The 115343-nt window shown below is 34.3% G+C and carries 92 protein-coding genes, 2 tRNA genes and 1 other RNA gene (2 of these 95 cut by a window edge); 51 read left to right on the top strand and 44 right to left on the bottom strand.

Annotation, left to right across the window (positions count from 1 at the left end):
- The 5 genes from IL45_RS13940 to IL45_RS13920 all read left to right on the top strand — a co-directional run.
- Positions 1 to 1593: the 3' portion of an ABC transporter ATP-binding protein gene (locus IL45_RS13940; RefSeq protein WP_036584988.1), read on the top strand. The gene continues 243 nt to the left of window position 1, outside the view; 1593 of the gene's 1836 nt are visible here — the last part of the coding sequence; its start codon lies beyond the left edge, outside the window; it ends in the stop codon at positions 1591 to 1593.
- Positions 1594 to 1608: 15 nt separating this feature from the next.
- Positions 1609 to 1962: a hypothetical protein gene (locus IL45_RS13935; protein WP_036584986.1), complete on the top strand. Its 354-nt coding sequence runs from the start codon at positions 1609 to 1611 to the stop codon at positions 1960 to 1962.
- 201 nt (positions 1963 to 2163) lie between these two features.
- Positions 2164 to 2883: a 3-ketoacyl-ACP reductase gene (locus IL45_RS13930; protein ID WP_036584985.1), complete on the top strand. Its 720-nt coding sequence runs from the start codon at positions 2164 to 2166 to the stop codon at positions 2881 to 2883.
- Positions 2884 to 2920: 37 nt separating this feature from the next.
- A complete protein-coding gene (locus IL45_RS13925) occupies positions 2921 to 3496 on the top strand; it encodes a Crp/Fnr family transcriptional regulator (protein WP_235183360.1) in 576 nt (191 codons plus the stop codon).
- A gap of 64 nt (positions 3497 to 3560) precedes the next feature.
- Positions 3561 to 4361, top strand: a complete 801-nt coding sequence (locus IL45_RS13920; RefSeq protein ID WP_036584981.1) for a type 1 glutamine amidotransferase domain-containing protein — start codon at positions 3561 to 3563, stop codon at positions 4359 to 4361.
- A gap of 98 nt (positions 4362 to 4459) precedes the next feature.
- Here the strand turns inward: IL45_RS13920 and IL45_RS13915 are convergent, their stop codons facing one another.
- Positions 4460 to 5515, bottom strand: coding sequence for a hypothetical protein (locus IL45_RS13915; RefSeq protein ID WP_193743656.1), 1056 nt, complete (start codon positions 5513 to 5515; stop codon positions 4460 to 4462).
- Between the two features lie 71 nt (positions 5516 to 5586).
- On the opposite strand from IL45_RS13915, the gene IL45_RS13910 reads away from it, so the two are divergent.
- The 18 genes from IL45_RS13910 (at position 5587) to IL45_RS13825 (ending at position 30797) form a co-directional block, all read left to right on the top strand.
- Positions 5587 to 6483 (top strand): ABC transporter ATP-binding protein, encoded by an 897-nt coding sequence (locus IL45_RS13910; protein ID WP_036584979.1) that lies wholly within the window; start codon positions 5587 to 5589, stop codon positions 6481 to 6483.
- A gap of 2 nt (positions 6484 to 6485) precedes the next feature.
- Positions 6486 to 7328 carry an ABC transporter permease gene (locus IL45_RS13905; RefSeq protein ID WP_036584977.1) on the top strand — a complete coding sequence of 281 codons (843 nt, stop codon included), beginning with the start codon at positions 6486 to 6488 and terminating at the stop codon, positions 7326 to 7328.
- A gap of 50 nt (positions 7329 to 7378) precedes the next feature.
- Complete coding sequence (locus IL45_RS13900; RefSeq protein ID WP_036585433.1) at positions 7379 to 10648, top strand: T9SS type B sorting domain-containing protein; 3270 nt, start codon at positions 7379 to 7381, stop codon at positions 10646 to 10648.
- A gap of 30 nt (positions 10649 to 10678) precedes the next feature.
- The gene (locus tag IL45_RS13895; protein ID WP_036584972.1) at positions 10679 to 12727 is read left to right on the top strand and encodes a T9SS type B sorting domain-containing protein; all 2049 of its coding nucleotides are present in this window, start codon (positions 10679 to 10681) and stop codon (positions 12725 to 12727) included.
- Positions 12728 to 12771: 44 nt separating this feature from the next.
- The gene (locus IL45_RS13890; RefSeq protein WP_036584970.1) at positions 12772 to 15681 is read left to right on the top strand and encodes a T9SS type B sorting domain-containing protein; all 2910 of its coding nucleotides are present in this window, start codon (positions 12772 to 12774) and stop codon (positions 15679 to 15681) included.
- A gap of 167 nt (positions 15682 to 15848) precedes the next feature.
- A complete protein-coding gene (locus tag IL45_RS13885; RefSeq protein WP_036584968.1) occupies positions 15849 to 16304 on the top strand; it encodes a MarR family winged helix-turn-helix transcriptional regulator in 456 nt (151 codons plus the stop codon).
- Position 16305: 1 nt separating this feature from the next.
- Entirely contained in the window at positions 16306 to 18714 is a 2409-nt protein-coding gene (locus IL45_RS13880; RefSeq protein ID WP_036584966.1) for a 3-hydroxyacyl-CoA dehydrogenase/enoyl-CoA hydratase family protein, read from the top strand.
- Positions 18715 to 18718: 4 nt separating this feature from the next.
- Positions 18719 to 19909: an acetyl-CoA C-acyltransferase gene (locus IL45_RS13875; RefSeq protein WP_036584964.1), complete on the top strand. Its 1191-nt coding sequence runs from the start codon at positions 18719 to 18721 to the stop codon at positions 19907 to 19909.
- 39 nt (positions 19910 to 19948) lie between these two features.
- Positions 19949 to 21763 (top strand): acyl-CoA dehydrogenase family protein, encoded by a 1815-nt coding sequence (locus IL45_RS13870; protein WP_036584962.1) that lies wholly within the window; start codon positions 19949 to 19951, stop codon positions 21761 to 21763.
- Positions 21764 to 21902: 139 nt separating this feature from the next.
- The gene (locus IL45_RS13865; RefSeq protein ID WP_036584961.1) at positions 21903 to 22727 is read left to right on the top strand and encodes a mechanosensitive ion channel family protein; all 825 of its coding nucleotides are present in this window, start codon (positions 21903 to 21905) and stop codon (positions 22725 to 22727) included.
- 174 nt (positions 22728 to 22901) lie between these two features.
- Positions 22902 to 23762, top strand: a complete 861-nt coding sequence (locus IL45_RS13860) for a mechanosensitive ion channel family protein (RefSeq protein ID WP_036584960.1) — start codon at positions 22902 to 22904, stop codon at positions 23760 to 23762.
- Between the two features lie 147 nt (positions 23763 to 23909).
- Entirely contained in the window at positions 23910 to 25250 is a 1341-nt protein-coding gene (locus IL45_RS13855) for a M28 family peptidase (RefSeq protein WP_036584957.1), read from the top strand.
- A 177-nt stretch (positions 25251 to 25427) separates the two neighbouring features.
- A complete protein-coding gene (locus tag IL45_RS13850) occupies positions 25428 to 26012 on the top strand; it encodes a hypothetical protein (RefSeq protein ID WP_036584955.1) in 585 nt (194 codons plus the stop codon).
- The gene (locus IL45_RS13845) at positions 26002 to 27777 is read left to right on the top strand and encodes a tetratricopeptide repeat-containing sensor histidine kinase (RefSeq protein ID WP_146128683.1); all 1776 of its coding nucleotides are present in this window, start codon (positions 26002 to 26004) and stop codon (positions 27775 to 27777) included. The genes IL45_RS13850 and IL45_RS13845 overlap by 11 nt, the downstream gene beginning before the upstream one ends.
- Positions 27774 to 28400: a response regulator transcription factor gene (locus IL45_RS13840; protein ID WP_036584952.1), complete on the top strand. Its 627-nt coding sequence runs from the start codon at positions 27774 to 27776 to the stop codon at positions 28398 to 28400. The genes IL45_RS13845 and IL45_RS13840 overlap by 4 nt, the downstream gene beginning before the upstream one ends.
- 252 nt (positions 28401 to 28652) lie before the next feature.
- Positions 28653 to 29684 (top strand): SRPBCC family protein, encoded by a 1032-nt coding sequence (locus IL45_RS13835; RefSeq protein WP_036584951.1) that lies wholly within the window; start codon positions 28653 to 28655, stop codon positions 29682 to 29684.
- Entirely contained in the window at positions 29677 to 30048 is a 372-nt protein-coding gene (crcB, locus tag IL45_RS13830; protein ID WP_036584950.1) for a fluoride efflux transporter CrcB, read from the top strand. The genes IL45_RS13835 and crcB overlap by 8 nt, the downstream gene beginning before the upstream one ends.
- Positions 30048 to 30797 (top strand): DJ-1/PfpI family protein, encoded by a 750-nt coding sequence (locus IL45_RS13825; RefSeq protein ID WP_036584949.1) that lies wholly within the window; start codon positions 30048 to 30050, stop codon positions 30795 to 30797. Before crcB ends, IL45_RS13825 begins: the two co-directional genes overlap by 1 nt.
- Here the strand turns inward: IL45_RS13825 and IL45_RS13820 are convergent.
- From IL45_RS13820 to IL45_RS13790, 7 genes are all read right to left on the bottom strand, one after another.
- Positions 30794 to 31900 carry an endonuclease/exonuclease/phosphatase family protein gene (locus tag IL45_RS13820; RefSeq protein WP_036584947.1) on the bottom strand — a complete coding sequence of 369 codons (1107 nt, stop codon included), beginning with the start codon at positions 31898 to 31900 and terminating at the stop codon, positions 30794 to 30796. The two genes, IL45_RS13825 and IL45_RS13820, sit on opposite strands and share 4 nt — an antisense overlap.
- A 91-nt stretch (positions 31901 to 31991) precedes the next feature.
- Entirely contained in the window at positions 31992 to 32486 is a 495-nt protein-coding gene (locus IL45_RS13815; RefSeq protein ID WP_235183359.1) for a DUF805 domain-containing protein, read from the bottom strand.
- A 109-nt stretch (positions 32487 to 32595) separates the two neighbouring features.
- Positions 32596 to 34875 (bottom strand): translocation and assembly module lipoprotein TamL, encoded by a 2280-nt coding sequence (gene tamL / locus IL45_RS13810; RefSeq protein ID WP_051788742.1) that lies wholly within the window; start codon positions 34873 to 34875, stop codon positions 32596 to 32598.
- Positions 34876 to 34884: 9 nt separating this feature from the next.
- Positions 34885 to 39900 (bottom strand): translocation/assembly module TamB, encoded by a 5016-nt coding sequence (locus IL45_RS13805; protein WP_200875755.1) that lies wholly within the window; start codon positions 39898 to 39900, stop codon positions 34885 to 34887.
- A 287-nt stretch (positions 39901 to 40187) separates the two neighbouring features.
- Positions 40188 to 41147 (bottom strand): DUF3078 domain-containing protein, encoded by a 960-nt coding sequence (locus IL45_RS13800; RefSeq protein ID WP_036584945.1) that lies wholly within the window; start codon positions 41145 to 41147, stop codon positions 40188 to 40190.
- Between the two features lie 170 nt (positions 41148 to 41317).
- The gene (locus tag IL45_RS13795) at positions 41318 to 42733 is read right to left on the bottom strand and encodes a T9SS type A sorting domain-containing protein (protein WP_036584943.1); all 1416 of its coding nucleotides are present in this window, start codon (positions 42731 to 42733) and stop codon (positions 41318 to 41320) included.
- 311 nt (positions 42734 to 43044) lie between these two features.
- Entirely contained in the window at positions 43045 to 46551 is a 3507-nt protein-coding gene (locus IL45_RS13790; RefSeq protein ID WP_036584942.1) for a methylmalonyl-CoA mutase family protein, read from the bottom strand.
- 142 nt (positions 46552 to 46693) lie between these two features.
- Here IL45_RS13790 and IL45_RS13785 point away from each other — a divergent pair, with 142 nt between their 5' ends.
- The 6 genes from IL45_RS13785 (at position 46694) to IL45_RS13760 (ending at position 54166) form a co-directional block, all read left to right on the top strand.
- Positions 46694 to 47803 carry a serine hydrolase domain-containing protein gene (locus tag IL45_RS13785; RefSeq protein ID WP_036584940.1) on the top strand — a complete coding sequence of 370 codons (1110 nt, stop codon included), beginning with the start codon at positions 46694 to 46696 and terminating at the stop codon, positions 47801 to 47803.
- 74 nt (positions 47804 to 47877) lie between these two features.
- Positions 47878 to 48654, top strand: coding sequence for a DUF1206 domain-containing protein (locus IL45_RS13780; protein ID WP_036584938.1), 777 nt, complete (start codon positions 47878 to 47880; stop codon positions 48652 to 48654).
- Positions 48655 to 48658: 4 nt separating this feature from the next.
- Positions 48659 to 49111 (top strand): hypothetical protein, encoded by a 453-nt coding sequence (locus IL45_RS13775; protein ID WP_036584937.1) that lies wholly within the window; start codon positions 48659 to 48661, stop codon positions 49109 to 49111.
- 174 nt (positions 49112 to 49285) lie between these two features.
- A complete protein-coding gene (locus IL45_RS13770) occupies positions 49286 to 51826 on the top strand; it encodes a PIG-L family deacetylase (protein WP_036584935.1) in 2541 nt (846 codons plus the stop codon).
- An 80-nt stretch (positions 51827 to 51906) separates the two neighbouring features.
- Complete coding sequence (locus IL45_RS13765; RefSeq protein WP_036584933.1) at positions 51907 to 53646, top strand: sodium:solute symporter family protein; 1740 nt, start codon at positions 51907 to 51909, stop codon at positions 53644 to 53646.
- A 13-nt stretch (positions 53647 to 53659) separates the two neighbouring features.
- Positions 53660 to 54166: a hypothetical protein gene (locus IL45_RS13760; RefSeq protein ID WP_036584931.1), complete on the top strand. Its 507-nt coding sequence runs from the start codon at positions 53660 to 53662 to the stop codon at positions 54164 to 54166.
- A gap of 68 nt (positions 54167 to 54234) precedes the next feature.
- Here IL45_RS13760 and IL45_RS13755 read toward each other — a convergent pair whose 3' ends face one another.
- The 8 genes from IL45_RS13755 to IL45_RS13720 all read right to left on the bottom strand — a co-directional run bounded on the left by IL45_RS13755 (position 54235) and on the right by IL45_RS13720 (position 62079).
- A complete protein-coding gene (locus tag IL45_RS13755; RefSeq protein WP_036584930.1) occupies positions 54235 to 55608 on the bottom strand; it encodes a hypothetical protein in 1374 nt (457 codons plus the stop codon).
- Entirely contained in the window at positions 55598 to 56152 is a 555-nt protein-coding gene (locus tag IL45_RS13750; protein ID WP_036584928.1) for an RNA polymerase sigma factor, read from the bottom strand. The genes IL45_RS13755 and IL45_RS13750 overlap by 11 nt, the downstream gene beginning before the upstream one ends.
- A 102-nt stretch (positions 56153 to 56254) precedes the next feature.
- Positions 56255 to 57424 carry a C1 family peptidase gene (locus IL45_RS13745; protein ID WP_160165406.1) on the bottom strand — a complete coding sequence of 390 codons (1170 nt, stop codon included), beginning with the start codon at positions 57422 to 57424 and terminating at the stop codon, positions 56255 to 56257.
- A gap of 216 nt (positions 57425 to 57640) precedes the next feature.
- On the bottom strand, positions 57641 to 58486 hold the full coding sequence (locus tag IL45_RS13740) for a DUF2911 domain-containing protein (protein ID WP_036584924.1): 846 nt from the start codon (positions 58484 to 58486) through the stop codon (positions 57641 to 57643).
- 79 nt (positions 58487 to 58565) lie between these two features.
- Entirely contained in the window at positions 58566 to 58949 is a 384-nt protein-coding gene (locus tag IL45_RS13735) for a sulfite exporter TauE/SafE family protein (protein WP_006795324.1), read from the bottom strand.
- A gap of 20 nt (positions 58950 to 58969) precedes the next feature.
- The gene (gene cls, locus IL45_RS13730) at positions 58970 to 60439 is read right to left on the bottom strand and encodes a cardiolipin synthase (protein ID WP_036584922.1); all 1470 of its coding nucleotides are present in this window, start codon (positions 60437 to 60439) and stop codon (positions 58970 to 58972) included.
- 2 nt (positions 60440 to 60441) lie between these two features.
- Positions 60442 to 61389, bottom strand: a complete 948-nt coding sequence (locus tag IL45_RS13725) for a lytic transglycosylase domain-containing protein (protein WP_397303891.1) — start codon at positions 61387 to 61389, stop codon at positions 60442 to 60444.
- A gap of 42 nt (positions 61390 to 61431) precedes the next feature.
- Positions 61432 to 62079, bottom strand: coding sequence for an alpha/beta hydrolase (locus IL45_RS13720; protein WP_036584918.1), 648 nt, complete (start codon positions 62077 to 62079; stop codon positions 61432 to 61434).
- A gap of 186 nt (positions 62080 to 62265) precedes the next feature.
- Here IL45_RS13720 and IL45_RS13715 point away from each other — a divergent pair, with 186 nt between their 5' ends.
- Positions 62266 to 62577 (top strand): GNAT family protein, encoded by a 312-nt coding sequence (locus IL45_RS13715; protein ID WP_036584917.1) that lies wholly within the window; start codon positions 62266 to 62268, stop codon positions 62575 to 62577.
- Between the two features lie 2 nt (positions 62578 to 62579).
- Here the strand turns inward: IL45_RS13715 and kdsB are convergent, their stop codons facing one another.
- From kdsB to IL45_RS13695, 4 genes are read right to left on the bottom strand one after another with little or no spacing between them, the layout of a single operon-like run.
- Positions 62580 to 63323: a 3-deoxy-manno-octulosonate cytidylyltransferase gene (kdsB, locus tag IL45_RS13710; RefSeq protein ID WP_036584916.1), complete on the bottom strand. Its 744-nt coding sequence runs from the start codon at positions 63321 to 63323 to the stop codon at positions 62580 to 62582.
- Between the two features lie 3 nt (positions 63324 to 63326).
- Positions 63327 to 63791, bottom strand: coding sequence for a hypothetical protein (locus IL45_RS13705; protein WP_036584914.1), 465 nt, complete (start codon positions 63789 to 63791; stop codon positions 63327 to 63329).
- A gap of 15 nt (positions 63792 to 63806) precedes the next feature.
- Complete coding sequence (locus tag IL45_RS13700) at positions 63807 to 64409, bottom strand: DUF4126 domain-containing protein (RefSeq protein ID WP_036584912.1); 603 nt, start codon at positions 64407 to 64409, stop codon at positions 63807 to 63809.
- A 2-nt stretch (positions 64410 to 64411) separates the two neighbouring features.
- Positions 64412 to 65839 (bottom strand): ATP-dependent DNA helicase, encoded by a 1428-nt coding sequence (locus tag IL45_RS13695; RefSeq protein ID WP_036584910.1) that lies wholly within the window; start codon positions 65837 to 65839, stop codon positions 64412 to 64414.
- 119 nt (positions 65840 to 65958) lie between these two features.
- Between IL45_RS13695 and IL45_RS13690 the strand changes: the two genes are divergently transcribed.
- The 4 genes from IL45_RS13690 to IL45_RS13675 are packed head-to-tail and all read left to right on the top strand — an operon-like array spanning position 65959 to position 68699.
- On the top strand, positions 65959 to 66726 hold the full coding sequence (locus IL45_RS13690; protein ID WP_051788741.1) for a hypothetical protein: 768 nt from the start codon (positions 65959 to 65961) through the stop codon (positions 66724 to 66726).
- On the top strand, positions 66686 to 67480 hold the full coding sequence (locus IL45_RS13685; RefSeq protein WP_235183357.1) for a DUF3822 family protein: 795 nt from the start codon (positions 66686 to 66688) through the stop codon (positions 67478 to 67480). Before IL45_RS13690 ends, IL45_RS13685 begins: the two co-directional genes overlap by 41 nt.
- Complete coding sequence (gene rsmD, locus IL45_RS13680) at positions 67471 to 68022, top strand: 16S rRNA (guanine(966)-N(2))-methyltransferase RsmD (RefSeq protein WP_036584906.1); 552 nt, start codon at positions 67471 to 67473, stop codon at positions 68020 to 68022. The genes IL45_RS13685 and rsmD overlap by 10 nt, the downstream gene beginning before the upstream one ends.
- A 38-nt stretch (positions 68023 to 68060) precedes the next feature.
- Entirely contained in the window at positions 68061 to 68699 is a 639-nt protein-coding gene (locus tag IL45_RS13675; protein ID WP_036584905.1) for a DUF3885 domain-containing protein, read from the top strand.
- A 100-nt stretch (positions 68700 to 68799) separates the two neighbouring features.
- On the opposite strand, the gene IL45_RS13670 is transcribed toward IL45_RS13675, so the two are convergent.
- Together IL45_RS13670 and rnpB are read right to left on the bottom strand one after the other, a co-directional pair.
- Positions 68800 to 70437 carry an ABC-F family ATP-binding cassette domain-containing protein gene (locus IL45_RS13670; protein ID WP_036584903.1) on the bottom strand — a complete coding sequence of 546 codons (1638 nt, stop codon included), beginning with the start codon at positions 70435 to 70437 and terminating at the stop codon, positions 68800 to 68802.
- Between the two features lie 98 nt (positions 70438 to 70535).
- An RNA gene (rnpB, locus tag IL45_RS14860) (RNase P RNA component class A) lies at positions 70536 to 70851 on the bottom strand.
- Between the two features lie 100 nt (positions 70852 to 70951).
- Here rnpB and dnaX point away from each other — a divergent pair.
- Entirely contained in the window at positions 70952 to 72829 is a 1878-nt protein-coding gene (gene dnaX / locus IL45_RS13665; protein WP_036584901.1) for a DNA polymerase III subunit gamma/tau, read from the top strand.
- A gap of 53 nt (positions 72830 to 72882) precedes the next feature.
- Here dnaX and IL45_RS13660 read toward each other — a convergent pair whose 3' ends face one another.
- The 9 genes from IL45_RS13660 to IL45_RS13620 form a co-directional block, all read right to left on the bottom strand.
- Positions 72883 to 73443 carry a porin family protein gene (locus IL45_RS13660; protein ID WP_036584899.1) on the bottom strand — a complete coding sequence of 187 codons (561 nt, stop codon included), beginning with the start codon at positions 73441 to 73443 and terminating at the stop codon, positions 72883 to 72885.
- 72 nt (positions 73444 to 73515) lie between these two features.
- Complete coding sequence (locus tag IL45_RS13655; RefSeq protein ID WP_036584897.1) at positions 73516 to 74412, bottom strand: Ppx/GppA phosphatase family protein; 897 nt, start codon at positions 74410 to 74412, stop codon at positions 73516 to 73518.
- A 3-nt stretch (positions 74413 to 74415) separates the two neighbouring features.
- A complete protein-coding gene (ppk1, locus tag IL45_RS13650) occupies positions 74416 to 76467 on the bottom strand; it encodes a polyphosphate kinase 1 (RefSeq protein WP_036584895.1) in 2052 nt (683 codons plus the stop codon).
- Positions 76464 to 76949, bottom strand: coding sequence for a SixA phosphatase family protein (locus tag IL45_RS13645; RefSeq protein ID WP_036584893.1), 486 nt, complete (start codon positions 76947 to 76949; stop codon positions 76464 to 76466). The genes ppk1 and IL45_RS13645 overlap by 4 nt, the downstream gene beginning before the upstream one ends.
- Before the next feature lie 10 nt (positions 76950 to 76959).
- On the bottom strand, positions 76960 to 77604 hold the full coding sequence (pdxH, locus tag IL45_RS13640; protein WP_036584891.1) for a pyridoxamine 5'-phosphate oxidase: 645 nt from the start codon (positions 77602 to 77604) through the stop codon (positions 76960 to 76962).
- 98 nt (positions 77605 to 77702) lie between these two features.
- Positions 77703 to 78458 (bottom strand): patatin-like phospholipase family protein, encoded by a 756-nt coding sequence (locus tag IL45_RS13635; protein WP_036585421.1) that lies wholly within the window; start codon positions 78456 to 78458, stop codon positions 77703 to 77705.
- Positions 78459 to 78515: 57 nt separating this feature from the next.
- A tRNA-Pro gene (locus IL45_RS13630) sits at positions 78516 to 78590 on the bottom strand.
- A 28-nt stretch (positions 78591 to 78618) separates the two neighbouring features.
- A tRNA-Ser gene (locus IL45_RS13625) sits at positions 78619 to 78702 on the bottom strand.
- Positions 78703 to 78797: 95 nt separating this feature from the next.
- The gene (locus tag IL45_RS13620) at positions 78798 to 80840 is read right to left on the bottom strand and encodes an HD family phosphohydrolase (protein WP_036585419.1); all 2043 of its coding nucleotides are present in this window, start codon (positions 80838 to 80840) and stop codon (positions 78798 to 78800) included.
- Positions 80841 to 80984: 144 nt separating this feature from the next.
- On the opposite strand from IL45_RS13620, the gene IL45_RS13615 reads away from it, so the two are divergent.
- Positions 80985 to 82160 (top strand): acetyl-CoA C-acyltransferase, encoded by a 1176-nt coding sequence (locus tag IL45_RS13615; protein WP_036584889.1) that lies wholly within the window; start codon positions 80985 to 80987, stop codon positions 82158 to 82160.
- Positions 82161 to 82167: 7 nt separating this feature from the next.
- A complete protein-coding gene (locus tag IL45_RS13610) occupies positions 82168 to 82914 on the top strand; it encodes a C40 family peptidase (RefSeq protein WP_036584887.1) in 747 nt (248 codons plus the stop codon).
- Positions 82915 to 82962: 48 nt separating this feature from the next.
- Here the strand turns inward: IL45_RS13610 and IL45_RS13605 are convergent, their stop codons facing one another.
- Together IL45_RS13605 and gyrA are read right to left on the bottom strand one after the other, a co-directional pair.
- Positions 82963 to 84150, bottom strand: a complete 1188-nt coding sequence (locus IL45_RS13605) for a tetratricopeptide repeat protein (RefSeq protein ID WP_036584885.1) — start codon at positions 84148 to 84150, stop codon at positions 82963 to 82965.
- A gap of 17 nt (positions 84151 to 84167) precedes the next feature.
- Positions 84168 to 86690, bottom strand: coding sequence for a DNA gyrase subunit A (gyrA, locus tag IL45_RS13600; protein ID WP_036584884.1), 2523 nt, complete (start codon positions 86688 to 86690; stop codon positions 84168 to 84170).
- 269 nt (positions 86691 to 86959) lie between these two features.
- On the opposite strand from gyrA, the gene IL45_RS13595 reads away from it, so the two are divergent.
- The 3 genes from IL45_RS13595 (at position 86960) to IL45_RS13585 (ending at position 90837) form a co-directional block, all read left to right on the top strand.
- Positions 86960 to 89566 (top strand): ATP-dependent Clp protease ATP-binding subunit, encoded by a 2607-nt coding sequence (locus IL45_RS13595; RefSeq protein WP_036584883.1) that lies wholly within the window; start codon positions 86960 to 86962, stop codon positions 89564 to 89566.
- 218 nt (positions 89567 to 89784) lie between these two features.
- Positions 89785 to 90192, top strand: a complete 408-nt coding sequence (locus IL45_RS13590; protein WP_036584882.1) for a hypothetical protein — start codon at positions 89785 to 89787, stop codon at positions 90190 to 90192.
- Positions 90193 to 90429: 237 nt separating this feature from the next.
- Positions 90430 to 90837 (top strand): hypothetical protein, encoded by a 408-nt coding sequence (locus IL45_RS13585; RefSeq protein WP_036584880.1) that lies wholly within the window; start codon positions 90430 to 90432, stop codon positions 90835 to 90837.
- On the opposite strand, the gene hutH is transcribed toward IL45_RS13585, so the two are convergent.
- Both hutH and IL45_RS13575 read right to left on the bottom strand, forming a co-directional pair.
- Positions 90830 to 92338 (bottom strand): histidine ammonia-lyase, encoded by a 1509-nt coding sequence (gene hutH, locus IL45_RS13580; protein ID WP_036584878.1) that lies wholly within the window; start codon positions 92336 to 92338, stop codon positions 90830 to 90832. The genes IL45_RS13585 and hutH overlap by 8 nt on opposite strands.
- 62 nt (positions 92339 to 92400) lie before the next feature.
- Positions 92401 to 93936, bottom strand: coding sequence for a bifunctional ADP-dependent NAD(P)H-hydrate dehydratase/NAD(P)H-hydrate epimerase (locus tag IL45_RS13575; protein ID WP_036585415.1), 1536 nt, complete (start codon positions 93934 to 93936; stop codon positions 92401 to 92403).
- A gap of 145 nt (positions 93937 to 94081) precedes the next feature.
- Here IL45_RS13575 and gcvT point away from each other — a divergent pair, with 145 nt between their 5' ends.
- Entirely contained in the window at positions 94082 to 95164 is a 1083-nt protein-coding gene (gcvT, locus tag IL45_RS13570) for a glycine cleavage system aminomethyltransferase GcvT (protein ID WP_036584876.1), read from the top strand.
- Between the two features lie 4 nt (positions 95165 to 95168).
- The gene (locus IL45_RS13565; protein WP_036584874.1) at positions 95169 to 95984 is read left to right on the top strand and encodes a sugar nucleotide-binding protein; all 816 of its coding nucleotides are present in this window, start codon (positions 95169 to 95171) and stop codon (positions 95982 to 95984) included.
- Positions 95985 to 96017: 33 nt separating this feature from the next.
- Here the strand turns inward: IL45_RS13565 and IL45_RS13560 are convergent, their stop codons facing one another.
- The 4 genes from IL45_RS13560 to IL45_RS13545 form a co-directional block, all read right to left on the bottom strand.
- The gene (locus IL45_RS13560) at positions 96018 to 97262 is read right to left on the bottom strand and encodes a DUF3999 family protein (protein ID WP_036585412.1); all 1245 of its coding nucleotides are present in this window, start codon (positions 97260 to 97262) and stop codon (positions 96018 to 96020) included.
- Between the two features lies 1 nt (position 97263).
- The gene (locus IL45_RS13555; RefSeq protein ID WP_036584872.1) at positions 97264 to 99735 is read right to left on the bottom strand and encodes a DUF2339 domain-containing protein; all 2472 of its coding nucleotides are present in this window, start codon (positions 99733 to 99735) and stop codon (positions 97264 to 97266) included.
- Between the two features lie 246 nt (positions 99736 to 99981).
- Entirely contained in the window at positions 99982 to 100821 is an 840-nt protein-coding gene (locus tag IL45_RS13550) for a 1,4-dihydroxy-2-naphthoyl-CoA synthase (protein WP_036584870.1), read from the bottom strand.
- A gap of 35 nt (positions 100822 to 100856) precedes the next feature.
- Complete coding sequence (locus IL45_RS13545) at positions 100857 to 101123, bottom strand: hypothetical protein (protein WP_036584868.1); 267 nt, start codon at positions 101121 to 101123, stop codon at positions 100857 to 100859.
- 171 nt (positions 101124 to 101294) lie between these two features.
- On the opposite strand from IL45_RS13545, the gene IL45_RS13540 reads away from it, so the two are divergent.
- The 4 genes from IL45_RS13540 (at position 101295) to IL45_RS15350 (ending at position 107422) form a co-directional block, all read left to right on the top strand.
- A complete protein-coding gene (locus IL45_RS13540) occupies positions 101295 to 102308 on the top strand; it encodes a hypothetical protein (protein ID WP_036584866.1) in 1014 nt (337 codons plus the stop codon).
- A 53-nt stretch (positions 102309 to 102361) separates the two neighbouring features.
- Positions 102362 to 106081: a T9SS type A sorting domain-containing protein gene (locus IL45_RS13535; protein ID WP_036584864.1), complete on the top strand. Its 3720-nt coding sequence runs from the start codon at positions 102362 to 102364 to the stop codon at positions 106079 to 106081.
- Between the two features lie 251 nt (positions 106082 to 106332).
- A complete protein-coding gene (locus tag IL45_RS13530; protein WP_036584862.1) occupies positions 106333 to 106734 on the top strand; it encodes a DUF2452 domain-containing protein in 402 nt (133 codons plus the stop codon).
- A 565-nt stretch (positions 106735 to 107299) separates the two neighbouring features.
- Positions 107300 to 107422, top strand: coding sequence for a hypothetical protein (locus tag IL45_RS15350; protein ID WP_262496362.1), 123 nt, complete (start codon positions 107300 to 107302; stop codon positions 107420 to 107422).
- A 143-nt stretch (positions 107423 to 107565) separates the two neighbouring features.
- On the opposite strand, the gene IL45_RS13520 is transcribed toward IL45_RS15350, so the two are convergent.
- Complete coding sequence (locus IL45_RS13520) at positions 107566 to 108726, bottom strand: hypothetical protein (RefSeq protein WP_036584857.1); 1161 nt, start codon at positions 108724 to 108726, stop codon at positions 107566 to 107568.
- Between the two features lie 283 nt (positions 108727 to 109009).
- Here IL45_RS13520 and IL45_RS13515 point away from each other — a divergent pair, with 283 nt between their 5' ends.
- Genes IL45_RS13515 through IL45_RS13505 form a run of 3 tightly spaced genes read left to right on the top strand, consistent with a single transcriptional unit; the run spans position 109010 to position 110902 of the window.
- Complete coding sequence (locus IL45_RS13515) at positions 109010 to 110209, top strand: PQQ-dependent sugar dehydrogenase (protein WP_036585410.1); 1200 nt, start codon at positions 109010 to 109012, stop codon at positions 110207 to 110209.
- A gap of 1 nt (position 110210) precedes the next feature.
- On the top strand, positions 110211 to 110648 hold the full coding sequence (locus IL45_RS13510; protein WP_036584856.1) for a c-type cytochrome: 438 nt from the start codon (positions 110211 to 110213) through the stop codon (positions 110646 to 110648).
- Positions 110645 to 110902 carry a hypothetical protein gene (locus IL45_RS13505; RefSeq protein ID WP_051788740.1) on the top strand — a complete coding sequence of 86 codons (258 nt, stop codon included), beginning with the start codon at positions 110645 to 110647 and terminating at the stop codon, positions 110900 to 110902. Before IL45_RS13510 ends, IL45_RS13505 begins: the two co-directional genes overlap by 4 nt.
- A gap of 54 nt (positions 110903 to 110956) precedes the next feature.
- On the opposite strand, the gene IL45_RS13500 is transcribed toward IL45_RS13505, so the two are convergent.
- Positions 110957 to 111292, bottom strand: coding sequence for a DUF2853 family protein (locus IL45_RS13500; RefSeq protein WP_006795449.1), 336 nt, complete (start codon positions 111290 to 111292; stop codon positions 110957 to 110959).
- Between the two features lie 61 nt (positions 111293 to 111353).
- Entirely contained in the window at positions 111354 to 113024 is a 1671-nt protein-coding gene (menD, locus tag IL45_RS13495) for a 2-succinyl-5-enolpyruvyl-6-hydroxy-3-cyclohexene-1-carboxylic-acid synthase (RefSeq protein ID WP_036584853.1), read from the bottom strand.
- Between the two features lie 194 nt (positions 113025 to 113218).
- Here menD and IL45_RS13490 point away from each other — a divergent pair, with 194 nt between their 5' ends.
- On the top strand, positions 113219 to 113419 hold the full coding sequence (locus IL45_RS13490) for a hypothetical protein (RefSeq protein ID WP_036584851.1): 201 nt from the start codon (positions 113219 to 113221) through the stop codon (positions 113417 to 113419).
- Here IL45_RS13490 and IL45_RS13485 read toward each other — a convergent pair.
- Both IL45_RS13485 and IL45_RS13480 read right to left on the bottom strand, forming a co-directional pair.
- Positions 113414 to 114433, bottom strand: coding sequence for a chorismate-binding protein (locus IL45_RS13485; protein WP_160165405.1), 1020 nt, complete (start codon positions 114431 to 114433; stop codon positions 113414 to 113416). The genes IL45_RS13490 and IL45_RS13485 overlap by 6 nt on opposite strands.
- 76 nt (positions 114434 to 114509) lie before the next feature.
- Positions 114510 to 114929: a PaaI family thioesterase gene (locus IL45_RS13480; protein ID WP_036584849.1), complete on the bottom strand. Its 420-nt coding sequence runs from the start codon at positions 114927 to 114929 to the stop codon at positions 114510 to 114512.
- 34 nt (positions 114930 to 114963) lie between these two features.
- On the opposite strand from IL45_RS13480, the gene IL45_RS13475 reads away from it, so the two are divergent.
- Positions 114964 to 115343, top strand: the 5' portion of a protein-coding gene (locus IL45_RS13475) for an alpha/beta hydrolase (protein WP_036584847.1). 265 nt of this gene lie beyond the right edge of the window; 380 of the gene's 645 nt are visible here — the first part of the coding sequence; the start codon lies at positions 114964 to 114966; the stop codon falls past the right edge of the window.

The raw sequence follows: 115343 nt of genomic DNA, 5'->3' as shown, positions 1-115343 counted from the left end.
ACGCAATTATGGACCTATGTAGGTATTGAACTAGGAATAGCCATTATAGCTGATTTATTGAATCGATTGATCAATTTAACGGATGGACTTATAGGTGATTTATATTCTAATGCTTCTTCAGAAAAAATCATTAGAAAAACTAATGAACTCACTCTAGAACAATTAGAAGATCCAGATTTTTATGATAAACTAGAGCGCGCAAGACAACAAACTAGCGGTCGTGTAGGATTGATGAGCGCCTCTTTAAGTCAGATACAAAGTATCATTTCTATAGGATCGTTAATTGCTGGTTTAATTTACTTTGAGCCCTTATTGATCATCTTGTTAGTATTAAGTATCATACCATCATTTATAAATGAGGCAAAATACAGCTCTCACCGCTACTCTGTGGCACGCAGCTGGACGGCAGAACGTCGTGAACTGGACTATCTAAGGTTTATAGGAGCTAATAATCAGACCGCCAAAGAGGTCAAGCTTTTTGGGCTAACCGATTATATCGCTGCACGATTTAGAAAATTATCTGGTGATTATTATGAGATCAATAAAAAGCTATCTTTAAAGCAAAGCATTTACGGCTCTCTATTTAATGTATTGGGAATATTATCTTATTATGGCGCTTATATTTTTATCATTTTTAAAGTGATTTCAGGTACCTTAAGTATTGGTGAATTAACGTTCTTATCTGGTTCCTTCAATAGACTGCGCAATAATTTACAAGGCTTCTTTTCAAGATTTACAGCCATTTCAGAAAGCTCTTTATATCTAAGAGATTACTTTGATTTTCTCGATATTGAGGTTATTGATGAAGCGACTGTCTACACTCCTATTCCTGCAGAAATAAAAGAAGGTTTTGAAATTAGAAACGTTCATTTTGGATATGCAGGTAGTGACTTAGAAGTCTTAAAAGGTATCAGTTTTAAAATTAAAGCTGGTGAGAAAATGGCATTTGTGGGACAAAATGGTGCAGGAAAAACTACCTTGATTAAATTGATTCTACGTTTCTATGAACCTACAAAAGGGGAAATTTTACTAGACGGAATCAATATTTCTAAATTTAATAAACAAGAGTATAGAAAACGTTTTGGAGTCATATTTCAAGACTTTTTTAAGTATGAATTCAGCTTACGCGAAAACATTGCTGTCGGAAACATTGGTGAATTAACTAACGATCCTATGATACACGACGCAGCAGATCGCAGTCTCGCTAACCAAGTAGTCGAAGTTATGAAAGACGGAATAGATCAACAATTAGGTAGACGATTTGCAAAAGGGCAAGAACTAAGTGGTGGGCAATGGCAAAAAGTAGCGCTTGCTAGAGCATATATGAAAGATGCAGATGTAATTGTACTCGATGAACCTACTAGCGCACTAGATGCACAAGCAGAATATGACGTGTTTGAACGTTTTATAGGACTTACTAAAGGTAAAACTAGTATCATCATCTCACATCGATTTTCTACCGTTAGAATGGCAGACAGAATATTGGTCCTTGAAAACGGTACAGTAGCAGAAATAGGAACGCATGAAGAACTTATGTCAGAACCTAAATTATATGAAAAGCTATTTAATTTACAAGCAGCAGGCTATCAATAAAAGAATTTTATAACAATGAACGAATTAGCACAATTAGGCAAACGTAGAACCATCTTAATTTCTATTAGTATTCTGTTAATTTCTCTTCATACCATATATTTCTATCAATCTGCCCTACCAGAAATAAATACGTCAAAACTGATACAGCAATGTGTAAGGTTTGTACTGACAGTTGTTTTGTTACTATTTGTTTTTCAAGCAAAACGATGGGCCAGAATTATCGCTATTGTTCTTTTTTCTTTAGCACTATTAGCTGCTACCATCGGACTTGTAGCTTTATCCGGTGCTTTTGTAAATAAAATCCCAATGCTAGTTATGATATTCATTTATGCTATCGCGATTTATCATTTAGGGTATTCTAATAGTTAAAAGGCCTATTTTCAATATAAAAACCCAAGAAAATAATTATTAGACACTTACCATTTATTCACAAATGATTAATATAAACAAGATCGCTATAACCATTCAAAATGCATAATTTAGCCGTCTTAAAAGGCATTAATTAACTCAAAATATGACACAACAACAGTTCATTTATTTTGATTATACACATACTCTAAAACCAAATACATGCAAGATTTAACAGGTAAAAAAGCAATAATCACCGGTGGTAGTCGTGGCCTAGGAAAAGCGACCGCAATAGCATTTGCAAAAGAAGGAATAGATATAGCCATTACAGGAAGAAATGAAGAAGCTCTTAAGGCTACTGTTTCTGAATTAGAACAGTTAGGAGTTAAAGCTACTTATGCCACATTTGATGTAGGCAATTATGAAGAAGTTCAAACTGGTATAAAATCGTTAATAGACACTTTAGGTTCTATAGATATATTAGTCAATAATGCTGGTATTGCAGCTTTTGGAACTTTAAACGATATGCCTGTAGATCAATGGAGTCAGATTATACAAACTAATGTCATGGGAATGTATTATGTGACTAAAGAAGTATTACCACACCTTATTGAACAAAACCATGGGGAAATCATTAATGTATCTTCTACAGCAGGATTAAATGGTAATGCTAGTACATCAGCATATTCTGCATCAAAGTTTGCGGTAATCGGAATGTCAGAATCTTTAATGAAAGAAGTACGTAAAAATAACATTAGAGTTTGTACGCTTACTCCTAGCACTATTGCATCTGATATGTCTATTGATTTAGGAATTGCAAGTAAAGATTCTGAAGACAGCGTTTTACAACCAGAAGATTTTGCAGAGTTGATTGTTGCAGGACTTAAATTACCTAAAAGAGCAATGCTTAAGAGTGCCGCATTATGGTCCACTAATCCTTAATGATTTTGAGTAATCTATAATGACAATATACAATTCCATGATATCTCAAATCTTTAAAGACATTGTACTTTCTCAAACTGAAAGTAGAATGATTGATGAAAAAATGGAACGTATTGTGTTAAAAAAAGGTAGCTCTTTACTACAGGCGCATGACACCGTTTATCATCAATATTATGTTGATCAAGGCTGTCTGCGCACCTATTTTATAGATACTGCAGGTAAAGAGCACACTATACAATTTGCCATTAATGATTGGTGGATTAGTGATTACACGGCTTTTTTCAATACCGGTAAATCCATAATGAATATTGAAACTATTCAAGACACCATAGTATATAAAATATCTAGGTCTAATATGGAAAAACTGTTGCTCGAGATTCCGCAGTTAGAAACCTTTTTTAGAAAAAAAATGGAAGGTGCTTTTGCGAGTTTTCAGAAAAGGATTCTCGCTAGCCTCTCGCAAACGGCCAAAGAACGATATTTATCTTTTATTACTACCTATCCTAATATCGAGCAAAGTGTAAAGAATTATCATATCGCTTCTTATTTAGGAATTACAACAGAAAGTTTAAGCAGAATTAGAAAAGAAATTACACATAGCAGTGTTTCTTAACATACATCAATTTTTAAGGCTACTATTCATCATAATTTTGTATTAACAATATCAATTATTATAAATGAATAAAATAACTTTAGTCTTTATCGCTACATTATTATTGAACTCTTGCGGTTCAAAAACACAAGAGAAAGATAATCCTGTAGAAAATAAAGAGATAACAGAAACAAAAAACACAGCTATGAAGAATGTATTATTTGTATTAACGAGTCATGATGAATTAGGAGACACTGGAGAGAAAACAGGTTTTTGGGTAGAAGAATTTGCTGCACCATATTACCTACTCACAGATAAAGGTGTAAACGTGACACTTGCATCACCTAAAGGTGGACAACCACCTATCGATCCTAAAAGTGAACAACCAGATTTTCAAACACCTGCAACAAAGAGGTACTATGAAGATCAAGAAACACAAGATAAAATTTCTAAAACACTTAAGTTAAGTGAGGTTTCTCAATCAGACTATGATGCGGTATTCTATCCTGGTGGTCACGGACCATTGTGGGATCTTGCAGAAGATGAAAACTCTATTAAACTGATTGAGTCATTCTATAACAATAATAAAACGGTTGCTGCTGTATGTCATGCACCAGCAATCTTTAAGAATACTAAAAACACTGACGGTTCTCCACTAGTAAAAGGTAAAAAAGTTACTGGCTTTACTAACGGTGAAGAAGATGCTGTACAGCTTACAGATGTGGTACCTTTTCTAGTAGAAGATATGTTGATAAGCAATGGTGGTATTTATTCTAAAAAAGACGACTGGAATCCTTATGCCGTTGAAGATGGTTTACTGATTACAGGTCAAAATCCTGCTTCATCAGAGCTTGTTGCAGAAAAGTTACTTGAGAGATTGAAATAATCCATTAGTAAGTATATAAAAAAGCCCAAAGCTGTTGAATAGCTTTGGGCTTTTTTTATACGCTTTCGCGAAAGCGTATAATTTTAAATTATTCAACCTTAAATTTTATGGACGTGTTCATAATTACGTTTCACAAAGTCTAAAACGTTTGCTAGCACAGATCCCATATTACGAGATCTTTTAAACTTCACATCTTTAGTAAATTCATGTAACTCGCGACCTAATTGTTTTGTTTTTTCTGGAGTACTCACTTTATCTGCTCTCATACATTTCATAAGACTGCGATAACGACTCTGTGTGTTAATCAATCTTTTAGAAATTAAAGCTCGCTCTTCTTTTTTATACTGATCGATACTTTGGTTTTTTAAACGATCGGTAACATTCTGAACCATAGGCAGGTTCTCTTTAAAAAACTGTGGACGATAAACTTTTAATCTACCTTCATAACATTGTTGATCAAAGTCAATCGCTCGTATGGCATAACTAACACGATCAAAATCATGTGTAGGAATCACAACATAATTATAAGCACGCATATCACCTAAAAGTCTGATAAAACAACGCTCATTAAATTTTACAAACTCTTTTGCAATTTGTGTAAGTTCAGACTCAGTACAATCTTTAATATAGTCTGCAATAAATTCATCTCCTGGTATACCGGCAATATGCTCTTCAATGAGCGTATTATCATAAACTAAAAAGTTGATACGGTGCGGTGATAAAAGGTGCTCTAACTCTAATCCATAAACACGCGACGCATCTGCTTTTTTCACATAGAAATATGTAAAACCATCATTTAAGATGTTTCTAATCTTAATACGGAATGGTTTTGTATTACCAAAGGTGCAATAATCTACAGCGTCAACGCTTAAATAATCTAGTAGATCATCGCTACCATCACTGTGTAAAATATCATAGACCTTTTTAAGGGCAGCATCTATAATATCACGCTCTGAGTCTGAGTAATAACATCTTACCCATAAGGTATCTTCCTCATTTTTATCATAGACTGTAATACAGCCTTGAAACCTTAATAGATCATCATAAGACACTTGTATACTAGTTTGTCTATTATATCTTTTTAGATACGCATTAAGTGCCTGACTTACAGGATAAGTAGGTTTTTTACGTGAAAGTAATTTTTCTTCTATCATAGATTTGTACCTTTTTACGGTAACAATTTTATTATTTTACAGTCATACATAATAACCAAAATAACTCGCTTGTGAAAACTATTCTAGAAATAAAAAACCTTTCTAAAAACTACAGCGGTCTCAAAGCTGTAGATAACGTAAGTTTTAAAATAGAAAAAGGTCATGTATACGGTATCCTAGGTCCTAATGGTAGTGGTAAATCCACTACACTAGGAATGGTACTTAATGTTGTGAATCCTACTTCTGGTTCTTATGAGTGGTTTGAAGGGACCACCACAAATCATGATGCACTTAAACGTATAGGAGCTATTATAGAACGACCTAATTTCTATCCTAGCATGACCGCTGTTCAGAACTTAGAACTGGTCTGTAAAATTAAAAACATCGCTAAAGATAAGATTGAAGAAAAGCTGGCAGTAGTAGATTTGCTAGCACGCAAGCATAGTCCATTCAGTACTTATTCTTTAGGTATGAAACAAAGACTGGCTATTGCCAGTGCACTTTTAAATGATCCAGAAATTCTAATCCTAGATGAGCCTACTAATGGTCTAGATCCGCAAGGTATACGTAAGATTAGAGATATTATTCAAGACATCGCAAAGTCAGGAACCACAATTCTACTAGCTTCTCACCTACTGGATGAAGTTGAAAAAGTATGTACTCATGTCATTGTATTGCGACAGGGAAAAACTCTTTATTGTGGCGCAGTAGATGAAATGAATCATAATCATGGTGTGGTACATCTAGATGCTACAAATAGAGATGGTCTTTTTGAATTTTTAAAGGGGCAACCATATGCTGTATCTGTTAAAGAGGAAATCGAAGGTTTTAAAGTCGTACTCAATCAACCTGTTGATCTAGGTAAAATTAATGCTGCTGCTTTTGCAAAAAACATTTCTCTCAACAAGCTTTTCCTTAAAAAGCAAAGTCTTGAAGATCAATTTATCCAACTTACTAACCACAACTAGCCATGAAAAGATTACTCGATATAGAATTTCATAAATTTAAATATAGTAAAAGCTCTAAAGTCCTTACTATAATCTATTTAGTCATCGTTATTTTATTAATGTTTACTGGATTAATTCAGGTGAATATCAATGGATTTAAAGGTAGCTTATCCGACTTAGGTATTTTTAATTTTCCATATATCTGGCACTTGAGCACTTATATGGTAAGTTTCCTGAAAATTTTCATTGCGATAGTAATTGTTTCTCTTACTGCAAATGAATATAGTAATAGAACTTTAAAGCAAAATCTTATTGATGGACTAAGCAAGAAAGAATTGATACTATCAAAATTATATCTAGCGATTACACTTGCACTACTTACCACTATGATTGTATTTATAGCATCTTTAATACTAGGTCTATTTCATTCTGACTATTTAGAAATTGGAATAATTTTTTCTAAAATGGAATATTTGCCTGCTTTTTTCATCAGTCACTTAATGTTTTTCTGTTTTTGTCTATTTGCTGGTGTACTAGTAAAACGTAGTGCATTTGCATTAGGATTAATTGGTGTATGGTGGATTTTTGAGCTAGTTATCAGAGGCTTAAGCTCTTTTATTGATTTTAAATATGATGTGGACACTTGGAATGTTATTCAACATATTTTACCGTTAGAATCTGCTAGCTTACTTATAAAAGAACCATTTACTAAGATTTCAATCGTTCAAGGTGGTATAGAACAATTAACTCAAGGTCAGTATATTAAAGATTATGGTGTTAGTCTAATAAATGTAGTGACTTCAATGGCTTGGAGCTTTTTGTTTATTTTTTGGTCTTATAAAATCTTAAAACGTAGAGACTTATAATTAGCATAAAATTGTGATAAGTATGTACTATTTTCGCAACTATGATTTTTATGAAAAAGAAAATAGTTGCGATAGTAGTTTTACTAATAATCGCAGTATCTCAATTATCAACTGCTCAACTAGAAGCTTCAAATTGGTATTTTGGATTTAATGCTGGTATCACATTTGATCCTGTAACAGGTGCTGTCACACCACTTGCCAATGGTCAACTAGACACCTTTGAAGGTTGTGCATCTATATCTGATTCAAACGGAAACCTTCTTTTTTATACTGATGGTATCACTGTATTTGATAGAAATCATTTAATCATGCAAAATGGTCAAGGATTGCGTGGTAATCCTTCCAGTACTCAAAGTGCGATCATTATACCTAAACCACAAGATCCAGATATCTATTACATATTTACAGTAGATACCGCTGCTACCGGTGGTCAGGATAGTGGTTTACATTGGTATGAAGTTGATATGACCGCAAACCTCAATCAAGGTGCTGTTGTTTCTAGTATTACAAATCCTAATAATTTAATTAGTACGTGTTCAGAAAAAATTACCGCTATTAATCATGGGGTTAATGATGAAATATTAGTCACGGCTCTTGCAGAGTTTAATGGGATAGGTACAGCTTTTGATACCTTTTATACCTTCACCGTTAGTCCTACAGGCGTAGATCCCGTACCGGTTAAATCTCAAGTTGCCACAACCATTAACAACGGTGGACGACGTGGTAATCTTAAAATTTCTCCAGATGGTCAATACATGGTTTCTTGTAATATGGGAACAGGTAGCTTTTTATATGATTATGACCAATTGACCGGAATCGTTAGTAATGAGAGACAACTTCAATTTACAGGACAAAATAGAAGTGGATATGGTGTAGAGTTTTCTCCAGACAGTAGCTTATTATATGTAACAGCTTCTAATGATACAAATAGTAATGATCCCGCGGCGCACTCTTCTACTCTATTTCAATTTGATATGACTAGTCCTAATCCGGCCTCTTCAACAGTTGTTATTGATACCAGAGCTGGTTATAGAGGATCTTTACAATTGGGAATCGATAAGAAAATTTATAGAGCATTATCTGATACATATAATGATGGTCGTAGCTTTTTAGGTGTGATCAATAATCCCAATGTTGCAGGGCAAGGTTGTAATTATGTCCATGATGCAATACCACTAGCAGGACGATTATCTGCCCAAGGTTTGCCTCCATTTATACAAAGTTTCTTTGCCTTAATAGATGTAGAATTTACCTGTTTAGGTGATAACACTACTTTTGAATTTGACTCTGACACACCACCTACATTAGTAAACTGGGATTTTGGTGATGGAACAAATTCGTCTGTCGAAAGCCCAACACATGTCTATGCAGCACCTGGTGTATATAATGTCGTACTTACATTAACCATTAATGGATCTGTAAGAACCTACCGTAAAAGTGTTCAGATATTTGATACTCCAATAGCAAATGCGGCAACTAATGTAAATGTTTGTGATATCAACAATGATGGCTCAGAATCCTTTGACCTTACGACAACAGCAACTCCACAAATTTTAGGTGCTCAAGATGCCACTATATTTAATGTAGAATACTATTTATCACAGGCAGATGCAGACAATGGTGCAAATCCTGTAACACTTCCTTATATCGCCACTACAACGACACAAACAATATTTGCTCGTGTTAGTAATAATAATAACGAAGATTGTTATGATACCACAAGTTTTGATATCGAGATTTTTGCGCAACCAACAGCTAATTCAGTAAATGACCTAGAAGTATGTGACGATGACTTTGACGGTTTCCAAACTTTTGATTTAAGTATTCAAACGCCATTAATATTAGATACTCAGTCCACTGCAGATTTTACTGTAAGCTATCATGAATCTCAAGCAGATGCTGATTCTGGAAACAATCCACTTGCAACGACCTACACAAACACCACTGCTTTCAGTGAGAACATATTTGCTAGAGTCGTTAATAGCAATGAAACAAGCTGTGTAGACACCACCAGCTTTGATCTAATCGTTAATCCTAAACCAGTCGCTAATGACACTAATGCTTTTCAATGTGATGAAGATGGTGTTTTAGATAGTAGGACAATTTTTAATTTATCTGAGTTTGATGAAACCATTACCGCTAGCGCAACTGGTGTTACCGTAACCTATCACATCAATCAAAGTGATGCAGACAACAACCAGTCACCATTAGATAATACTAGTTATACAAATACAACTCCATTACAAATAGTATATGCGAGAGTTACAGATGATACTACTAGTTGCTACACCACATCTCAAATTACTTTATCGGTTAGTGCAAGTGATGCACAAGACACTATTCTTACCGGTTGTGATGATGATGGTGTTGCAGATGGTATCACCACATTTAACCTTACTGATGCTGATAGTTCTGTATTAATGACAGCTCCTTCAAATGTAACCTTGAATTATTATGCAAGTTTAAACGATGCATTGACAGAACAAAATGTGTTACCAATCACTTATGATAATACGACTCCAAATAGTCAAATTATATTTGCTAGAGCAGAATCACCTGACGGAAACTGTTTTGGAATTAGTGAAGTAGAACTTATCGTTAATGACTTACCAATTATAGAACCAGTAGCTCTTATAGATTACTGTGGTAATAATCCACAGCCACTTACTATTGATGCAGGTATCATAACAGGTTCTCCATCTGATTATACTTACTTATGGAGCACCTCAGAAAATACATTTAGTATACAAGTAACCACTGGTGGTGATTATGCAGTAGCAGTTACTGATACTAATGGATGTACTAGTAACAGGACAGTAACAGTAATTATAAGCGAGACCGCAACTATAGATAGTATTGACGTCATACATGCAGGTACCTCAAGTAACGGAACAGCAACCGCAAATGTGAGCGGTTTAGGCGATTATGAATATCGAGTAAGTCTAGAAGAACCATTCCAAGACAGTCCTATATTTGATGATCTTACACCAGGTTTTTACACCTTATATGTAAGAGATAAAAATGGTTGTGGTACAGTACAACAAGAATTTAGTGTCATAGGATATCCTCGTTACTTCACGCCTAATAATGATAATTATCACGATTACTGGCAGTTGATAGGAACTTCATTCACGTTTGAGCCAGGCGCACAGATTTTTATATTTGATCGCTACGGTAAGTTATTAAAACAAATCGCAGCAGATGGTGTAGGATGGGATGGTACTTATAATGGTAACCCTATGCCTTCTAGTGATTACTGGTTCACTGCAACTTTAATGGATGGAACGACCTTTTCCTCACATTTCACTTTAAAAAGATAAAATCAAATTGCCTATTTTTACTTCTAGGCAATGAGATACATTTTAATAGGTTTTATAATTTTTTGTTCCGCTTTCGCGAAAGCGCAACTAGAATCATCCCAGTGGTACTTTGGAGTTACTGCTGGAATCGACTTCTCGTCTGGTACCGCTACGGCTACTGGCGTAGGACAATTAGTTACTGGAGAAGGTTGTGCTACAATTTCTGATGATTTAGGTAATTTACTATTCTATACAGATGGATCGTTAGTATTTGATTCCACACACAATTTAATGCCTAATGGTACAGGACTATTAGGTGATTCTTCAAGTACGTCTAGTGCGATCATCGTTCCACAACCTGGTAATGATGATTTATATTATATTTTTACGGTAGACACCAGCGATCAACAATATCGCATGAATGTAGGTTTCCACTACTCTATTGTGGATATGTCTTTAAATGGAGGAACTGGAGATATTGTTTCTTTACAAAAAAACATCAATCTCTTGCCGCTTACGTCAGAAAAACTGACTGCAATATCCAATGCAACAGGCGATGGGTTTTGGGTTCTTACACAGTTTGAAGACACCTACTATGCATATGAAATTACGGCAGCTGGTCTCAACCTAGCACCAGTAACAAGTATTGTTGGACCAACTATAGAATTGATCTCTACTCCTATTACTAACGTAGATGTCGCAGCAATGAGAGGTTATATTAAACTCAATGCTCGAGGAGATAAATTAGTGGCAGCTCATTTTTCAAACAACACTACGGCCGAATTTTCTGGAATCACTAATGTGCTAGAAGCGCGTAGTCTTGCTTATGCACAAGGTGGCGAGTTGTATTTATATGATTTTGATAATGCGACCGGCGTAGTTTCTAATCCACAACCATTAATGACTCGAGCAGATGGCGCAAGCTTTTATGGAGTAGAATTTTCTGGTAATGGAAGATATCTTTATGCTGAGGCTGACTATATGTTACCATCTACAACAGTCATATATGAATTTTTAAGAGGAGAGATTTTACAATATGACCTAACAGCAGCAAATATTGCCGCTAGTAAAACTGTAGTTCATACAGATATGATAGCTCCTTTTAGAGGTGCGTTACAGTTAGGTCTAGACAATAGGATTTATCATTCCCGAATTAATGAAAGCTTTTTAAGTGTCATTAATAATCCTGATGATGGCGGTACAGCATCTAATTATATCTATAATGACTTTGCTTTAACTAATGGAGCACAAGCGATTTATGGGCTACCTATTTTTGTTCAATCATTTTTATTAAATGGAGATATAAATGCAGTAGACCATTGTTTTGGAGAATCTCAAGCATTTACTTTTAATACAAGTGCACAAGTTGAAAGTATATTATGGGACTTTGGTGATATAAACAGTTCTAATAACATCTCGATGGATTTAAATCCTAGTCATATTTTTAGTGCTCCAGGAACTTATACGGTCACAGCAAATGTTGAAACACTTGTATCCAGCTTTACAGAGACTATAGAAATTACAGTATTTGAACCAGCGATTATCGATGCAGTTCCTATGGATATCGAGTTATGTGATGAAGGTTTTGATACGGCAAGTTTTGATCTATCGATTATAGAATCACAGGTCAGTTCTACCTTAAACCAATCAGTCTCCATTCACGAGACCGATGAAGAAGCTAGACTAAATATTAATTCAATTAGCACAAATCTACCTTATCAAAATATAAGTTCTCCACAGACATTATATGTAAGAGTAAGTAATACAAATTGTTATGACATCACTTCTTTTAACATTAACGTAAAAAACTGCCTTGTTAAAGTGTTCAATGTCCTTACACCTGACGATGATGGGATAAATGATACGTTCATCGTTTCTGGATTAAGAGACGTATATGATAAACATAAAATTTTTATATTTACCAGATATGGTATGAAGATTTGGGAAGGTGACAATGATACGCCTTCTTGGGATGGAACCAGTAACCGTGGACTAGCACATAATTCAAGCAAAAGACTACCTACTGGAACTTATTTTTATATTATAGAATTTAACGAGCCTGGTTTAAAACCCATTGCTGGATATGTTTATTTAAATTAGAAAACTAACAACCCTAAATAACTCTACTCCTAATCAAGTACATTATGAAAAAAGCAATACTCTTATTACTGACATTAGTAATTTCATTTAGCGTCACAGCTCAAGAAGAATCATCCTGGTGGATTTTTGGAGATGGTGCTGGTGTTGAATTTAATCCAAACCCACAGAATAGATCAAGTGATCCTGCCGTATTAACTTCTGGATACGATACTGATGAAGGTGTCGCTTCTATCTCTGATGAAATGGGAAACCTTTTATTTTTTACGGATGGTTCAACCGTTTGGAACCGTAATGGTGTTGCTATGCCTAACGGGACTGGATTAGATGGTAACTTTTCCTCTACACAATCTGCTATAGTTATCAAAGCACCAGAAACAGCTGGTGTTTATTTTGTAGCGACCGTAGGTGCTGGAAATACCTCACCTCTTTCTTATTCTAGAATTGAGATGGCTCTTAATGGTGGATTAGGTGACGTTGTACCAGGTGTTAAGAATGTAACTCTACTTGCTGCTTGTGCTGAGAAAGTAGCTGCAACAATTCAAACAGGTACGAATAACGCTTACATTATGACTTTTGGTAGATCTAACGCAACGAGTGTTTCTACAGGTTCTGGTGATAACAATGCCTTATTTGCTTGGGAAGTAAGAGGTATCGCTGGTCCTAATGTATCATTTGTACTACCAGCTCCTATTGCACAATCTGCAAATGGTGGTTTACCATATTTTTCTACTCCACTAGCTGCAACTAATGGTGATCGTGGTATGTTAAGAGTTTCACCTGATGGAACTAAACTAGCCATAGGTACTCAAAACTTAACAAATCAAGGTTTATTCTTGTATGACTTTAATCCTGGTAATGGTCAATTCAGTGGTGCAGGTTTACAATTAGACAATGGACCTGTTTATGGTGTAGAATTTTCTGCTTCTTCACAGTATCTTTATCATGATTTAAGTAGTAATTATAGTCCGACAGGTGGATCAAATAAAAGGCTAGTTCAATACGACCTTTGTGATCAAGCAAATATTGTATCTTCAAGAAATGAATTTGCAAATGTTCCAGAATCTAGAGGAACACTACAACTAGGTAGAGATGGAGAGATTTATGTAGCTCGTTTTGATCAAACCTTCCTAGGTAGAATTGAGAATTCTGAGACTGCCACTCCTACATATAATACTACGGCCGTAGATATTTCTCCAGGAGTTGGAAAACAAGGACTTCCTGTATTTGTTCAATCTAGTTTTGCTAGTTCGTTTACCGTAAATGATCAATGTCAAGGTGATGCTACAGAATTTATACTTGCTTGTTTACCTCAGGTTGCGGCATCGAATTGGGATTTTGGTGATGGTAATACTTTAATGGTAACAGGTCCAGGTGTTGTGACTAATACCTATGCAACAGCAGGAACTTATACTGTTTCTGTAAACGTAACAAATGTATCTGGAGATGTTAGAGATTTTACTCAAGATATTACTATTTATGAAAACGGAATTGTAGATCCAGTAGATGTTACTTTATTAGATTACTGTGATGATGACAACTCAGGTGATGAGGTTGTTGATTTATCTCAATTTACTTTAGACGTTTTGGGCGCTCAAGATTCAGCTACATTTAATATTTCTTACTATGCAAACTCTGTTGATGCTGACGCTGGTCAGAATCCATTACCACTAAATTACAATGCTACTTTAGGTTCAAATACTATTTGGGTACGCATTGAAAACAACACATCACCTATTAATGATGGTTGTTCTGCAATCGGTTCTTTCGTGTTAACTGTGAGTTCTGTGCCTACAGTTAGTAACATTCCGGATTATGAGATTTGTGATGATGCAAGTCAGGACGGAATTGAAGATTTTGACTTAGCTAGTTTCTTACCTACTATAGCAACACAAGCTGGTGATCCAGTAGATGTAGACTATACAATTCATGAGTCACAAGCTGATGCAGATATGAATATGGGAGCTATCGATACAACAGTTCCTTATACTAATACGACTTCTCCACAAGTTCTTTATGTAAGACTTCAAAACATTAATGATATAGATTGTTTTGGAACTGCTCCATTTAACCTAGTAGTTTTAGGAGCACCTACATTAGGTACAGTTGCTAATATTGAAGTTTGTGATGATGCTCCATTAGATGGAAGTTCTGATTTCACTTTATCAGACCAAGACGCAACCGTTGCAAATGGCTCTGCCGGTACGGTGACCTACCACTCCACTCAAGCAGATGCTGATAGTGGTGCCGCAGCACTTCCTAATGTATATACTGTAAGTGGTTCTGAAACCATTTATGCAAGATTTGTGAATGACGCAGGTTGTGCTGGAACAACTAGTTTTGACATTACTGTACAAGCGGCTCCTGCTATAGGAAATGCTCCAGACTTAACAAATATCTGTGACGCTACTGTAGATCTTAATCAAAATCTTTTTGAATTATCTGTTCAAGATGCGGCAGTTTTAAATGGACTTAACCCAGCAGACTATACTATAAGTTACTATACAACTGATAGTGATGCGCAAAACGCAACAAATGAGTTACCATTAAGTTATACAGTACCGTTCCAATCAGGAGTAACGACTGATCTGTTATTTGCTAGATTAGAGAACAATACAACAGGATGTTTTAACACATCCCAGTTCACTATCATTTTTGAACGTTGTGAAATTGTTTTCCCAGAAGGCTTCTCTCCTAATAATGATGGTATCAATGATACATTCTCTATTCCTGGACTAGCAGAGCAATACAATAACTTTAATCTTCAGATTTTTAATCGTAATGGTTCTGTAGTTTATGAAACTAGCGCAAGTAATTATGAAGAATTTGCAGGAATCCCTAATAAAGGAGCTCTTGCTGGTGATGGTTTACTACCAGTGGGAACTTACTTCTACGTGATTCAATATAATGATCAAGATGAAGAAGACACGGCAAGTTGGGTTTATATCAACTACTAGTCTTTAAATTATTAAATACAAAATCCCAGTTAACCGCTGGGATTTTTTTTTTGCTTTCGCGAAAGCGTAATTATAACTATCTTCATATCACGAAAACGTTGTAAAATTTATCATTTTATTATGCACGCATAGTATTTATTTACTATCTTTGGATGTAAGATTATTAAATGAGAGATAAAACAATAGATTATATACTAAGAGCGACATGGATGTCCATCTCTAAAATGTATAATGAACAAGCCGCTGTTAAAGGTAGCACTATGGCTACCGGATTTGCGCTCATAAGCATTGACCCTATAGAAGGTACACCTAGTACTGCTCTTGGACCTAAAATGGGAATGGAAGCTACTTCCCTATCTCGTACTTTAAAGACCATGGAGGAAAAAGGTCTTATCTCAAGAAGAAAAAATCCAGAAGATGGACGCAGCGTATTAATTCATTTAACAGACTTTGGTAAAGAAATGAGAGACTTCTCTAAAAACGTCGTAAAGTCATTTGATACCGTAGTAAAACAAAATATAGAAGCCGAAAAATTAAATACCTTTTTAGAAGTTGCTTATCAAATCAACGATCTAGTAGGTCAAAAAAATATTTTTAAACAAGAAGCCATAGCTGATAAATAATATGGGAAAACGTAGAATTAAACATGTAACCGTAATAGGTTCAGGAATTATGGGAAGCGGTATTGCTTGCCATTTTGCAAACATAGGTTGTGAAGTACTCCTATTGGACATTGTCCCAAGAGAACTTACAGACAAAGAAAAGGCCAAAGGTCTAACTCTAGAAGACAAGGTTGTTCGTAACCGTATGGTAAACGATAACCTTACAGCTTCTGTAAAGAGTAAACCGGCACCTTTATACAATAACTCATTTGTAAACAGAATTTCTACAGGAAATTTAACTGATGACTTATCTAAAATTAAAGACACCGACTGGATTATTGAAGTCGTTGTAGAAAGGCTAGACATTAAAAAATCTGTTTTTGAACAAATTGAGAAGTATCGTAAACCTGGTACTTTAATTACATCAAATACTTCTGGTATTCCTATCTCTTTCATGAATGAAGGACGTAGTGAAGATTTCCAAAAGCACTTTGCAGTAACTCACTTTTTCAATCCGCCACGATATTTAAAATTATTTGAAGTTGTTCCAGGTCCTAATTGTGATCCAGCGGTTACTGACTTCTTAATGGAATATGGAGAGAAATACCTAGGTAAGACATCAGTTCTTGCAAAAGATACTCCTGCATTTATAGGAAACCGTATCGGTATATTCTCTATTCAGAGTTTATTCCACACGGTTAAAGAAATGGGTCTTACTGTGTCTGAGGTTGATAAACTTACTGGTCCTGTCATAGGACGTGCTAAGTCTGCAACTTTTAGAACCGTAGACGTTGTTGGACTAGATACCCTTGTACATGTTGCAAATGGTGTTTATGAAAACTGCCCAGAAGACGAGCATAAAGACACCTTTAAATTACCAGACTTCATCAATACCATGATGGAAAATAAATGGTTAGGTTCTAAAACTGGTCAAGGTTTTTATAAAAAGAACGTCACTAAAGAAGGTAAAAAAGAGATTCTAGCATTAGATCTAGACTCTATGGAATATGTAGTACAGCCACGTGCAAAGTTTGCTACACTAGAATTAACTAAATCAATAGATAACGTTGCAGATCGTTTTCCTGTTCTAATTAAAGGAAAAGATAAAGCTGGTGATTTTTATAGGAAATCATTTGCATCTCTTTTTGCATACGTACAACATAGAATTCCAGAAATAAGCGATGAATTGTATCGTATAGACGATGCGATGAGTGCAGGTTTTGGTTGGGAACATGGACCATATCAGGTTTGGGATGCCGTAGGTGTTGCAAAAGGTGTAGAGTTAATGGAAGCAATCGGTAAAAAACCAGCTGCTTGGGTAACAGAAATGCTAGAGAAAGGTTTTGAGTCTTTCTATACCGTAAAAGATGGATCTACCTACTACTACTCTATCCCAGATAAAGATTATGTAAAGAAACCAGGACAGGATGGATTTATCATTCTAGACAATTTACGTGCAAATGCTCCAGTATTTAAAAATTCTGGTGTAACCGTTCACGATATCGGTGATGGTATCTTAAACGTAGAGTTTACATCTAAGATGAACTCTATAGGTGGTGATGTTCTTGCCGGTATGAATAAAGCTATTGATATCGCCGAAGATCGTTTTGACGGTTTAGTAGTAGCAAATAATGGTGCAAACTTCTCTGTAGGGGCAAATATCGGTATGATATTTATGATGGCTGTAGAGCAGGAATATGATGAGCTGAATATGGCTATCAAACAATTCCAAGATACAGTCATGAGATTGCGTTACAGTAGTATTCCTACTATCGTTGCGCCACATCAAATGGCACTAGGTGGTGGTTGTGAAATGACCATGCACAGTGATGTTGCTGTTGCAAGTGCAGAGACTTACATCGGTCTAGTAGAATTTGGTGTAGGTGTAATTCCTGGTGGTGGTGGATCAAAAGAGATGGCACTTAGAGCAAGTGACACTTTTGAGAAAAACGACGTAGAGTTAAACAGATTAAGAGAATACTTCCTTACCATAGGAACCGCTAAGGTTGCAACAAGTGCTTATGAAGCATTTGATCTAGGCATCTTGAGAAAAGGAGTAGATCATGTTGTTGTAAATGATAACAGACGTATCGCCTTTGCAAAAGCACAAGCTAGATTACTAGCTGACAAAGGTTATACACAGCCTGCTATGCGCAAGGATATAAAAGTATTGGGCCAGCAAGCATTAGGAATGTTCTTAGTAGGAACTGACGCGATGAAAGCTGGAAAATACATAAGCGAGCATGACTTAAAAATTGCAAATAAACTAGCTTATGTTATGGCTGGTGGAGATTTAAGTGCTCCTACTCTAGTGTCAGAGCAATATTTATTAGATCTAGAACGTGAAGCATTCTTAAGTCTTACTGGAGAAAGAAAGACATTAGAAAGACTTCAACACATGATCCAGAAAGGTAAACCTTTAAGAAACTAAGAAAATGACAAACGCATATATAGTTGCCGCAAAAAGAACGGCAGTAGGAAAATCAGGTCGTGGTGTTTTTAGATTTAAAAGACCCGACGAACTAGCAGCAGAAACTATTCAAGGAATGTTAAAAGACCTTCCTGATTTTGATAAAGGACGTATCGACGACATGATCATAGGTAATGCAATGCCAGAGGCTGAGCAAGGTCTTAACATGGCACGTCAGATATCCCTTTTAGCATTAGAAAGAGTTGATATCCCAGGTATAAGTATCAATAGATGGTGTGCCTCTGGACTAGATGCTATCGGTGCAGCCGTAGCAAGAATACAATCTGGAATGGCTCAATGTATAGTCGCTGGTGGTGTAGAAAGCATGAGTTATGTTCCTATGGGTGGTTATAAACCTGCTCCAGCTTATAGCCTGGCAAAGCAAGGTCACGAGGACTACTATTGGGGAATGGGACTTACTGCAGAAGAGGTTGCAAATGATTATAAGGTTTCTAGAGAAGAGCAAGATCAATTTGCTTATGACTCTCACATGAAAGCCTTAAAAGCACAAGCTGAAAACCGTTTTCAAGATCAAATTGTTCCTATCGATGTAGAAGAAACTTACCTAGACGAGAACGGAAAAAAGAAAACGAGAACCTATACAGTAACTAAAGATGAAGGACCTAGAAAAGGTACAAGTCTAGAAGCTCTTGCGAGATTACGTCCAGTATTTGCTGCAGGTGGTAGTGTTACAGCTGGTAACTCTTCTCAAACTAGTGATGGTGCTGCTTTTACACTTGTAATGAGTGAAGAAATGGTAAATGAATTAGGTATAAAGCCTATTGCAAAACTAGTAAGCTTTGCTGTAGCAGCTGTAGAACCAAGAATAATGGGTATTGCGCCTATAGAAGCTATTCCAAAGGCATTAAAACAAGCAGGTCTTGAAAAAGAAGACATGGCTCTTATTGAGTTAAATGAAGCTTTTGCAAGTCAATCTGTCGCTGTGGTTAGAGAACTAGGTCTTAATAAAGACATCGTTAACGTTAACGGTGGTGCTATTGCCCTAGGTCATCCACTAGGTTGTTCAGGTGCTAAATTATCGGTGCAAATCTTTGATGAGATGCGTAAGAGAGGAAACCAAGGAAAACACTGTATGGTTACCATGTGTGTAGGAACTGGACAAGGCGCTGCTGGTATTTTTGAGTTTTTAAATTAAGAATTATGCTTTCGCGAAAGCGAGATAACAATACATATTATGTCAACAGAAAATAAAATAGAAATGATACGCGGTGGACAATTCATCGTTAAGGAAACAAACCCATCAGAAGTATTTACTCCAGAGGACTTCTCTGATGAGCAAAAGATGATGCGCGATAGTGTAGAAGAGTTTGTAGATAAAGAAATCGTACCGCATAAGGAACGTTTTGAAAAGAAAGACTATGCACTTACTGAAGAAGTAATGCGCAAGGCAGGTGAAATGGGATTCTTAGGAATTGCTGTTCCTGAAGAATATGATGGATTAGGAATGGGCTTTGTCTCTACCATGTTAGTTTGTGATTATATATCAGGTGCAACTGGATCTATAGCAACGGCATTTGGTGCTCATACAGGAATAGGTACAATGCCTATTACTCTTTATGGTACAGAAGAACAAAAGAAAAAATACGTCCCTAAATTAGCTACTGGTGAGTGGTTTGGAGCTTATTGTTTAACAGAGCCTGGTGCAGGATCTGATGCAAATTCTGGAAAAACAAAAGCAGAACTTACTGCAGATGGAAAACACTACAAGATCAATGGTCAAAAAATGTGGATTTCTAATGCTGGATTCTGTAATGTATTTGTAGTATTTGCTCGTCTAGAAGATGATAAAAATATTACTGGGTTTATTGTAGAGAATGATCCTAGCAATGGTATTTCTATGGGTGAAGAAGAGCATAAACTAGGTATACACTCCTCTTCTACTCGTCAGGTATTCTTTAATGATTGCTTAGTTCCTGTAGAAAACATGCTTGCTGGCCGTGGTGAAGGATTCAAAATTGCCATGAACGCACTAAACGTAGGACGTATTAAACTAGCTGCTGCATGTCTAGATGCACAACGTCGTGTGATTACTCTAGCAACTAATTATGCAAATGAGCGTGAGCAATTTAAAACACCTATCGCAAAATTTGGTGCGATTAGAAAAAAGCTAGCTGAGATGGCTACTAACGCCTATGTAGGTGAAAGTGCTTCTTATCGCGCTGCTAAAGATATTGAGAATAGAATTCACTTACGTCAAGAAGAAGGAGCAACATTTGCAGAGGCAGAATTGAAAGGTGTAGAAGAATTTGCTATTGAATGTTCAATCCTTAAAGTTGCGGTATCTGAAGATATGCAAAACTGTAGTGATGAAGGTATTCAAATTTATGGTGGTATGGGCTTCAGTGCTGATGCACCTATGGAAGCTGCATGGCGAGACGCTCGTATCTCACGTATTTATGAAGGTACAAATGAGATTAACCGTATGCTAGCAGTAGGAATGCTTGTTAAGAAAGCGATGAAAGGACATGTAAATCTTCTTGAGCCAGCAATGGCAGTAGGAAATGAATTGACTTCTATTCCTTCTTTTGATACTCCAGACTTCTCAGAACCATTATCTGAAGAAATGGACATGATAAAGAAACTTAAAAAGGTTTTCTTAATGGTGGCAGGTAGTGCCGTTCAAAAATTCGGGACAGAACTAGAACAGAATCAACAACTGTTATTAGCAGCATCAGATATTCTTATTGAAATCTATATGGCTGAAAGTGCTATCCTTAGAACTCAGAAGAACATTGCACGTACAAGTGTAGAAGAGCAAAAAGAGCAAATTGCAATGTCTCAACTATATTTATATAGTGCTGTAAAAATAATACAAAATAGAGCTGAAGAAGGTATTTCAAGCTTTGCTGAAGGAGATGAACAACGTATGATGCTTATGGGCCTTAAACGATTTACTAAGTATATCAACCTTCCTAACATTATCGAGCTACGTAATGTAGTTGCAGATAAAGTAACTGGAGAAAATAAATATCCATTTACTAAAGCGTAGTGTATAGTTAAGTTAGATTAAGTTAAGTTGGAACCGCTATCAATACCAATTGATAGCGGTTTTTTTTATGTTAAAATGGCTAGAAGTATTAACAAATCATAAACGTAGATGATATATCCTTAATTTACTTTTGTGCCCTATGAAAGAATTATTAGAAAATTTTAATTTAGAAAAAGGATTTGAACTGATCCTAGAATACGGTATACCTTTAGTTAAGGCAATACTTATCTATCTGATAGGTAGATGGCTTATTAATAAAGTGCTGAGAGTCACACAAAAATTCATGCTTTTAAGGAAATATGATGTGACGCTTGAAAAGTTTCTTTTAAATCTTATTAAGTGGGGACTTTGGATTCTTTTAATTGTTTCAATAGTAGGGACATTAGGAATACAAACGACCAGCTTTGCAGCAATTATAGGAGCTGCAGGTCTTGCAATAGGATTAGCATTGCAAGGATCATTATCTAATTTTGCTGGTGGTGTATTATTACTTCTATTCAAACCTTTTAAGGTTGGTGATACCGTTGAAGCGCAAGGGATCATAGGTACAATTAAAGAAATTGATATTTTACAAACTAAAGTTATAACTCCACAACGTAAACTAGCCATAATACCTAATGGACCATTACTGAACGGTAATATTATTAACTTTAATACAGAAGGTATTCTTAGATGTGACACGACTATAGGTGTGAGTTATGATGCCGATATTACAAAAACAATCGAGGCACTACGCAAATTAGCTACTGATCACCCATTAGTTCTCGAGGACCCAGCACCACAGATTGTAGTCGCAGCAAATGCAGACAGTTCTATAAATATACACGTGAGACCATATACACTTACTGATGATGTATGGACAGTACATTGGTATTTACAACAAAACTTCAAACCTACCCTAGATGCAATTGGTGTTGAAATCCCTTATCCACATCAGGTAGAAATACAAAAACAAGGATCATAAAAATTCTTCCTAATTGATAAAGCCACTTTATATGAAGTGGCTTTTTTATGCGCTTTTATTGTTCAATGGTATTTATTTTACGATAAAAAACTATTTATACAAAAACTCAATTCTTTTTCAGGCTACTCACTTATCGTTATTAAATTCGTTTTTTTTTAAATCAAAACAATAAAAATGATGCAAGAACCAATCGTAGAAGCAAAAAACGTAGATGTTAATATTGACCCTAGTGGATTTAGTATTGAGAACCTGACAGGCTATGCCTTAGAATATGGAGTACCTTTATTAAAGGCAATACTGATTTATATCATCGGTGCTTTTATCATAAAAAAGCTAGTTAAATTAGTTAGCAAACTAATGGATAAAAAGGATTATGATTTAACCCTTAAAAAGTTTCTTACTAACTTAATTAAATGGGTTTTAACTATCCTATTAGTAGTTACTGTAGCTGGCACATTAGGTATAGAAACGGCTAGTTTTGCAGCTATATTAGCAGCAGCAGGTCTTGCTATAGGTCTTGCTTTGCAAGGTTCATTGTCTAATTTTGCAGGTGGTGTGTTAATACTAATCTTTAAACCTTATAAAATAGGAGATTTAATAGAAGCACAAGGTGAATTAGGTGCTGTAAAAGAAATTGATATTCTAGTTACTAAGTTGATTACACCAGCAAATAAACTAGCCATTATCCCTAATGGTCCTATGGCAAATGGAAATATTGTTAACTATACTGCTGAAGGTAAAATGAGAGTTGATACCACTGTAGGAATAGGATATGGAGAAGATATGAAACAGGCTAAAGATGCTCTTCTTGCTATGTTAGAATCTAATCCTAAGGTACTTAAAGACCCGGCACCTTCTGTTAATGTGAGTGAGCTAGCAGAAAGTTCTGTAAACCTAGCGGTAAGACCATATTGTACACCGGAAGACTATTGGGACGTTTATTTCTGGACTATTGAAAATACAAAACTTGTATTAGATAGAGAGAAAATTGAAATCCCTTATCCACATGCAGTTGAAATACAGAAAGAAGCTTAATCAATTCTTTCTTTTATGTAAAGCCTCAATTTATTTTGGGGCTTTTTTTTTACGCTTTCGCGAAAGCGTTAAATGACATCAATCCTTTAACAATTTACTAAATATTTGTAATGTTCTAGGTATTATCTTAGGGCAAAATTATCAATCATGAAAAACGGTTTTCTTTTATTGCTGTTCATCAGTATGTTTTCAACAGCTCAACTGCCTAGTGCACATCAACAAGATTTATATAAAATTATTGATGAAGTAAGTGCTGATAGAATTGAAAATGATGTAAAAAAGTTGGCTGGATTTGGGACAAGAAATACATTTTCAGATACCGTATCCAATACTCGTGGAATAGGTGCTGCAAGAAGATGGATAAAAGCAGAGTTTGATAAAATATCTGCAGATTGTGGTGGTTGCCTTGAAGTATTTTACCAAAAAGATCTAGTTACTACAGATATGGGAAATCGCGTTCCTAAAGATGCTTATGTAGTTAATGTAGTTGCCATACAACGTGGAACTACAAATCCTAACGACATGGTCATGATGAGTGGTGATATAGATTCTAGAGCTAGCGATACAATGGACTTTACAACAGATGCGCCTGGTGCAAATGACAACGCAAGTGGTATGGCTGGTACTATAGAAGCCGCTAGGGTTTTAAGCAAGCGCAAGTTCAAAAATAGTATTGTGTACGTAGGTTTAAGTGGTGAAGAGCAAGGACTATTTGGTGGTAAAGGACTTGCCGACTATGCGAAAAAGAAAGAATGGAATGTCTTAGGCTTTTTAAATAATGATATGATAGGAAATATTAAAGGTGTAGATGGAGTCATTGACAACAGAGAGTTCAGAATATTCTCAGAGCCTACTGACCCAACTGAAACAGAACGCCAGCGTAATGGTCGTAGGTTTTATGGTGGTGAAGTAGATGGTATTTCTAGACAACTAGCACGTTACATCCATAAATCAGTAAAAACCTATATGCCAGAGATGAAGCCTATGATGGTATATAGATTAGATCGTTTTGGCCGTGGTGGACATCACAGGCCGTTTGCAGATTTAGGTTTTCCAGGTATACGTATCATGGAGGCACATGAAAATTATACACAGCAACATCAAGATATTAGAACAGAGAATGGTGTGAATTATGGTGATGTTGTTGAACATGTCAATTTTCCATATGCCCGTAAACTAACTGCCGTCAATGCTATAAATTTAGCACAATTAGCCTGGGCTCCTATCCGACCTCAAAATGTAAAAATAGGTGGGATTGTAGAAGCTAATGTAAGATTAAAATGGGATCCTGTTAAAGATGCAGTGGGATATAAAATATACTGGCGTGATACAACGAGTCCTACATGGGATCATTCTAGATATGTAGGAGACGTCAATGAATATACTCTAAATGAAATCGTAATTGATAACTCGTTTTTTGGAGTTGTTGCAGTAGGAAAAGATGGAATTGAAAGCATGGTCAGTTTCCCTAGCGGCGTTTTTAGGTAGTATATCTCGATTAAAAAATAAAAAAGCCTGTTCTTAATGAACAGGCTTTTTTATGGGATACTTGTTTATTGAACTTAAAATCAGTTACTTTATTCGTTATAATTATAAATACCCTTTATGGGGTATATAATATCATCACATAATCAACCATATTTAACCAACCAAAAACTCAACCCGATGAAAATTAGACTTGCCATTTTATGCTTATGTACTTTTGCCATATTTTCTTGTAAAAATGAAATAAAAGCAGATGAAGATATTGAAAGTAATGAGCGCAAAAAAAAGGATACAAATAGCGCTATTTTAAAAACCAATCAAGATCCTTATGATTACTGTAGTATTCTAGAAACTTCTGTTCAATTAGCAAATACAGATATGGAAACCTACCATATTGCAGAAACCGGTATGAATGATAATATAGGTTTATCTGCAATGATTTATATGGACGTCAACACCAAAACCATTACTCAGATTGATTTTGAATCTAAAAATAATTTTAAGAATGTAGAAACTGCATCATTTGAAAAAGTTGATAACGAATATGTGCTGAAAATAACGCTCCATGAATCACCACAAGCTGGTGATGTATTAACGACTATCACAGCTGCAGTTTTAAAGGACGTAAAGCCTACTATGGATTTTAAAACTGTAATTGACATTAACGACGAAAGTATGACGTGTGGACAAAATAAAATGGATTTATTTATTCCTCTTAAAAAAGGTCATTCCTTTAAAAGACCTAGTTTGAGTAGTGGAAACTAGATTTTTTCTATACATAAGCTTGATTTTGTGCTTTACTCAGATAGGGAATTCCCAATCTACCCAATTAGAGTCGTTAGCAAAATTAAATGCTGCATCTAATTTTGTAGAGTCGAAAGAACTAATAAAAACCATGGATACTCTTGCTTTTTCAAATACTGAAAAAGCAAGGTATTATTATGAAAATGCTATAATAGAATCCAATACATCGACTGATTTAATGCATTCTTACAAGCTGTTATTGTCAGCAAAAAGACATGTTCCTGAAGACTCTCTAGAGCTTAGGTTTAAGATCAATGACGAACTTATCTATACTTACCTTTCAACTATTGAAAATGCGCTGCCGTTTGAAGATCTAGTTAGAGAAAACTGTGATATTGCTCACCTCTCACAAGATCCTAAAATGCTGGTGAATTGTGACTTTTATTATATATATAATGAAGATTATGAGACTGAGGCAAGTATTGAGCGCTCAATAGGCAGATTACACCATTCAAAATATATCGCTAAAGAAAATGATTTAATAGATATGGTGAAAAGCATTGAATTGAATCTAGGTATTTTATACGACCTCGCAAATCGCAAAGACTCTGCTTTATATTATTTTAATTCATTAATCCCTTACTATAAACAGCAAGAAGATTTTGAAACACTTAAAGATTTATATAACAGTAAGGCTCAAACTTTAAAGCAATCTAAAAGATACGAAGAGGCTATTTATTACTACAATAAATCTTTAAATGACCACTACCCTATTGATAATCAAGAAAAAATGGTCATGGTAACTAGAAACTTAGCGGAGGCTTATTACCTTAATAAAAACTATGAAGAAAGTGCCACATTGTATCGTGATAAAATAAGAATTTCAGATTCTCTGAAAACCGTCGCTGCAGCCAGATCCTTAGAAGAACTAGAAGCAAAATATCAAACCACTCAAAAAGAAAAAGAAAATCTAGAACTTAAAGCTGATAAAGAAAAGCAACGCAATCATATTTATGCACTCTCAGGAGCAGCAATAATTTTGTTACTATCTGGTGGCCTCATCTACAACAACCAACGAAAGAAAAAATTAATTGCTCAGAAAGAGCAAATAATCCAAAAAAGTCGTGCCGATACCATTCTTAAAAATCAAGAATTAGCAACCATAGATGCTATGATTACGGGACAAGAAAAAGAACGTAAAAGACTCGCAGAAGAATTACATGACGATCTAGGAAGCACATTAACCACTGTCCGACTATACTTTGAAAACTTAAAAGAACAATTCAGTGAAGAAAAATCCGAACTAGTTTTTAATCGAACAGAGAATCTACTAGATGAAGCATATGAAAAAATACGTCTAATGTCTCATACTAGAAATAGCGGTGTCATGGCTAGTAAGGGATTGATTCCTACTTTGGAATCGCTAGCACACAAAGTTTCACAAGGCGGAAAAGTACATGTAGAGGTATTACATCATGGTCTGGATCAATCCTTAGAAAATAGCCTAGAACTTACTATCTTTAGAATATTGCAAGAATTATTAAGTAATATCATTAAACATGCACAAGCTACAAATGCTGTAATCAGCCTTACCGCATATGAAGACAGTATTAATATTATGGTCGAAGATGATGGTATAGGGTTCAAAAAAGAATCAAATCAAGAAAAGGCTGGTATTGGTTTACATAATATTGAAAAAAGAATTGAAGATTTGGATGGTACCATAGAAATCGATTCTCAATTAAATCACGGAACTACTGTTAATCTAGATATACCCCTAAAATGATAAGATTACTAATAGCCGAAGATCATCAATCGCTCATAGATGGTCTTTTATTACTATTTAAAGATGTTCAAGAGATTGAAGTCGTAGGTACCGCAAAAGATGGTAAAGAGTTACTTGAAAAATTAGATTTTAAAAAGCCAGATGTTCTATTAACAGACATTAGTATGCCACGTATGAATGGTGTTGAATTGTGTAAAAAAGCATTAAAAATACGTCCTACCTTAAAAGTAATTGCCTTCTCCATGTTTAATAACGAAGATGCGATACGAGAAATGATTAAAGCCGGCGCTTATGGTTATATATTAAAAACCAGTAGTCTACAAGAAGTCAAAACTGCTATAATTAAAGCAAGTAAAGGACAACGATACTTTGATGCTTCTATTAATATTAATGAAATAGAAAGCAATGAAATTTCTAATAATAAAACAATACTGTCACCTAGTGAAACGAAAATTTTAAAGTTAATAGCACAAGGAAAAACATCATCAGAAATTGCCGAAATACGATTTACAGCTGTTAGCACAATTATTAAACATCGTAAAAATATTATTCAAAAACTAGGCTTACAAGGCAAAGGAGAGCTGTTAAGATATGCTTTACAAAAACACCAGCATTACAAGTGATTCACAATTGTTAAATGAAATATTTGTTTTTACTAGAAATACTTTAAAATATACCCATTAAAGGGTATTTTATAAATACACAAACTACTTTAACTTTGAATTGTTATACAAGATTGAATAGGAATTATTTCCTTATACAATAATTTTAGGGGGAAGGAAGTCCTGATAAGACTTTCTCATTTACGGTCGGAAATCTTTTCCGGCCGTTTTTTTTATGCTTAATCGTATATTTGATAAATCAAAATTCCCTAAATGAAAGTCCTTAAATACCTCTTTCTCTTTATACTAGTAATTATCATAGGTGCAGCAGTATATTTTTCTTTACAAGATGGTACGTATTATATCACAGAAAAGAAAATAATTAAAGCACCGCCAGAGATGATTTATGAAGAAATTTCAGATTTTAAAAACTGGAACCATTGGAATCCATGGACTAATTCTACTGAAGTAACTAACACGTTAGGTGATATAACGACAGGTATTAATGGAAACTATAGTTTTAAAGATGAATACGGTAATGGTTCTATGACAATTACTGCTTTAGAACCCAACAAAAGTATGGAGTCGGAAATGGAATATCATACTAGTATTTCTGATTCAAAAAGTGTCGTGACAATGACATTAAACCCAGTGCCTGAAGGGACAGAAGTTGTTTGGAATATTAAAGGTGAAGATGGCCTCAAAAATAAGGTTATGAATTTTATTCTAGGATTAGATCTAGAAGAGGAAATCAGACCTATGTATAAAAAAGGCCTCAATAATATAGAAGAATATCTATTAGTAGAAATGAAAAAGTACGAAATCAGTAATCCTGGATTAGTTGATTATGGAGGTGGTTATATACTTTATCAAACAACCTCTACTAGCATGGATAAATTTTCTGGTGAAATGGCAATCATGTTACAAGATATTATGAAGTACATGAAAGAAGAAAATATATCTATGTATGGAATGCCTATGAGTATTTATGAAAAATTTGATCATAATAACAACAGTGTAATTTTTTCTGCAGCTATACCGGTAAGAGATCGTGTAATTCCAGCGACAGACGCAGCGGTATTATGTACTTATATAGAGCCTACAAGAGCGGTTAAGGTTACCTTAAAAGGTACTTATGACCACTTACAAGAAACATGGGATAAGGGGCAATTATTTATGGCACAACAAGGATATATACCTGGATTACAAGCACCATTTGAGGTTTATAAGACAGATCCGGCTTTAACACCTAATCCAGCAGATAACATCACTGAAATATATTTACCAGTTGTAGAAAATGATTAAGCAGCTTCTTTTAGTATTTATTGGTGGAGGCTTCGGTTGTGTACTACGTTTTTTATTTTCTGTATGGATTAATACAGATCAGATCAAATGGATACCTACTATTGTTGCTAATGTTATAGGCTGTTTTTTGTTAGGATTATTTCTATCACTTTCTCATAAAAACATACTAGATAGTCATGGCTATATTTTATTAGGAATAGGCTTTTGCGGTGGCTTAACCACTTTTTCTACCTTTTCTGTAGATGTATTTAAACTCACTAATGAATCTAATTATTTAGGAGCCTTAATTTATCTACTATTAACTATTATTCTAGGATATATAGCCGTTTACTGTGCTTATTATCTAGGCAAACAACTTAATTAATGCCTAAATTATTTATCACCTTACTGTGCTTTTTCATTTTGATATCGTGCCAGCAAGAACAAAAACCTGTATTAACCACCACGAGCTCAACTCAGCACAAAGCTCCTACTCTATTAAAAGACGCCTATAATGTAGGTTTTTTAGTGATGGACGGTACTTTCAATACTGAACTGACTGCTCCATTCGATATTTTTCAACACACACGCTTTCGCGAAAGCGTAAAACCAATGAACACATTTACAGTTGCACAGTCTAAAAATATTATCACAACATTTGAGGGATTGAGGCTGCAGCCAGATTATGATTTTAATGACGCGCCTCGAATTGATATTTTAGTTATTCCAAGTGCCGAGCATCATCTAGATAGTGACTTAGAAAACACTGAGGTAATAAATTGGATTAAACAAACTGGTAGTGCTGCCACTTATATAACATCACATTGCGATGGCGCGTTTATGCTTGCACAAGCAGGCCTATTAGACCACGTGGTGTCAACCACATTCCCTAGTGACGTCCATAAAATGAGGGAAAGATTTCCAAATCTAGACATACGCGAAAATGTATGGTTTGTACACGATGGTAAAGTAATTACTAGTGCTGGTGGTGCACGATCTTTTGAAGCTGCTATGTATTTATGTGATGTACTTTACGGGCCGGATATTACAAATGATCTTGCTGGTGGTTTAGTGTTAGAATACAATCTTGCCGACTATCCACATCTTATAATAAATCAAGAAAAAGAAAATTAATCGCCTGCATCTTTTATAGCATCAGGTAACTCTATAAGATTTTCTATTCCGGATTTTTTCATTTGTTTTTTCACATCTTGCCAGTCCTCTTTTGAAGGTTCTTTAGGTGCTTGATCTTCCGCCAGTTCTGGCTCAAAAGTTAATACAGCCCATGATGGAAAGTGGTCACTTTCAAAATTAGTACCTGTTCCAGCATCCTTTAACCTAAATTCTGGAGAGGTAAGAATATGGTCTAGTGGCCATCGCATTAATGGGTACTGTGCATGGTAGGTATTATAAAAACCTCTACCTATCCTTAAATCTAACAGCTTACCAATCGTTTTAGTAAGTTGAGTGCTATCAGACCAGGCAACATCATTAAAATCCCCTAAGACGATTACTGGAATTTCAGAATTATGACTTGCCATAGCCGTTAAAATCAACTCTTTATCGCGATCTGTACTCATAGGATTGTGCTGTGGCATCGGTGGCGTGGGATGTATGGCATATAGCTGAAACGGTTTTCCATTTCTCATAATCACTTTAGCCTCTATAGAAGGTATATCTGGATCGACTTTAAATCTAATTTTAGTATCGGTAAGTTCTAATTTTGAATAAACCAACATACCATAAGTATTATTTTGTGGTTGTTCAATCTTAAAAGGATATGCCTCACCGATTTGCTGATTGATTTCTTCACTCCATCTTTGGTCGGTTTCTGTAAAAACAATAAGATCCGGTTTTTGCTCCTTAATTTCTTGATAAAGATTATCACCGCTATCATTTTTCTGTAAAACATTAGCCGTATAAATCTCAATTATTGAATCCTCATTAACATGCTCAGAACTATCATTTACCTCAACTTTTACAAAAGGTGTGTAATCGATAAACTTTACAAATTGAAATATAAAACAGCCTATTAAAATACTTATGTAGGCATAATCGTTTACCCATTTGGGTTTAAACGTAAAGAAATATAGAAGGATGGCCAAAAGTGTAAAAGCCGTGAGCTGTAAATGTGGAAAGTCAAAGATGCGTATCCACCAATAGTCTACAGCAATAAGAGGTAATAAACTTAATAAAGCAGCTATTAAGCCTAAAACCTGAAAAATTTTCCTCCACATAAACGTTTTATGTTAAAGATAATGAGTATTACCATTTAACCGTTTATAGTTGAGGAAAATTTAAGTTTATTTATTAAATTTTAATAATTTATTAAAATTGGTTCCTGTTAAAATCATCATTCCCTATTCCTTTAGGATTAGGTCCCCATTGATTAGCACCATGTTTACTATCCTCAACGCAAAAAATTAGTAAGATGATTCCACCTATAAAAGGTATAAGGCCCATAAAGTAAAACCAACCACTACGACCAGTGTCATGCAGTCTTCTTACGATGACAGCTAATGATGGAATTATAGTAGCTAAAATGTATAATAACATAAGAATTCCAAATGGAATTGCTATTGCTTCATTTTCTGATGCAGCTCCTATAATCACAGGTACATACAAAATCATAAATACAATAAAATTAAATAATTGCCAGTACCAGTATTCTGATCTTCTTGCACGACCTGTAAAATCAGTATATTTATTAAAAACCGATTTTACTGCTTCCATCATGGTCATACCATTGGATTCTGGCATAAATGGTTCTCTCTCACGACGTGAGCGTACTTCTGTGTTTTGGGGTTGGTTATTGGTTTCCATATGTTAAATTTAAGAAGGCAATTTAAGCACTTATTTTCTTAAATCTAATAGTGAAATGTAAGATTTTTTTTACTATGCTTTCGCGGAAGCGTTATCTAACAAGACTTCTTTAAAATGGATAACCTATAGCAAAATTGAAAACTGGGTTTTCTATATCAAAATTCCATCGCTCACCAGACGGCATAGATGGGTCATGCCATGGCGCAGCTAGATCAAAACGTATTACAAATCCCTGCACGTCAACTCGCATTCCTAATCCTGCTCCTATCCCAAATTCATTATAAAAATTACTAGAAAATTCACCACCTGGTAATCCACTACCTGCTGTGGTCCATACATTACCTGCGTCTACAAAAAGTGCCCCTTTAAAATAACTGTAAATAGGGAAACGGTATTCAACGTTTGCTTCTAATCGCACATTACCAGATTGATCAAAAAAGGAACGGTCGTCATCGTCCTCTGGACTATAAACTCCTGGCCCTAATGATCTAGTTCTAAAAGCACGAACACTATAAGCTCCACCTGAAAAATATTGCTTACTAAACGGTAACACATCGCTGTTACCATACGGTAAGCCATAACCAGCAAAAAATCGAGTGGCAATACGAGAATCTTTATTCAATAAATAGTGAAATCTGAAGTCTACATCTGCCTTTGCATATTGTGCATATTCTAGTCCTAAAAATTCATTCTTTCCTTCTTCATTTTCTTTACTTAATAAGCTGATGCTATTACCAGCTATATCTACTGTACTATTTACATAAAACAAAGCTTTTTTACGTTCATCTATAAGCTCATTATAAGTAAAAGAATAGGTTAAACCAGAAATGAATTGCTGCTCAAAACTATTTTGTAAAAAGGTATTCTCATCTAGTATTTCTTCAAATTCTGTAGACGTATTTAACAGATTTACATAGTTAATAGAAATAGGATTGAACTCGTGTGTTACATATCGATTTGCTTGCCAAGTATAACCAAAACTACCTGAAAAAGTTAACAAGCTATATAGTTGACTTCTATTTAAAATAGTTGCGCTGAGACTGGTTTTGGTCTTAGGAATTGCATATTCGAAATAATCACTATCTACGTTTATAGGCGCCAGCATGCGTGGAAAGATTAAATCTGCTCCTAGTCCGAATTCTGTACTAGTCTGTCCGGCATCACTATTTCCTGCTATTTGCACTTCATAAGTACCAGTTGCTTTTATATTAAGGACTTCACCACCTTTAAAAAGATTACGGTTAGAAAACGTAAGTCCTAAACTAGGACCCGTAAAATCATTGGATTTAGTTACCGCCTGTAATTCTGCACGGATAGCTCTTTTATTCAAAGGCGATAAATAAATACTAGCTTCTAAATAATTAAGACTGTCGTTGGATTCTTGTAGTTCTTTATATTCTATATTGACAAATTTATAAGCACCTATGGATCCTAATCGTCGACTAGTGGCTCTAGACTTAGTAGGATTGTATAAATCACCTGGTTCTAACAATATAAAAGGATCTAACCGATCTGGTCTAAAAAAATCAGATTCTTGTATGTAATCCTTATCAGCATAATGTACACTATCTATAACCACAGTATCATTACTTGTTACATTATATGGGTAGACTTTTACAGCCTTTATTTGATAAGGCTTTATTGCTTTAGTAGGTACGTCTTTTTTGAGCTTTAAGAATAAATCAAACCTTCTATTATCATACTGATTAGTATCTGCCTGAAATATTAAAAACCCAGAATTAAAATTATAATAGCCTTTGCTTTTAAGGTTGTTATCTATACGCTCTCGCTCTTGCGTTAAGGCAGACAGATCAAAGCGAGATCCCACTTTAATGGGAGAATCTGACAATTGATTTTCTAGAACTTTATAAAATGGTATAGAATCATTATCAACCTGATAGGTTTTTAATCTATACGGATTAGGTAAACTTACTTGATAGGTTACACTACCTTCTTTTTGCTTTTCGTTTTCAATAGTTTTTGAAGTTATATTAGAGAAGAAAAAACCTCTATTCTCTAATCTATTGCGCAATAGATCTTTAGTTGCCTCTTGTTCTACATCAGATAAATACACAGGCTTCTCTCCTATCTTTCTATTCATAAATCGCGCTATAAAGCCACCACTATCCCTTTTAACCTTATAATAGTAATGCAAGCCTGGTCTCATTCCTAAAAAAGTGCTATTAGGTTGCGGTGATATAGTGAGATCTAATTGAGCTTTTAACGCAGCAACATCTTTTACATCTGTAAGTGAATCTAGCTTAATATCAACATATGTTTCATTAAGCAATAGTTCATCTTCAGGCACATATTTTTTAACAGCGCAAGAAGTTATAATTAAGAAAAAACTTAAGGTTATAAAACCGTGTATGTAACTGTTTGCTTTCAATGGCCTGATTTACTTATTATTTGATTCTGATGATTTTATGTCTTCTTGCTGCTCTTCTTCTTCCTCTTTGCGAGCCTTTTGATTTTCTTCAAGAACTGTTTTAGCAAATAAATTTTTGAATTCATTAAACTCTTTGGTGAATATTAATGATATACCACTAACAATTAACTGCCCGTCGATGACATTATCATACTGATTTCTACGAAAACCCTTTAAACGCCATTGACCAGTTTGAGATAACAAATACTCAATACTCACATTACCTATCACTGGAGTTTCTTCACCATCTTGTGCAGATCCTTGTATATCCACCTCGCTACCTACACTCACAACCAGACGATCATTCAGTAATTTTTTGCTAGCTGTGACATCCAGCTGTGTACGTTCTTGAGAGCTGGTACCTTGATAATCGGTATAACTATCTACACCAAAGCTAAAATCTATACCGGTCTTACCCAATAGCTTACCTCCATATTGATTCAATTGATCACTTAAAGCTTGATTTAAATTATCTCTTGCAATAGTTGCCGTGCCGCCATTACTTCCATCTGCACCAGAGGTAGGGAAAAATCGGTTAAGTACGAGAAGAGAAAAAACTTGTTTATTTAATTCTTGATCCTGACTGTTGAGTTGTTGCAATCTACCATATACCTGACCGCCCACAGCACCTTGTTCATCATTTGGTAAATCTATTTTAAAACTAATTTCTGGTTGCATTAATTCACCATCAACATTTAAATACACTAAGAAAGGTAATTGCTGTCGGAAACTATTCTTAGTACTCAAATCTGCACCACTAGTTTGACTCGCCATTAAAGCGCTGGCACTAGTTTCTACCTTATAAATAGCACTAACATCTAGGTTAGCATCAAAAGGATCACCAGACCAAGTAACGCTACCACCTTTGGCTAGATCAAATCTTCTAGATACTATCTCATATAAATTGAGTTGATAGTAACCACTATCGATTTCATATCGTCCCGTTAACGTCATTCTACCGTTAGGTGTCATTCTATACTTAAGATCACCACTTCCAGCTACTTGTAGATTATCGCCTGTGCTAGGGTCAATGATAATCTTCAATTTTGCGTCATCTCTTATTTTAAAATTTGCTGTAATATCAAATCCTGTAAGGGTAGCAGATTCCTCTTCAGTCTGCGTTAAAATTGCATCGGGATTTTGCCTATTCACAAATTGTACGATACCATCACGTTGAACCACATCTAACTCTGTTGCCGGAACAACATAGGTGATATCTGTAACGTCTTTAACGGTAAGATCTAAGTTAATAACTGGCACCGTAAGATTACCAGTTATAGCCGCACTGGCGTCAAAGGTTGCCTGACCATAATACAGGTCATTATCTTCTTCACTACTATTTAATGCTGTGAAATCTTTAGCCTTTAATTTTAAATTAAAAGTCGGTACTAATAAGTTCTCAGTTCCAATATTACCATCAACAGTAAATATATCACCTTGAGCGTCTGCTATACGCAACTTTTTTAAAGTAATACCTGCATTATCCACAACTATTTTTTCATCTTTTAAAGTAAAATTAGTATCCAACATCGTGACATTTACACTAGCATTATCAAATCTCAATGATCCATTATAATTGGGGTCAATTGTTGTACCTGTAACTTTGAAATTACCATTAATGGATCCACTACCATCCTTGAGAAAATCATCTGATAGCCCAGCAATGGTCGACATATTTACTTTACTGATATTTAAATCGAGGTTCAGATTTGCTGTAGTATCTGTGGCTTGATAATCACCGCTAAGATCAAAATCAACGTCATCTCCTTTAACAGCTAGATTCATATCATAACGTGAACCATTTAATGATTTTGCATTTAGGTTTAATTGACCTAAAGGTACTTCCATCGCATGTAAATCATTAATCTGTAAATCAGCAAGTATACCTGTCGCCCCATAAATATCATTAAGTATAAATTCCCCATTAACAGTTCCGGTTGCTAATTTTTCATCAGAATTTAAATAACTTAATAAGCCTTGAAGCTTAAAATTCTTAAGCAAAAGAGCGATATGTTCCTTATCCGTATTAGGACGATCGCTTCTTAATTCTATACTTTGATTATCATTACTTAATTTAAAATTACTGAATAGCAATCGTTGCTCACCTACTGCTATTTCATTAGAATCAGGTATGGTCCACGGTTGTTTATTAAGAATTAAATCATCTATGGATAGATTAAATATAAGGTTATCAATTCCATCGATATCACGCTTTCGCGAAAGCGTGCTCGCAAAGTGAATTAATCTTTCTTCATCATCATAAGAAGTGAAATCTAGGTTAAGTTTATTCTCTGCAACGATACCTGTCAAAGCTGTGCGCTTAATATTTATAGGTCCTGCAGCAATATTTTTAAATCCTAATTGAAATTGTAAATTTTGAGCGTCTGACTGAGATGAAATCACTAAACTATCGATCTCGCTATCTGCATATTTGATATAATCTACCTTAATATCACTATCTAATTTACGCTCTTTTTCATTAAAATCCACTGCTATATTGATCGTGTCTAAGGTTTGTAATTGTGGTAAAATCACATCACGTAAGATAGGTGCTGGTCTTATGTTACCTTTAATTTTCATTACAACCGGTTGTAAGGTGTCCATGTCCTGATTGGTCGTTAGATACCTATCTATATGGCGTTGTAATGCTGCGGTTATATTTGCTGGATCTGCATTAGATCTCAATTCTAGATCTAGCATTTTGTTATTCACATTTAAAGAAGTAGAATCGTTGGTTACAAAGGCATCCATACTTAAGGCACCTAACAAATATGACTGTTCATCAAATACAGCAATTCCATCTTCTACAGTAGAGCTAATTTTATAACTAGCTTCATTACCAGAATAAGACATCTCTACTTTACCAGCAGCTTTTACATTTTGAGAAGTGATACCGAAAGCTCTCAAATCTATTCCAGCGATATCGATAATGGCATTTACATCATTTGCATTTTGGTTCAATTTAAGATTTGCGTCTAACGCTATATTGATATTATCGTCCTTAAATTTTGAAGTAATTATCCCAGCTCCATTATTCATACTTCCTTTAATCGGGATATTAGTTAATGGATAGTCGTTGTAAGCAAAGCTAGTTATGGTGCCATCAATACTAGCATCTAGATCATTGACATTAGAACTACTACCACTTGTCTGAAGTTGTAAGCTTAAGTTCCCCAATTCTGGCATAGAAAGCATTTTTGATAGCTCTAATTCTTCCAGAAATAATTTAGAGTCAAATTCAATTTTTTCACCATTTTTGAAATCACCATCGATTATCATTGAACCATAACTGGTCATTAGATTTGCTTTTCCCTGCACATTATTAACATTACCTGATACATTTGCTGTTAATTGTGCTTTTTGTGGTAAGGTAATGCCTAGGTCTTTTTCATTTATGAATGGTAACAATGAATTTCTATCGGTAACAACTTTTATGTTAGGTAAGTTAAACGTTAGTTGATCTACATCGGTAACTTGAGTTAAAGTACCATTTGCGGTTACAGAATTGCGTCCCCAATTTAAAGTAAAGCGATCTATTTTTAAATTTTCAGTGCTACCAGTAGCAGTCAGTCGTCCTGTTAATGGTTGTTTTGATAATTGCTTTACATATTCATTTCTAGATAAATCAGGCTGGAAACTATAAAGATCTTTTAAGTCAAATATATACGATGGTATCGTTGCGTTTACTTTTAATGATTCTGGATTATTAATAAGCTGGTCAATACCATTGTATGCTAAACCAATTGATCCATCAATGGAACTATTATTAACTCTTGCTATTAAGTCTTTTATAATCAAATCATTATCTGTCACATTAATTTCACCTCTTAATTGATTAACCGTCAATCCAGAGTACTCCTTAAGTGAAGTATTATCTAACACTACACGCGCACTTTTATCGGCAAGGTTAAAATTGCGTAAATCAACATTAATATCTGTCAACGAAATTGCGTCTGGCGATAATTGAGTAGTTGATGGTTGCGCACCATTTAGGCTATATAAAAAGCTGTTGTTTTTAAAATTTAACTTATTTAAGGAAACATTTAAATCTGGCCATTCAATTGCTATAGGTTCATTGTTTGATTGTAGAGATGAATCTGCAATTTCAATCATAGATAATTCTATATGACTATCCTGCAATTTCACACCATCTACCACGTATTGACTATTCTGAACGTCTGCCTTAGGAATAGATGATTCTAAAACGCCAAAATGAGTTTGCAGCACAATGGCTTCTGGTTTTGAATTGTAATTTAATTCAACATTTGTCAATTGTAAATTACGAGCTGATAACAATGGTAATGGAGAATCATTTGCATCATCTGTAATGGCCTCTGCTAGGTTCGTATCTTGCTCAGGGAAATCATCTGTTTCAGATTTAGCAAATGAGGTAACTATATCTTGCTCATAATTGATAATGGCATTTTTAAGTGACAGATTTTCAATGTCAACTACCATGCGCTCTAGATCTAGTTCATTCATTTCTAGAATTAACTCATCAAAGATTGCAGTTGCATCCATCTCACCTACTTGATCTTTGTAAATTACATCAAAATTTGTAAGAACGATATTCCCTATATTAAGATTTAATGGTTGACTAGCCGTTGTATCTGGTGCGGTAGCAAACGCATCCATTAAAAACTGATAATTAAAACCTTCAATAGAATCTTTTCTAACAACTCTAGCTGTAAGACCATTCCATTTAAGATAATCTAAATCTATACCGGTACCATTTATCAATGGCCATAATGCCATGTCAGCTTCTAAGCTACGAGAATACACTAGTGTGTCATTGTTAACATCACCCATATATAAGCCATCAACTTGAATATTACCATCAAAAGTAATGAAGGCACGATCTAACTGGATTTCAGTTCCTGTTTTGCCTTTCACATAATCGATTACCTGTCCTACAATGATACTTTGTCCCCATGGACTGCGTATGAACAGCAGCAATAAAATGAGGAAAATAAGTATTCCTAACATGGTGCGTGCAAATCTGCGCAGCCATCTGTATGGTGATTTTATAGAAGTTTGTGATTTTTGTTTTTGCACCTATTTTTCGGAATATAACCTTAAGTTCTTAATAGAGTGCAAATTGCTAAAAGTTCAATGATTTAACATAATTAGCCACGGTAAATTTCTGTTAAGAATGTATAATCAGACAAATAATTAGCCTAAAAACGTTTTAATAGAAATAGATATAATAAACATTAAGATATTTGATCTACGCTTTCGCGAAAGCGTAAATAAAAATGCTTACTACATTAATATTAAGCCTTTTTAGTAGGACGTTCTCCTAGATCATATTTAAAACCAAGACCGATGACCTGTCTAATTTGAAAACCTCGGGTTGTATTATCATCATATATCGCCTGAAACTCAAAGTTACCACTGATGTATTTATTGACCTTCAGAAATAAATTAAGGTTATAATCGATATCAATATTCTCAGGATCTGCTAGATAGTCGCTATATAAACTTATTACATTTTCCATTTGTATATTTTTGGCAACCTCAAATTTTGTATAACCACGGAAAGAGGCTCCTACTTCCCATCTAGCTGTTTTATTAGCCTCTACCCCAAAAAATGGTGTGTAGTCATCAACCGCATCTGGATCATTGATATCGACGTCAGTGAAGCTAGATGATACGGTTATTAATCTAGTAGTAGCAGGTGCGATGTTGAAATTGAAGTTTTTAGATTTTTTCCATAAAAAACCTAAACCTAATTGAAAATATGAAGGTGAAAAACCGCCTGAGGTCTCGCGTCGCTTTTGAATAGATCTGGTAACGCCATCGTCACCTGTTTCTTCTTCTGTAAAGAATTCATATCCAGAAATAAATTGTGATCTAAAATTGAAAATCGTACTATAATTCCAGTAGCTCTGTTTAATTTGATTACCTAGTATACTATTCAATTCTAGACGATCAGTCGTCTTGCGCAAGTAGCGCTGATCTTTTACCTGAGAAAGACCAAAATCACTAATTAATTTAGTATCCCACGATAACTTCTTACGCTTGTATTGCATGTCATAACTGATCCCTAGGTTACCTGATACATTAGTAACTCCACCACCTTGCCAGTCGTCATTAAAAGCACTTTGATTAAATAAAAAACTTACTCTTCCCCATGATGCCCAGTTCGTACTTTGAGCAGTAGGGATACTGTCTTGTGCAATGGTTACACCACTTATTAAAAAGAAAAGAAACGATACTATAACAGACTTCAAACTATAATTTTAAGGGTAAAAAGCAAATATATCATTACTATACTTTTATACATATCATCATCATTACTTTAAGTTTTCTTTAAGTTTTAGAAACCTTCTATTAAAAGGATTAATACAGAAAAAGCCTCTAGTTAACGAGAGGCTTTGTTTTAATTATTATAGAATAAATATTATTCCACAACCAACTTCTTTACCTTTTGTCCTAGGTCACTTTGAATAGTAACAAAGTAAATTCCAGAGCTTAAGTTTTCTAGAGAAATACGTTGATCAGTTGAATTTCCAGTAAAATTAGTTTGAGATAACATTCTACCATTCATATCCATTATCGTTGCACTTTTTAAACGATTTGTAGCTGTCAAGTTAATATAACTACTTGCTGGATTCGGAAACATATTAATAACGGTAGAAGAATTATCGGTTAAACTTGCTGTGGCTTGCGATGGAAGAATTAGATAAGGTAAACCAATACGGCCTGTTGTTCCAGGCGCCAACATTATGGCATTATCCGTATAATTTGCACCTTGACCTAAAACATTTGGGCTTTGAATTGCACCTAAACTCGCTTGACAGTTTTTTGAAGCATAAATTTTACCGTCTTGAGCTAACTGTAAATCTCCGTGCCTTACGTTATTGAGTGTTGAATTGTTTAACACGATTGGATTTGCTTCCCAACCTGCTGGCATTGATAAATCATATTGAAGCACTGCTCTTTGGTTAGTAGTATTACAATCTAAACTCGATGTATCAGTGTTACCATTGATATATAATAAACTTGAGTCTGGTGAAAATTCAGCCCCATAAAATCTGTTATAAATACTATTTGTAGATAATCTTATTGGGTTTGTTACCACACCTGTATTTATATCAAAATCAAATAAAGCTGCATTAAATCCATCAGTTAAAATTAATTTAGTTCCATCATTAGATATTTTTAAAATGCCATCTCGTCCTGATAATAAATAATTTGGAACAGAAGTAAAATTACTAGTTACTCTTGTACTAGTGTCGATTATTCCATTTTGGATTTTAATCGAGTAAATGCGTAATGTTGGATAATCAAAATAAGTAGTTAACACCCAATTTGAATTGCCATTCGAATTTATAAAAGCAGTTACCTTTTCCTGAGTTGCAAATTGTACATTATGACTATAATTCTGAATAGGTATAATATCACCTAAACCATTATCTAAGCTCATATCCACTATTTGATAATCTAATGCTGGGCCTGGCACCAAATCCGACCAAAACGTTCTTAAAATAAAATAAGTATTTGTGGAACTTGGATCTTTAACAATCAACTGCTGACTATAAGTATCAGTTGAACCATAACTAGGAGAGTTGCTCATGAGAACATGATTTCTATTCCAAACTAACCTACCATTTGTATAGAAAAGTAAGTTCCCATTCGAATCACTCACTGTACTACAGCCTGCAACGGTACTCATAGCACTATTACTTAACGCTGTAGGTGGAGAAGTTGAAAAGTCCAATCCAGCATTCTCTCCAAAATACCAAAAATTGCCTTCGTTTTGAGCGAATATTGAAAACCCTGAAAACAGAAATATCAATAGCTTTAATCTTCTCATAATCAAATATTTCCTACAATTAAAGAAGATTATTTGAATTGAGATTGAATGAACTTATTTTTTAGAAAACATTAACATTCTATACTTAAATTAAAAAAGCGCAAACCCATAGGTTTGCGCTTTTAGTAAAAATTGTAATTTGTATGATTGCTCTTTATCAAGCTTTGAGAAAGGTACAGAAACCAATATTCATCCGGATAAGCGATTCATACGCTAGCAGAGCTTGAAATCATTCAAGGTTCAAAAGATCCTGAAGCGAGTTCGGGATAAGCGACCACTAAGGCTTTGCAATTGCAAAGCCAAGTGTCTGCTTACATATTTCGTCTATACTGTCCTCCTACTTCAAACAACGCTTCAGTAATCTGACCTAAAGTACAAATCTTAGTAGCTTCCATTAGATGCTCAAAAATATTTTCTTGTTTAACAGCAGCTTGTTGTATGTTAGATAGTTGTTCTTGTTGCGCTTTCGCGAAAGCGGTATGTAGATTATCCTTAGTACTAATTTGTGCTTGTTTCTCTTCTTCAGTCGCACGTATCACCTCAGCTGGTAAAACGGTTGGGCTACCTTTAGAACTTAAGAATGTGTTCACTCCTATGATTGGGAACTCGCCTGTGTGCTTTAACATCTCATAGTGCATAGATTCTTCTTGAATCTTGCTGCGCTGGTACATGGTTTCCATGGCTCCTAGAACTCCACCACGTTCTGTAATGCGGTCGAATTCTTCTAGAACTGCCGCTTCAACTAGATCCGTCAACTCCTCTATGATAAATGCACCTTGAATAGGGTTCTCATTTTTGGCAAGACCTAATTCTTTATTAATAATCAACTGAATCGCCATCGCACGTCTTACAGATTCTTCTGTAGGTGTGGTAATCGCCTCGTCATAAGCATTAGTATGCAACGAGTTACAGTTATCATTAATCGCATACAGTGCTTGCAATGTCGTACGGATGTCGTTAAAGTCTATTTCTTGAGCATGTAGTGAACGACCACTGGTCTGGATGTGGTATTTCAACATTTGAGCACGAGAATTTGCTCCGTATTTGTTCTTCATCGCTTTGGCCCAAATCTTTCTCGCCACACGACCGATCACTGAATACTCAGGATCGATACCGTTTGAGAAGAAGAAACTCAGGTTAGGACCAAATTTATTGATGTCCATACCACGGCTCAAATAGTACTCTACATAAGTGAATCCGTTTGCTAATGTGAAAGCCAATTGCGTGATAGGATTTGCACCAGCCTCTGCAATGTGATAACCTGAGATGGACACACTGTAGAAGTTACGCACTTTTTCTTCAATAAAATACTGCTGTACATCTCCCATCAAACGCAGTGCAAATTCTGTAGAGAAAATACACGTGTTTTGTGCTTGATCTTCTTTTAAGATATCTGCTTGAACGGTACCACGCACTTGCGCTAGCGTTTCCATCTTGATACGAGCATAGTCTGCTGGATCTAGGATTTGATCTCCTGTTAAACCAAGAAGCATTAAACCTAAACCGTCATTACCTTCAGGCAGTTTGCTGGTATCAACCTGTCCGTTTTTAGAATATACTTTTTCGCCTTGAGCGTTTAAATAAGAAGGACGTTCTACATTATTATCATCATAAACCTCTTTAAGCTTTGCCTCTACTTTATCGCCTAAACCATTCTCAGTGATAAATCGTTCACAGTTCTGATCGATGGCAGCATTCATAAAGAACCCTAATAGCATAGGCGCTGGACCATTAATAGTCATAGAAACCGAGGTCATAGCGTGCGACAAATCAAAACCAGAATACAATTTCTTTGCATCATCCAGACAGCAAATACTTACTCCAGCATTACCGATTTTTCCATAAATATCTGGTCGCAATCCTGGATCATTACCGTAAAGAGTCACACTATCAAAAGCTGTGCTTAAACGTTTTGCTGGCATACCTAGACTCACGTAGTGGAAACGCTTATTAGTACGTTCTGGTCCACCTTCACCGGCAAACATTCTGGTAGGATCTTCTCCAGTGCGTTTGAAAGGATATAATCCTGCTGTATAAGGGAATTCTCCTGGCACGTTTTCTTGTAAGCACCATTTTAAAATATCGCCCCAAGCGCTGTATTTAGGCAACGCTACCTTAGGAATCATTTTGTGAGATAGTGACTCTGTATGTGTTTCAATTTTAATGACTTTGTCACGTACTTGAAACTCATAAATAGGTTGCTTGTACTTATTTACTTTTTCATCCCAACCGGTAATTACTTCCCAGTTATATGGATCAAGGTCTTTTAATGATTTGTTGAATTGTGCGATTAGAAGATTCATAAAATCTACATCGTCTGCCAAAACTAGAGATAAAATGTACTCTTCATTTAATCCTTTATCGGTAATTAAACGCTCTCTGTTTTCTACCGCAGGTGCGTTTTCATTTTGATCTAATAAAGTATTGACCGTTTGAAAAACACCATATAATTTCTGTGCCACTTTAGATTGAGCTGCAGCAGTATTATCATAAGCTCTATTACTTTCGGCAATCTCACTTAAGTAACGTGTTCTTGCTGGAGGAATTACAAAGATTTTTTCGCTTTGCGCTTTATTAAGTTCATTTTTAGAACTTAAGTCCACACCTGTTTTCTCTGTAACCTCAGCCATTAGCGCTTCATACAACGCATTCATTCCTGGATCGTTGAATTGGCTTGCTATGGTTCCATAAACTGGTAGCGTTGCAGGATCTGCTTCCCATAAGTTATGATTGCGCTGGTATTGTTTTTTTACATCGCGTAATGCATCTAGTGAACCACGTTTATCAAATTTATTGATTGCCACTACGTCTGCAAAATCAAGCATGTCGATTTTCTCTAGTTGTGTCGCCGCACCAAATTCTGGAGTCATTACATATAATGACACATCACTGTGTTCTAAGATTTCAGTATCACTCTGCCCTATTCCACTAGTTTCTAAAATGATTAAATCATAGTCTGAAGCTTTTAAAACGTCAACTGCTTCTTGCACATGTTTAGAAAGTGCTAGATTAGATTGTCGAGTTGCCAGAGACCTCATGTAAACACGATCGTTATTAATAGCATTCATGCGTATTCTATCACCTAGTAATGCACCACCAGTTTTACGTTTTGATGGATCTACAGATATGATTCCTATATTTTTCTCTGGGAAATCGATTAAAAACCTGCGTATTAATTCATCTACAAGTGATGACTTACCAGCACCACCGGTTCCTGTAATTCCTAGAACTGGTGCTTGTTTTTCAGTTTTATCGGCTTCTGCAAAATGTTTGGTAAAATCATCGTGACGGTTTTCGGCTAGCGAGATTAATCTAGCAATGGTAGGAACGTGATTTTCTAGTAGCTCTCCGTTTAATTGCGCTTTCGCGAAAGCAGGTACAGGAACATCACATTGCTTCACTAAATCATTAATCATTCCTTGCAATCCCATCTCACGTCCATCGTCTGGTGAATAGATGCGTGTGATTCCATAATCCATCAATTCTTGAATCTCTGATGGTAGAATCACTCCACCACCACCACCAAAAATCTTGATGTGTCCTGCGCCTTTTTCTACTAATAAATCACGCATATACTTAAAGTACTCGTTATGACCACCTTGATAAGAGGTCATGGCGATACCATTTGCATCTTCTTGAATAGCAGTATTTACTACTTCTTCTACACTTCTATCGTGACCTAAATGAATGACTTCACAACCGGTAGATTGAATGATACGACGCATAATATTAATTGCGGCATCATGACCGTCAAAAAGACTAGCTGCAGTTACGATACGTACTTTATTTACTGGGATATATGGAGTTTGATCTTGCATTATGATATTCTCAATTTATAAAAGCAAAATTACGAAATCGATAGCGTAGTATGATATATTGTATTTAAACTTTTACATTTATTTATAGTCTTAATTTTATTCTTATTCTTGTTACTCATTCATTATAAAACAACCGATTATCATGAAAGTATTTTTATCTATATTTTTACTAAGCATTTTTATAGTAACCTCTTGTAGTTCAAATGATAATAATGATGACGATATCATAATAGACCCAATAGAAGTAAATTATTTCCCACCATTAACTGGTGACACTTGGGAGACATCTTCTCCAACAGATTTACAATGGGATAATCAAAAGCTTACTGAACTTAACACTTTTTTAGAGCAAAATGAAACGCGTGCATTTATCATTTTAGTAGATGGTAAAATCGTCGTTGAAGAATACTGGAATAATGACTTACTAGGTCAGCCATTTGATAGAAATAGCATCTGGTATTGGGCAAGTGCTGGCAAGTCGCTAGCTAGTACTGTGGTAGGTATCGCACAAGAAGAAGGTTACTTAAATATAGATGATAAGACATCTGATTATCTAGGCAATGGATGGACGAATATGTCACAAGATAAAGAAGACTTAATTACTATAAAAAACCATTTATCGTTTACCACTGGTATCGACTACAATGTAACCGATGAGCAATGTTATGATCCAACATGTTTAAATTATCTAGCAGACGCTGGGAATGAATGGTACTACCATAATGGTACTTACCTTATCACCCATGATATCATCGAAGCAGCAACTGGTGTTACTAATAATCAGTACACAAATAATACTGTACTTAGTAAAACAGGTATGACAGGACAATGGACGAATACAGCATTATTTACCAACGTATTTTTTAGTAACGCAAGAAGTGCCGCAAGATTTGGCTTATTAACACTTGCCGAAGGGAATTGGGACGGAACAACTGTTTTAGGTGATAGTACCTATTTTAATGCGATGACAAACACTTCTCAAAATATTAATGAAGCATATGGTTATCTATGGTGGTTAAATGGTAAAAGTACCTTAAGATTTCCTGGATCTACAGCAACTATCCCGTCATCCCTAACGCCATCTGGACCACTGGATATGATTAGTGCCTTAGGAAAAAATGGACAGTTTATAGATGTGGTGCCTAGTTTAAATATGGTAGTCATAAGAATGGGCAACGAGCCTTCTGGAAGTTTAGTTCCTGTTATATTACATGATGAAATGTGGGAAAAGATCGTAGAAACGATAAATTAAACAACTAAAGTTTTGTTACTTATAATAAGACGTTATCTATCGGATGTTATTTTTGAAGGAATTAAAAATAACGATTGAAAAATTACAGAAGATTTGCAAGAATAGGAATAGCTACTAAAGGTGCCGTTTTTTTATTGATGGGAATAACCGCACTAATTACAGCGTTTCAGCTCACCTATGCGCTTAAAAGTGGTGATGACGTTTTAAAATGGATCTCTCATTTAAGCTTTGGATGGTTCTTAATTTTATTAATGAGTATAGGTCTAGCTGGTTATATTTTCTCCAGATTCTTTCTAACTTTTAATATGCAAGATTATGACAGTGATTCTGGAAAACCAACTTTCCGTAGAGCCGCCTATTTTATAAATGGTATAGGATACTGTCTACTTTTATTTACTTGTTTAAAATTACTATTCGGTATGCCCGACGATGATGGTAATGCTGGATGGAAAATCAAAATCCTACAATCGGTATGGGGAAAAATCATTGTATTTATAATTGCTACTGGACTGGCTGTAAGTGCTATTAATGAATGGTGGATCTCTTTTTCAACCATGATGGACAAAATGACGCATAAAGAAAATCTTACTGATCATCAATACAAATACCTCATGCTTTTAGGTCGCATAGGTAGATTCAGTCGCGGAATTGTATTTGCTGTTTTTGCATATATCCTAGCGCGATCTGCATATTACAATATGCAAAACTTACCTAAAGGCGCAGACGCTGCCTTTGCGTTTATGCATGTCGAGTATGGAGCTATAATTATGGGACTAGTCTCTAGCGGTGTACTTTTCTATGGTCTGTTTTTAATTCTAAGTTCTAAGTACAGAAATATACCTATCAGATAAGGTTATGAAAGATCTTGCTCCTAACCATAGACTCAATAAAACCTTCCTACCTATTATCTTAACATTTGTAGGTTGCTTAATATTCATTGCTGCTCTTAAAAACCACTTATTTTTCTTGGGACCTGTAATTCTTATTAGTGTGATTATAGGTTATTTATTTGCAAAACGATCTTATAATGGACATGCTAATGCCTTTTATGATTCTGAATTTTTATATCTCACCTATAAAAGTGGGACTATCAAAATAAAATTACAAGACATTATTAGTGTTAGACTTTCTAAACCCGAAGTAAAACTGATGGGCATTCCCTATCATGATTATATGATCACTTATCAAAATGAGGACCGATCAAAAAATTCCTATAGCTTTTTGGTGAACTCTATCAACTACAATATTGAATCCTTTGAGAAAATGATCAACTACTATTCACCCAACACTCGAATAGATCGCTATTAGAATTGGAAAATACGCTTTCGCGAAAGCGTATGTAATCAACTGGTAATATTTACTAAAACATTGATGGTTCAACGATTATAAATCAGAACATTCTCAAATACGTCTAGATGTGATAAAGAAGTTACAAATCTTCACAAATTTTTAAGAATTGAAAATTCTATCTTCACACGCAATATGAAGAAACCAATTTTTACTTTTATTGCGTCCCTTTTATTCCTAGGTCACGCCACAGCTCAAGAAAATCGATTATTCCCTACACAACCCAATACCAGTGAGATATATCACAATCTAGAGAAGTTAGGTTTTTTAGGTACGGCACTATACATAGCCGCTCATCCAGATGATGAAAACACACGTTTAATCTCATGGCTTTCTAATGATAAGATGGCACGTACTGGTTACTTATCATTAACCAGAGGTGATGGTGGTCAAAACCTTATAGGTCCAGAATTGCGTGAGCAATTAGGTATGATACGCACACAAGAATTGCTAGAAGCGAGACATCGAGATGGCGGCGAGCAGTTCTTTACACGTGCAAACGATTTTGGCTATTCTAAACATCCAGATGAAACCCTAGAAATATGGAATCAACAAGAAGTTCTTGAAGACATGGTGCAAATCATAAGAACGTTTAAACCAGATGTCATCATCAACCGATTTAATCATCGCACGCCTGGTACCACTCATGGTCATCATACAACCAGTGCTATGTTAAGCATGACTGCATTTAAAAGTGCAGCACTTAAAACAGCATATGCGAGTCAATTAAGTCGCCTAGACACATGGCAACCTCAACGTATATTTTTTAATACTAGTTGGTGGTTTTACGGAAGTCAAGAAGCTTTTGAAAAAGCAGACAAAACCAACTTACTAGAGATCGATGCCGGAACTTATTACCCATGGAATGGTTTATCTAACAGTGAGATTGCCGCATTAAGTCGCAGTGAGCATAAATCACAAGGTTTTGGTAGTAGTGGTTCTAGAGGATCACAAACTGAATATCTCGAGTATTTAGAAGGCTCATTCCCAACCGATAAATCAGATTTGTTCTCGGGCATTAATACTACTTGGACACGAGTATCTGGTGGATCTAAAATTCAAACCCAACTTAATAAAATTCTATCGAGTTATGATTTTAAAAATCCTGAAGCTAGTCTACCAGCACTAGCTGAGTTGCATCAAGCCATTTCTAGACTTAAAGATGAGCACTGGAAAGCCATCAAATTAAGAGAACTTGAAGATATTATTCTTCAAATCAGTGGTATTTATCTAGAAGCGAGCTCAAATCAACAATATATTACTGATGGTGCCACCACACCTATTAATGTTGAGGTAACAAATAGATCTAATGATGAGATAAATATTTCCTTATCGGCTAATAATATGATAGCGTTAGATCAAACTCAAATTAACACCACATCTAATTCCAGTACAATTGTAAAAGGTACCCTAACGATACCGCAGTACTTCCAGCCCACGTCACCTTATTACCTTAATGAACAAGCATCCGTAGGTATGTATACTGTTAAGGCTATGAATGAAAGAGGTTTGCCAGAACTTGAATCACCATTTGCAGTAAAGGCAGTAGTAACCATACAGAATATAAAAATCTATAGAGACTTAAAAATTCAATATAAATCAACTGATCCTGTACGAGGTGAGATACATGAGCCATTAAATGTTGTACCTGCCGTATCTGTAAGTGTTCAAAATCCAGTTTATATTTTTAATGAGGAATCTAAAATAATACAGGTAAGCATGACCGCAAATACAGATTTAAATGCGGGAACTATTGAGCTATGCGCACCTAATGACTGGATGATCAAACCTTCTAAAATTGAATTTGACGCCATGACTTCAGGAACCGTGCGTACTTATAATTTTAACATAGCACCTCCTAAAAGAGCCTCACGTGGTGTGGTAAGTGGTCTGGTAAAAATAGGTGATCAATCATTTTCTAAAGAGGTTATTTCTATAGATTATAACCATATACCAGATCAACAGTTAGTGCGCAACAATGAAGCTCAAGTTGTTAAACCTAATCTTAAAAATAGAGCTACCACAGTGGCTTATATTAATGGCGCCGGCGATGATGTTGCCACCGCAATAGAAGCGATAGGATCAAAAGTATTCCGTTTTGAACCTAGCGAGGTTCCTAGTGATTTATCAAAATATGATGCTGTTGTGGTAGGAATTAGGGCGTTTAACGTCGCACCTACTGAAATGGCAGCCTTGCAAGAACGTATCGATACCTATGTAAAAAATGGTGGGACGTTAATGATGCAGTACAACACAAGCAGACGTATAAATCCAGATGCACTAGGGCCGTTGTCTATTACGCTTTCGCGAAAGCGTGTAACCGATGAAAATGCGGCTGTAACTTTATTAGAACCTGATCATGCGATTTTAAACAAGCCTAACAAAATTACAAGTGTTGATTTTGAAAATTGGGTGCAAGAACGTGGATTGTATTTTCCAGAAAAATGGGATCCAGCCTTTACTCCTATTCTAGGAATGAATGATAACGGTGAAGAGATGACTAATGGTAGTTTAATTGTGGCGAGATATGGTAATGGGCATATCATATATACAGGTCTCAGCCTTTTTAGAGAGTTACCTGCTGGTGTTTCTGGAGCTTACAAATTACTTGCTAATATGGTAAGTATAGGTGTAGATGATCAACCTGTTAAAAAGAATAGTGATGAAAAGTTCTAAGAAATGGAATCGTATTTACATTCTTGTGATTGTTGCAAACATCATTTTTGCAGCTATATTTTACTTAATTACTGCCGTTTATGGAAATAATTGATTGGACGATTCTTACATCAACACTAGCCTTTATAGTGTTGTATGGAGTTTATAAAACTCGAGGAAAACAAACCAGCGAAGAGTATATTAAAGGTGGTGATGCAAGATGGTGGACGGTAGGACTATCGGTAATGGCAACACAGGCTAGTGCTATAACATTTTTAAGTACACCAGGACAGGCTTATACAGATGGTTTAGAATTTGTCCAGTTCTATTTTGGTCTGCCTATTGCGATTATCATAATTTGTGTGACATTCATTCCCATTTATCATAAGCTTAAAGTATACACTGCTTATGAATTTTTAGAAAAGCGATTTGATGTTCAAACCAGATCACTAGCCTCAATCCTATTTCTTATACAACGTGGACTAGCTGCAGGAATTACCATTTATGCACCAGCTATTATACTGAGTGCCGTACTGGATTGGGAACTAAAATATCTAAATATAATTATAGGAATTCTAGTTATAATTTATACCGTATCTGGTGGAACTAAAGCGGTAAACGTTACCCAAAAACAGCAAATGATCATCATCATGGCAGGTATGATTACTGCCTTTGTTCTTATTGTTACACAGTTACCTGATAATGTAACCTTTGACAATGCATTAACCATGGCCGGTAGCGCAGATAAGATGAAAATTTTAGATTTTGATTTTTCATTAAATGATCGCTACAATGTATGGAGCGCCATTTTTGGTGCTAGTTTTTTAATGTTAAGCTATTTTGGAACTGATCAATCGCAAGTACAACGTTACCTGTCTGGTAAATCTATTAAGCAAATGCGTATCGGCTTATTATTTAATGGATTACTTAAAGTACCGATGCAATTCTTTATTCTTATGGTAGGTGTCATGGTTTTTGTATTCTATCAATTTAATGATACACCTTTGAATTTTAATCCTGCTGCCGAAAAAGCTGTTATGGAAAGTGAATACGCAGCAGATTATGAAGCCTTACAAGAGCGCCACTACTCTATCCTGCATGAAAAGCAAACCATGCAAGAGAACTATGCCAAAAAGCTGAATAATCAATACATAGCACCTGAAGATAAATTAGAGTCACGTCTGAATTACTTCCGTCAGGCAGAAGAAGAAAACAGAGAAGCTGCAAGACAATTAATAGCCAAAGCAGACGATGGTATTGAAACTAATGATAAGGACTTTGTTTTCATTCATTTTATTCTACACCATTTACCTAAAGGCTTGATAGGTCTTTTACTAGCCGTAATTTTAAGTGCTGCAATGAGTTCAACAGCGTCAGAGTTGAATGCCTTAAGCTCTACGACTGCCGTAGATATTTATAAGCGTTTTAATCACAATGATACTAAGGATGATGATCATTATGTGCGCATGAGTAAATGGTTTACACTTATGTGGGGAATAATAGCTATTATTTTTGCTAGTGTGGTATCGTTATTTGATAATTTGATACAGCTAGTAAATATTATAGGTTCGCTATTTTATGGAACTATCCTTGGGATTTTCTTAGTGGCTTTCTATTTAAAAAAAGTACGTGGTCGTTCTATATTTATTGCCGCGTTAATTTCAGAAGCTATTGTGATAGCATTCTATTGTGTAGATGAGTTTGTTCCTGATGTGAAATTATTACCGTTCTTATGGTTGAATCCATTGGGTGCATTGATTACTGTAGGACTAGCATGGTTGATAGAATCTAGTGGTTCTAAAAATGATACTGAAGAAATCACACATTTTCAAGACGTTTAAATTTTAAAATCATATGATACATTATTATTACTCAGACGGCATAAATGAGTTCGGCCCGTTTCATCTAAATGAGTTAAAAGAAAAAGCATTACGTCCTGATTTTAAGATTAGAACTGAAAATAAAAGTTTTGTTGCAACTGCCTCTAGCATTGCAGAATTAGATGTTTTATTTCAAAAGCCTGCTGCAGCTGTTCAAAATGTAACCTTCCATAAGCAAACTAATTTACAACCGGCTGCCCAGAAGTCATCAAGCGATAAATTATTGATTGCAACCCTTATTTTGTGGTTATCAACAATGTTGTTAAATGCTATTGTGAGTGCCATTTTTAGTTATAGTTACTCTTCAAATTCTCAATATATTTTTCTGGGATTAGTTAACTTAATTTCGGCTGCATTACCATTATTGATAGCTTTAAGTATACAGGATAAAACTCTTAAAGTCATCGGGATTATTATCTCCGTAATCTTGATGATTAGGTTTATTTTTGGTGCTGTGCAATTAATGACATTCTCTTTTTAAAACAAAAAACCACTTAATTTCTTAAGTGGTTTTTTAAATACGCTTTCGCAAAAGCGATCAGGCTATAATTAGAATTTGTATTCTAGACTGGTTGTTAATCTAAACTCTGAAAGTAGATTAATCCCTCTATTATCAAATGGTTGGATATGATAATAAATAGCAGGTTCCACATTAAAATATAGCTTTTTGTATAAATGAATTCTGCTAGCTAAAGATAAATGTACAGATACTCCATAATCGTAAACATTGTTTGACTTCCCGATCAACAATTCTTTTGATTTTGAATTTAAAAACGTTTGATCGTTAAGTAACAATCGATTCTGAAAACCAAGAATTGTGGCAAGATCAGTATTTCCGTTTATTAGAGAATAACGGGCTTGTATTGGAATCTCTAGATAAGTATATTTCTGTCTGATTTCTATCGTGGATGATGCCGCAATAAAGTTATTCAGTATTTGCTGATCGACGTCATAAGAAATATGTTCAAGCGATTCAAAATTTATAATGTTAGAATCTATATTTCTAGTTGATTGATTGTACTTGATTAGGTTAGCACCTACCCTTAATGTCCATCTATTATACAAGTTATGATGAAGAGCTATTCCGTAGTTTAATTGAATATCTCTATCTATCTGATTGTCATTCAGTCTTCTGTCTATTACGGATTCTCCATTAGAAATGTTATACCTATTTATGATTCCAGAAACACTTACACTCCAAGGGTTTTTATAAATCTCTTTTAGGCTATCTTTTTTCTCATTCATCTCTAACTTAAAACTATTTTTTTTCTTCGTTAGGCTGTCTTCATTATGCTCGAGTAGATCTTCAAACTTGTTAGCTGAAGAATCGATTGCTGTTTTTATCTCTCTTAATTTATCATCGACGATAGTATTAGTGCTTTTTAAAAGTATATCATTACTTTTTGCATCACCACGCCCTACTCTATCAAATTCAGAGTTTGAGGTAATTTGAGTATCCAAAATATTTTTAGCTTTTGAAGCTGTATTTTTAAATATTGTTTGATTGACATAAATCGGACCATTGAAATTTTTGTTTACTGGACCTTCATTTTCCTCAAGCAAAACTTGATTGGATATAAGGCTATCTTGACTAGATTTAAAATCTGTACTAGATAATCCCTTTTGATCTTTCGATTTAAATTTATTCCCAGCTTTATCAGTTTGATAATCTACTATCGGTAATTCGTTAAAATCTTTGTTTGAATAATTATTTAAGAAGAAATTAAAAATCAAACCATTAAATAGAAATCCAACAAATAATATTCCAATACCAGTGATCCAAAACCAAAATGGAATCAATCTTTTTCTCTTCTTTTTTTTCAAATCCCTTTCTAATTCCTTCCAAACTTTATCACTAGGAGTTGCATTTAGTGATTTCAATTTATCATTTATAGAAGACCCTATTTCTTTATTAGTTACCATAAGATCTGTTTTTTGAATTAACGCTCCACTTTTGTAAACTTCCTTTAAGAATAGTTTTAGCACGATTTAGATTAGATTTTGATGTACCTATTGTAATGTCAAGCATTTTACTAATCTGTTTGTGACTATAACCATCCATTTCATATAAATTAAATACCATTCGATATCGATCTGGTAATTGCTGCACCGCAATTAAAATTTCCTGAAGTGGAATAGTCTCTATAAAATCTTCCTCAATTAATACTTCTTTAGTTATTTCCTCATTTAATAAGATATTAAAATTAGAAGCTTTTTTAAATGAAGAAATAGCTGTATTAATTACGATACGTTTCATCCAGCCTTCAAAACTGCCTTTTCCTTTATATTTATTTATCGATGTAAATATGATCATAAATGAATCATGAAGAATATCTTCAGCCTCTTCTCTATTACGGCTATATTTTAAGCACAAAATAAAGAGCACTTCTTTATATTGATCATAAAGCTCTTTTTGAGCGTTTATATCATCTTTTTTACAAGATTTAAGAAGTTCTTTTAAATTCAATATTGTTGATTTAAAAATTAAAAAATTTACTTAACTCAATAGTATAATCATCATCCCAAGATTACATCGAAAATTAAGAGGTCAACATATAAATTATAAATATTATTCATCAAAAGCAACAACAGCATTACTAATTACTTTAAAATCTGCATTAGTATTTGTTACGTTAACAAAAGCAGCATAATCAATCCAAACGAATCCATCATCTCCCCAATCTTCACCCCATGAATTAACAACCTTAAAAGCATTGTAATTATCTGAATAACCAATTACAAGCATTGCATGACAACTTCCTGAAGAACTATAATCAACAGGATGCTCTCTATACGCTGACAAACCAAATTGATCAACAATTCCAAATTGAGAATCTAAATATGCAGATATAATGATTGGTTTTTGTTCGTTTAATAAGGTTTTCATTTCTAACAACATATTAGAGCCACTTAAATATTTATAATCACTTATTTTATTTGCAGATGCCTCTGTATTTTGAAAACTATTAGGTTGAATATTACAAGAATAATCTAGATATGGAAATGATTGCATTGATACGGCTCCTTTTTCTTTCAAGATTTCTAATGTTGCGGTTATTGAAGTTCCTTCACAGATTCCTTGTGTTAATTGATTGTAACTATATGCAGGACTCATGATATTATGTTCTGAGTATGGCAGTCCTGTTTCAATCTGTTCTTGAAAAGATTTTAAATAATAAGTGATAGCCCAAGAGGTACATGAACCTTGTCTACCTTGATTTCCAACGGGTGGTAAAAGAGGTGACAAATCAAAACTACTGGGCAAAGTATTAGGAATTATTAAGTTATCTAATAATTTATCAGTATTAAAATTATAATCTCCATTAGTGTTACATTCATTAGAGCCAGTAAAGTAAACTTCTGCATTTTGAGTTATAAATTGATAAGTCTGAGTCTCATAAGTTTGTGGAGTTTGTTGAGCTACACAACCTTTAATACAAAGCAATAAATCTGCTTTATTATTGATCTCTATAATAGTCCCATTTGGAAAAATATAATTTAGAGGAAAATTGAAATAAATATTACTATTAATAGGTAAATGTATTAAAAAATTATATAAATCATTATTATTCTCTATATGTTTTGAAGTTTTCACATTTCGGTTTTGATCCAATTCATAAATTTTAACAGGATAAAGAAATCTGATGCATGACAGTTGATTATTATCTAATATTTCATTTTGTACATTGAGTAATAAACTGAATAACTCTTCATCTTGATAAACTATATTAGTTTCCAAAATTTGTTCGTTTTCTATTTTATCATATCCGCAAGAAATTACTGTAAAGCAGATTAAAATAAGTACTATTTTATTTTTCATAATATTTAATTTATAAGCCTTTAACTAATAGTATATAATAATCAAAATGGTTGCGTCATATAACAAAAAAACCACTTAATTTCTTAAGTGGTTTTTTAAATACGTTTTCGCAAAAGCGATATTGTTTACAGGTTATTACATCTTAACGCCCCATTCTTTAAGGCTATCTTTATTCATCTTTACATAGTCAGCATTACCTGCAGCAGTAGCTAATGCTAGAGACTGCTTTGCAGATGCAATGGCTGCACTCGTATTGCCCAATTTAGCTTCTATAAGTGATTTTTTACGGAACATCCAAAACGCTTTAGGGCTCAATACAGTTGCCTTAGTAATCCATTCGTGTGCTTTTTCTAAATCTTTATCTGCATCAAGATAAAAAGATGCTGCAGAATAGTAATCGTTTGCACTAGGACCTGCCATTACTTTATCAATACTACCTTGAGTTTTTGCTTTAGTAGGCACTGAGAAAGGAACTGCTACCATAGTATTAGCCCACATAATTTGTAAATGAGCACCTTCCATGTTAATCTCATTAATTGCCATGGTAAAACTTTCTTGAGTATTTTTTAGTTTGCTTACGGGCACGGTAACCATTGCAGCTACTTTAGAATCGTCCCACTCACTAGGTGTTCCCCAATTAGAATGATCAGTATAAAAATAAACATCCCATTCTTTTTTACCAGGCTTAGTAAATACTGCATAAGTCCCAGCTTTTAATTCTTTCCCAGCCACAATCACATCATCAGAGAATGAAACCTCAGAGTTAGCATTTGCACCGGTTCTCCACATTTTATCAAAAGGTACTAAATCGCCAAAGATATCTCTATCTCTCATAGCCGGTCTAGAGTACTCCAGTGTAACTTCCGTAAGACCAACGGTTTGTTTTACCATAGCACTAGGACTAGGTTGTGGTGCTTCTATTTGTGCTGTAAGAGTTGTAGCTACAAATAATGACATAAAAGCAAGTAATGTATATTTCATAATTGAAAAAAATTGAATTAATTTAAATGTAAATAAACAGCTTTTATCGTTTATCTATTGTTAGGGTTTTCTTAATACATTAAGCTTTGGCGCTAGAGAAAAAAATCATTTTAACGGCTACAATTATTAAAATAACTCCAAAAATCTTTTTTAATAACTGTTGATTTATACTTATTGCTAATTTAGTTCCAAAATAACCACCAAAAACAAAAGCAACAGCGATCACTAATGCATAACGCCAGTCGAGTTCATGACCATTTTTATGATACGTATATGCAGCAAGAAATGTGACAGGAACTGCTAATACAGCAAGACTTAATCCTTGTGCTTGATGCTGACTATAACCTAAAAACCATATTGCTAGTGGCACCATAATAACGCCACCACCTACTCCTACACTACCACTTAAAAATCCTGCTAATAAGCCTAATAGCAATAAGAGTAAAATAATTTCTAATGTCATTTTCTTTTTTGGTTTCATAGTTATAATAAAGGAGCCCACAATCTACAAAAAGACTCTTTAAACTTATTTGCTTTATCTCTTTTTATCCACAGCTCTAATAAAACTTCTTCGCAATATTCTAAATCCTTTTGAAATTGGACATTTAATTCTTGTGAAATCTCTTCATCATAAATTAATGCGTTAATCTCAAAATTAATATCAAAACTGCGATAATCCATATTTGAAGTCCCTATGGTACAAAACATATCATCAACTACCATTGTTTTTGCATGTAGCATTCCCCTATGATACCAGTGAACATATATACCACTTTCTAATAAATCCTGGAAATATGATCTAGACGCATATCTTGCTGCCCAACTATCTCCTTTTTTAGGCACCATGATGTGAATTTCTACACCACTGCGTGCAGCACTTTTTAAGCTCGTTAAAATCGCTTCATTGGGTATAAAATACGGTGTGGTGATATAAATACTTTTCTCTGCTGTGTTAATAGCAATAAAAAGTGCTTCCATAATATTTGCCCAGTCTGTATCGGGACCACTAGCAGCTATTTGAACGGCTTTATTTTCAGGAAAATCAATCTCTGGGAAATAGCTAGATGGAATTTCATAATTTTCATCTTGTCGTTTCACAAAGTACCAGTTCAACAACCATTGCGCTTGCAGGCTTTTAACAGCATGACCTTCTATACGCAGGTGTGTATCACGCCAGAACTGACCATTGTGATTTACGGGCTCATTCACATAATCATCACTTATATTCACGCCACCTATATAACCTATACTACCATCAATAATAAAAATTTTACGATGATCGCGATAATTTGCCTTACGTGTAAATTTTGAAAAAAGAACAGGCATAAATGCCTCATACTCGATACCTACAGCATTCATTCTGCTCTTATTAGCTCTAGAGATAGAACTTCCTACAGAATCATAAATAATTTTAACTTCAATTCCACGTTTTGCAGCTTCTATTAAAGCATCGATCACATCTGTCCCGATATGATCGTCACTCAAAATAAAATACTCAAGATGAATATGATTTTGAGCGTTTTTAATATCCTCAAAAACACGATCAAATTTTGATCTACCGTTGATTAAAACATCTAAATTATTGCGTAACGTTAAGGGTGCTGCCTGGTTATGTCTTAACAGCTTCACCATTTTAAGACGATCTATTAAAAAAGTCTCTTCATATTTATCAAGATCATCATTTGATACATGCAAACGTTTATTCCAGTCTTGAATAAGTTCATTTGCATTAAGATCTTTTCTTTTAAAAATTTTAGATTTTCGGTATTCAAGACCAAAAAAGTAATAGATACCCAATCCTAAAAAAGGTAAGGCTACTAAAAACAATAATGAAGAAACTGTTTTACGTGGGTTCTGATTACTACGTATCAAGAAAAACGCTGCACTTAACGCAACGATATAATTGATAATAAGCAGACTTAAAAACCAATTACTAAGAACCCAGTTTAACATAACTAGTCGTAGTAACCATTTTCTGGAATTTCAATTTCGTATAATTTCCCAGACTTGTTATTCAACTTATTTTCTCTCAACCATGGATTATGGATTTTTAAAATTTTATAGTTTATAGAGTTCGCTTTCGCGAAAGCTGCTAAATCATCAATCTCATAATCCACTAAGATTTTTTTAGTAGGTACTTGGTAATAGTATTGCTCAGGCTCCACATTAAAACCAAAGCTTTCTGGACTTTTAAGAATTTCTTTTAACGCTAGAATCCTAAACACATATCTACCTGTCTCCTGTCCTAGCAATAAATCATAATAAGAAGTTGCTTGTTGTCGCTCTAACTCGCGATTTATTCCAGCATTTCCCGCATTATAGGCAGCAGCAGCAAGTGTCCATGTTCCCATTCTTTCTTTACTATCCTTTAAGTATTTACAAGCAGCGCGTGTGGCTTTCTCTAGGTGGTAACGTTCATCTACATTACTATTTACTTCTAAGTCCAATTCTTTACCAGTTGCGCTCATTATTTGCCAGAAACCACTAGCTCCTGCAGGTGACTTTACATTATCGAGACCACTCTCAATAACCGCTAGATATTTAAAGTCATCTGGGATTCCTTCTTCTGCCAGTATAGCTTCTATAACAGGAAAATATTTTTTTGATTTTTTAACTAGCATGATTCCGTTAGATTGCCAGTAGGTATTTACTAAAAATTCACGGTCTGCACGCTCTTTAATATCAGGATGATGTAAGGGTACAGATTCTCCTGCAAAATCTAATGTTTTAGGAAGCTCTAACGCATATACTCCATAATCGCCCACTCGTGATGGATCTTTTAACTCTGGAGTCTTCATAGGCTCCATTTCTTGAAGACTAGAGTTTTGTTGCACAGCACTTACTGCTAGCAATAAAACGACTACTATTCCTGCTCCTAATAATATCTTTTTCATGCGTTCTATTTTTGGTTTAAATATAAGGGAATCCCATTGAGTCTAAAACTGTTATTGTGAAATGATTTGAGGTAAGTTATCATTAAACCAGCGGAATCTATTAATAATCATTATATGAGTTCCATCTGGTACTATAGTTACATTATTTATGTATTTGATGGGGAAAATCGGGTCTTTATCTCCATGAATATGTATTACATCTTCAGGCATATCTTGTTGATCCCAGTTGATTATCGTATCCAGTGCCCAATCTAGATAACGTCTATCATTAACTGATAAATATTTCTTGTACAGCTCAAGCTTTTTAGGTGCAATTCCAAAGGTATACTTAACTAAAGAATCCATATTTTCAAAAAGACGAGTAGGCACGATCTTATGAAGCTTAGTGACTTTGCTAAAATGCATACGTCTAGGGAACTCGCTGTTACTTTTTGCACTAGAAATGATAATGGTTTTACGTACTATAATTTGTTTTGCAATCTCTTGAACAATGATACCACCAAATGAGACTCCTATAACCACAGGGTTTTCATGATGGATTTGTTTTATTAAACGTGTAACATAATTCTTTAAAGGCTCATTTTTTTCAGGAATGATCCAGTGCATAAAAAACATTTCAAATTGTTCTGGTGGAAGCTTAATATTCTCAAATATCAAATCAGACGCAGCCATACCAGGCATAAAGTAAACAGGAATCATATTTTAAGAATAGATTTATAATCAATGTTTTAACAGATGCTATGATTAAGAAAATGTTATTTTAAAGTATCTTTACAAAGTTAATAAGAGCAATTTTTATGCTTTCACTAATCAACCACAAAGTTTTAATAAACTTATCCTTTAGTGAATATACCTAATCATATTTAGGAGTTAAAAAGAATGAAAATGGAAACATCAACTACGATTGAAATTACTGACAACACCTTTTTACGTCAGTATGAATGTACCAAAAATGGAGATTTAGCAAAAATTGAATATTCTCAACAAGAGCGAAAAATTTTCTTGACTAAATTTATCATTCCAGAGTCTTTAGAAGATGATGCTGATTTTAAAAATGAATTTTTAAGAGCTGTATTTCTTAACATTAGAGATGAAAAGAAAATTAAAGTAGTACCTACACATCCTAAAATAGCTGGATTTGTTCGACGCAATCGTCATGAATTTAAGGAAATGCTACCTGTGGGAATTAGTATTTAAACCTAATTAATACTTAACCACATTTGTCTAGCTGCATCTAAATCTGATGGTGTATCGATACCTATACTAGCATGGTCAGTAATGATCATGCTTATTTTTTTACCATGCTCGAGATACCTTAAGCACTCTATCTTCTCTTTTAATTCTAATGGTGTTGCACTAGAATTGTAAAAATCAATCAATGCCGCTTTTCTAAATGCATAAATCCCTATATGTTTATATACTGGCACCTCTACGTCAGTTGCTCTATTAAATGGGATTGGACTACGAGAAAAATAGATAGCGTTACCTGATAAATCAGTAATAACCTTAACATTATTAGAGTTATGAATGTCTTTCTCTTCTTTTAACTCATGCATTAATGAAGCTAGAGCTATTGTCTCATCATCATCATTTTCAAATACTTCTAGCAATTTTTTTAAATCTGCCTGATTAGTAAATGGCTCATCACCTTGCACATTGATGATAATATCTGCGTCTATATTTTCAACAGCCTCGGCAATACGATCACTACCACAATCATGTTGCTTTTTGCTCATTACAGCCTTACCACCATGATCTGTAATCTCTTTAAATATAATTGAACTATCCGTAGCCACAATTACCTGATCAAAAAGATTTGTAGCTAGCGCAGCCTCATAAGTTCTTACTATGACAGACTTACCGCATAGATCTTGCATCAATTTTGCTGGAAATCTACTTGCTTCATATCGTGCTGGTATTACAGCAATAACTTTTAAACTCATGAATTAAAAATTAAGTGGTAATAAATTGAAAGTGGTACGTTCCCTTACCGTAATAGCCATCTCTTTAAAAGAGTCTATGATTAAATTAATATCAGATTGATTCATTATAATAAGGTTTCTATATCGTGCTGATTTCAGTTTTAAAGTTAAACGTCTATCATTTTTAGAGAATAACGTTATGGAAATCAATTCTTCAATTTCATTAAATGGAATTGATTTAACAACTGATGACTTAAAGAGATAATAATAGATTGCAAATAGAGCTACTGCAATATAAGATCCTATTAAAAACCCTAACCAGAAAGAGGAAATATCATTTATAATAATCACTGTACACCATAAAATTGATGAACACAATAATACTATTTGCATCATTCGATAAGACCTTAAGTGGTCTTCAATGCTTAATATTTGTTTTTCAGTATCAAATCTTAATACCGAAGACTTTCGACCTTTTAGTACAGACATTATATGTTGAATGGTTTATGAAATCGGCTTTCGCGGAAGCGGTTTTTTCTTAAATAACTTCTTGTACAGTTTTCTAATTGCAATAAAAATCAACACAACAATTACTGCTGCAAAAATAGGTGCTATTAAAGAAAGAAAGCTTAGAATACCACTAAAACCTGCCTCGGCAGTACTTATTACAGGATTACCTATACCACCAGTGGTTGCTGTACTGGTTAAACGAGCAGCACCAGCAGTGCTAGCTACACTTGCTGCAGTTCCACCACCTGCAATAATCGCTAGTGTCCAGGTGTATACAGGATCTAAATCTCCTACTACACTTACCATAACTGCAGTACCAGCAATGGCCGCTAGCGGTACGGTGATAGTGTCTAATAAGTTATCTACATAAGGTATATAATAAGCCATTAACTCTACAATCGCTGCAACACCTAGTATGAGAACTGCGCTTAAACTACCTGCCCAAGCCCAATCTGGATTAAGCGGTACCATACCCATGTAAGCCGCGATACTTAAAAATAAAAGCGGTACAAAAACTCTAAATCCAGCACTAGCAGAAAGTCCTATTCCCAGGCATATACTGACAAAAATTTCAAAATTTGATGTAATCCATTCCATGGTTATGATTCTATAAAATAATCCTTATTAAAGCCTATAAGATACAAATTTGTTTTGGCACGCGTCACAGCGGTATACAACCAGCGCAAATAATCCTTTGATGGACCATCTGGTAAATATGGTTGTTCTACTATCACATTTTCCCATTGTCCACCTTGTGATTTATGACAAGTTATTGCATAGGAGAATTTAACTTGTAGCGCATTAAAAAACGGGTTTTCTTTAATCTCTTTATATTGTTTCCATTTTGGTAACTTAAGATAATCCATTCTCACTTCTTGATATAGTTTATTTGAATCATCATAAGTTAAAGATGGAGATTCTGACTCGAGTGTATCAAGCAATAGTACTGTTTCAAAAGGTTTTTCATCTGGATAATCTACCATACGCACCTTTACCTCTGCAAATCTGAAGCCATAAATATTTTTAAAATTATAAATTTCTAAAATTTCTATAATATCTCCATTTGCTATAAAACCAGCAGCACTACTGGGCTTTAACCAGTGGTAATTGTTTTTTACCACCATAAGGTAGTCGCCAGATGCTAGTTCGCTTTCGCGAAAAAGAATCCTAGACCGAATTTGTTGATTATATAAATTTGCTCTTTTATTAGACCTAACGATAATGGCAGTTTCCTCATGTCCTTGAGTGTCATAAGCTGTTTGAATAGCCTCCATAATCTCGTGACCATCGATAAGTCTATTAATATCAATAAATGGGTCTACATCAAATTTGAAGTCGTTATCTAGTTCTTCTATATGATTTCTAATACGTGTAGCATTTAGCAATATGCCAGAATCCTTTTCTTGTCGCTTTACCTCATCCAGTTCAATACAAGTAACCTCTTTTAAATAACGTTGTTCTAATAGAGTAGGTTCTAAAGCAGGGGAAACGTCTAGTTTTACAGGTGGTAATTGAGCTGTATCTCCTATTAAGAGAAGAATGCAACCTATACCAGAATATACATACTCAATTAAGTCATCTAGTAAAGAACCATTACCACCAAACATTTTGTTCTCACTAGCAACATCAGGTATCATTGAAGACTCATCTACTATAAATAAGGAATTACGATGCTTATTTTGTTTTAAGGTAAACTCTACATTTCCACCTTTACCTTGTGCTTTGGGATAATAAATTTCACGATGTATCGTACTAGCCGTTTTATTACTATAACTACTAATTACTTTTGCCGCTCGACCTGTAGGTGCAAGCAGCACACAACTCATTTTGGCTTTCCATATATTCTTAACAATGGCACTAATTATAGTCGTTTTTCCTGTTCCGGCATATCCTTTTAATAAAAATAGTCTGTCCTTATCTTTATCAATGACAAAAGAAGAGAGCTCTTCAAGCGCTCTATCTTGCTCATTTGTAGGGACAAAAGGAAAATCGGTGTGTATTATTTTGTAATATTCTGCTGCAGTCATGAATTATTGGTGAAAACCTGATGATAAACTTAACTCAAATTTGAAATGTGACGCTAGGATGAGTCAAAAAATATTGTAGATTTGTTAGCTTTGAAACCAAGATAATTATTTTAAAAAATATGACTGCTCTCATTACATCAATAGTATTAGGAATTTTAGCATTAGTAGGACTAGCTTTTCTAATTAATAAATTACCTAAGAAATTACATATTGTTATTATAGTGTTCTTATTAGCATTGATTGGCTACTTTGGATATGAACTATTTGATTCAATAGCAGCTCCGGTAAAGTTTGAAAAAGTAAAAGAAGAAAGATATAAGAAAGTAATTGCCCAATTGATTAAATTACGTGAGGCAGAAAATGCTCATAAAACAATTACTGGAAAATATACAGATGACATTAATAAACTTGCAATGTTTGTAGACACTGCAAAATTTGCATTAGTACAAAGAAGGGATAGCTCTGTAGCTGATCGCGATAAGAACAAACGTTTTGGTCTTAACGCAGACAATGGTGGTTACTACAAAGAAATTGTTGTAACAGATACACTAGGATATAAATCTGTGAAAGATTCATTATTCCAAAACGTAGATATTGCTACTTTACTAGACTATTCATTTACGACAGAAGGCAAGAAGATTGAAACTCCTGGGAAAATTTCTTTGGAAACAGGTACTTATTTTGATGATGATAATGCCATCAGTGTATTTGAAGCTAGAGCAAAGAAATCAGATATCTTATTTGATCAACCAGAAAGGTTACTTGAACAAGAATTAAGAACTAAAGCTGTAGAAGGTGTTACTGGAGAAGAAATTGTTGTAGGAAGCTTAACTGAAGTAACAACAAGTGGAAACTGGCCTAGACAATATGCCACTAGCCCAAAGTAATATGTCTGCAATGCATAAAAAAATGTCCGTCTTGATTCATCAAGATGGACTTTCTTTTTTTATCTACTCATCAAAGGGTATTGAAAATCGCATTCTTAAATCTTTTAAGCATGAGTCTAATCCGATTGAAATACTACAAGAGATTGAAAATATTTATGAAACTGAGGTAAATTTAAATCAACAGTTTGAAGAAGTCACTTTAATATATAATCACCCGATTTTTACAGGTGTCCCATCTAGCATTTATGATGAGCAACACCAGTCTGATTACTTAAAGTATAATGTACGCCTATTAGAGACAGATGTGATAAGTACGGATGACGCTATCGAAGTATTAGACTATAAAACAGTTTATATCGCTTATACTAATATTAATAATTACTTTTTTGATAAATATGGTGATTTTAATTATTACCACTACTCTACTCTTGCTTTACAAAAACACTATTCTAGAAATGACCTGTCCAAGTCAGAAGTTATCATTGATATAAAAGAGTCACAATTTTATATCACTATTTTTGAAAAAGGAAATTTGAAATTACATAATAGTTATCCTCATCAAGCAGCAGAGGATATTCTCTACTATACATTATTTACCGCACAGCATAACCAATTGGATCCTGAGAATATGGCTTTAAAGATTATAGCAAGTGCAAAAAACGATGCGGTTTACGATTTACTTTATACCTATGTACGTGAGGTTAACTACGTCATCGACTCAAACACTTATATAGAAGACATTTTATGCGTATAATTTCAGGAATACATAAAGGGAGAAGAATACAGGCTCCAAAGAATTTACCAGTAAGACCTACTACAGATATGTCTAAAGAAGCCCTATTCAACATTTTAAGGCATCGCAAGCATATTCCAGGTATCAAAGTATTAGAGCTATTTGCTGGAAGTGGTAATATGAGTTATGAATTTGGAAGTCGTGGTGCATCTAGTATTCTTGCAGTAGACCAACATAAGCCGTGTCTAGATTTTATAAAAAAAACAGCAAGCGCTTTAAATCTACCTATTGATACCAATAAAGCAGATGCTTTTAGTTTTTTAGAAAAGCATAAAGGTAGTTATGATTTAATTTTTGCAGATCCACCATACGGACTAGAAGAAGAGCAATTTCACTCTATTGCAACCTTAGTCATGGAAAACGAACTCTTAGTACCTGGTGGTATTTTTATCATGGAGCATTCTAAACATACTGATCTTTCAAATCATCAGTGGTTAGAAAGTTCTAGAAGATATGGTGGTACCGTATTTAGTTTCTTTGAAAATCCTGATGAGGAAGAATAAAATCAAACTAATTTATTTCAATAAGACATTGTTTTACAATGATTAAAGAAGCTCTTCTTAAAGAATTAAACGATTTGCAATCTGAAGTAAATTTAACGGATTTTAATACGCTAGAACGTAAACTTAAATATTTTTTGAGGTTTGAATTAGGTGATAATTTAGAGAACGGAACAAAACAACGCGTTAATCAGGCTACTATTCGAGCATCAGAACTTTTTGAAAGTCATTTTACAGAAGACTCTAAAATCTATATAATTATCTATGATTTCAGTAACAAAATATTTAATAATACCTCAGCCTATATTCATGAAATTCTCAATGATAATGAAATTAAAGGTGAAAGTTATGATGAAAAGTTAGCCCTGCGATATTTTGACTATGAAACGGAAATTGAATGGGTTGAAGGAAAACTATCAATATATTCTGGAAAAAGGAACAAAATTTCTCATGAGAAAATTTTCAACGGAATTGCTAATTATGAAATGGGATTCGAACCTTACATTCATCAATTAATTTACTTTTTTGAGAAGAAAACTCAAAAATGGTTTTGGATGTATGATGATAGAGGATGTCTGATGTATAGTAATGAAACATCGGAATTAAAAGATAACTTCACAAAATTTGACTCTTGGATTGTTGAATCTCAAAGAAATCAAATGAAAGAACAATTTAGGTAATTATTTAATTCGCTATGAGTTTTGAGATTGCTTAAATGATTAAATTATATATTCCTCTTATTAAGTAAAAGACTGAAGTTAATCTTAAGAAATCTAATCCCTACCCCATCAAATTAATATCAGCGATGTTTTTAATTCTATTTCTTTCTAAGAACGCATCAATGGTTTCAAAGTGTTCTATCACACGTTGATCTTTAAATTCAAATACTTTTTCTGATAAGCCTTGCAAGAAATCTCTATCGTGAGATACCAAGATTAAAGTACCATCATAAGTAGATAAAGCTTCCTTTAAAACATCTTTAGATTTAATATCTAAATGGTTTGTAGGCTCATCGAGAATTAACAAATTCACAGGTTCTAGTAATAACTTTACCATAGCTAGCCTGGTTTTTTCACCACCAGACAAAACACTTACCTTCTTTTCTAAGTCATCACCACTAAACATAAATCTCCCTAGAATATTCTTTAATTGTGTACGCACATCGCCTTCTGCCACTTCATCAACTGTCTGCCATATCGTTAAATTATTATCTAACAAAGCTGCCTGATTTTGCGCAAAATATCCAACTTTTACATTGTGACCTAGTTGACAATTACCTTCTACTTCTATCTCGTTAAGAATAGCTTTGATCATCGTTGACTTTCCTTCACCATTACGACCTACAAAGGATACCTTTTCGCCTCGAGCAATAGACATATTTGCATCTTTAAAAACCACATGATCTCCATAAGATTTTGATACATCTTTAACGGTTACAGGATAATCACCAGATCGTGGTGATGGCGGGAAACTGAGTTTTAATGCAGACGTATCTACCTCGTCAATCTCAATAACCTGTAACTTCTCAAGCATCTTCTCTCTAGAATTAACCTGATTAGTTTTAGAATAAGTTCCTTTAAATCGTTCTATAAAAGCTTTCGTATCGGCGATAAACTTTTGTTGTTCTTGATATGCTTTAATTTGATGTGAACGACGATCTGCTCTTAACACTAGGTAATGGGAATAGGTTGCTTTATAATCATGGATTTGTCCCATGGTAACTTCAATAGTGCGATTAGTGATGTTATCTATAAATGCTTTATCGTGTGAGATAACCATTACAGCGTCTGCTTTATTAACAAGAAAATCTTCTAACCAAATTACAGATTCTATATCAATATGATTGGTAGGCTCATCGAGTAAAATCAAATCTGGTTTTTGTAATAGAATTTTAGCAAGCTCAATACGCATACGCCATCCACCACTGAATTCACTGGTTGGTCTTGTAAAATCTTCTTGTTTAAATCCTAGACCTTTGAGAGCTTTTTCTACTTCGGCATCATAATTTACTTCTTCTAGAGCATAGAATTTTTCTCCTAAATCTGTTACACGTTCAATGATTGCCATATACTCTGCACTTTCATAATCTGTACGAGTCGTTAAAGCCTCATTAAGTTCATCCATTTCCTTTTTCATAGATGTGACGTGTTTAAAGGCTTTGGCTGTTTCTTCAAAAACGGTACAATCATCTGATGTTAACAAATGTTGTGGTAAGTAAGCAATAACAGTATCACCTGGAGTTCTCACATGACCACAAGTAGCTTTTTGTTCACCAGCGATGATCTTCATCATGGTAGATTTTCCTGCTCCATTTTTACCCATCAGTGCTATTTTATCTGTTGGATTAATGACAAATGAAACATCACTGAAAAGTGTGGTACCACTAAATTCTACGGCTATATTTTCTACTGTAATCATGTTGAAGTTTTTGCAACGGCAAAAGTATGATTATTCTATACTTATATAGAAATCTAAATATGATTAAAGAGAAGGAATTTGTAAAAATTACTAAACGTAAAAAAAGCAGGTCTATAAGCCGGATTCTGTTACTTGATTTCTCAAGCACTCTATCATTTATCTAGAATTACAATTACTTGCAACCTCTATCTGTTTACCCTTCAGAATCGCGCGGATCGCGCTCAAGCTCTGATATACGCAACATTTCACCGTATAGAGTTTACCTGGTTTCACTACAGCATTACCTGTACATACTTTCTGTTGCACTAGTCCTATTACGCTTTCGCGAAAGCGTAATGACGGCCATTAACCGTTATACTATCCTATGGTGCCCGGACTTTCCTCTTCATAAGAAGCGATAGAGCGACCTGCTGACGCAAAATTACTTTAAATATTGACACCGATGTTGATAATTTAATGAAATAAAACAGTAGAAATAATAGCCAAATTTAACGAGGCGTTTATCTTTGAATCGATGGAGCCATTTATAGTATCTGCTAGAAAATACAGACCCGAGACTTTTGAAGATGTCGTAGGACAAAGCGCTATTACCAAAACGCTTGAAAATGCAATTGCTAGTAATCATCTAGCACAAGCTTTGCTATTTACTGGTCCTCGTGGTGTAGGAAAGACAACCTGCGCCCGCATTCTTGCAAAAAAAATCAATCAACAAAATGCCGAGGTTGATCCCGATGAGGATTTTGCCTTTAATATTTTTGAACTAGATGCTGCTTCTAACAACTCTGTAGACGATATACGTAGTCTTACAGAGCAAGTACGTATTCCTCCACAAGTAGGTAACTTTAAGGTCTATATTATTGATGAGGTACATATGCTCTCAACAGCAGCTTTTAATGCGTTTCTTAAAACCTTAGAAGAACCGCCAGCACATGCTATATTTATTCTAGCAACTACTGAGAAGCATAAAATTATACCTACCATTCTATCTCGTTGTCAGATTTTTGATTTTAAGCGCATTACAGTGGCAGACATGCGTGGACACTTAAAACGTATCGCAGGTATAGAAGGGATCACCGCAGACGATGAAGCATTACATATCATAGCTCAAAAGGCTGATGGTGCCTTGAGAGATTCACTTTCTATATTTGATAGGGTTGTCAGTTTCTCAGGTAAAGATCTGACTGTACAAGCGGTAACTGAAAATTTAAACGTACTTGATAGAGAAACTTATTTTAACATCAGTGACCTGATCATAACTGGTAACATACCGCAATTACTGGTAGATTATGATGTGATCATGTCTAAAGGTTTTGACGGCCATCATTTTATCGCTGGCCTTGCTTCTCATTTTAGAGATTTAATGGTTTGTAAGGATGAGAGAACTCTTCATTTATTAGACGTGTCTGATACAGTGAAAGTAAAATATGCCGAACAGTCTAGAAAAGTCGATTTAGTATTTTTAAGAGAGGCCATTAACTTAAGTAATGAAGCAGATTTTAAATATCGTAGCAGTCGGAACCCAAGACTACATATTGAATTGTGCCTTATGCAGCTAGCCTCTATCTTAACAGATGGAGAAAAAAAAAATGATGTAAACTACATTATTCCTGCTTCCAATTTTAAAAACCAACCTGTCGCTGCGGAGGCTACTAGCTCTTATCAAATACCTCAAGAACCAGCAAGTAAACAAGTTAAGGAAGCTACAGCGGTGCAAGATAGTCAACCTTCAACAACTGAAGCGTCTAACGCACTGAATCGTACTAGTAGTAATCAAAGTGTCGATATCTCTACAGATAAAAAGGAGCTAACTAAACCTATTATTGAGTCATCATCCGTTTCTCATCAAACATCTAGACAAGATACCACGACTGCCCAACAAAATTCTAATAAATCTATTGAAGAAGCTCGTAAAGCCTTATTAGATAGAAATAAAAATAATGTTAGCGGTTTATCTTTAAAAGCGATTAATGCAAAGAAAGCACATGTCGTTAAAAACAATCAAGACCAGGTTCAAACAGACGCTTTACCTGAAGAAAGTTTTACAGAGCAGGACGCTCAACAGTGCTGGTCATCTTATGCTGCACATTTAAGAGAACGTGGTCAATTAATTCTAGCCTCTATTATGGAAGCTGACACACCTAAACTTAAAGATCACAAACTCGTATTGCGCTATCCTAACCTTTCAATGAAAGAAGATTTAGAGAAAGCACAAGGCCAAGTTCTAGAACATATTAAAGCTGCTTTAAAAAATTATACTATAGAATTAGAAATTCATGTAGATAAAGCCGTTCAAAAGAAGTACGCCTATACTGATCATGAAAAATTTCTAAAACTGGTAGAAAAAAACCCTGCGATAGATTTATTGCGTCGCAATTTTGATCTAGAGTTTTAAAACAAAAAAAGTCCTCAATTGAGGACTTTTTAAATATTTATTATTTATACCTACTAAAGCTTATAGGCTAGACCTAATTGAAAGTATCTATTATTTGCTTCGTTAAGTTCTCCAAACTCTCTGTCAAATACATTAGATAAACCATAACCGTAGCGCACATCAATAGCAAAACTATTACTGAAATTATAACCAATACCACCTACCGCGGCAAAGTCGTAGTTATAATAATCATTGTTATCTCTTTGTCCTACATTCACACCAACTTGAGGTCCTAATTGTAAAAATAATTTTTGCCCTAAACTTACCTTAGCAAGCACACCTACTTGAAGCCAGTTTGTTTTAAGCTCTACATTATCACCAGATTCTAACCTGATTTCGTCAGCCTTTGCACCTAGTGCAGACAGACCTATCTCAGGCACTAAAGAAAAACTTGAGCTTACTGGTATATTAGCAAAAAAGTTTGCGTGAAAACCGATGCGACTGTCTAAATCGATATCGTCACCTTCTAAAGAAGAGTAATTCAATCCAGTTCTAAATCCGTAGCTAGTTGTTGTTTGAGCAACACCAATTACAGGGATAGATATTAAAGCAATTAAAAGTAATAATTTTTTCATTTTTAAATAATTATGGGGACAAAGTTAACAGAAACATTGATTTTGTAGTAAATATAATTTAAAACTTACCTTCTATCGTTCATCTGCATTAAAAATAGATTTAATGATACCATCAGCAAGACCAATTTTAGGCACATATATATTTTTTGCACGGCTCCATTTCATGGCACTTAAATATATACGACAAGCTGGGATGATAACATCTGCCCTATCTTGATTAAGATTTAAATAGTAAACGCGCTCTTCATAAGTATAAGATTGAAGCTTTTCATAATAGCTAGACAAGTACAAATAAGACAATGGTTTACCCGTAGATTTTTGACTAGATTTATAAATATTATTGATGTTACCACCAGATCCTAATAGTTCAACTTTAGCATAAGGCTGGCATATTTCCTTAATCCATTGTTCCGCTTCAGACCATAGTTTCTTAGTAACCATATCATTAAGCAATCGTACTGTGCCTATTTTGAATGACCTCGAAGCCTTTGCTTCACCATCTGCAAAAAGAGTAAACTCGGTACTACCACCACCTACATCAACATATAGATATACTTTGTTGTCATGTATCATAGAGTGTAAATCTGTCATCGCAATAATAGCTGCTTCATGAGATCCATCTATAATTTCAATATTGATTCCTGTTTTTTTCTTTATCTCTCTTGCTACCTCTTCTCCATTTTGCGCTTCACGCATTGCGCTCGTTGCATAAGCCTTATAATTTTCTACTTTATGAACATCCATTAATAAAGCATACGATTCCATACTTTTTACCATCCTGTTCATATTCACTGATCCTATCTCCTTAGTTGTAAAAACATCTTGTCCTAAACGTATAGGTACCCTAACTAGGCTAATTTTTTTAAATACTGGAGGCTCATCATCAAATAAGGTAACCGATGCGATTAATAATCTAATAGCATTAGATCCTATGTCTATGGCTGCATATTTACGAATTCTAAAACTCATGTATTAAAGTTGATTTTTGTAATAATCATATGTAACAAATTGGGATCGTATAGGGCTATCATCCTGTTTTACATATAAATTAAGTTGTTCTGAACATATCTCTCTGGCTTTTACATTATCATTCCAGCAGATATCTAAGGTATCTAAAATTTCTTTCTTAACAGATTCATCATATATAGGACAAGCAATTTCAACACGGTTATCGAGATTGCGCCCCATCATATCTGCACTTGATATATATACCTCTACATCTCCATCATTATAGAACTGATAGACTCTTGGGTGCTCAAGATACTTATCTACGATACTAATAACCTTAATATTTTCACTCATACCTATCACTCCAGGAATTAAACAACATATACCTCTAATGATAAGATCTATTTGAACACCTGCATTAGACGCTTCATAGAATAGTTCTATCATCTTAAAATCAGAGAAACTATTCAATTTCATTCTTAAATGTGCTTTTTTTCCCGCTTTCGCGAAAGCGATTTCTCGACGAACCTTTTTCTCTATATTATTTCTAAGTGAGTGAGGAGATACTAGAAGATGTTTGTATCTATATAACTTATAATTAACTTCAAAAAAGTCAAATACTTTATCTACTTCTTTAAGAATTTTTTTATTTGCAGTAAACAAGGTGTAATCTGTATAAATACCTGCTGTAGCCTCATTAAAATTACCAGTAGATATGAATCCATATCTTACTATTTTACCATCCTCTTCTCTATTTATAACACAAGCTTTACAATGCACTTTAAGACCAGGAACTCCAAAGATGAGCTTAACTCCTTCTTCCTGCATTAGTTCTGCATAATTAATATTTGCCTGTTCATCAAATCTTGCTTGAAGCTCTATTGAAACTGTAACTTCTTTACCATTTTTTGCAGCATTTATTAATGATGCTGCGATTTGGGAAACTTCTGCAAGTCTGTAAATTGTAATTTTAATGTTAAGCACTTTAGGGTCTAAAGCAGCTTCTCTTAAAAATTTAACCGTATTAGAAAAGGTATGATATGGTGCATATTGTAAAATATCTCTTTGAGAAATTTTCTCTAATAGACTACCTCTCATAGATACTCCTTTTATAGGTAATGGAGTTTTTTTCTCATACAATAAATCTGTCCTACCTAGTGAAGGAAACTTTAAATAATCACGTCTATTGTGATAACGACCACCTGGTATTATAGAATCTGTATCATCTATTTCTACCTTGCTCATAATAAAATCTAGTGTTTCTTGATGAATCGATTTATCATAGACAAATCTTACTGGATCACCGTCTTTGCGATCTTTAACACTACGACTTATTTTTTCAATGAGACTTTTTTTAAGGTCAATATCGATGTCTAACTCTGCATCAAGAGTCACCTTAATCATGTGCGCTTCTAGATGGCTGTATTCAAAAATATTGAAGATATAGTGCATCCTATCTCTAATCAAATCATCTAAAAGGATAATATATTGTTTATCATCACCATCAATTGAAGGTAACTCTATAAAACGATTTAGTGATTTTGGAATTTCTAGGAGCGCATATCTTACAGGTAAACTTGAATCTTTCATTACCATTCTTACAGCCAAATATCCTAAACCGTCTCGCAAGGTTGGAAATTCAGACTCATCACTTACCATTATAGTTGCAAGTGCAGGACTCACATAATTATTAAAATAAGATCTGATGTAATTTTCATGTTGGGGAAGAATTTCAGTTTCATCTACTAGAATGATATTTTCATTTCTTAGTTCCTCTTCAAGTTGGTTTAGCACTTCAAAACTCTTGGCTTGATCTTTTATAACCTCGGCAGTTATTTTTTCTAATAAGTCCGCCGCAGTAACTCCACCTAATGATTTTGTAGCATTCTTGCCAGCTCTTAATATACGCTGTATGGTTGCATATCTAACTCTAAAAAACTCATCTAAGTTGTTAGAAAAGATTCCTAAAAATCTTAATCTTTCAATTAAAGGAACATTTATGTCTGCAGCTTCTTGTAAAACACGATTATTAAATTTTAACCAGCTTAATTCTCTATTGAAATATCTAGGACTCATTTTAGATTTTTTGGGAAAAAGTGTGCAATTGTTTGACCGTTACTTATATCTGACCATTGAGTTGTATTAAACTCTATAATTACCGCGCCAGTAGTAGGTATATTATCAAAATAATTGGAACCTAGTGCATTCACCGTATCAGTAAGGCCGTGATTATGTGAAAAAACCATAAGTGTATCTATATCATTTGTGCATGACTTAATTTGACTAATTAATTCACTACTATCAAATGTATAAAGCTCTCTTTTCAATTTAAATGATAATAAATTATAATCGATATATTCACTTACAATAACAGCAGTTTGAAGCGCTCTGGCAGCGGTGCTACTCCATATCTGTTGAGAGCTTATGAAAGCCGAATTGAGATGTTTTCCTATTAGATGAGCATCATTGATACCTCGCTCCAGTAAAACACGATCGTGATCACGAACATTTAATTCCCAACTCGATTTACCATGCCTGATTAAAATTAATCTTTTCATAGTAAAGTCATTATGGAGCTAAACGATTACTAGACCATTCTTTTCCTTCCATCATATATAAGAATCGGTCATGAAGCCTATTAGGGCGACCTTGCCAGAATTCAAACGATATAGGAGATATAGAGTAGCCACCCCAATTATCTGGTAATGGAATTTCTTGATTTTCAAATTTAATCTTATAATCTTCTAGTTGCTTCTCTAGTTCTGCTCTAGTTTTTACTATTGAACTTTGGTTGCTTGCCCAAGCTCCTAATTGGCTACCTCTAGGTCTTCTATGAAAATATGATAAAGATTTTTGCCTTGAAACCTTACTAACATCACCCTTAATAATAATCTGTCTTTCTAATGCAGGCCAAAAGAAATTTATTGAAACCTTGTGATGTAAATCCATAGACCTTCCTTTCTCAGACCCATAGTTTGAATAAAAAATAAAGCAACCTTCTTCAATTTCTTTAAGTAAAACAATACGAGATTTAGGATATCCATCGACTCCTAGTGTGGTTAAACTCATTGCATTTACTTCATCAATTGACATATGTGATTTAGCATCATTAAACCACTCTTCAAATAATTGATATGGATTTTCAGGTATACTATCTTCTATTAAGGAACCTTTGCTATAGTTTTTCCTAAGATTTTGAAGGTCTCTTTGCATATAAATTGCTTTATCGCAATTTACATAATAAAGGTATTATAGAATAAATATGTACATTAAAACTGAAACAATATTTACTTAAAACTTTGAAAGCAGAATTAATCAAAAAGTAATGATTTATCTAATTGTCTACAGGCATTTTCATAACCAATATCAAACATTTTACGCAAAGACCTAAAGCTAAATAAGCCAAATGGATAAAGTTCTTCTGGTTCAAACATTAAATCAGCTTGATAAAACTTAGAAGAATCTCGATGATATTGACTAATTGAATAAGCACGTCCTGCAACATCATAAGAATGTTTCATTTTTTTATTTAATGGCTCTATCTTATTAACATAGCTACCTAATTTTATATCACAATCTTCTAATAAATCAATAGGAAAGTTATTAATTACTCCACCATCAATGTAAACACTATCATTGATAGTTACCGGTGTAAATACTCCAGGAAAAGCTGCACTCGCTAAAATAGCCATGTACAACTCTCCAGAATCAAAAAGTTTAAGTGTTGCCGTATTGAGGTCTGTTGCAGCAACAATTAATGGTAGTTTTAAAGACTCAAATGAATCAACAGGAATATAGGAACTAATATGATCAATGAACACATTAGATTTTATAAAACCTGGTTGCCCAAACGCAAACTTACTAGGGTGAAATAAATTAGACCTTCTGAAAAATTTATAGATATCGTCAATATCTATGTCAGCAGCATATAAGGCCCCTATTAAAGCTCCAGCACTTGTACCTGAAATTTTATGAACTAGTACATCATGCTCTTTTAAAGCCTTAAGAACACCAGCGTGGGCAATCCCTTTTGCACCACCACCAGAAAGGGCTAATCCTACTTTCATAAAATGGAATTTAAAAATAAAAAAAGCCTTAAAATCATAAGATTGAAAGGCTTTTTGTCGGGGTGGCAGGATTCGAACCTGCGACCTCCTCGTCCCAAACGAGGCGCGATGACCGGGCTACGCTACACCCCGAAAAGATCATCTATTATTTAGAAAATTGCGGAGAGACAGGGACTCGAACCCTGGCGACGGTTGCCCGTCGACAGATTAGCAATCTGCTCCATTACCACTCTGGCACCTCTCCTAAATAAAAAGAACTTGCGATTGTTTCCAAAAGCGGTTGCAAAGGTAATTGATATTATAGTTCCTGCAAGCATTTTTGAAACTTTTTTGTAAAAATTATTCTGGGTATTCTATTCTCAAATGATAGATATTAGCTAACTTCTTTTTAATCACTGACTTGATAATTTCAATTTGTTTAAACGTTATGTCAGCATTTATAAATTGTTTTTCTTCTACTTGTTTGTTAATGATATTTTCTACTAACATATTAATACTAGTAGAAGTAGGATTTTTCAAACTCTTAGAGGCTGCTTCAACACTATCTGCAATCATTAAAATTGCTGTTTCTGGACTAAAAGGTTTCGGTCCCGGATATTGATAATCCTTAATATCTAAATTAGGATTACTTGCTAATGCTTTTTTGTAAAAGTAATAAACGGTAGAATCACCATGATGAGTTCTTATAAAATCAATAATTCGGTCGGGCATTTTGTATTTCTTTGCTATCTCAATTCCCGTAATCGTATGATTAATAATAATGGAAGCACTCTCTTCGGGATCTAAGTCGTCATGGGGATTAATACCACTACCTTGGTTTTCAGAAAAATATGTTGGATTCCCCATTTTACCAATGTCATGATATAGAGCTCCCACTCTAGCTAACATTGCATTAGCATTTATAGCGTCTGCCGCTGACTCTGCAATATTAGCAACATTTAAAGAATGATGAAAAGTACCTGGCGCTTTATTAGAAAGCTCTTTTAATAACTTGGAATTTGTATCTGACAATTCTAATAAGGAAACATCACTAACTAAACCAAAAAGCTTTTCATAAATATAAATAAGCGGCCAAACAAACAACATCGCTAATCCACATAAAATGAAATAACTTACTTTATTCCACTCCCAACCTATTACACCGCCTTGATTAATCGCGTAAAATGCAAAATAAGAACTTACGTATATCAAAACAATTTGACCTATAGTAATAAAGAGATTAGCTCTTTTATAAATTTCTGAACTAGATAAAATAGTTACAATTCCGGCAATTATTTGAAGAAATAGAAATTCCTCTCCATTAGGTACTATAAAGCTTAATATTAAGATTGTCAAAACATGAGTAAACAGACCTACTCTTGCATCAAAAAAAGATTTAAGAATCAATGGTAAAATACAGACAGGAACAACATATACATAAAGAGAATTTATGTTTACAACTAAAGTTGTAAGTAGGATAATTGTCAGTAAGTTGAAAAATATAAAAAGTAATTTCCGAGAGTTATTATAAATATCTGGTCGATAATTAAATAAGAATAATAGTAAAATCGTAAAGGTTAGGGCAACTAAAATTATATAACCTATTAATCTCCAAACATATTGAGATTCCGACCAAGTTTGCGCTTGATAAGTTTCATTCAAAGTATTTAGTATTTGATATTTTTCTCCTTCAACAATTTCGCCTTGAGCTATTATACGAGAATTTAGAGGCACTACACCTCTCGTAGGTAATACTTTACTCACTTCATCTTCTATAATTTGATTAGTAAGATTCAGATTTAGATTTACATTGGATTTAATGTTTTTTAATAAAACCTCAGCAAGCCACTTTTTATCCTTAAATTCTGTTTCTTTAACTAAAGAAGTTATTTTGTTTTTAAGGTCCTTAGGCTTCAATATTTTATGATAAGCAACCTCTTCAAAACCTTCCTTTGTTTGAATTAAAACGGGTTGATTTTCATCTATTTCAAGTGGCTTTTCTAGATAATAATTTGTGTAAAATTGATCTAAAACAAAGTTTACTTCATTAAATTCTCTATCTAAATTTGATGTAAGGATAGTATCAGGAATGATAATTCGATACTCATTTTGAACGATTTCCTTGACCACATAGGATATATTAGGTTCGATATCAAAATACTTAGGAGTATTCTGCTTAATAAAATCAATTTCTTGTTTAATAGCATCTGGACTTTTCTTTATAGGAAAAGAAAACGGAGCATATAATGTCTCATATTGCCATGGCTCACCTTTTTTGTAATCGTATTTGAATCGATCACTTTTAGGGAAAAAGTAGATTGTTATAATTGTGGACGCAATTATTATGGCAATTCGGATTAAAATATCCTGATACTTATAGAAACTAGAATTATTCTTTTTCATCATTTACAAATTAACAATTTAGTTTGGAGATCTGTTTAAAAGCTGCATAAAATATGTTACTCTATTAATTACAGCTCTAATTAAGTATAAACTTCACTTTTTATCATATGAATATTGTTTATTTTCGCGCTAAAAGAGATTGTAATGAAGAAAGTTGTTATTGTATCATATGCTAGAACACCCATAGGCAGTTTTATGGGGAAATTATCTACTATCCCTGCTACTAAATTGGGTAGTATCGCTATAAAAGGTGCTCTTGATAAAATAAATTTAGATTCGAATTTAGTAGGAGAAGTTATAATGGGAAATGTAGTTCAAGCAGGCACTGGTCAGGCGCCGGCAAGACAAGCTGCATTAGGAGCAGGATTATCTATGGATGTTCCGTGTACCACCGTTAATAAGGTATGCGCAAGCGGAATGAAAACAGTAATGATGGCTGCTCAAGCTATCGCTTGTGGTGATAAAGATATTGTAGTCGCTGGTGGTATGGAAAATATGAGTATGATTCCGCATTACGTACATATGAGAACAGGACAGAAATTTGGTCCAGCTACTTTAATAGACGGAATGCAAAAAGATGGACTCGTTGATGCATATGATCAGAATGCGATGGGTGTTTGCGCTGATTTATGTGCGCAAGAACATGATTTCTCAAGAGCTGATCAAGATGATTATGCCGTACAGTCTTACCGAAGGTCAGCACTTGCTTGGAAAAACGGAAAATTTGATAATGAAGTCGTTCCAGTTGCTGTTCCTCAGCGTCATGGTGAAGACATTATTGTAGATCATGATGAAGAATATACTAACGTTAAAATAGAGAAAATTCCAGCTTTACGAGCTGCATTTAGCAAAGATGGTACCGTAACCGCAGCAAATGCCTCGACTATCAATGATGGTGCTGCTGCTTTGATTTTAATGAGTGAATCAAAAGCTTTATCTCTAGGCTTAACTCCAATTGCTACTGTGTTAAGCTATGCAGACGCAGCACAAGAACCAAAATGGTTTACAACTGCTCCTGCAAAAGCTTTACCTATTGCATTAGCAAAAGCAGGTCTCACTCAAAATGATGTGGATTTTTTCGAGTTTAATGAAGCTTTTGCCGTTGTTGGATTAGCTAACATGAAAATTCTAGGATTAACAGATAAAAATGTTAATGTATATGGTGGTGCAGTTTCATTAGGTCATCCATTAGGATGCAGCGGTGCACGAATTATCACAACCTTATTAAGTATATTAAACCAAGAAAATGGTTCTATAGGAGCTGCAGCAATCTGTAATGGTGGCGGTGGCGCAAGTGCAATGGTAATTAAAAAAGGTTAATTTTTTTATGAAGTACGGGATTTGCCCTATTTCGGTTGCGCCAATGCGTCTTGAAGCAAAGGATACTAGTGAAATGGTATCTCAAGTACTCTATGGAGAATATTTCAAAATAATTGAAGAACGAAAGAAATGGGTCAAAATTAGATTAGCTCATGATTCTTATGAAGGGTGGATCGATATTAAACAAATTATTGAAATAGAAGCTGAAACGTATCATGAAATTGATCGTTCTAAGCATGAATATGCTAAAGATTTAATTAGTCATATAACTCATCATAATGAATCTTTGAGTACAATCACAATCGGCGCTCAGGTTTCAACTTCAAAATACCTAGCAGATTCTTATCAGCTTGAAAGTACTTCAGGAAGTAATAAATCAGATTTAATTAATAATGCCTTATTATTACTTAACTCTCCATACTTATGGGGTGGAAGAACTCCGCTAGGAATAGATTGCAGCGGCTTTACCCAATTGGTTTATAGATTATGTGGATTTAAATTAAATCGAGATGCCAGTCAACAAGCTAAGCAAGGAGAAGTACTTAGTTTTATAGAAGAAGCAGAAGAAGGAGATTTAGCTTTTTTTGATAATAATGAAGGCCACATAACACATGTAGGTTTAATAATGAGAGATAATTACATTATTCACGCACACGGTAAGGTCCGAATAGACCGGTTAGATCAAAGCGGAATATTTAATGTGGAAAGACATTTACATACTCACAAATTAAGAGTTATTAAAAAAATTATGTAATAAAAAAAGCCTGCTAATAGCAGGCTTTTTTTATTACATAATTGAAAATTACAGCTTAGCCTTCATTGCTGTAATTTTATCTTCCATAGAAAATACACCATAAAGACTAATAAGCGTATTAATTATATTCTTGTTACTAGAATCAAGATTATGAGCCTTTTCATACACCTGTATTGCTTTATTATAAAGAGTTTGTTGATCAGCAGCACTTGTCGTTTCTAGATTTCCTTTTTGCACATAGGCTACACCTAAATTAGATAGAGAAATAAAATTATCAGGTTTCATAGATAAACTTTTCTCATAATACTTAATAGCCTGATCATATTCTTTAGCATTAATTGCTGCTAACGCTAGATTATCATAAACTTTAGGATCTTTAACTTCATCTGATAATGCTTTATTTGCTTCCTCATATTCTTTCATCATCCCTAAAGTCAAATAATTATCTGCTTTAGATATCTTCAAAGATTCATCATTACCATAAAGCTTTAATGCTTTAGAAAATGTTGATTTAGCTGATGCCATGTCACCATTATTCTTTTGTAACCAAACTAAATTAGTTACTATACGTCCTAATTGTGAAGGGGATTTAGATTCTGAAGGAGAAACATGTGACCCAGTTTTAACGGACACATCTCTCAAAGTCAAATTTGGAAAAGACTCTTCTACTTTTGTCAATTTATTAACAGCTGTATAAGTAATTACTTCACCCGTAAATCCTTTATTGAATAATTTTAAATATTGCTCCTCTGCTTGTTCAAATTCTCCAACTTGATAAGCTAAATTTGCAGCATTATAAAGCATGTTTAAATCCTGTGGTGATTCAGAAGAAAGTTTATTAACTATCTCTAAAGCACCACTATTATCTTTAGAATTTAATTTTTTATTTGCAATTTGCAACAAACTATCGTTAATATACTTTTTTACTTGGCCCATCAATGCAGGATTACTATACCCTAAACTTTCTGCTTTATTCATAGCATCTAAAGCAGCATAAGCAGTTTCTAAAGTAGGCTTAGTCTCACCTGTTACATCTATAAGTGATGCAGCCTTGTAAAAACTATACTGTCCTTTATACTCTTCCTCTACTTCAGATTCATTAATAGTTGAAAAAATCTCGATCGCTTCAGGTAAATCACCTTTCGTAATTGCATTTTCAATCTTTCTGAATTCACGCTTCTGAGCAAATCCTAAAGCAGCAATTGCTAGAAATAATATCGTTAATCTAATTTTCATCTTGAAATGTTTTTAATTTATTCTTCGCTATCATCATTTACAACAGTCGTGCCATCACTATTCAAATCAGCGTCACTACCGTCTTCATTGATTTCAGAGTCTTCTTCCTGAGCAACTTTCGCGACAGCGGCAATTGAATCGTTTCCTTTTAAATTAATTAAACGCACTCCTTGGGTTGCACGTCCCATAACTCTCAGGTTTTTAACATCAATACGTATAGCAACTCCTGACTTATTGATGATCATAAGTCCATCATCATCCGTTACATTCTTAAGAGCTACTAATCCTCCGGTTTTTTCAGTAACAGAAATTGTTTTCACACCTTTTCCTCCACGATTGGTTTCTCTATAATCATCTAGACTAGACCTTTTACCATATCCTTTTTCGGATACTACTAAAATATTAGAATCCATATCATTTACAGCAACCATACCGATTACCTCATCACTATCATCTGCAAGTCTTATTCCTCTAACACCGCTAGCATTTCTACCCATAGCACGTGTTTTTGCTTCGTCAAATCTGATAGCCTTACCACTTTTAAGACCCAACATCACGTGACTATCACCAGTTGTAAGCTTAGCCTCTAATAAAGTATCTCCTTCACGAATAGTTATTGCATTAATACCGTTAGTACGTGGTCTGGAATACTGTTCTAAAGATGTTTTCTTCACCACACCTTTTTTAGTACACATGATCACATAATGACTATTAATATAGTCTTCATCTTTAATATCTTGAGTACAGATGACAGCTTTTACATTATCGTCTTGTTCAATATTTATTAGATTTTGAATCGCTCTACCTTTAGATGTACGACTACCTTCAGGAATTTCATAAACTCTCATCCAGAAACACTTTCCTTTCTCTGTAAAGAACAACATATATTGATGATTGGTCCCTACAAAAATATCCTCTAGGAAGTCCTCATCACGTGTTGTACTTGCTTTTTGCCCAACTCCACCTCTATTTTGAGTTTTATACTCAGTAATAGGAGTTCTTTTAATATATCCTGCATGAGAAATAGTTATAACAACCTGTTCATCAGCAATCATATCTTCTATGGATAAATCACCACCTGCATATTCTATTTGAGAACGACGTTCATCTCCATACTTTTCCTGTACTTCAATTAATTCTTCTTTAATAATCGTCATACGACGATCTCTATTTGCAAGAATATCTTTTAAGTCAGTGATTGTAGCCATTAAGTCTTCGTATTCATTACGTAACTTATCCTGTTCAAGACCGGTAAGTTGTCTTAAACGCATTTCTACAATTGCTCGAGCTTGAATTTCTGATAGCTCAAAGCGCTCAATTAATTTTTCGCGAGCCTCTTCTCCATTCTTACTACTTCTTATTAAAGCAATAACTTCATCTATATTATCAGAAGCAATAATTAATCCTTCAAGAATGTGGGCTCTTTCTTCTGCTTTACGCAATTCAAATTGTGTGCGTCTTACAACTACTTCGTGTCTATGTTCCACAAAATAGTGGATCATCTCTTTTACATTAAGAAGTTGTGGACGTCCTTTTACAAGGGCAATATTATTAACACTAAAAGAAGATTGTAAAGCCGTATGCTTATATAATTTATTGATGACAATATTAGGAATTGCATCACGTTTTAAAATATAAACGATACGCATTCCATTACGGTCAGACTCATCTCTAATCATAGAGATACCTTCTAATTTCTTCTCGTTAATTAGATCTGCCGTTTTCTTAATCATATCAGCTTTATTCACCTGATATGGTAATTCATCAACGATGATACATTCTCGACCTTTTACTTCTTCTAGTCTCACACGACCACGTATTTTAATACGTCCTCGTCCTGTATGCATAGCATCCTTAACACCATCATAACCATATATAATACCACCAGTAGGAAAATCTGGAGCTTTTACATGCGTCATTAATTCATCGATCTCAATGTCATTATTGTCTATGTAAGCAATAGTTCCATCAATAACTTCTGTAAGGTTGTGTGGCGGCATGTTAGTAGCCATACCTACAGCGATACCAGAAGCTCCATTAACTAATAAGTTAGGAATTCTAGTAGGCATTACAGTAGGCTCATTTAATGTATCATCAAAATTGAGCTGTGTATCTACAGTTTCTTTATCTATATCTGCAAGAATTTCTTCAGATATTTTTCTCATTCTAGCCTCAGTATAACGCATAGCTGCTGGTGGATCACCATCAACACTACCAAAGTTACCTTGACCATCAACAAGCATATATCGTAGTGACCAATCTTGCGCCATACGCACCATAGTGTCGTAAACAGACGTATCACCATGTGGGTGGTACTTACCTAATACTTCACCTACTATTCTCGCACTCTTTTTATATCCTCTATTAGACAATACACCTAGCTCATACATACCGTAAAGAACACGCCTGTGTACTGGTTTTAATCCATCTCGCACATCTGGCAGTGCTCGTGACACTATGACTGACATCGAGTAATCGATGTATGCTGATTTCATCTCATCCTCGATGTTAATCGGGATTAACTTTTCTCCATCTGCCATTTAAAAAACGTTTAATTAATACTTTTTTAATAAGCAAGCAATTTAATGAAAAACCTAGTCTTAATCAGGCTTTACACCATCATAACCACTCTTTTTATTAACATACTAATAACTTAAATGTGGATAAGTTTAACAATTGGGTTATTGCGGTGTTTTAAAGGGTTTTGTCCTACGCTTTTGCGAAAGCGTGTTCTTTAAAATCATCATTTAACAAAATGGTATACATATTGAACTAAGAGAATTCATTACATTTAACTCAAAGTAGCAATATGGACGATAATTTTTCACCAAGAGTCAAGGACGTGATTGCCTACAGCAAAGAAGAAGCGCTTAGGTTAGGACACGATTTTATAGGAACTGAACATTTAATGCTAGGTCTATTAAGAGATGGAGATGGCAAAGCCATCGATATATTGAATAACTTAACAGTAGATTTAGATCATTTGCGTCGTAAGGTTGAGATACTGAGCCCAGCAAATCCTAATACCCACATAGCAGCAAATGAAAAAAAGAATTTACATTTAACAAGGCAAGCAGAACGCGCTCTCAAAACGACGTTTCTGGAAGCTAAATTATTTCAAAGCTCATCAATTAACACGGCTCATTTATTATTGTGCATCTTGCGCAATGAGAATGATCCGACAACTAAATTACTTAACAAGCTTAAAGTTGATTATGACAGTGTTAAAGAAGAGTTTAAAACTCTATTATCACAAGAAGACGGATATACTGAAGAACCTATAGAAGGAGCATTTAGTGATGACAATGATTCTAATGATGATAATCCGGGAGAAGAAAAAGAAAACTTATTCTCTCAAAGCGGCTCCACTAAAGGCGGTAAGAAAAGTAAAACGCCTGTTTTAGACAATTTTGGACGCGATTTAACCAAAGCTGCCGAGGACGGTAAACTAGATCCTGTTGTTGGACGTGTGGAAGAAATACAACGTGTTTCTCAAATCTTAAGTCGTCGCAAAAAGAATAATCCACTTCTAATAGGAGAAGCAGGTGTAGGTAAAAGTGCTATTGCAGAAGGTCTAGCATTACGTATTGTAGAGCGTAAGGTATCTCGTATACTTTATGATAAAAGGGTAATAACATTAGATCTAGCTAGTCTGGTTGCCGGAACTAAATACAGAGGTCAGTTTGAAGAGCGCATGAAAGCTGTAATGAATGAATTAGAAAAGAATAAGGATATCATTCTTTTCATAGATGAAATTCATACAATCGTAGGTGCTGGTGGTGCCGCTGGATCACTAGATGCTAGTAATATGTTTAAGCCTGCACTAGCTCGAGGCGAAATTCAATGTATAGGAGCAACTACTCTAGACGAATATCGTAATAGTATTGAAAAAGATGGCGCTTTAGAAAGACGTTTTCAAAAAGTGATGGTAGAACCTACAAGTGTAGAGGAAACGATTACCATACTTAATAATATAAAAGAGAAATATGAAGAACACCATAATGTGTCGTATACCGATGGTGCTATTGAAGCTTGTGTAAAGCTTACAAATAGATATATGACCGATCGTTTTCTTCCAGACAAGGCTATCGACGCACTTGATGAAGCTGGTTCTCGTATTCATATTACAAATATAGAAGTACCACAACAAATTCTAGATCTTGAAAAACAACTAGAGGAAGTAAAAGAAGAGAAGACTGCGGTAGTTAAAAAACAGAAATATGAACAAGCTGCAAAGCTGCGTGATGATGAGAAAAAATTAGAAAAAGCTCTTACTGAAGCTCAAGAAACTTGGGAAGAAACATCAAAACTTCATAAAGATACTGTTACCGAAGAAAATGTAGCTGAAGTAGTAAGTATGATGACCGGTATACCAGTGAATCGTATTGCTACTAAGGAGATGAAAAAACTGTTTAATCTAGGAGATTCTATTAAAAATAGAGTAATTGGACAGGATAAAGCGGTAAAACAGGTTGTTAAAGCGATACAGCGTAACCGTGCTGGATTAAAGGATCCTAATAAACCAATCGGTTCTTTTATATTTTTAGGACAGACTGGTGTAGGTAAGACACAACTTGCAAAAGTGATAGCTAGTGAATTATTTGATTCTTCAAACTCATTGATACGTATTGACATGAGTGAATACATGGAGAAATTTGCGATATCTAGACTTATAGGTGCTCCTCCTGGATACGTTGGATATGAAGAAGGTGGACAACTTACAGAGAAAGTAAGGCGTAAACCTTATGCGGTTATACTTCTAGATGAGATTGAAAAAGCACATCCAGATGTATTCAACATGCTACTTCAAGTGTTAGATGACGGATATCTTACAGACAGTTTAGGACGCAAGATTGACTTTAGAAACACGATTATCATCATGACTTCTAATGTAGGTGCGCGTAAATTAAAGGATTTTGGATCTGGTGTTGGATTTGGTACCGCTGCTCGCAAAAGTGCTGAGGACGATAACGCACGTGGCGTTATTGAAAGTGCTTTGAAAAAGACATTTGCACCTGAGTTCTTAAATAGGATTGATGATGTAATTGTATTCAATGCATTAGAGAGAGACGATATACACAAGATAATTGATATCGAATTAGTAAAACTATTCGATCGTATTAAAGGTTTAGGCTATAACTTAACCTTGAGTGAGTCTGCAAAAGATTATATCGCAGATAAAGGTTTTGATAAACAATATGGAGCAAGACCTCTTAATCGAGCAATTCAAAAATATATTGAAGATGCTCTTGCAGAGGCTATTGTAAATAGTGAATTGCAAGAAGGTGATTCTATATTTATGGACTTAGATAAAAAGTCTAATGAGCTCAAAATTAAAATAGAAAAACCTAAAAAGTCAGATAAACCAGAAACCACTTCTGAATCTACAACAGATAATTCTATAGAATCTGAATAATTATTAAATTTCAATGTAAAAAACGTCTTAGTCATCACTAAGACGTTTTTTTTTGGCTTTAAATAATGGAGGCTTTTAGAGAATTAAAACTATCAATTATCAGTAAACTACTATTAATCAGTTAATAAAGTCATTTCATCGAATTACTAAATATGTGATACAACGCTTTTATAGAAATTCTTCTACCTACATATCTTTAGATTAATAAAAATCACAATATGAAAAGAGTTGATTTAAATTTTGGGGTATTTGAACTTCATTCTCAAATAATCATAGGTAAAATGAATGAAGGGATTCACTATGATGTTTATAAAAACAACGTATTTAATAATCTAATCGATACGTTTTACGGAACTTTAAAACCTTTCTCTTTTATCTGTATAAGAGATAAAAACTACAGTATAGATCCAATGATCCATAGATATAATTCAAAATATGAAAATTTCTGTAGTATCGCGGTTGTAGAAAGAAATCTAATGAATAAAAGCACGGTACAACTAGAAAGTATATTTTTTAAGCCTGGTAAATTCTGTAAATTCTTAAGTGTCACAGAAGCCATTTTATGGGCTAATCATCAGATCGCTTTAAAAAGACTTGAAACCGAAAAAATAAACTTACTTAACTAAAACATACTTTTCATCAACATATAGAAGCGTCTAGATTCATATTTTGATATTTCTACATGATAGCTGTTATTGCTTTTAATCGAATAAAGACAAATGGTATAATATTGATATAGAACTACAACGTTTGAGTCATAAATTTTTGCTTCTATTAAGGATTAATTAATCAATTTATTACATTTTTATTATGCGCGCATAATAAAAAACACGTAGTTTTGCACGCTTTTTAAAAGTAGAATTATGAAAACAGTTGATTTACAGTTTGGTGAATTTCAATTTTATCCTGAAGTTATTATAGGTAAAATTAAAGAAGGGATTCACTTTGACATGTCTAAAAATCAAGAACTCGTGCAAGTAGCTATAGAACACTACGGTCTAGACTTTCCACTTTCTTATATCAGTTTAAGGGAAAATGATTATAGCATTGACCCATTAGTTCATACTAATAATTCAAAATTTAAAAATTTGTGCGGTATTGCTATCGTAGAAAAAAGACTTCAAGGTAGTAGTACCGCTAGTTTAGAAAGTAAATTTTTTAAACCTGGTAAACTATTAGCTTTTCAAGATGTTGAAGAAGCAATAGTGTGGTCTAACAAAGAAGTTTCTCAGAGAGTAATTGATATCAATACTGGATTATCCCTTAATTAAAAATAACATCAGCATCAAGTTTAGTATGCTCCATCATCTGTTTAGCTTTTACTATATCATCATGCAAGACGCGATCAGTATCCAAAGTTGAAACACTCACTCTTAAACTAGATTTAAGATGTTCTAAAAAGGCAGACGTTTTTTTAGGGTGACGTTCCTCAATACCTTGTGCAGCGGCTAATAGTTCGATTGCAAGAACAGATTGAACATTTTTAATAATGCGGTTTGTTTTAGTTGCGGCATTAGCTCCCATACTTACATGATCTTCTTGCCCGTTTGAAGATACTATACTATCAACACTTGCTGGTGTAGCATATTGTTTATTCTGGCTTACGATACTTGCAGCAGTATATTGTAAAATCATCATACCACTATTTAATCCAGGATTATTTACTAAAAATGCAGGTAAGCCTCTAGTGCCACTCATTAACTGAAAGGTTCTGCGCTCACTAATGCTAGCAATTTCGGCCATGGCGATACCCAGATAATCTAAAGCTAGTGCTAACGGTTGTCCATGAAAATTTCCGCCAGAAATAATCGCTTCTGATTCTGGAAAAATATTAGGATTATCCGTCACAGAATTCACCTCAGTTAACACAGTTCGTTTTACAAATTGTAAGGTATCCCATGTTGCTCCATGCACCTGTGGTATACACCTAAAGCTATATGGATCTTGAACATTAACCTTCTCGCCTACCGCAATTTGACTATCTTCTAATAAAGAAAGTATCAAATCTGAACTGCGCAATTGTCCTGCATGTGGTCTTATAAGATGAATGCGTTTATCAAAAGGAGATAGGTTACAATCAAAAGCATCAACAGACATAGCACCAGTGACATGAGCCCAATACCATAATTTATGAGATTGGATTAAAGTATACACTGCAAAAGCTAACATAAATTGTGTACCGTTAATCAGTGCAAGTCCTTCTTTAGATTGCAGCTTTAATGGTTCCCATCCCATTTTTTCATTCAATACAGCCGCATTAATTTTTTCTCCTTTAAAGTAAACTTCTCCTTTGCCTATTAAAGGTAAGGCAAGATGTGCTAGAGGCGCAAGATCACCACTTGCACCTAGCGATCCTTGCTCGTATATCACAGGATAAATCTCATTATTAAAAAATGCAATTAAACGTTCTACTACAGCTCTACTAATTCCACTATGTCCATAACTTAAACTTTGAATTTTTAGAAACAGCATCATTCGCACGATTTCTTGTGCAACCTCATCACCGGTTCCACAAGCGTGTGACATCAAAAGATTATGCTGTAATTGCTGCAGTTCACCAGGACCTATGTGCGTATTACATAAAGATCCAAAACCTGTATTAATACCATAAGTAGCAGCAGCATCTTCACCACTGAAACGATCGTCTAAATAACTTCTGCACTTATCAATACGTTCCTTAGCATCAATCGATAAGGTTAATTTTACTGGCTGTTCTACTATATTATATAACTGTTCTAGAGTTAATAACTTAGACGATATAAGATGTTCCATTTAATAGGGCTGTTTATGGATATGCAATTATAAGTAAAGTAAAGTTAAACGAGACAGAATTCTTATTGTTGCTGCGGTTGTTGAGGTTCTGGTCTAAATAAATCTAGTATTGCAGCACCTACAAAATTTGATATAATACTTGCCTTTAACCCTTCATGGGCATAGGTTTGACTAGCTATATCACCAGCTCTACCATGCAAAAACACCCCAAATACAGCTGCCGTTAGTGCATCGTATTTTTGAGCCAGTAAGCCAGCTATTATACCAGATAGAACATCTCCACTACCTGCTGTTGCCATTCCAGGATTACCTGTATCGTTAATATAAAGATTCTTACCAGATACGGCTATAGTGTGTGCTCCTTTAAGAACTAAAATAACGTCTTTATCTATTGATAGCTTTTTAGCTTTCTCTAGACGATCATAATCATCCTTCCACTGCCCTATCAGTTTTTCTAACTCACCATCATGTGGTGTTAAAATGGAGTTTTTAGGAATTAATTTCCAATAATCAGAGTTATCAGATAGAATGTTTAACCCGTCTGCATCGATTACTACTGGTAGAGACTGTTGTGATAACGCTTTCGCGAAAGCGGAACTCACATCATCACCAGTACCTAATCCAGGACCTACACATAAAGTGATGTCTTTTATATCATGCTCAAAATCAGTAATGAAATTTTCACCTAAACTAGATATGGTCATGATTTCTGGTAAGCTACTTTGTAAAATGACATTTGCATGTGCAGGAATATATGCAGTCACTTTTCCAGCTCCCATGTTCAATGCTGCACTATTGGAAAGCACTGCAGCGCCTACTTTTCCTTTACTACCAGCCATTGTGAGCACATGCCCATAATCGCCCTTATGACTAAATTTATCGCGTGGCTTATACATGCTTTTTGCAGCATCTGGTGTAATGATTTGTGCCAGCGGTGCTGCTTTCATCATGTATTCTGGATCAAGTCCTATTTGAACAACCTCAAAAGTACCTGTAAATTTACCTGTCTGTGATAAGAAAAAACTAAGTTTAGGTGTCTCAAATGAGAACGTGTGCTGTGCCTGTATTATAGGTGTGGCTATATCTTGTGGTGTGTTTGCATACAAACCACTAGGCATATCTATCGCAAGTTTAAAGGCAGGCGTTTTATTAAGATAATGTACTAGATCTGCCATCCAGCCATCGATAGGTCTATTAATTCCAGTTCCAAATATGGCATCTATTATTATATCCTGTGGATGCAAATCAGGAAAATCTTCTTTACAAGAAAGTAAAATAGGCCAGTCTTTAGTAACCTCTTTTATTTTATCATAATGATATAAAAATTCTGGCGCACGCTTTTTACTGCAATTGGTTACATAAGTCGTGACATGATAACCATGTTGAATCATTTGTCTCGCAAGAGCTAGTCCATCACCACCATTTTTTCCTATGCCACAAAATATTTTAATGGGTACAGGTGATCCCTGCAATCGCTGGTGAATCTTATCAAATATAAGTTTTGCGATATGCCCCATTAAATCATTGCTCGAGATCTGGTTCTTATCTATGGTAGACTGATCAGCTTCTGCTAGCTGTTGTGCGCTTAGTATTTTCAATGTATTTGTTTTAACAGCTTGCAATTTAACAAATGAGTGTCTATTCTTTTAATGCTTATGGTAGTATTTCACATTTTTCTATGACTATGTTTTTTAAAATTAATAGGTTTAATCCATACATTTGCTGCACTGAAAAAAACACCTCATGAAAAATACAGCACTTACAGCAGTACACGAAGCGCTAGGCGCAAAAATGGTTCCTTTTGCAGGTTTTAATATGCCTGTACAATATGAAGGAGTTAATATTGAACACCAGACCGTACGTGATAATGTAGGTGTATTTGATGTTTCTCACATGGGCGAATTTTTGATATCTGGTCCTGAAGCTTTTAATTTAGTTCAGAAAGTATCTTCAAATGACGCGTCCAAACTTACTGTAGGTAGAGCACAATATGCATATTTACCTAACGAGACTGGTGGTATCGTTGACGACATGATTGTATATAAAATCAAAGAAGATCAATATTTACTAGTTGTTAATGCGTCTAACATAGATAAAGATTGGGCTCATATCACAAATCATAATACCATGGAAGCTGATATGAGAAATCTATCTGACGATTACTCTTTACTTGCTATACAAGGTCCTAAAGCAGTTGAGGCCATGCAGTCCTTAACACCTGTAGACTTAAGCGCTATAAAATTTTATCATTTTGAAGTGGCAGAATTTGCTGGTATAGAGAATGTCATTATTAGTGCTACTGGCTATACTGGTTCTGGTGGTTTTGAAATTTATTGTAAGAACAGTGAAGTAGAACAAATCTGGAATAAGGCATTTGAAGCAGGTGCAGACTTTGGAATTAAACCTATAGGTCTTGCTGCTCGTGATACACTGCGACTAGAAATGGGTTATTGTTTATATGGTAATGATATCGATGATACAACATCACCATATGAGGCTGGTCTAGGTTGGGTAACTAAGTTCACAAAAGAGTTTGTGAATCACGAACAATTACTAGAGCACAAAGAGAAAGGAGTTGACAGGAAGTTAATCGCTTTTGAAATGGATGAGCGTGCTATACCTCGTGGAGGTTATGAAATTAAAGATAGTAACCAACAAGACCTAGGGATTGTAACCAGTGGTACCATGTCTCCATCAATGGGAATAGGTATAGGTATGGGATATGTACCACCGATATTTGCGACACCTGGAAGCAAAATTCACATCCAAATACGCAAGAAATTAGTACCTGCTACCGTTATTAAATTACCATTTTATAAAAAGTAATTAATTGAATCGTATTCTTATTTTAGGAGGTAGTGGCTTTATAGGTAATGCACTCTACAAAGAGCTTGCACCCTATTATGATGTCCATACTACTTATAAAACAGATCACAAAGACTTTGATAAGAATCAACATTTCCACCAGCTGGATATGGAACTAGAAGATATTCATGGTCTTTTAGATTCTCTAAAGCCTAAATTTATAGTTAGTGCAGTGCGTGGTAATGTTAACTCGCAGGTACATTTGCACATGAGGCTTATAGATTGGGTTCTTAAAAACGATTCTAGAATTATATTTATGTCTAGCGCAAATGTATTTGATCGTTTTACAAATTTCCCTAGTTATGAGTATGATAAAACATTCTCTGAGAGTGTTTATGGTAGATTTAAAATAAAAATAGAGAACGCCTTATTGAGGTTGCATCCATCTAAATATGTGATTTGTAGAATCCCTATGATTTTTGGTAATAACACACCACGAGTAGATGATTTGAAACAACAGTTAGAACAAAAGGAAGCTATTGAAGTGTTTCCAAATGTAGTTATTAACGCCACTCATATTAATAAATTAACACAGCAAATTCACTATTTGATTAATAAGCGACGTCGTGGTGTTTTTCATTTAGGCAGTATGGATTTAATACATCATATTGATTTGATACGCGAGATATGTCAGGCATTAGGCTATCCACATCCATTATTAAAACAGGTATTTAATAGTAATGAGGACCGTCAATTATCTGTACTTCCTAAGGATAATATGCTGCCTAAGCATTTACAATTAACTATTGAAGAAGTTATTGAAAGCTGCGCTGTTCTTTAAGGTTTGCTTTCGCGAAAGCGGTTCTTAAAAGAATTAATCCTTAACAGTGTTTCCCAACATTTTATAAGTAAAACCGCCTAATATTAAAATAACGATTCCCATGATGGACCAAAGCCATAATTCATTATCAAATAATGAAGTCTTGCTTTGAACATTCTTCTTTGATATCTGATTCTCATTACCTACGGTGAGTGCTTTAATATTTACTGGCACATTGTTTTTAAAATTAATAATGTCATATTGAGGTTTATGAACTGATTTATTTCCATAAACAAGTTTATAGTCTGCAGACTCTGTAAATCTCGCAATCAATTCATATTTAAATCCTTTTACCTCAACAGATTTGATATCCAATGGTTGATTATCACCGTTAGAAATCACCATTTTAAATTTCTTAGCCATCGTGCTATTAAATTCAAATTCATTATCTTCTAAAGATGTTAATGTTCCTCTTTTAAATGTTGTATAATTATAGAGATATCCTTTCTCCGTTTTTACACTATCTAATAAATATTGCATACTGATAGGTCTAAAATAATCATTGCTACCATTTACATTTATCTTCATAGAACTTACCGGTACCGGATTTACTAATTCAAATTCGACCTCGCTGGACTTCATTTTTTTGTCTTGTGAAGTCTTTATTTCTTTTACTTTATAATCTATTAAAATACCATCTGTCAGTTTTTGCATAAATATATGGACAGACGTTAAGGTAGGTTGCTTATCACTCTTAACTGCGATACGATAGTACAGGTAGTTAGCGGTTGGAAACTTTAAGTTGGTATAACTGTAATTTGTAGATGTATTATCTATATCTAAAATTCTATAGTTTTCTAGAATATTAAACCATTGCTTCTGGTCGTGACTACCTTCTAAATTTACTTTCCAGTCAAAGTTTGCGTCTGCAAATAGAAGTTTAATGTCACTTATATCTGATTGTTGATTTAACTTAATAGTGTAAAAATACCCGTCATCTGTTTTAGAAGAGTTGATGATCTGACAACTATGTTCTTTTATAACTAGATGATCTTTATTAACCTTTAAATAATAAGGAACCTCAATTGTATCCATCTTTTCATTAATACCATAAATGCGTATATCTTGAAACGATGGTTGTAATTTACCAAAAACATTATCTGGTATGGTAACGCTATGCCAATCATCACTTATACCTTTAAGAGAGCGTTCATAATTATAGTTTGGTATTTGAGCAGTAGCACACCAACTTATCAGTAGTATAAAGCTAACGCACAATTTAATTTTTATATGAAACATTTTAAATATCGTTTTGGTTGTCAAATTCATCAATGAATTCCTTTGTTTCTTCAATAGATTTTTCGGAATTTGTATCGCTGGTATAGTTAATTTTATTCTTATTCTTATTGTATAAGAACGAGATAATTAGCAATAGTATCCCTAGAGAAACGAAAACAATCGTTTTTGATATAGTATTTAAATGCGCTATATCATAAAAGAATAACTTAATTAAGGTAATTGCAAATAGTGCCATTCCTCCTATTCTCAAATATGGTTTATTCTTTAAAATACCGAAACCTATTAAAAGGAAAGAATAAACACCCCATAGAATACTTAATCCTAATTTATAAGAATCTCGTGCACCTGCCAGGTCTAACCAATGAATCAACTCACTACTCACCACCCAAACTATTGTTATGTGTAAAATAACATCATAAGCAATCTTGAAGCCTTTATGAATATCATCTTTTTTAATGTAACGATATAAGGATAGTATTGAAAAACCTAGAAACGCAAAAGATATATAGCGTATTATTAGATAAAACGAACCTCTATTATAGTAGATGGACGGTTCTATATAAGCATCTCTTAGTTCACTTAATGCGTATAATCCTTGTGTTAGAAATACAACAACACTTATAATTGTCAGTACCAAGATTGAATTTTCTAGGACTATGTTTTTAATCTTTTTATAGTTTAAATACCCAATGAAACCTAAAAATAGTAGCGTATAGTTAATAACCCAAACTATTTTAAAATCCCTTAAACTATAATCATTGACGGTTACTACATAATCACTGATAGATTTATTTTCTAGTTCTGACAATGAAAACAACTGATTCCAATAAGCTTCTATTTCCAACCTAAAAGAATAGTACAAACTGAATACAAACAATATAGGAACAGCATATGACACTATCTTTAACCAAGTGCTACCTTCTTTTAATGACGATATGAAATCACCCTTACGTTGTAAGAATACTATAAAACCGATTGCAGTTGTAAATAGTATAGAAGTTAGAAAACTAGTATTTAACAATGGTGTTATTAAGTTATCCTCTAGATGGTAATAGCTATCATAATTATATGACCAGTCATGGATCAAACTTATGAAAGCAAGTGCTATCAATGGGTAAGATAGCTTTTCATAAATAGAAATATTTTTTGATGTACCCAGCCAAAACAATAATGCAGCTTGAGCTGTCCATAATAAGGTAACCCAATTACCATCTAGTTGTACTGGTATAGCAATGGATATAAATGCTAATACTAGTGCCGTTGCTAGATAGAATAACTTCTTATCACTCAATTGCTTTTTATAAATGATAGTAGCTACTATAAAATGGATCACAGCATTTCCTAAGGTAAATAGTCCTAGATAGTCCTCGCCAATTGCGTTATCATTAAGAATTGCATAACCTAATCCATAAAATATGAACGAATTCATTAAAAGCATTACGATATCAGTAGCTGCAAAACCTTCTTTCTTGACTAATTTATAAGCTAAGAAAGTCAAATAAAAAGTGAGATAAAAAAGTAGTAAGAAACTTAAAGCAAGCATAAAGTGAGAATCATTGCTATAGTCCATCACAAACCATGATAGATAAATTAACCAAGTCAATCCAAAAGCCGAATAATACAATGGTTTCCAATACTTTTTAAAGGCAATTATTAAAATCCCAATATTAATAATAGCGATATAGCTGAACAAGACTTCTACTCTACCAGAATCATTACTTAATAAAAATGGAACTGCATAGGCACCTACTAAACCTAGATGTGCTATAATCTGGCGGTTATAATTTAAAGATGCCACTATAGTAAATACCGTAAATAAAACCATCATCGCAAATGCTACCGTCTGCGGTATTAATTCATAAAAACTATAAGCAAAAAAGGTAATAAAGTAAAGAATAACAATCGCGCCACTTACCAGTACTGCGCTGTAAGACTCGTATTTCTTCTTTAACTTAATCCCAAATCCTAATAAGCCGATAGCAGATAAATAACCTAATACAATACGCGTTAAAGGACTTATTAATTCATTCTCAATTGAATATTTTGCTCCTATTCCTATCCCTATCACTAATATTAGAATTCCTATTTTATTCAATAAGTTTTCACCTATAAACTTTTCTAGATTAGATTTTCTAAATGGTGAAAGCTTCTTAGACTTTTGAGGAGTATTATGAGTTACTTTACTATTTTGATTTTTATGATGTTGAAAACTTGGTTGTGCTATTGTCGCTTCATCATGGACATTGGAATCTATCCATTCCCTATGTCCACTCACAATAGGTTCACTTTTAACCACATAATCGGTTTGATCTAATGTTGCTTTTTCTACATTATCAGATGCATCAATAGAAGATTGTAATTGATCTAGTTTATTTTTTAACTCAAATATCTCATACTTAAAAGCCTCTTGCTTTCTAGAGAGTATTCCTATTTGTTCAATCAATTGCTTGATTGTCTCTTGATGATTTGTCATAACAGAATTCTTGTAGGAGATATATTGCTAGATATCAACTGCTAATTTAATTAAAAACAGAGTGTTAGTTTATGCTTACACGACACGTGGTTTGATAATCTTAAATCAATAAATGACTAAATACTCTATTGTTTAAAAAATCATACACTCATATATCATATAAAAATAGGTCAGCTTATATAATTAAGATGACCTATTATTTTTAAAATATTACGATTAAAATAGATTTACATCATATTCCGATCATTATGGAATGTATCGATCTGTTCCCCAATTAGGTTCACGTTTTTCTAGGAAAGCCTCACGACCTTCTCGAGCTTCATCAGTCATGTAAATAAGACGTGTCATTTCACCTGCAAATACCTGCTGCCCTACCATACCATCATCTGTTGCATTCATAGCAAATTTTGCCATTTTAATTGCTATAGGAGATTTTTTAAGTATTTCTTGTCCCCAATCATAGGCTGTTTGATCCAGCTCTTCATGCGGTACTACAGCATTAACCATTCCCATGTCCATAGCCTCTTGAGCGCTATAGGTTCTTCCTAAAAAGAAAATCTCACGTGCTTTTTTCTGTCCTACCATCTTTGCTAGATAGGCACTACCATAACCAGCATCTACACTAGCCACGTCGGTATCTGTTTGTTTAAAAACACCATGCTCTTTACTAGCGATGGTCATATCACAAACTACATGTAGACTGTGTCCACCACCTACAGCCCATCCAGGTACGGCACATATCACCACCTTAGGCATAAAACGGATCATGCGTTGTACTTCTAGAATATTTAATCTACCAGTACCAGAATCATCCTTATAACCATCATGACCACGAGCATTTTGATCGCCACCACTACAAAAAGCCCATCCACCATCTTTTTTAGACGGTCCTTCACCGGTTAAAATAACCACACCTATAGATAGATCTTCTTGTGCATCATAAAATGCTTTAATCAATTCGGCAACCGTTTTAGGTCTAAAGGCGTTGCGTACCTCTGGCCTATTAAAAGCTATACGGGCAATACCGTTACTTTTTTTATAGGTGATATCTTCAAATTCTATGGCAGTTTTCCAGTTGATGGACATATATATAATTTTAGATTACAAATATAAGTCCTATCCTATTGATACCATACTCTCACCACCTCAATCATATAAACATAGCCGCCGCCCATATTCAATTTTTTGGTGTTTGTTTTCTTTTTTGTGTAGCTCATTGTGGGAACTAATAAGGTTTCTACATTAATGATTTTAAAATTGTAATTCTTACGGATCCATTCATTAACGCGCTCTAGAACCACTTCTGTTGATTCATAGTCATTTCCCGACCAAAAGCTTTTTTTAATTACTTGTGGTTCAAAATCTTTAAAGTGTATTTCGTTTGTCATATTTCATTAGTAGCAGATAGGGCATAATTGTTACGCTTTCGCGAAAGCGAGATCACTTCATCAACATTTTATATTAAAGCTTTACCGTTCCTCAACTCAAAATAACCGTTCCTGAATTTACTCTAGTATCCACCTGTTTTTCTTATCAGTTTTACTTCAAATACTACAATCATGAAAATCAAAATTTTACTCTTAATCCTGATCGTTATTTCATTTTCTTGTACAGAAGATGACGGGACCGCTACAACTATAACTTGTACAGATAATACCTACTATGCTTTAAGAAGTAGTAATATGGGAAATCCGAATGGTGTAATAGATGTAATTCAAAACACAACTTCAAATATTACCACTAGTTCGTTTACTGTAAACGGTGGAATAGGAATAAGTAACTCTTTACGCAACCATCCTAGCGCATGGGATAAAATAAATAAAAGGTTTGTATGGTTTGATCAAGAAGAAGGAGTAGATGGGTTTGTTTATGATGAGACATCTAATACCTTGAACAACTTTAGTTTACCAGCAACTGTACAGACTAATCTAGGTAGATTTACAGCACCAGTATTTTTTCAAGGCGTTTTATACGTTCTAGATTTTGATGCTAACCCAGCCGCACCTCGATTTGATATTCATATAATGAATCCTTCTAATGGTAGCATAGGTCCATCTTTAGGACAAGTGTTATTTAATCCGGGAACTTTAGTAACCGATGGCTCTTTTACGTTTGCCACTAGTACAACTAATGATGTAGACACCATTTACTTTAGAGTAGGAAATGATATTATCTATTTCAACCCTATAAGTGGGATAATAACAGATTATAGAAGTATTAATGGAATTGGAGGCTTTACCACAGGATTAGAATACAACGCCGATAAAGATGTATTCTATGCAGTGACGGATAATCAAGGAAGCATCGATTTATTAGAAATTAAAATCAATGGCGCTAATAACTATTCAGTAACCGTGTTAGAAGATAATCTAAATATCAATATGGATTCTGTAAGTATAGAATGGAAAGATTGCGGAAAGAGATTGCACATAGTTACTAATTTCCCAAGTAGTCCTTCATCTGGTGGGCAGGATATTAGTGAAATCATAGAATTTAATCTAGACGCAAGTCCATCATTTGTAACACAATCGTTTAATGGTTTCATTTTTGGATTTGTGCACAAGCAAGTTTAGAGTTATTAACCATAAGTTTTATGAGTAAATGCACTCGAATTAAAATTAAATTTATGAAAAATTTCATCCCTTTATTTACCTTTTTAATATTGTCAATTCAGTTGCAGGCGCAAACAATTAGTGCCAGTAGTCAAACGGGTGAAGCGACCATCCAAAAATCGACTCCTCAAGTTGCCAGCATCGCAACAGGTGAGCCATTTGCTTATAAAATAGATTTTCAAAATTTAAATCCAGCAAACACATTAACTATTACTGATATATTACCAGCTGGATTATGCTATACAGCTAGCGATATAACAGCAGATAATACTTTTGTAGATTTTAATGGTAATCCAGTATCAAGTTCAATTACTGGATTGATAGACACAAGTACTTTACCTGCCGTAGTATTCAGTATTCCTAGTAATATACAACGTGGTTCTTTTACCATTAATGTAACTTTCTGCGCCGGTGATACTCCAGACGGGTTTACCGCAACTAATAATATAACTGCAGATTATACGACAACGACAGGAACAGAAAATTTTGGACCTACGACTGGTATAACAAGTACCGCAAGCGCCATCAATCCTTGGGGAAAAATTTCCAAAACGCCTTTATTCCCAGCTGTAACTAATCAAAATGGAGATTTCTTTGTTCCTACTACTGGAGGAAAAGCTCAATTTAATATTATCGTAGAAAAGGATCCTAGCTATCAAGGAATTTCATTTGGTATGCTCAATCTTCAAAATCCCACTATTTCAGAAATAGTATCACCACCATGTGCTACTGCGACGTTAATAAGTGGTCCTGGAACACTTGATCCGGTAACGAACATTATTACTCTTAATAATAACCTAATAGGTTCTAATCCATTTGAGAACGTTCAGTTTATTGTAGAAGTAGATTACAGCAATTGTCCAGCATTCACAAATGGACAGATTATTTCAAATACTGTTGAATTAAATGGTACACCGATAGGTGGTACTCCTGTAACAGCTATAGCAAGTGATACGGCAACGGTAACGGCTGTTGATAATTTACCACCGCCTACTTTAGGTAGTTCAATGGTTAAGAATGTTTTTATAACTAATCCAGTGGCAGGTTGTCAAGGTGTATATGATATTTTGTATTCAAATACTGATAATAGACCTGTTGCAATGGTCGATATCATAGATAATTTACCTTTTGATATCATACCTCAAACTGTGCAAATAAGTGGTCTTATAAATAGTGCTTCTCAAAATACCAACTTTGATCTCATCCTGAATGGAAATCCTGCTATTCCTGTAGACTTAAGTACTGGCTATAATGGTGTTTTTACTCCTATAACAACAGGTAATAGTTTACAGTTGAGCGCACAGAATAATACACTTCTTTTCCCTGGTGATCAATTAAACATTTCAATCTTATTTTCAGTTGATCCCGCATTAACGATTGGTACTGTAGTTACAAATTGTTCAGATTTTCAAGGGGAAATACTACTTGAAGCTCCTGCGACAAATGTCTCTTTTTCTAATAACAGTTGCGCATCATTTACTGTAGCTGCCGAAGAAGTAAAACTATGTGCTGTTAAAAAAGTACGAAAAGCTAATACTGGTGATCCCTATCAAACCAGTATCACAAACATAGTTCCTACTGATGAACTAGAATTTGAAATATGTGTTCAGAACAACGGTAGTCTGGACTTCAATGGTGTTCTTACAGATGTTTTAGACTCTAAGTATGAATTTATTTCTGTAGATAATTCTAATATGCCTGCTGGAACTACTTTTACTCAAAGTGGTCAAAATCTGACTTGGAACTCTTTAAATTTAGTTGAAAATTGCTCCAGCTTCTTTGCTGCAAATACCTGTTTAAATACTGTAAATCAATTCTTTTGTGCTATAGTTAAAGTAAGAGTAAAGCCATTTACAGTACCAGGGAATATAGATAATGTTGCGACTATAACAGATAGTGCAAATAACTTATCTGTAACCACTGATTTTGCTAAAGTGAATGTCATAGAATCTGTAGTCATATCCTTAAAAAAACAAATATCTGACGATAATATTACCTTTCAAGATGGTCCTTTGATTTATGACCCAACATGTAATATTGATGTTTACTATAGAATGACGGTTGAGAACTTTGGGAACAAAGCGTTAAATCAATTCCAAATTATTGATGAGCTACCTGCTGCAGGTGATGTCTATTTCCCTACAGTTTTACCACGGAATAGTAGTTTCTCCATGGTAAATGTTTCATCTATTGCTCCAGATTTTAATGTGTCTTATCTCAATACCACTCCATCAAATACTACGTCTTCAAATAATTTTAATTGTAATACAGTATCCACAGGTAGTAGTAATTCTTCCAGTACTACTCAGACAGTTTTATATGAAAATAATACGATTCTTAATCCTGGGAATAGTTTCACGATCGATTTAAACGCTAGTTTTCCTTCCATTAATGCAGGAACAAATTCTATTGTATCAAACAGTGCTTACCTCGTTAATTGTGATGCAGGAACAGGTATTATAATTCCTAGTAATCTTGTTGAACTTTCCATAGACTCGCCTCTTGATCAATGTGAACCTCTTGATTTCTTGCCATATCAAACCGCAGCTGGTAATTTATTTCCATTAGCGATTGAACAAGAATTAGATACTGATCGCTTTAGCACTCTCGATAAGGAATATGGTGATATAGACAATGATGGTGACATAGATATTCTATATACAAAAATGGACAGCAGTTCTGGTTTTCCAGTTTTGTATTGGTTAGAAAATACAGCTGGTACAAATACCACTCCTGTTTTTAATATGCCGCCAGTGAATATGAATATTCAAAATGCTCTTTCCTACAGATTATACGACTGGAATAATAATGGATGTTTAGACATCGTAGTATATGGTGTTAATACATCTACTGTAGTATACTATAATGACTGTTCCGGTAATTTTAGTTTTGGGGTACAATTATTATTTGATAATATAGATTATCGATATGGTCCAGCATTACTTGCCGTAGGAGATATTAATAATGATGGATTGCCAGATATTTTGCTATCCTCGCAGAGTGTGAATTTCCCTGGAACTGTTTACTTTGAGAATAATGGTTCAACTTCTTATCCGTTTTTTAATTTAGTTAGTCCACAAAACTATACCTCATTTGGGAATGGAATAACTAACCCATTCATTCCTGAAAACAGTGGCAGCTATCCTACTCCAGAACTCTACGACGTAGATTGTGATGGCGATATAGATTTATTACTAAGTGATCCGCTATTACCTAATAGTTCTGGAGGTAGAATGTATTACCACGAAAATAATGGAGCATTTACAACAGGCACTTTCCCAAATGTCAACACAACCGGAATTGGTAATCAATTCGGGCTCAATGATACCTCATCAGGCATAAATGACTTAAGATGTGATTGGGTAGTTACTAGAATCGTGGACTATTTTTCTAATGGTTGTCCTATAGCAATAAGCTATAATCCATGTCAACGAAAATTCTTTTACTATTCTCAAGATGATTGTGGTTGCGCAATACTATCTAATGATTCATTTATCTCACAAAAAGAAACCTTAAAACTATATCCTAACCCTACGGTTAGTCAATTTTATATTCAAGGTGAGACTCTAGATGATAATCAATTTATTATTTACGACATCAACGGTAGAATAATAATGGAAGGTAATTATAATACTAATGATGGAATTGATAGCAGTAATTTTGAAACGGGAATTTACTTTGTAGCCATTAAGAATAACAATTTATGGCAATCATTAAAATTTGTGAAAAAGTAAGTTAATGTGTTACGCTTTCGCGAAAGCGTATTTCATCAAGTCAAACTAAGGTTTCATAGAATGAGAATGACATAATATGATTTTACCACGTATTTTATACCTAATAATCAATACTTTAGTAAAATGATTCAGCAATTGTAGGGGATTGATGAGTTATTAAAATCGGGATAGGCGCATCTGTCTCGATTTCTTGTTTAAGAAATTCATGTTAATCTTACACAAAACAAGTGGACGTATCGTAAATTTGTAACATGAGCGAGGAAAAAAAACCAGATTATGTTGTGTATGATGAAGAAACTGGCACTTATAATGCCGCACTTCTTCCCTATTCCAGTGGCGTTGCAGCTCCTAAAATAACAACACCTGATATCACATCATGGAAGCAAACCAATATTAATAAGGTCAACCATGAAATCAAATCCAAATTTGAACAACTTAAAGCAGAGTATGATGCCATGGTTAAAAAATTTGAGGATAATCAGTTGGTATATGGAGCAAAATTCTCTTTTGAACCTATTGTAGGTGAAATCTACCACCTATATTTAGGTAAAGACGGCAGGCATTTCCTATCTGTCATTGCACCACAAGAATGTAATTGGGATTTTGTAGGAACCTATCGCTTATCGAGTGAAAAGCTTTGGGAGCAAATCTAACTCTTTGTTTTTCGCAAATTTATACGTTCCTTAAAAGAGGATCGACTTCTCCAGTGATACATAGTCCCTATTCCAGGGATAAAGACCATTACCCAAAAAGCAATCAATTCTTTTCTTCTCCTATATGGTTTTGTCTTACGATAAAACCAAATACAACTCATCCAGAATAAAAGTATTATCAATATCATACTCTAATAGTATTATAACAAATGTAAAATTCACCTCTTAAAAGTGAATTAGACGATTATAATCTTCTCCTTTCTTAAATAATGCTAAAAAAATTAGCAATACAATCACCTAAATAACAATGTTTTATAAATTTTTTACTACTATGTTTTACAAAGTAGTGTAACATTTTAAAAAAAGTGTCGTCATATAAGCATAACAACAAAAAACAACTATTATGAAAGCGAGCGACACCTTTAAAACCATCACTGAATTAACGAATAAAAGATTCCGTCCAGACAGAACTTACAGCGATAACTGGAATGCAAAAAGACGTTACAGATTAGCATAATACATGCTATTAACTACTCTAATATTATAACCACATAAACTTACTATCATGCGTATTACTAATAGATTTATCGACTCTGATTCTGATTTCCCGATGTTATCACGTAACAGAATCACACCTAGAACAGGAAATGCTACTGACGATTGGGGAATTTCACCTTATCAAGCATAGTACTCTATATTAATTTATCATTTAGGATTTAGTTTGAATTAGCCTTCACTCGCCTATCACATAAATTATAACTAACCATAAACTGTAAAATCTCTTTTCTCCTATGAAAAGAGATTTTTTATGATTGAAAAAAAGTAAATCTTTTAATTAGAAATAGTTTGACCAGTATTTTCTGCCCCTCGAGTACTCATCTGAGTTCTGATCCAAGTAAAATCACCAAAGGTTCTTCCTGCACCTGTTAATTGAAGCGATGCTCCCGCAGGATCTAAAGTAGCATCACCTGTTTGCTGTATACCAATATTTGTAGAAGTCATTCCCGCAGCGATGTTTATTCCAAAAGTATTACTATTACTAGCTGTGACTACACCGCCATAACTAATAAACTGAACAACAGAACCATTCAAGCTCAATGCGATAGCTCCTATACCATTCTCAAAATTATTATTTTCAGGAATAGTTATTGTAATAAATCCATAACCATTGCCATTAGTATCTGCTAGTGAGGTATTAGAATTACTCCAATAACGATAAGCATTACCAGAACCATTGTAGAGAGCAACTTCATAAGTGCCTAAATTGGTATTGGCAATACCAGCTAATTCTACAAATTGGTTCGTATCAACACCATTATTATCATAATGAAACTCATTAATCCAAAGATCTAATAATTGAGTATCATTATCAACAATAGTAACCGTATGTGGATTAGTTGTTCCTATACTCGGTGTTCCTTGACCACCAGTTAGATTAGAAATAGTAAAAATGACATCTTCGGAAGTTTCTTCTACTGCGTCATCTGTTATCGTAAAAACATCTGTCGCTGTAAAAGACGTAACACCCGGTGGAATAGTAATAGTTACTCCAGTAGACTCATCAAGATCCGTATAACTTGAAGCTGAAATTAAAAACGTAAGTGACTGCGTAGAGGAAGGATCTTCTATATCAAACTGAAAATCAATACCACCTACTCCTTCAAATAGAGTTTGAGACGCATTGGTAAAATCAACGATACTATTAGAACAATAAATATCTCTCCAATTGCTTCCTGTCCATATTTGCAAACAACCTGTACTTTGTAAAAAAATAAGCAGTCCTGCGTCTGCAATTTCAGGGTTTATTGTATTACGTTCTACTTCACTTGGGATTCTAGGAGGCATAAAACCTTTAAAGTTAATACCATCAGTTGTTCCACTAATATGTAACATAGATGAGTTTGCAGGAGTATCTGTACCAACACCTACCTGAGAATTAACAACTATATGATTGAATACAAGAAAAGCTATAAATAAAAATCTAGTTAGCATAAGAGTTATTTTTAAAAATATAACGTCGCAAAGATACTATGAACCTCAACTAATCTAATATATTCTATTTTCTATTTACAAAAAACCCCTCCAAAACACACAAATCATCGTTAAAACGTATTGACTTTAATCGTTTAAACTGATTTTCAACAATTAACCCAAAAAGGAAAACCATACTAAAAAACAATCTCCTAAGATCTTTAAACAGCAAAATCAAAGAATTTTTATGCTTTTAACTTTTATAGAACAAAGCGGTAGTATTTTTAAAAAAAACTTACTCGTAATGAAAAAATATATTTCGATACTCATACTGCTGTCAACCATAGTCTCTTGCAAAGAAACTAATAATCAGCAACTCGTCGAAGCTACCACCACAAATAATTCAACGACCACAGAAAACAATGCACCACAAGTCGATAACGTTCCATTAATAGATGACCAGAAAGATTACACCATCACTCCTATCATTGAAAACCTCGATATTCCGTGGGGAATGACCTGGTTACCTAATGGTGACTTGCTTTATACAGAGAAAGAAGGACGACTTTACAAGTTCAATGGTTCAAAAAGCATAGAGATTAAAGGTGTACCAGAGGTTTACTTGCGTGGTCAAGGTGGATTACTAGACGTGACTGTTCATCCACAATTTGAAAAAAACAACTTCATTTACATCTCTTATGCTTCAAAAATGGGTGGTGGCGATGGAGGAAATACCACTATCGCTAGAGCTGTACTTAAAAACAATAAGTTAGAAGACCTAGAAGTCCTTTATAAAGCGATGCCCAACTCTAAAAAAGGGCAACACTTCGGTAGCAGATTTACATGGGATCGAGAAGGTCATTTATATTTCTCCATAGGTGATCGAGGTAACCGTGATGTGAATCCGCAAGATATTTATAGAGACTGTGGTAAAATTTACCGTATTAATGATGATGGCAGCATTCCTGACGATAATCCATTTGTAGAGATTACAAAAGGTATTGATACCATAGGAATTAAAACTGCTATTTACAGTTATGGAAATAGAAATCCGCAGGGAATGACGACTCATCCAGTAACTGGGAAGATTATAGCACATGAGCATGGACCACAAGGTGGTGATGAGATTAACATTATAGAATCTGGAAAGAACTATGGCTGGCCAGTCATAAGCTATGGTATTAATTATAGCGGCACGACATTTACTGACATTACAGAAAAAGAAGGCATGGAACAACCTATTTACTATTGGGTACCCAGCATTGCACCTAGTGGTTTTGCTATTATTAATAATCCAGCTTATAAAAAATGGAATGGTAACTTCTTAGTAGGATCATTAAAATTTCAATATCTTGAAATGCTTTATATGGACGGTAATCGAGTGACAAAAAGAGAAAAGGTTGCCGATAAAATAGGTCGCTTGCGCAATGTAAAAATAGGTCCTGATGGACTTATTTATATTGCTGTCGAAGGAAAAGGAATATTTAAAATAGAAAAAAAATAAAATGAAATATTTAATTACTCTAGTTGCTCTTATGGTGTTAACCAGTTGTGGCAATTCTAAAAACGAAACTAGGGCAGCCGCTCCTGTAGAAAAAAAGGAGATTAAAAAAACACCTCTAGAAGCAAGTGTCGCAAGAGGTAGAGAAATTTATAGAGAGAATTGTGTGACCTGTCATATGACTAGTGGAAAAGGTGTTCCAGGTGCTTTTCCTCCTCTTAATCCATCAAACTGGCTGACAGATAAACGAACGGAAAGTATCCATGCTGTAAAATACGGCCTTAAAGGACCTATTGAAGTCAATGGACAATCCTATGATAATATCATGCTATCACTAGGTCTAGAAAATGATGAAGTCGTTGACGTGATGAATTATACTATTCAAACTTGGAACAGTGGTGATATGGTGACACTAGAAGAAGTTGAAGCGGTAGAGAAATGACCTTAAAAAGAGAAATACTCACATTACAAGATTTAGAGGAATGGATAAATACCAATAATTACTCATTTCTTGGCTATAGTATTACTGACAATTTCATAAATGAAAGTTATGGAATGGAAAAGAATGGAGAACTTTTTCAGTGGTATTATACAGAGCGAGGAAAAAAAGAAACGTTGGCTTATTTTAGAACTGAAGTCGAAGCTGTTCGGTATGTTGTAAATTTAATTCTCAATGATGAATACAAAGAAAATTAATTAAAAAATCCCGATGCTCACGCATCGGGATTTTATATGTTTACTAGTTAATTTCTAGTTGTATACAGATTCTTTTCCGTGGTGTACACAAAGCATGTAATAGATACAAGCGCGATACTTTGCACGCTCACTCTTACCGTACTTTTCAATAACAGCCTCTACAGACTCCATTAAATTATCACCTGAAAGACCTAATTTTTTCTTCAAGTAGTTAGTCACCACACGTTCCATCTCGCTTTTTTCAGCACTTACAGTTTCAGCATCTTTGTTATAGATTGATGGCCCTAATCCTTTAGTTACTTTTCTCAATAACTCTTCATCTAGTTTACCACCTACTTTTTCTTTGTAAGCTTTGGTATACTTCTCTACTCTTTCATCAAATTTACTCATTGTATTTTACGTTTATTAGTTAAGACTTTAAATGTAAGAATTAATAAGATATGATGAAATTCTATTTGAGAAATTTAAAGTAGTCTAGAAGAACGGTATCATTTTCAAGTCTAGGTGTAAATATTTCTAGTAATTGAGGTTTTGAATTATCATTCAGGAATTTTTCATACGCTTTCGCGAAAGCGTCTTCTCCATCAACCCTATGATAATTAATATCATACATTTTACATAAATGACTAGCGTCTAACTGGTGAGTCGTTTCAAAATAAGTATCAAAGGTGTGATTATCTTTTTCACCAGGTAGAATTCGGAAAATTCCGCCACCACTATTATTGATAACAATTATTTTAAAATTTGCTGGAATGTAATTATTCCACAAAGCATTGCTATCGTACAAAAAGCTTAAATCACCTGTGATACATACAGTAGGTTTATCTTGAGCAACAGCAGCTCCTATGGCTGTGCTCGTAGAACCATCTATACCGCTAGTTCCTCGATTAGAAAATACGGTGTGCGTCGGGTTCATAGGGAAAAGCTGCGCATATCTGATTGTACTGCTGTTTCCCAATTGCAAAACGATATCATCAGGCAAACTATCAAATATCAAATTGAAGGCTCTAAAATCGCTCCATGGTATTGCAGCTAGGTAATCCGTTCTTTTGATTAGATAATTATTAAAAAACTGCAGCCAGTAATCCCTATAACTATCTGAAGTTTCATTTATAGATAATTGATCAACCCAATGTGTTGGAGCTGTTTTAATGTGTCCAGCTAACTTGAAAAAAGTATCATATGCACGACGATTACCGATGTGGTAATGATATTGTGTCTCAAACCTGCGCAGGTATTGTTTGATTTTTTTAGAAACGATCATTCCACCTATGGTAACGACCATATCAGGTTGCAAATGCGCAATAGCATCTTCATCATTTTCAATAGGCGCGATTAGGGTATCTATTCCCCATATAATTTTCTCATGTCTGATGTTAGAACTCACTTCACTTATTACCAACACTGTTGGATCACTGGTTATTAAGTTCAACTGATCTTGAGTAAATACATCAGGATTTAAAGTAGATAAAATGACCAACTTACGATTAGCTTTCTCCCATCTATCTATAAATAAGGATGGTATACTCGCATTAGTTTCAATAATAGGATCAACCACCTTAGGATCGACTTTAGGAACATTTACCGTATTGTAGAGCGGTTCTTCAAATGGTATATTGATATGTACAGGTCCATGATTTGTTATGGCGACATTAATTGCTTTATTGATTAGCCTTTCATTAGTCGCCATCGCTTCTTGATCATCTAGACTATTAATCATCTCTAGATGTGTATCATAAAGAATATGGTTAGCATAAACATGTTGCTGTCTGATCGTTTGTCCATCACCTATATCTATTTTATGTGGTGGACGATCTGCACTAAGGACTATTAATGGAATCTCACTATAAAAAGCCTCAGTAACAGCAGGATAGTAATTTAACAATGCACTACCACTAGTACAAACTACTGCTACAGGTTGCTTTAATTGCTGTGCGATACCCATTGCAAAGTGTGATGCACACCGTTCATCAACGATACTATAACACTTAAAATAAGAATCGTTTGTAAAACTTATGGTTAGAGGTGCATTTCTAGATCCTGGAGAAATAACGATATGTTGCACTGCTCTTTTTTTAAAAAGAAGTAGTACCTGTTGCGCGTGAAGTATGTCTGATAGCATTATAGCAAAGGTAAAGCAGGCATCAACAATCTTCAAATATGAAGTGCTAAATGAATTACAATTATTTCAAATATCATAAGTCACTTCAACTGTTTATACAGACCTTTTGACAATAGAAATGTCATTTTCAAAAAATTGCGCTTTGCTATTCAAAATAAAATCATCATCTTTAGTTCTCTTAAACTGACCAACCTATGAGAATATTCAAATTTGTAATCTTCTACACCTTTATAGGAATATATGAATCGGTACTATTTGTAAGCTCAACAGCTACAAAGGTTAAGAACTCATTTACAAGAACAATTTCTCAATCTAAAACACAAACATCTAGAACTACTGCCCCACAAAGAATGCGTGGTGCTTTACTTAAAACAGCATTTAGAAGTATTTTATAATAATCGATGCATTGTTTGCAACTTTGCCCTAGTCTCTTGGTATTCTAGCAAAGCATCACTTTTTGCTGTAACGCCACCACCTACATAAATAATAGCCTTTTTATCCACCAGTTGCATACATCTTAAATTAACAAAGTAATGGTGTGAAGCACCGTTTACAATCCCTAAATAGCCTGTATAATAACTTCTATCATAGTTTTCGTTATTAACAATAAACTCCATAGATTCATCTCTAGGTAATCCGCAAACTGCTGGTGTAGGATGCAAAGCACCTAACAGATGTTCTATCTGATTTGTACTAGATCGAGCTTGTATAAAAGTTCGTAAGTGTATTAGATGTCCAGCTTGAACCGTTTCTACTGGTGATTGTTTAATATCTATTGCACCAGATTCCTTAAATTGAGAGATGATAAAGTCTGTTACTAATTGTTGTTCTTCTTTTTCCTTATCGCCCCATACATGATTTAAACTACCATCATCAACTGCTGTACCTGCTAGTGACATGGTAGAAACTTGAAGCGGTATGGCATCAGTTCTCGATTGTGCTGAATACAAACCATCACTTTCAGCATTCATCAATAATTCTGGAGTTGCACCCATCCATTTACCTACCTGTGGATGATAGAAAAAATATCCATTTGCGGTTGGATAGGTATCTAACAATCTCTCAAAAATAGTAAGATCAGAATCCTCAATAGCAAACTCTTGTTTTCTGGAAAGTACTACTTTACTTAATTGCTTTTTTTCTAATCGCGTTATGGCCTTTTCAAAAAGCTCTAAGTAGGCTTTTTTACCATCTTCTGGAATTATCGACAGTTTAATTTCTGGTGGTGATGCAGAAACATCATACCTAAAGTTTAAGACCTTATCAGCATGAATATAAACCTGATTTTCATTGCTTTGAAATTTTGAAAAAACAGCATAAGCCACTTTGTCAGGTGTTGTTTTATGCCAGGTTTGATCATTTTGAGCAACTACTTTTACCTCAGTTGAACCTGCCATTTTAAGTGCCAAAAACGGAAGGTCTTGCTCAAGAAGGAAGTTTAAATATTGGAATAACTTTTGGCGCAAGCGGTATAATTTAAAAGGTTTAAGAGTCTTTTTTTAGAGCGATTGTGGTAAGCTTACAGATTGATATCAATCTATCTTCTTCATCCACTATTCTGATTTCCCAAAGCTGTGTCGTTCGACCTTTATGCAAGAATCGAGCTGTCGCAAATACATCACCATCCTTTTTTGATTTGGTGTGATTTGCACTTATCTCTAATCCTCGTATTGCAAATTCTTTTGTATTCAAAAAAATATAACTCGCCGCACTACCTACAGATTCTGCTAGAGCGACGCTAGCACCACCGTGTAACACTCCATCTGGTTGATGAACTCTCGATGTCACTGGCATGCGAGCTGTTAGAAAATCCTCACCTACATCAACAAACTCAATCTTAAGAGTTTCCATAAGTGTATTTTTACATATCTGATTGCAACTAGCAAGTATCTGTTCTTTGTCCATATCTTTACCAAAAATAAGGAACAGTCATCAAACTATGGTAAAAACAATCTCTTATCAACATACTAATTCATACGAGGTATTAAATCCTGTAACTGAAACTACAGAGAATATATGGATTTGTTTTCACGGCTTAGGATACCTCGCCAGGTTTTTTAAAAGATATTTTACTGGTTTAGACCCGTTGAAAAATGCAGTGATTGTTTTACAAGCGCCTTCAAAATACTATCTAGGTAAAAACTTTAAGCATGTAGGTTCTAGCTGGCTTACTAGAGTTGACACAGATCAAGAAATGCAAAACAACCTTAATTATGTAGATGCTGTTTTAAAAGAAGAAGGCTTACACCGCGATAAAAGAATGGTAATCATGGGTTACTCACAAGGTGTTTCAATTGCCACAAGGTTCTTATTACACTA

The organism is Nonlabens ulvanivorans (genome assembly GCF_000732625.1).
In the GTDB taxonomy this organism is placed as follows: domain Bacteria; phylum Bacteroidota; class Bacteroidia; order Flavobacteriales; family Flavobacteriaceae; genus Nonlabens; species Nonlabens ulvanivorans.
Note: the sequence above shows the minus strand (reverse complement) of the source record. Positions and strands in the feature narration are given on the sequence as shown.

What these genes read in the sequence shown, in the direction of transcription:
- IL45_RS13935 (WP_036584986.1), top strand. Translation starts at nt 1,609, where the DNA reads ATGAACGAATTAGCACAATTAGGCAAACGTAGAACCATCTTAATTTCT.
- IL45_RS13930 (WP_036584985.1), top strand. Translation starts at nt 2,164, where the DNA reads ATGCAAGATTTAACAGGTAAAAAAGCAATAATCACCGGTGGTAGTCGT.
- IL45_RS13925 (WP_235183360.1), top strand. Translation starts at nt 2,921, where the DNA reads ATGATATCTCAAATCTTTAAAGACATTGTACTTTCTCAAACTGAAAGT.
- IL45_RS13920 (WP_036584981.1), top strand. Translation starts at nt 3,561, where the DNA reads ATGAATAAAATAACTTTAGTCTTTATCGCTACATTATTATTGAACTCT.
- IL45_RS13915 (WP_193743656.1), bottom strand. Translation starts at nt 5,515, where the DNA reads ATGATAGAAGAAAAATTACTTTCACGTAAAAAACCTACTTATCCTGTA.
- IL45_RS13905 (WP_036584977.1), top strand. Translation starts at nt 6,486, where the DNA reads ATGAAAAGATTACTCGATATAGAATTTCATAAATTTAAATATAGTAAA.
- IL45_RS13900 (WP_036585433.1), top strand. Translation starts at nt 7,379, where the DNA reads ATGAAAAAGAAAATAGTTGCGATAGTAGTTTTACTAATAATCGCAGTA.
- IL45_RS13895 (WP_036584972.1), top strand. Translation starts at nt 10,679, where the DNA reads ATGAGATACATTTTAATAGGTTTTATAATTTTTTGTTCCGCTTTCGCG.
- IL45_RS13890 (WP_036584970.1), top strand. Translation starts at nt 12,772, where the DNA reads ATGAAAAAAGCAATACTCTTATTACTGACATTAGTAATTTCATTTAGC.
- IL45_RS13885 (WP_036584968.1), top strand. Translation starts at nt 15,849, where the DNA reads ATGAGAGATAAAACAATAGATTATATACTAAGAGCGACATGGATGTCC.
- IL45_RS13880 (WP_036584966.1), top strand. Translation starts at nt 16,306, where the DNA reads ATGGGAAAACGTAGAATTAAACATGTAACCGTAATAGGTTCAGGAATT.
- IL45_RS13875 (WP_036584964.1), top strand. Translation starts at nt 18,719, where the DNA reads ATGACAAACGCATATATAGTTGCCGCAAAAAGAACGGCAGTAGGAAAA.
- IL45_RS13870 (WP_036584962.1), top strand. Translation starts at nt 19,949, where the DNA reads ATGTCAACAGAAAATAAAATAGAAATGATACGCGGTGGACAATTCATC.
- IL45_RS13865 (WP_036584961.1), top strand. Translation starts at nt 21,903, where the DNA reads ATGAAAGAATTATTAGAAAATTTTAATTTAGAAAAAGGATTTGAACTG.
- IL45_RS13860 (WP_036584960.1), top strand. Translation starts at nt 22,902, where the DNA reads ATGATGCAAGAACCAATCGTAGAAGCAAAAAACGTAGATGTTAATATT.
- IL45_RS13855 (WP_036584957.1), top strand. Translation starts at nt 23,910, where the DNA reads ATGAAAAACGGTTTTCTTTTATTGCTGTTCATCAGTATGTTTTCAACA.
- IL45_RS13850 (WP_036584955.1), top strand. Translation starts at nt 25,428, where the DNA reads ATGAAAATTAGACTTGCCATTTTATGCTTATGTACTTTTGCCATATTT.
- IL45_RS13840 (WP_036584952.1), top strand. Translation starts at nt 27,774, where the DNA reads ATGATAAGATTACTAATAGCCGAAGATCATCAATCGCTCATAGATGGT.
- IL45_RS13835 (WP_036584951.1), top strand. Translation starts at nt 28,653, where the DNA reads ATGAAAGTCCTTAAATACCTCTTTCTCTTTATACTAGTAATTATCATA.
- crcB (WP_036584950.1), top strand. Translation starts at nt 29,677, where the DNA reads ATGATTAAGCAGCTTCTTTTAGTATTTATTGGTGGAGGCTTCGGTTGT.
- IL45_RS13825 (WP_036584949.1), top strand. Translation starts at nt 30,048, where the DNA reads ATGCCTAAATTATTTATCACCTTACTGTGCTTTTTCATTTTGATATCG.
- IL45_RS13820 (WP_036584947.1), bottom strand. Translation starts at nt 31,900, where the DNA reads ATGTGGAGGAAAATTTTTCAGGTTTTAGGCTTAATAGCTGCTTTATTA.
- IL45_RS13815 (WP_235183359.1), bottom strand. Translation starts at nt 32,486, where the DNA reads ATGGAAACCAATAACCAACCCCAAAACACAGAAGTACGCTCACGTCGT.
- IL45_RS13805 (WP_200875755.1), bottom strand. Translation starts at nt 39,900, where the DNA reads ATGTTAGGAATACTTATTTTCCTCATTTTATTGCTGCTGTTCATACGC.
- IL45_RS13795 (WP_036584943.1), bottom strand. Translation starts at nt 42,733, where the DNA reads ATGAGAAGATTAAAGCTATTGATATTTCTGTTTTCAGGGTTTTCAATA.
- IL45_RS13790 (WP_036584942.1), bottom strand. Translation starts at nt 46,551, where the DNA reads ATGCAAGATCAAACTCCATATATCCCAGTAAATAAAGTACGTATCGTA.
- IL45_RS13785 (WP_036584940.1), top strand. Translation starts at nt 46,694, where the DNA reads ATGAAAGTATTTTTATCTATATTTTTACTAAGCATTTTTATAGTAACC.
- IL45_RS13775 (WP_036584937.1), top strand. Translation starts at nt 48,659, where the DNA reads ATGAAAGATCTTGCTCCTAACCATAGACTCAATAAAACCTTCCTACCT.
- IL45_RS13770 (WP_036584935.1), top strand. Translation starts at nt 49,286, where the DNA reads ATGAAGAAACCAATTTTTACTTTTATTGCGTCCCTTTTATTCCTAGGT.
- IL45_RS13765 (WP_036584933.1), top strand. Translation starts at nt 51,907, where the DNA reads ATGGAAATAATTGATTGGACGATTCTTACATCAACACTAGCCTTTATA.
- IL45_RS13760 (WP_036584931.1), top strand. Translation starts at nt 53,660, where the DNA reads ATGATACATTATTATTACTCAGACGGCATAAATGAGTTCGGCCCGTTT.
- IL45_RS13755 (WP_036584930.1), bottom strand. Translation starts at nt 55,608, where the DNA reads ATGGTAACTAATAAAGAAATAGGGTCTTCTATAAATGATAAATTGAAA.
- IL45_RS13740 (WP_036584924.1), bottom strand. Translation starts at nt 58,486, where the DNA reads ATGAAATATACATTACTTGCTTTTATGTCATTATTTGTAGCTACAACT.
- IL45_RS13735 (WP_006795324.1), bottom strand. Translation starts at nt 58,949, where the DNA reads ATGACATTAGAAATTATTTTACTCTTATTGCTATTAGGCTTATTAGCA.
- cls (WP_036584922.1), bottom strand. Translation starts at nt 60,439, where the DNA reads ATGTTAAACTGGGTTCTTAGTAATTGGTTTTTAAGTCTGCTTATTATC.
- IL45_RS13720 (WP_036584918.1), bottom strand. Translation starts at nt 62,079, where the DNA reads ATGATTCCTGTTTACTTTATGCCTGGTATGGCTGCGTCTGATTTGATA.
- IL45_RS13715 (WP_036584917.1), top strand. Translation starts at nt 62,266, where the DNA reads ATGGAAACATCAACTACGATTGAAATTACTGACAACACCTTTTTACGT.
- kdsB (WP_036584916.1), bottom strand. Translation starts at nt 63,323, where the DNA reads ATGAGTTTAAAAGTTATTGCTGTAATACCAGCACGATATGAAGCAAGT.
- IL45_RS13705 (WP_036584914.1), bottom strand. Translation starts at nt 63,791, where the DNA reads ATGTCTGTACTAAAAGGTCGAAAGTCTTCGGTATTAAGATTTGATACT.
- IL45_RS13700 (WP_036584912.1), bottom strand. Translation starts at nt 64,409, where the DNA reads ATGGAATGGATTACATCAAATTTTGAAATTTTTGTCAGTATATGCCTG.
- IL45_RS13695 (WP_036584910.1), bottom strand. Translation starts at nt 65,839, where the DNA reads ATGACTGCAGCAGAATATTACAAAATAATACACACCGATTTTCCTTTT.
- IL45_RS13690 (WP_051788741.1), top strand. Translation starts at nt 65,959, where the DNA reads ATGACTGCTCTCATTACATCAATAGTATTAGGAATTTTAGCATTAGTA.
- rsmD (WP_036584906.1), top strand. Translation starts at nt 67,471, where the DNA reads ATGCGTATAATTTCAGGAATACATAAAGGGAGAAGAATACAGGCTCCA.
- IL45_RS13675 (WP_036584905.1), top strand. Translation starts at nt 68,061, where the DNA reads ATGATTAAAGAAGCTCTTCTTAAAGAATTAAACGATTTGCAATCTGAA.
- IL45_RS13670 (WP_036584903.1), bottom strand. Translation starts at nt 70,437, where the DNA reads ATGATTACAGTAGAAAATATAGCCGTAGAATTTAGTGGTACCACACTT.
- dnaX (WP_036584901.1), top strand. Translation starts at nt 70,952, where the DNA reads ATGGAGCCATTTATAGTATCTGCTAGAAAATACAGACCCGAGACTTTT.
- IL45_RS13660 (WP_036584899.1), bottom strand. Translation starts at nt 73,443, where the DNA reads ATGAAAAAATTATTACTTTTAATTGCTTTAATATCTATCCCTGTAATT.
- IL45_RS13655 (WP_036584897.1), bottom strand. Translation starts at nt 74,412, where the DNA reads ATGAGTTTTAGAATTCGTAAATATGCAGCCATAGACATAGGATCTAAT.
- ppk1 (WP_036584895.1), bottom strand. Translation starts at nt 76,467, where the DNA reads ATGAGTCCTAGATATTTCAATAGAGAATTAAGCTGGTTAAAATTTAAT.
- IL45_RS13645 (WP_036584893.1), bottom strand. Translation starts at nt 76,949, where the DNA reads ATGAAAAGATTAATTTTAATCAGGCATGGTAAATCGAGTTGGGAATTA.
- pdxH (WP_036584891.1), bottom strand. Translation starts at nt 77,604, where the DNA reads ATGCAAAGAGACCTTCAAAATCTTAGGAAAAACTATAGCAAAGGTTCC.
- IL45_RS13635 (WP_036585421.1), bottom strand. Translation starts at nt 78,458, where the DNA reads ATGAAAGTAGGATTAGCCCTTTCTGGTGGTGGTGCAAAAGGGATTGCC.
- IL45_RS13620 (WP_036585419.1), bottom strand. Translation starts at nt 80,840, where the DNA reads ATGAAAAAGAATAATTCTAGTTTCTATAAGTATCAGGATATTTTAATC.
- IL45_RS13615 (WP_036584889.1), top strand. Translation starts at nt 80,985, where the DNA reads ATGAAGAAAGTTGTTATTGTATCATATGCTAGAACACCCATAGGCAGT.
- IL45_RS13610 (WP_036584887.1), top strand. Translation starts at nt 82,168, where the DNA reads ATGAAGTACGGGATTTGCCCTATTTCGGTTGCGCCAATGCGTCTTGAA.
- IL45_RS13605 (WP_036584885.1), bottom strand. Translation starts at nt 84,150, where the DNA reads ATGAAAATTAGATTAACGATATTATTTCTAGCAATTGCTGCTTTAGGA.
- gyrA (WP_036584884.1), bottom strand. Translation starts at nt 86,690, where the DNA reads ATGGCAGATGGAGAAAAGTTAATCCCGATTAACATCGAGGATGAGATG.
- IL45_RS13595 (WP_036584883.1), top strand. Translation starts at nt 86,960, where the DNA reads ATGGACGATAATTTTTCACCAAGAGTCAAGGACGTGATTGCCTACAGC.
- IL45_RS13590 (WP_036584882.1), top strand. Translation starts at nt 89,785, where the DNA reads ATGAAAAGAGTTGATTTAAATTTTGGGGTATTTGAACTTCATTCTCAA.
- IL45_RS13585 (WP_036584880.1), top strand. Translation starts at nt 90,430, where the DNA reads ATGAAAACAGTTGATTTACAGTTTGGTGAATTTCAATTTTATCCTGAA.
- hutH (WP_036584878.1), bottom strand. Translation starts at nt 92,338, where the DNA reads ATGGAACATCTTATATCGTCTAAGTTATTAACTCTAGAACAGTTATAT.
- gcvT (WP_036584876.1), top strand. Translation starts at nt 94,082, where the DNA reads ATGAAAAATACAGCACTTACAGCAGTACACGAAGCGCTAGGCGCAAAA.
- IL45_RS13560 (WP_036585412.1), bottom strand. Translation starts at nt 97,262, where the DNA reads ATGTTTCATATAAAAATTAAATTGTGCGTTAGCTTTATACTACTGATA.
- IL45_RS13555 (WP_036584872.1), bottom strand. Translation starts at nt 99,735, where the DNA reads ATGACAAATCATCAAGAGACAATCAAGCAATTGATTGAACAAATAGGA.
- IL45_RS13550 (WP_036584870.1), bottom strand. Translation starts at nt 100,821, where the DNA reads ATGTCCATCAACTGGAAAACTGCCATAGAATTTGAAGATATCACCTAT.
- IL45_RS13545 (WP_036584868.1), bottom strand. Translation starts at nt 101,123, where the DNA reads ATGACAAACGAAATACACTTTAAAGATTTTGAACCACAAGTAATTAAA.
- IL45_RS13540 (WP_036584866.1), top strand. Translation starts at nt 101,295, where the DNA reads ATGAAAATCAAAATTTTACTCTTAATCCTGATCGTTATTTCATTTTCT.
- IL45_RS13535 (WP_036584864.1), top strand. Translation starts at nt 102,362, where the DNA reads ATGAAAAATTTCATCCCTTTATTTACCTTTTTAATATTGTCAATTCAG.
- IL45_RS13530 (WP_036584862.1), top strand. Translation starts at nt 106,333, where the DNA reads ATGAGCGAGGAAAAAAAACCAGATTATGTTGTGTATGATGAAGAAACT.
- IL45_RS15350 (WP_262496362.1), top strand. Translation starts at nt 107,300, where the DNA reads ATGCGTATTACTAATAGATTTATCGACTCTGATTCTGATTTCCCGATG.
- IL45_RS13520 (WP_036584857.1), bottom strand. Translation starts at nt 108,726, where the DNA reads ATGCTAACTAGATTTTTATTTATAGCTTTTCTTGTATTCAATCATATA.
- IL45_RS13515 (WP_036585410.1), top strand. Translation starts at nt 109,010, where the DNA reads ATGAAAAAATATATTTCGATACTCATACTGCTGTCAACCATAGTCTCT.
- IL45_RS13510 (WP_036584856.1), top strand. Translation starts at nt 110,211, where the DNA reads ATGAAATATTTAATTACTCTAGTTGCTCTTATGGTGTTAACCAGTTGT.
- IL45_RS13505 (WP_051788740.1), top strand. Translation starts at nt 110,645, where the DNA reads ATGACCTTAAAAAGAGAAATACTCACATTACAAGATTTAGAGGAATGG.
- IL45_RS13500 (WP_006795449.1), bottom strand. Translation starts at nt 111,292, where the DNA reads ATGAGTAAATTTGATGAAAGAGTAGAGAAGTATACCAAAGCTTACAAA.
- menD (WP_036584853.1), bottom strand. Translation starts at nt 113,024, where the DNA reads ATGCTATCAGACATACTTCACGCGCAACAGGTACTACTTCTTTTTAAA.
- IL45_RS13490 (WP_036584851.1), top strand. Translation starts at nt 113,219, where the DNA reads ATGAGAATATTCAAATTTGTAATCTTCTACACCTTTATAGGAATATAT.
- IL45_RS13480 (WP_036584849.1), bottom strand. Translation starts at nt 114,929, where the DNA reads ATGGACAAAGAACAGATACTTGCTAGTTGCAATCAGATATGTAAAAAT.